We start from the raw sequence: 115343 nt of genomic DNA, 5'->3' as shown, positions 1-115343 counted from the left end.
AGGTAGGTCATGTCGCGACGGTCCACGGTTGCGGTTTCGACCTTCACGCCAGCGTTCCAGGTCTTATCAACCGTCTTGCCGGAAACGACGTCCTTCAGCTTGGTGCGCACGAATGCGGGGCCCTTGCCCGGCTTAACGTGCTGGAACTCGATGATCTGCTGAAGCTTGCCGTCAACCTTGAGTACAAGGCCGTTCTTGAAATCGGCGGTAGATGGCATGTGTGCCTCCTAAAGTTGTTGACCGTAAAAACGGACACCATGCTACACGATGGTCAGCTCTTTACTTGTGGTTGTGATGATTGTCGGTGCGCCAGAGGTGATTACCAGCGTGTCTTCGATGCGAACGCCACCTTTACCGGGGACGTAGATTCCGGGCTCAACGGTCAGTGTCATGCCGATCTTCAACACGCCGGTGCTCTTCGTGGATGCGGCCGGCGCTTCGTGGACCTCAAGCCCAATCCCGTGGCCTGTGGAGTGGACAAAGTATTCGCCGTAGCCTGCGGCCTCAATTACATCGCGGCACGCCTTATCGACCTCTTTGAGCGCCGTACCTTCCCGCGCAACCTTCACGCCAGCAAGCTGGGCTTCCAAGACGATGTCGTAGATTTCCTTGGTGAACTCCGTAGTGTTACCCACCGCGAAGGTGCGCGTCATATCGGAGTTGAAGCCACGGTAATGTGCGCCGAAATCGATGGTCACCAAGTCGCCGTCGGACAGTTCGCGGTCACCCGCAGCGTAATGCGGCAACGCGCCGTTGGGGCCAGAAGCAACAATGGTGTCAAAGCTAGGTCGTTCCGCCCCAAGCATCCGCATTCGGTACTCAAGATCCGCGGCGATGGCGCGTTCTGTGCGTCCAGCGCGGAGTTCCCCGGCGTCAATCAAACCTTTGAGCGCCTCATCTGCGATCGCCGCGGCCTCGGTGAGCTTGCGGATCTCAAAGTCGTCTTTGATCAATCGGACATCTTCCACGACGCCGGTTACTGGCACCAGCGTGACGTCGTCTGGCGCCGCCTTTTTCAGCTTCTCAAAGGAAGCGACGGTGACCTGGTTCGCGTCAAAGCCGACGCGCGTTCCTCCAGGAACCGAATCCAACAGGGCCTTGGGGCAATCGCGGGTAATCGTTGCCTCAATATCCGGTACTTCCTGCGCAATCTGCGTGGTGTAGCGCCCATCCGTTGCGATGGACGCAGTGAGGTTCTTGTTCACCAAAAGCGCGCCATTGGATCCGGAGAAACCGGAAAGGTACCGAATGTTAATAGGGTCCGTGACCAAGTACGCATCAATGCGTTTGCCTGCTAGCTCAGCGCTGAGTTTGCGACGACGCTGCAGAAATCGTGTGTCTCCAAAGGCCATGGGTGCCGTCCTCCTTCTACCCGTTTCTCACACAGTTCTTCTTATACAATCTCCGGCTTGATCACCGGCATGGGTTGGGGGCTATCCGGCGTCTCCACCGGAGCTTGCTCTTTGCGCTGCTCGTCCGACAGCCCTGGCAAAGACTCGAAGTAGGACAGAGCGAGCAAGTACCCTCGCCACCCCAGGCCAGCAATAACGCCGTTTGCAATGGGCGACAGGTAGGAATGGTGGCGGAAGCTCTCCCGCGCATGAATGTTGGAGATGTGCACCTCAACGAAGCCTGGGTGCTCCGAGTGGTCGTGCAGCTCAGCGAGCGCGTCACGCAGCGCGACTGACGTGTGCGTCAGACCGCCCGGGTTGATGATCACCGGGTAGAAATTATCCGCAGCTTCATGGACCCACTCGATGAGCTCCCCCTCATAGTTTGATTGGCGGCATTCCACCTCACATCCCATGCTCACACCCTTTTGAACAAGCGTGTGTTCGAGCTGCTGAAGCGTAAGCGTGCCGTAAACACCGGGTTCACGCTTCCCCAACCGGTTGAGGTTCGGTCCGTTGAGAACAAGGATTTTCATGTCGTGGCCTGCCTCTCCTACTTCGCAACCTCAGCGTAGGCCGCGCGCATCTCATCGATGGTCGCGTCTTCCAACCGCGCCGTCTGCCCGAGCCCCTCAATCACCACGAAGCGGATTCGCCCATCGCGGTTCTTCTTATCGTGTGTCATTCCCTCGTACAGCTCGTCGAAGGCACCAGCGTCGTACGTCGTCGGCAAGCCCACGTCTTCAAGGATCGCACGATGCTTATCGACGACCTCGGCGTCGATAAGCCCCCGTCGATAAGCGAGCTGCGCGACGAACATCATGCCCACAGCGACCGCATTGCCGTGACGCCACGAGTAATCCTCGCGTTTCTCAATAGCGTGACCCAAAGTGTGGCCGTAATTGAGGATCTCGCGGAGCGAAGATTCCTTGAGGTCCTGGCCAACGACGCGGGCCTTGACCGCCACCGAGCGCTCAATGAGCTCCGCGATGCGCGATTGCCACACGTCCTTGCCCTGGGAATAGATGTTCAAAATCTCCGTGTCGGAGATGAAGCCGGTCTTGATGATTTCCGCGGAACCGGATACGAACTCCTCTTCCGGCAGAGTGTCCAGGCGATCAAGGTCGATGAACACCGCGTTGGGCTCATGGAACGCACCGACCAAGTTCTTACCGGCCTCCGTGTTGATGCCAGTCTTGCCGCCCACCGCCGCGTCCACCATCGCGAGCAACGTCGTGGGGACCTGAACGACCTTGATCCCGCGCATCCACGTAGCCGCGACGAACCCAGCGAGGTCCGTGACAGCGCCGCCACCAAGCCCGATGACTAGGTCCTGGCGTGAGAAATTCGCCGTCCCGAGCGCGTCCCAGAGCCGGCCAGTGACTTCCAAGGTCTTGCCGTTTTCCGCATCAGGAACGACCGCGAGGGTGACATCCACGCCAGCCTGCTCGACTGTCTCGCGGAGCTCATCGGCGACGCTTTGGAGCGGGGCCTGGTAGACGATCATGGCCTGGCGGGCCTTCGTGGTTTTGACGTGATCTGCGATCGCGCTCGTCAGGCCGCGGCCAATGTGGACCTCATACGGACTCGGCCCGTTGACCGGAATCGACGTTGCAATCCCCGTGCGCTCCTCGGCGTAGTCAGCGGTCATTAGAGATCATCCCCCTTGGTTTCCAAAACGTTGAGAACTTCCGCCACCACGCGCTGCGGCGGACGGCGATCAGTGCGCACCCGGTGCGTGGCGACCTCCCTGTAGTAGGGCTCCCGGGTGGCCAACATCTGACGGTAATGAGCCTGCGGGTTAGACGAGTTGAGCACCGGACGTGAGTTATTGCCGGCCGTGCGGCGCACGCCCTCCTCCGCCGTGACATCAATCCAGACCACCGTGTGGGCTTTCAACAACGCCCGCGTGGAGTCCGTCAACACCGCTCCGCCCCCCAGACTCACGATGCCCCCGCTGGCCAACGCGCGCGCAACGAAGTCCGCCTCAACCTCGCGGAACCTGGTCTCCTGGAGCTCGCTATAGACCTCCCCGCAGGGCTTGTCATAGTGCTCTTCAATCAGCTGGTCCGAATCCACCAACGGCAGGTTCATCGCCCTAGCCAGGCGACGCCCAATCGTGGACTTACCCGCCCCCGGCGGACCAACCAGAACCACACGCGGCCGCGAGTGAACCACGGCCTCTGCGTTGTTTACCCCGTTGTTCACCTGGTTGGTCACCTCAGGAAAAGACTCATTCACGCTAGTTACCACCTTCCTGTGCGTCATCGGCGGAATCGCTTGCATCGAACGCGAGGCGCTGCGCGACGTATGCCTTGTAGGACTCCACGTTCCGCTTGGTTTCTGCAACGCTGTCGCCACCGAACTTCTCCAGCACGTTGCGCGCCAGGACTAACGCGACCATGGCTTCCGCCACGACACCCGCGGCGGGAACCGCACACACGTCGGAACGCTGGTGAATTCCTGTTGCTGGCTCCCCCGTCGCCATATCAATCGTCTTCAGCGCCCGCGGCACGGTAGAGATTGGCTTCATCGCCGCACGCACGCGCAGGGTCTCAGCGTTTGTCATACCGCCTTCGAGCCCGCCGGCGCGGTTCGTTTCCCGGCGAACCGCCTGGCCGTCACGCACCATCTCATCGTGCGCTTCGGAACCACGGCGGCGCGCTTCTTCGAACCCGTCACCGATCTCCACACCCTTGATCGCCTGGATGCCCATGAGCGCCCCGGCCAGCTGCGCATCGAGTCGCCGCTCGCCCGAAACGTGGGAGCCGATACCGATTGGCAGGCCTTCCACGATGACTTCAACGATTCCGCCGAGAGTGTCACCTGACTTCTTCGCCGCTTCGATCTCCGTGATCATCGACTCTTCCGCAGCCTTGTCAAACGCACGAACCGGCGACGCGTCAATCGCCTCGATGTCCTCGAAGCGCGGGTGCTCACCTGCATACGGCTCCGACGCACCGATAGAAATCACGTGGGAAAGAACTTCCACGCCGAGTACCTCGCGGAGGAAGCTGCGCGCCACCGCACCCGCGGCAACACGGGCCGCAGTCTCGCGTGCCGACGACCGCTCCAACACCGGGCGCGCCCCATCAAAGCCGTACTTGATCATTCCCGCAAAATCCGCATGCCCCGGGCGCGGCCGGGTCAGCGCTGCACCACGACCGGACTCAAACGCCTTGACCACATCCGGATCACTGAAATCCGGTTCCGCCGGGGACATGATCGTGGTCCACTTCGGCCACTCGGTGTTGCCGATCTGAATAGCAATCGGTGAGCCGATTGTCTTCCCGTGAAGGATTCCGGTGAGTAGCGTCAGCTCGTCTGCCTCAAACTTCATGCGGGCGCCGCGACCGTAGCCGAGCTTGCGTCGCGCCAAGTGGTAGGAAATATCTTCTGCGGTAACTGGCACCCCAGCTGGCATATTCTCCACTAAAGAGATTAGCGCTTGACCATGGGATTCACCTGCAGTTGTCCATCGAAGCATGAGCGCATTGTCTCACATCCCATGCGCGAGGATGCACGAGAGGTCACTCATGGTGTCCGCAGTCACACATAACACGCTTCACGACGCACCCACTAATCCCGCCACCGCCCATTACCCCGGCCCCATCACCGCCCCGAACAGTCCACCAGACACCACCCCGATCAACCACGCGGCACCCACCATCGCCGGGCCATGCGGCATACCGTTACCGTACCGCTTCCCGCTGGTGATTCCCGCAACCACCGTGATCACATTCGCGCAGACTATCGCCCCCAACACTGCAATAACTCCCCCGCACAACGACACCCCAACCCCCAACGGCACAGCGAGCTTGATGTCCCCACCGCCGATCGGAATCGCCCCAGCATTCGCGTCACCCGATCGCCCACCCATGACCATTGCTACCAGCAGATACAACCCCGGCCACACCAGCCCCCACCACCCGGACGGGTAGAAACAGCACAACCCAAACGCAAGCACTACAGCCGGAAGCGTGAGCCAATCCGGCAAACGCAAATGGCGCTGATCCCACCACGCGAGCACCACCGACCACACGGCCGCAAGCGCCAACCACAAAAATTTCATAATCCCCCCGGATTCTGACAACCCCTACCGTGCCACCAATCTACCGCGTCCATCCGCCCCACGAACGCGCCGGCCAGCCAACCAGCACCACCCAAACCAACCCCCGACCTCGCCGATCGAGCCACCGACCTCACCGATCGAGAGCTCAACGATCGCGCCGATCGAGCCGTTTAGTAGACCGATCGATCCGTATAAAAGACCGATCGATCCGTTTTTTGCAGTGATCGATCCGTATGAAATTGGAAAAATCTGACCTGGGGTTTTACACGCAACGGCTCGATCAAAATTCAAACGGCTCGATCGAATTTCAAACGGCTCGATCGGCCGGACAAACGGCTCGATCGGTCGGACAAACGCCTCGATCGCTGCGCCGCGGAGTGGGACTGAAACGTGAGAGATAGAGGAGCCGGTTGGTTGCGGACTCACATCCGAGCGGGCAGGAGCGAGCGATAACCCGTACCATGTGCAACATATGACTCTCTAGTCTCGTTTTTTCACTTTTAAGGAGAACCCATGCGTAAATTCATCGCTGCTTTTGCAGCAGCTGTCACTGTCCTCGCCGGAGCTAGCACCGCAACCGCTACAGCAAGCGAGTGGAAGCCAGCGTGGAATCCACGCGGAGTGGAGTGGCCGGCTGGATACCGCCAGCTGCCCAAGGTTGCTCCGCATACGGCCTTCTCGAACCCGCAAAACACGGTGCGCTGCGGTGTCTACGAGTTTGATGGACAGACGTTTGTGCAGTGTCTTAGCCTCGTGGACACGATGCCGGGTCACCAATGCAATCAGAAGTACGGTGAAGCCAACGCGATGAACTCTGTGACGGGTGACGCTTGGAACTGCTTGCCCAAGAACACGTTCAACGGAGCGCCGGCAATGGGCCCGTTGCAAGTGCGCTACTACGGCAACCAGTTCGTGTTCAGTGATCCGGCGGGAAATTTCTTCATCGGTGACAGGGGGCTCAACCGGGTGATCCGCGTGGGCACCGTCAACGATGTTTTTGTGCAGGATCGCCACATTAACGGGCTGCCACCGGCGCTGCGTGGGTCCTCGATCCCTGCCGGATCTTCGATTTAAAAATGGGTAGAAGAGCGGCGGCGGGGGCAGGGCGGCGGGCTAGCTCTGGACGTCGGCCAGTCCGAAGTGATTGAACAGCGCGGAACGCATGGCGGCGCGTGGGGCAGGATGGCCGGTGAACTGCTCGAACTGGCTGAAGGATTGGTGCGCGAGCATAGACAGCCCGCCGACGGTGAGGTAGCCGTTGGAGGCTGCTCTGGTTGCTAGTGGCGTTGGCCAGGGGTCGTAGATCACGTCTAGGACTGGGGCGTGGCCGAGTTGCTTGATCTTGTCGGCGTCTAGGCCCGCGGAGGGCACAGTGGAGACGATTACGTCGGCAGCCATGGCCAGTTCCGTGACGTCCTCGTTGAGAGCGACGAAGCGGAATTCAACCCCGTGTGGCTCAAGGAGTGGGGCGATCTCCGCGGAGCGGTCGGATCTGTTCACCACGGTAACGGTCTTCGCGCCGGCGCGAGCCAAGGCCCACAACGCGGGACGGGCAGTGCCGCCAGCACCGACGACGATGGCGCGGGTGATCGGGGTGTCCCCGACCAGTTCACCGAGGGCGCCGGTGATGCCCTCGCAATCGGTGTTGTCGGCGCGCCACCCGCCGTCGATACGCGTGAGCGTGTTGGCTGAGCCGATAGCGCGCGCACGATCGGTGGATTCATCGGCGAAGTCAAGCGCCGCGAATTTGCCGGGCATGGTGACTGAGAACCCCGCGAAGGAGGCGTCGGAGGTGCCAACGATGCGCGGAAGCTCATCAGCAGTGCAACGGATCCGGGTGTAGGCCCAACTGTCTAAGCCGGCAGCTTCATAGCCGGCGGTGTGAAGGACCGGTGACAGTGAGTGCTCAATGGGATCGCCGAGAACAGCGGCCCGGTGCAGTGGTTCAGTCATGGTGCCGGGCTAGCGCTTGGAATCCAAGATTCCGGACTCATAGGCTTTTTGCACCGCGTCGTCGTGCTCTTCCAGCGTGTTGCTGTAGATCGTTGTACCGTCCTGGTCCACGGTGACGAAGAACAGCCATGCGCCGTCCGCGGGGTTCTCCATCGCCTTGATCGCTTCCTCCGACGGGGATGCGATCGGGGTAGTCGGCAGGCCGTCCATTGCGTACGTGTTCCACTTGGTCTCACGCTTGCGGGCGCTGTCGCCGGTGGCCACCTCAACCTCATCCAAGTCGTAGTTGACCGTGGAGTCGAACTGCAGGCGCATCGGCTCTTTCAGGCGGTTGAGGATCACGCGGGCGACCTTGTCAAACTCGCCGGCGGGGGCTTCACGTTCCACGAGGGATGCAGCGATGAGAAGCTCATACGGGCTCAGACCAATTGCCTTGGCGCGCCCAGTGATGTCGGTGGAGTTGTACTTCTCCGCGGAACGACTAATCAGGTCCTTCAAGATCGACTTGGCGTCGCCGTTCGGGTTAATCACGTACTCGCCCGGGGCGATCAAGCCCTCGAGGCGGCGGGGATCGCCCTTGTTGTCCTTGACGGGTTTGATCGCCCACTCCGGCACGCCAAGCTCCGCGGGATCAGTGTTGGCGGCAACATCTTCGATCTGTTGGACTGTGATGCAGCCCGGCTGCGCGCCGTCTTCCCCACACGTCACGCGTGAGATGTTTGAGATGATGCCGTAACGGGTCTCCCCGCCCACGACCTTGACGTCGTTGAGAGTCAATCCACCAGCGACCTTGAGCAAGTCCACCTTGTTGTCATCATCCAAGAACGCTTCGACGGCGGACGTGGCGCTCATCTTTTTCTGAAGGCGATAGAACCCTGGCTGAATGCTATCGGCGTCCGGGTTGGCCATCGCCGCGCCTTGGAATGCCTTCGACGTTTTCACCACGCCGAGTTCCTCCAACTGAGGGCCCATGGAAGACAGCGTGGCGCCCTGCGGGATTTCCACGATCTGCTCTTCACCGTTGCCGGCACCGTTGTAATCACTGCCGCCCCCACCGAGGGACCGTGCCAGCGCGATGTAGACAATCGCTCCAATCACTAAAAGAATCGAAACGATGACTATCGCTAGGCCTCGCGTTCGGCCGCGTGAATTTCTAGCCGGACTCACGATGTGGGTCTCCTTGGGTCGGGGGCTATGACGTTGTCTAAGACTTTAATTTTATGTTTCACTGGAACGTTCCAGAGCGGCGGCGCGACCATCCAACCAAGACTGGAGGATCTCCACCGCCGCAGCTTGGTCAATTATTCTACGTCCTGCCTTTTCGGAAACGCCGGAGGCTCGCAAAGCGTTGGTCGCAGCGACCGTAGTTAAACGTTCATCAGCGTAGCGGACGGGCAGGTCTGTGCGCCGTAAAATGCGAAAACCGATTTCTCTTGCGTGTCTCACGCTCGCTGAGCCTTCGCCCTTCAGATTGCGCGGAAGTCCCACAACGACTTCCACCGCTTGGTATTCCTCGGCGATAGCAACCAGACGATCAATATCGGCGCCGTCGCGGCCTTTGAAGCCGGTCACGCGCTCTACTGTCTCAACCGGCATGGCCAACTTCGCGTCCCTGTCCGACGCCGCCACGCCGATCCGCACGGTCCCAACGTCAATGCCGAGACGCCGGCCGGGTCCAGGGTCATTCACCCCAGGGGTGTCGGGAGTCAACACCATGCTTATCGACGATTCCTTTCGCGCTTCATCGGCCTAGAACTGCTGTTGTGTACTTAGCGGTTGGCGATGTCATCGCGCAGCGCCGAAAACGCTGCATCAATGCCGCTGGCATCGTTGCCGGAACCTTGGGCAAGATCCGGCTTACCGCCACCCTTACCGCCGAGGTACTGGCCCAGCAGTCCAACGAGTTCGCCCGCCTTGATTCCGCTTTCCACCGCAGGTTTCGTCGCCGCAACTGCAAACGGCACTTTGCCGCCGTTGTTAGACACGACAGCGATGACGGCTTTTTCCGTTCCAAAGCGGCCCTTGAGGTCCGTGGCGATGGTGCGCATATCGCCGCCAGCCGTCCCGTCGGGAAGCGTGACTACGAGCACCTTGAACTCCCCGATGGTTTCAGCGTTGTTGACTAGTTCACCGGTTGCGTTGAGCAGCTCCTTTTTACGGAGGTTCTCAATTTCCTTTTCCGCCGCGCGCAGTCGTTCAGTGAGCTGCGCGATGCGGTCCGGAAGGTCCTCCGTCGGCGCCTTCATCTCGCCGGCGAGCAGGTTGGCAATCGCGGCTTCCTTGGAGAAGTACTGGAAGGAATCCAAACCGGAGTACGCCTCAATGCGGCGCGCACCGGAACCCACCGAGGATTCACCCAGAATCGCCACCGGGCCAATCTGCGAGGAATGCTCGACGTGCGTACCACCGCACAGCTCCATGGAGAACGGGCCGCCGATCTCCACGACGCGTACCTCGTCACCGTAGTTCTCACCGAACAGGGCCATTGCACCCATCGCCTTTGCCTGTTCAAGCGTGGTCTCAATGGTGTTAACGGCAAAGTCCGCGTCCACTGCTTGGTTGGTGATCATGGCGATCTGGTCCAACTGCTCCGGTGCCAGCGCATCGGTGTAGTTGAAGTCAAAGCGCAAGTACCCGGGCTTGTTCATCGACCCCGCCTGCACGGCGGTTGGGCCAAGCACCTGGCGTAGCGCGGCGTGGATCAGGTGGGTCGCCGTGTGTGCCTGGCGGGCACCGTGGCGCCACGGTGCGTCCACCTCAGCGCGAACGGTCTGGCCTACCTCCAGCCCTCCGGTATCCACGGTCGCTTTGTGGATCCAGAGCTTCTTATTCCCCACCTTCTGCACGTCATAGACGGACAGAACCGTATCGCCGACGACGATCTGGCCGCGGTCCGCGAGCTGTCCACCAGCCTCGGCGTACATCGGGGTCACGTCCAAGATGACCTCAACCTCATCACCCGCGCTCGCCTCACCGACCTTCTGGCCATCGCGCACCAGACCGATCACGTTTGCATCGTGCTCAAGCTGGGTGAAACCGACGAACTCTGTGGGTTGGTTGTCCACCCACTCGCGGTAAAGCGATTCATCGAGGTTGCGGTGCTTTTTCGCCTTGTTGTCTGCCTTGGCGCGCTGGCGCTGCGCATCCATCTCAGCTTCAAACGCATCCATATCGACGCTCAGGCCCGCTTCCGCCGCCATCTCCAAGGTCAGATCAATCGGGAACCCGTACGTGTCGTGCAGTTCGAAGGCCTTGTCACCAGGAACAACGCTGGCGCCAGAACCCCGGACGGTCGCTGCGGTTTCATCAAAACGGCGCGTACCGGATTCCAGGGTCTTCAAAAACGCCTTTTCTTCTGCAACTGCAACGCGCAGAATGCGCTCGCGGTGCTCCGCGATTTCCGGGAAGGACGGCGTCATCGTGTCCATGATCGTGTTCATGAACGTTGACAGCGTCTCCCCTTCCGAACCCAGCAAACGCGCGGAACGCACGATGCGGCGCATCAGGCGACGCAGGATGTAGCCGCGCCCCTCATTCGACGGAGTCACACCGTCCAAAATGATCATCATCGCAGTACGCGAGTGGTCAGCAATGACGCGGAAGCGAATGTCTGACTGCTGGTCCTTCCCGTAGGTGGAGCCGGTCAAACGCTCCGCGGCCTCAATCACCGGTCGAAGCAGGTCTGTCTCATACACGTTGTCCACGTTCTGGAGGATGCATGCGAGGCGCTCGACGCCCAGGCCGGTATCGATGTTCTTCTTCGGCAGCTCGCCGACGATCTCGAAGTTGCCCTTCTTATCGCCCTCTCCGCGGATGGACTCCATGAAGACCAGGTTCCAGATCTCCATGTAGCGGTTGTCGTCGGCGATAGGGCCGCCCTCTTTGCCGTGCTCCGGGCCCCGGTCATAGTAGATCTCGGAGCAGGGACCACATGGCCCCGGGATACCCATGGACCAGAAGTTGTCTTCCATGCCCAGACGCTGAATCCGCTCAGCCGGGACACCGATCTTCTTTTCCCAGATCTCCGCAGCCTCATCATCATCTAGGAAAACCGTCACCCACAGGCGCTCCGGGTCTAGGCCAAAGCCGCCCTTGTCGACGGGGTTGGTCAGCAACGTCCACGCGAGCTCGATGGCTCCCTCTTTGAAGTACTGGCCAAAGGAGAAGTTGCCGGCCATTTGGAAGAAGGTGTTGTGGCGCGTGGTGATGCCGACTTCTTCGATGTCCAAGGTGCGCACGCACTTCTGGATGGAGGTCGCCTTATTGTTGGCAAACGGGGGGTTCTGCTGGCCCAAGAAATACGGTTTGAATGGCACCATGCCGGCGTTGACAAACAGCAGGGTGGGGTCATCCAGGATCAGCGAGGCACTGGGGACCGCCTCGTGCCCCGCATTGACAAAGTGCTGGGTGAACCGGTCCCGGATCTCGTGGGTCTGCACGTGAAAATTCCTCCAGTAGTGCTGTTTTAAAAGTCAGATTCAGAGTCAAATTTTGGTCTAGCTGTGGGCACGGCCGACGGCGTACACCGTAAACCGCGCAACCGCGCCACGGTTTCTACAAGCTAGGAGCTTACAGGGAACGGCCGCGTTGTTTGTCGGCCAGTTCCTGATTGATGGTGAACACCTGCATCCACGGGACAAAGTCTTTAACACCGGTGCCGTAAACATAAAGCTCTTCGCCCACCCATGGCGGTTTCACATCGTCCATCGAGTTTATACAGCGGAAGTTTTCTGCATAAGCGCCCAAGATTAGTTCGTCGTAGTCAGCAATGATCGCCCACAGGCCCTCCACGAAGTTGGGGCTGTTCACCTCGGTGCGGTATGCGCGAAGGCGGTCGATGATCTGCCAGAGCAACTCACGTTGCTCCAGCGCAGCGACAGTGAAAATAGAGATCGTCGTCGCGGCAAACCGCATGTCCTCATAGAGGTCGTCGATAGCAGAATTGCGCGCCACAACGTTTCCTGCGTAGATCTCCGCGGTAAATGCTTCGAGGGTCTCAAGGTCATCGCCGCGTTTCGACGAATGCAGCCACCGGCGATAATCACGCGCCTTATTCTCCCCGCCGTAAAAGGTGGACGGTTCATACCGCAGCCGTGGACCTTCTTCGTAGGCCTTCCACATCTGGTCCAGTGGAACGTATCCGCCGATCCCGGCGCCGGGGCGGAACTCGCGCTGCCCAATCGTGGGAACTTCTGCTGTATCACGGGTGAGTTTTTCCGCCGCCCACTTCTGGGAGGCCTCACCGACAATGCGCACGATGCGGCAGTACTCATCCACAAACTGCGGTGAGTCCAGCCGGTAGCTCAACGCTTGTAGGTACTGGCGGGCCATCGGTGCTTCGAAGAGCTTCGCTTCTGAATCCAACTCGTAGACCGCCTGGGCACGCATGCGCGTATTTCCCGTCTCAATCCCGCGGAGGTAGGCGACGTTCTTATAGGCGTGGGAGACGGCCTCTGTCGCATCGAGTTCCGGCGGATCCGCGTAGAAGCGCTGCCTTACTGTTTCCCAGTCCGGGAGAAGCCGCGGTGAGGCGAGCTGCGTCGAAAGCTCCCGCACCATGCCGTCGATACGCCCGATGACCGGCTCGAGTTCGCTGCGCCTTCTCCTCGCGTACTCTGACGCGGCTTTATTGCGTAAGTGACGGAAATGGAAGTAGGTGCCCAGCACGAGTGCGGTGATGATGGCTATAATCACCGTCACTGCGATAACGCTGGTCAGAACGGGACTCATGTAGCCGATCCTACGAGGAAATCAGGATCCGCGAACGATGCCGCGAAGTCGCTCCGCGTACTCGCTAATGCGTTTTTCTCCACCATGATCCGTGGGTGTGTAGTACCGCGCTGCATCGAGTCCCTCGGGAATGTAGCGCTGCTGGACCACACCGCGGGGATCATCGTGCGGGTAGAGGTAGCCCACGGCATTACCCATCTTCTTCGCGCCCTCATAGTGTCCGTCGCGCAGATGCGCTGGGACAGGGCCCGCGTTTCCCGCGCGCACGTCGGCCAGCGCAGCGTCGATCGCGCGGATTATCGACGGCGATTTGGGCGCCATTGCTAGGTGCACGGTGGCTTGCGCCAAGGGCAGGCGGCCCTCCGGCATCCCGATGAAGGAGACAGCATCGGCCGCGGCAACCGCGACCTGAAGCGCCGTCGGATCCGCCATTCCGATGTCCTCGGAAGCGTGAATGACCAGCCTGCGCGCGATGAACCGCGGGTCCTCCCCCGCCTCAATCATCCGGGCCAAATAGTGCAGCGCTGCGTCAACGTCAGACCCGCGGATGGATTTGATGAATGCAGAGACCACGTCGTAGTGCTGGTCGCCGTCACGGTCATAGCGGATAACGGCTCGGTCGATCGCGGACTGCACAACGTCCAGCGTGATCACGGGCACGTCCCCATCGGGCGTGTTCTCTTCGTCTGCCTCTGCCAGAGGCGTCTCCGACGCTGCGTCCGCGGCGGCTTCGAGATAGGTCAGCGCCCGGCGCGCATCGCCCCCGGCTAACAGGACGAGCTGATCTCTCGCTTCAGGTTCAATCGTGACGGAGCCGCCCAATCCCCGATCGTCGCTCATTGCTCGATCGATGACGGCCGCAATGTCGTCGTCGCTAAGCGACTCGAGCCGTAACAACAGCGAACGTGACAACAGCGGCGCGACAACGCTAAACGACGGGTTCTCCGTGGTCGCGGCCACGAGGAGGACCGTGCGGTTCTCCACCGCGGCGAGAAGCGCATCCTGCTGTGTTTTGGAAAACCTGTGGACCTCATCGATGAAGAGCACGGTGCGCTGGCCGCGCGCGAGATCACGCCGTGCATCGGCAATCACCTCGCGTACTTGCTTCACTCCCGAGGACAAAGCGGATAAGCCGACGAAGTTCTGCCCCATTGATTGAGCGATGAGTGAGGCGATCGTGGTTTTGCCTGTTCCGGGAGGACCGTACAAGATGACGGAGGCCTCGCCCGAGCCTTCCACGAGTCGGCGCAGTGGCTTGCCTTTGCCCAGCAGGTGCTTTTGCCCGACGATCTCATCCAAGCTTTGGGGACGCATCCGTGCCGCGAGCGGCGCGGTGTGGTCTGCGTGGAAGAACGCGGTCCCGCGGGGAGCCTCGGCTGTAGCGTCGTCCACCGGCTCGCCCGTGCGACTAGGGGTGGTGAACAACCCGCCCTGGGTCACTTGACGTGCCCCGCTACTGACCGAGCGAACTCAGCAACCACGCGGTGCACGGAATGCTCCCCCGCGTGCGAGTGCGGGGAATCGGCGCACGACGATGCGAACCGCGCGACAGCGTCGAACGTGGCAGAGACCTTCGCCCGTGCTTCCGCGCTCCCGCGGCCGCTCGGCCGGGAGGCATCGTCGGGCTCCTCATCGTGGTACAGAATCGATACCGAGAAAAACGCCCATCCCACGAGCGCGGAAATCACGCGGTTGTGCATCACATCGGAGTCATTGACCTGTGGCCACACGGACGCTACCTCACTTGCCCATGCCTCGATGAAGATCTGTGCTTCTTCATCAGAGGCTGGCCGTGCCGAAACATACTGGGGAAAGCCCGCGATCACGCACGCGAGATCGAACAGGACGTCACGGAAACCCGCCCACTCATAATCCAGGAACTGCGTCTTGTCCGCGAAGATGATGTTGTCCGGCGAGAGATCAAACGGGGTAAACGCGCGTGTAGTCCCGTGAAGCATCCGCGCCTGCATCTCATCCGCGATTGTCTCGACCTCAGGCGGGACATCAATGCCTGCCGCCCGAACAATGTCCACGCCCTCCTGGATGCGGTTTTCCAGTAGTCCCTCGCGCATCAGTTGAATATCCCGGGTGCCGTCGATGGTGCGCACCATGCGCGCGAGCAAGATGTTGAAGTTGGTTTCGGACCCAGCAGTGCCCGCGTGCATGATGCCCAAGGATGTGCCGAGGTTGCGCAGCAGGCGCCTGCGGTGTTCCTCATCCGCGGTTTGGATCAGCGTGGCCAGGGTTTCCCCGTCCCCCAGATCCGAGAGAATGATGATGGACTCGTCGAGGGAGTAGCCCAACATCACCGGCCCTGGGCGCACTTCTTCGCTTAACGACGTGGTGAACTGATACGCCACAACTTCCCGGAGGAAGGCTGCACGATCGATCGGGTCCTCGCTGCGCGGGGTGTACTTCACCACCACGGAGCGATAAGACAAAAAGGGGTTGTTTGTCACCCGGAGGCGCAACACTGTGGTGCTGCCAGTACCGCTGAGCACCTCCGGGTCGGTGAGGCGCTGCTGGCCACCGTAACGGTGGGTGAGCACGTTCTCCGCGATAGCGATGACGTGCTCTCTGTCCAGTGTCTGCGTCTCCGGCACCGAGACCTCCCCAATCCTTATCCCTATGGATTTCGGTCAAACCCGCAGGGTGTTAGTTGCTGTCCGCAGATTCCGCGCCAGTGGCTACAGGTGCGGCCTTGTCTGCGTCTTCTTTCTGCGGTTTGAAATCAACTCCGGTTTCCTTACGCTGCGCAGCCGGGATCGGCGCCGGCGCGTCAGTCAGCGGGTCAACACCGCCACCGGACTTGGGGAAGGCGATGACGTCACGGATGGAGTCGAAGCCACCCAGCAGGCTGACAATACGGTCCCACCCGAAAGCGATACCACCGTGAGGAGGCGCACCGAAGGAGAATGCATCGAGGAGGAAGCCGAACTTCTCCCTCGCTTCTTCGTCCGAAATTCCCATCACATCAAAGACCCGCTTCTGCACATCCTGGTTGTGGATACGGATGGAGCCGCCACCGATCTCATTGCCATTACAGACAATGTCGTAGGCGTACGCCAGTGCTTCACCCGGGTTTTGCTCGAAGTTGTCCAAGAACTCCGGCTTCGGGGACGTGAAGGCGTGGTGCACTGCGGTCCACGCGGAGTTACCCAAAGCCACGTCACCGGATGCGGTGGCGTCCGCCGCGGGTTCAAAGAGCGGGGCATCAACAACCCAGGTGAACGCCCAGTCGCCTTCCTTGATCAGACCAAGCTTGTTCGCAATCTCACCGCGCGCTGCGCCAAGAAGTGCACGCGACGGCTTTGCCTCACCGGCAGCGAAGAAGATGCAGTCGCCCGGCTTTGCACCAACGTGGTCTGCAATACCAGCTTTTTCTTCATCCGTGATGTTCTTAGCCACCGGGCCGGTCAGCTCACCGTCTTCTTGGACCAGGATGTACGCCAACCCCTTAGCGCCGCGTTGCTTTGCCCACTCCTGCCACGCGTCAAGCTGACGGCGCGGCTGAGATGCTCCGCCTTCCATGACGACGGCACCGACGTACGGGTTCTGGAACACGCGGAAGGTGGTGTCCTTGAAGAACTCGGTGCACTCCACGAGTTGAATGTCAAAGCGCAGGTCCGGCTTGTCGGAACCGTACTTCTCCATTGCCTCGGCGTAGGTCATCCGCGGGATCGGTGTTGTGATCTCGTAGCCGATCAGCTTCCACAGCTCCACCAGGATCTCTTCGGCCAAGGCAATGATGTCGTCTTGGTCCACAAAGCTGGCCTCAATATCCAGCTGGGTGAATTCCGGCTGGCGGTCTGCACGGAAATCCTCATCGCGGTAGCACCGCGCGATCTGGTAGTAGCGTTCCATACCTGCGACCATGAGCAGCTGCTTGAACAACTGCGGCGACTGCGGCAACGCGTACCACGAACCCGGGCGAAGACGCGCCGGAACCAAGAAGTCACGCGCACCCTCTGGGGTGGAACGCGTCAGGGTCGGTGTTTCAATCTCCGTGAAATCGTGCTTTGTCAAAACGCTACGTGCAGCAGCGTTGGCAGCTGAACGCAAACGCAGCGCCTCCGCCTGACGCGTGCGGCGCAGGTCCAAGTAGCGGTACCGCAGACGGGTTTCTTCTCCCACTTCGTTGGAGGAGAAGTCTTCCACCTGGAACGGCAGCGCCGCCGCCTTGTTCAGCACGTTGAGCTCAGTCACGTTGATCTCAATCTCACCGGACGCGAGGTTCGGGTTCGCCGATCCTTCCGGGCGCGGCTCCACAACACCGGTGACCTGGATGCAGTATTCGCTGCGCAAATCGTGTGCTGCCTCAGCGACTTCATTTTCCCGGAACACCACCTGCGCCAGACCGGAGCGGTCACGCAGATCGATGAAGATCACGCCACCATGGTCACGGCGGCGACCCACCCAGCCGGTCAGAGTGACGGTCTCGCCTGACATTTCCTTGCGGAGATCCCCCGCCAAATGTGTGCGCAGCACGGTGTAATCCACGTCCTTTTATATCGAGTGTCTGTAACGGCCAGAATTCTACCGAACCACCCGGACACCCACCCCAACCGCCAGCGCCACCAAGAACGAACCGCTACGCGTTGGCCACGACGGCCGGTCATTTTGTGGCATGATTCACCCCATGACCTTTAAGAGCAACTACCAAGCTTCCCACACGGGTGTAAGCACCAGCAGCGGGCGCGGCGGAACGCGCATGGGCGGAATGCCAGTCATGGTCGGCGGCGGTGGCCTGGGCACCTTGTTGCTCATTGGTCTGTTCCTCCTCCTTGGTGGTGGCGGTTCCCCGGCACCGCAGCAACCGGGTCAGGGCCAGCACGCCAACGGCGGCTACGCCAACGATGCCGGCGGCTACAACTTGGACCACTGCAAGACCGGTGAAGATGCGAATAAGTACGCGGACTGCCGCGCTTCCGCGACCTTTGATTCGCTGACCAAGATCTGGCCAACGATGCTCAAGGAACAGGCCGGTGTTGCGTACCGTGCGCCAAAGATGACGCTGTTCCAGAACTCCGTGCGCACCGGCTGCGGCATGGCGTCCTCGTCCACCGGCCCGTTCTACTGCCCGTCGGATGAAACGATCTACTTGGACACGTCCTTCTTCAAGGACCTTGAGCGTCTTGGTGGCAGCTCCGGTCCGCTCGCCCAGGAGTACGTGGTGGCACACGAGTTTGGTCACCACATCCAAAAGCTCGAAGACACCCTTGGCTTGAGCGACTACAACAAGCCGGGTGAAGACTCCGCGGCTGTCGCGATTGAGGTGCAGGCTGACTGCTACGCCGGCCTGTGGGCGTACCACGCCGACAAGGGTCCAGACGCAATCCTGGAGCCAATTACGCAGGATCAGCTGAAGGACGCTATCCAGACGGCACAAGCCATCGGCGATGACCACATTCAGAAGCACTCCGGCCAAAACGTTAACCCCGACCTGTGGACCCACGGCTCCTCTGAGCAGCGCCAGCGCCTGTTCACTAATGGCTACGACTCCGGCAAGATGGCGAAGTGCGACACGCTGAACCGCGGCGTGTACAAGGGGTAGGCCCGACAACCACTAACACACATGCCCGAACCTTCGAACCGCGCCGTTCCTTTCCTGGCTGCCTTCAATGACATTGAGCAGTTCCTGCGCTCTGCGTTGGAAGCAAAGAAGACCGACAGCTTCAACTGGATGGTCTCTAAGGCCGAGAACAAGCACATCATCACCACCGCGCAGGCAAACGATCTGAAGGAGTTCGCAGGCTTGCGCAATGCGATTAGCCACGGTGAATACCAGGATTTTCGTCCCATCGCCGAGCCTCTGCCAGAGACCGTCGCAGAGATTGAGAAGATCCGCGATCAGCTCCTCCACCCCGCGCTCGCTATCGAGGTGCTTGGCCCCCAGAACGTCATCACCTTTACGCCTTCAGACGACATTCATGAGCCCCTTCGCGTCATCCGTGACACTGGAATATCCCAGTTCCCCGTATATGAAAAGAATCAGGGGCACAAAAACTGCGTGGGTGTGTTGACTACCAACACGATTGCCCGGTGGCTCGCCGAGGACCTCGCTGAGGACGATTCGATCACCGCGAAAACCGTGGGCGAAGTCCTTGTGTACAACGAAACCAAGGATCACGCGATTTTCCTCCCGCGTACCGCCACCGCCGCCGAGGTGGTCCAGGCGCTGACATCCCCCGGGAATCAGCGCACTCTCCCGCGACTGGTCATCATCACGGAACACGGCAACACCAACCAAATGCCACTGCTTGTCGTCACGGCATCAAACCTCCCCGCGCTTATCGACGCCGCGTAGGCGGCACGTTCCCACCGGATTCACCGGTACTCTCAAATCATGTCGAGTTCCTCCGCGAGTGCCATCAGCGTCGTTGACCTGTTCAGCGTTGGCATCGGGCCGTCTTCTTCGCACACCGTGGGACCGATGCGGGCATCAGCAGCATTCGTGGAAAACCTCGGAACCCTCCCCGCTGAAGTGACCATTGAGTTGCGTGGTTCCCTGGCATCCACCGGCGTCGGGCACGGCACCGATCGTGCCGCACTGTTGGGGCTCGTCGGTTTTACGCCCTTGACCGTCGACCAAACCACCCAGCCCGTGCCCGGTGAGCCCGTCCCCCAATCCGGCACGATTTCTGGACCGGACGGTGAGGTCGCCTATGAAATCAGGTTCAACCCGAAGCCCGTGGCGCACCACCCAAACTGCGTGATCTTTGATGCGTGGGACAAAGACGGTAACCGTTTGGCTAGTCGCACCGAGTTCTACTCCGTGGGCGGCGGGTTCATCATGGACCGCGCGGAAATGGAGGCTGCCCACGGCGCCTCCGGCATCGCTGCTGAAGCCGCAAAAGAAGGTGACCGGGACATCCCCTACCAGTTCGACACGTCCGCCGAACTTTTACACGTTTGCGCAAGCGCCAACAGGTCTGTTGCGGAGGTCATGCGCGCCAACGAAACCGCGATGCGCGGCTGGCCGGAAGTTTCCGCGCACTTGGATGACGTGTGGTCTGTCATGCAGGAGTGCGTGAAGAACGGAATCACTACGGAAGGCACGCTCCCCGGCGGTCTGGAGGTTCGCCGTCGTGCGCCGCGACTGCATCGCTTGCTTACCAGCGAACAGGAGAAGCACAGCGCCCAGGGCCTTGACGCGATGGAGTGGGTAAACCTCTACGCGCTTGCTGTGAACGAGGAGAACGCCGCGCACGGCCGCGTAGTCACCGCCCCCACCAACGGCGCCGCCGGCATCATCCCGGCCGTGATGCACTATTGCCGCGACTTCACGGATGACTTCAACCCGGAGCGCGCGCACGAATTCCTGCTCACCGCCGGTGCCATCGGCGCGATCATCAAAACCAACGCATCGATCAGCGGCGCGGAAGTCGGCTGCCAGGGTGAGGTCGGTTCAGCGGCTTCCATGGCGGCCGCCGGCATGTGCGCGGTGCTTGGCGGCACACCTGAGCAAGTGGAAAACGCTGCCGAAATTGCTCTTGAACATAACCTCGGCCTGACCTGCGATCCCGTCGGCGGCTTGGTACAAATCCCCTGCATTGAACGCAACGCCATTGGCGCGGTCAAAGCTATCAACGCTGCCCGCTTAGCCAAGTGGGGCGATGGTTCCAACAAGGTCACGCTTGATGATGCCATCGAAACGATGGCCTCCACCGGCCGCGACATGATGGATAAGTACAAGGAAACGTCCACCGGCGGCCTAGCAACGCAGCTGGGCTTCCCCGTCAACATCACCGAGTGCTAGCGCCAACCTTAGAACAGCTTCAAACCGCCTGAGCAAGACTCTCCCGCGCCTCGGCAAAGCGGTCTGACATTACCGACAAGCTGTACGAATCAGCCCCGTGCGCGGCAGCTCGCGCGGTGGCGTGCGATAACGCATCATCAAGCAGTTTTAACCATTCATGGTCTACATCAACGCCGAAGAGGTCCGCGACCTCGTCTCGGAGGAAATCTTCCAGCGAAAGTTCGCTGAGACCGTCAAGTGCTAACTCGTGCTCATCCCCAAACGATTGTGGGGTGGGGTTGACATCAAATGCTGGCGATAATGACCAAGAACCGTTTCGCCGCAGGAAGCCGTGGTTGCGTAGGTGATCATCTGTATTTCCAACCAAGACACCAAAAACGGCTCGACGCCACAGTGAGGAGCAATCGACACCATTGGTTCGGGCCCACTCCACAAAGTCAACCCAGTCACCACCGGCACCATCGTTCGATTCCAACGCCGTCATTGCAGACATATACGGAATGCGTACGCTGCGGCGCGTCCGATCAAAACGTCGAATAAAGAGGACCGTTCGATGCTCCCCGTCAACGTTGAAAGACATCGTTTCGTGCGGAGCAACAGAAATGTTTGCCTCCTCCATGAGGTCAAGCGTTGATGCTTCCCATGCCATGACGTTCCAGTCATCGCCGATTGGTTTCGGGAATTTTGCCAGCCACAGATCTCCGCCCCGGATGACGTTGGCTTTTGGCCGGGCACCGCCCAAGGACCCCGTCGCCTTGAACAAACGTCGTACATCCCGGGCAGGAATGTTCCGTTCGCCACGCTGAACCTGATCAGCAGTCCTAAGCACATCAACGAGCTCGTGCTCGCCGGGCACGCCTTCGCCGTCAGCAACGGCAACCCCGTCGACCCAGAACCGGGTTGCACCTTGCCGTCCGTTGTCATTCACACCGAGCAACAGCGAAATCTCGTCAAGATTTCTTCCTGCCGCGCGCATCAACACTTTTCGTCCCCAGGTATCGGGCGCGGAGTCACTGAAAGGATTCGCTGGAAAAATCGGTTGTGGTCCGGCAAATAGATGAAGCGACGGCGCTAGCGCAAAAGCATCTGGCCTCGCCAAATACGTAGCGTCATAGGCGAAAGACGCCGATGCACGTGTTCGATAGAGAAACCCTGCGAGCACATCCTCTCCACCGAGGACAGTCGTCACCGCAACCTTGCCAGCCTGCGCAACAGCTACACCATTCAATGTCATCGCTCCCCCTAGTCGTCCTCAAACTTGGGTACGCGAACGCGTTCCGGCAGCTTCTCCGCGGCGCGCAACCGTCCTACATCCGTTTCGTACGGGTCGGTCGCAGTGACTACGCGGTCGAGCATGCCCAAAACATTGAGCACAGCCAACGTGGCATCTAGTCCTGCCCCTTGTCCGTTTTCGAGCTTGCTCAGGGTGGTTACGGATATGCCCGATCTTTCTGCGACCATCTTGACCGTGAGCCCCAGCAGCTTCCGCTGGTTACGAATGTTCCCACCAATCGTCCGCATACCGCGGCGCACGGCGGTTGACGTGTACCTCACGCGCACAAGTTTAGAACAAGAAAACTGATAAGAAAAGGACTTAATTAACAGAATTCTGGATGTTAAAGAAAATAGGGTCGGAAACCTTAGTGGCTGTACTCACGGATCACACTGACGATGGAGGACATGTCCAGCGACACGGTCTCCTGGGTTTTCTCCTGCATGTTCTTAATCGTGATTTCACCGGCTTCAAGCTCACGGTCACCCAGCACTAGAGCGAAATCTGCCCCGGCACGATCCGCACCCTTCATCGCGCCCTTCAAGCCGCGGTCGCCGTAGGCCATGTCCGCGCTGATGTTTGCCACGCGCAGTTTGTTGATCAGCTCGGCCATTGCTGCACGCGCCTTGGCGCCAATAGCAACGCCGTAGGCTTCAACGCGCTTGTCTACTAGGGTTTCTACGCCTTCGGCTTCCAGCGCTAGAACCGTGCGGTCCACGCCCAGCCCGTAGCCAATTCCGGATAGGTCCTGCCCACCGATCTGCGCCATCAGGCCGTCGTAACGCCCCCCGCCGCCGATGCCCGACTGTGCGCCGAGCCCGTCGTGGACGAACTCAAACGTGGTCTTGGTGTAGTAGTCCAAGCCGCGCACCATGCGTGGGTTGATCACATACGGAACACCCATGTCGTCGAGGGTCCCAGTGACGGTCTCAAAGTGCTCGCGGCACTCCGGGCTGAGGTGGTCCAGCATCAGTGGCGCGTCCTCGGTCATCTCCTTGACCTCCGGGCGCTTGTCATCAAGCACGCGCAGCGGGTTGATCTCAGCGCGACGACGCGTTTCTTCATCAAGAGGCAGCTTGAACAGGAACTTTTGGAGTTTTTCGCGGTACGCCGGGCGGCACGTGGAATCACCGAGGCTGGTCAGCTCAAGCCGGAACTGCGACAGACCCACGGCGCGGTAGGAGCGGTCTGCAAGGGCAATGACCTCCGCATCCAGGAACGGGTCGTCAACACCGATGGCCTCAATGCCCACCTGCTGCAGCTGGCGGTAGCGGCCAGCCTGCGGGCGCTCGTAACGGAAGAAAGGGCCGTAGTAGTTGAGCTTGACCGGCAGCTGGCCGCGGTCCAAGTTGTGCTCGATGACCGCTCGCATCACGCCCGCGGTTCCCTCCGGTCGTAGGGTGACGGATCGGTCACCACGGTCAGCAAAGGTGTACATCTCCTTGCTCACCACGTCCGTGGACTCCCCCACGCCGCGCGCGAACAGCGTCGTATCCTCAAAAACCGGCAACTCAATGTGCTGGTAGCCGGCCAGGTGCGCTTGGCGCACAAACTCAGAGCGCACGTTGTGGAACACCGTGGACGCTGGCGGGATGTAGTCGGGGACGCCCTTCGGCGCTGACAGGGGCTTAAACTTTTCGCTCACGAGCCCCCAGTTTAGGCCGTCAGTGTGCGCTGGCCTGCTTGGCCTCGCGCAAGTACGGGTTGGTTGCGCGTTCACGTTCCATGGTGGTGGCGGGACCGTGACCGGAAAGAAGCGTCAACTCGTCGGCCAAGTCCCACACGGGGCCAGCCAAGCTGCGCTGCATCGCTTCAGGCGAGCACAGCGGCACGTCCGTGCGCCCCACAGACCCCGCAAAGATTACGTCTCCCGTAAACGCGACCAGTTCCGAGTTGGACTTGAAGATCACGCATCCCGGCGAGTGGCCCGGAGCATGGATCACGGTGAATGAAAGACCAGCCACCTCTAGGGTCTCACCATCGTTGACGTGTCGCAGGTCCCCCGGTTTTTTAAACGTATCCAACCCCATCATCGGAATCGCTGGCGCGAAGATCTGAGCGAACTCTTGCATTGGCTTGGAGGAGAAATCAAACATGACTTCATCATCCGGGTGGATGTACGTGGGTAATTCGAATTCAGCCGCATCGCGTACGTGGTCGATGTGCCCGTGGGTCAACACCACGGCCTCCAAGGTGACGCCTTCGCGCTCAACAATCTCCATGGTCGGCCCGTATGCACTCATGCCCGGGTCAATCACTAACGCGCGGTCTCCATTAATCACCACGTAGGTGTTGGCCTGGAACGGCCCTGCTGTAAAGCCTTCGATCTTCATGCCACCTAAGTGTAGGAGGAACCACAGGCGCGCAACACGGGAAAAGCCCAGCAACTGATAGGCTAACTTCCCGTCTAAACAACACCTAAGGCAACACCGCCACTATTACCAACGGAGGAATCACCCGGTGGAGAGCAATAAGAAACGGGGCGAGGACGCCCTGAAGCAGCTTGAGAAAGAGATCAACGCACGCGACCGCAAGGAAGCGTCCAAGCCGTGGACGGTCGCGCTTCTCGCCCTCGCAGTGATCGCACTCATCGGCGGCGGCATCTACTGGGCCGCCACCCGCGAGGGCAGTGAAGAAATCACCGCGGAGTCTGAGACCACCACGGAACCGACACAGGAAGAGAAGACAGACGCTGAGCCGCTCAAGCGTGAACGCGCCCAGGCTCTTCCGCCGACCGTTGAGTGCTCCTACCGTGAAGACGGCCAGGGCGAGTACTACAAGGGCCTGCCTGAGATGAAGAACGTCTCTACCCAAGGCACCGTGGACATCACTTTAGACACCACCGCCGGCCCGATCCCGCTCACCCTCGACCGCGCCGTTTCGCCATGTACGGTCAACGCCATCGAGTACCTCGCTGAGCAGAAGTACTACGACGACACCGTGTGCCACCGCTTGACGACGAGCGGCATTCACGTCCTCCAGTGTGGCGACCCGTCCGGTACTGGGGCTGGTGGCCCTGGCTTCCAATTCAACAACGAGTTCCCTACGGACGAAGTGGACAAGAACGACATTGAAGCCATGAATACCCCGCTCAACTACGAGCGCGGCACCATCGCTATGGCCAACGCTGGTGAGGACGAAAAGGGCAACGGTACCAATGGTTCCCAGTTCTTCTTGAACTACAGTGACTCCCCGCTGCCTCCGATGTACACCTACTTCGGCACCATCAACGAAGAGGGCCTCGCAACCCTCGATGAAATCTCGAAGAAGGGCATCAAGGAAGGCTCCGAATCTATGGGCCCCGGCGACGGCGCACCCAAGGATGAAGTCAAGATCAAGTCCGTCTCCGTCACCAAGATATAACAGTTTCTAGACCAAACATTCCACATTACGGCAGCTCACAGACAACGTTCAGAGAGAAATTTGTGAATTTTTCTTCTGTTGTAACGTTGCCAGTGCGACTACTGATATGTAGAGTGTTCCACGTCAAGACACTTGCTTAGACCTGAAAGGTTTATGATCATGAAGTTCCGTAAGGGCCTCATCGCAGCTGCAGCTGCAGTTGCTGTTTCCACCACTGGCATCGTTGCCGTTCCGGCGTTCGCAGAGAACAACACTTCGACCGTACCCACAACCAACTCTGCCGAGAACAAGTCTCCGGAGCAGATCGAGGCTGAGGCAAAGCTCCTTGAGCAGCAGAACAAGCAGAAAGAGCTTGAGCTGAAGGCTAAGGAAGAGGCTCGCAAGGAAGCCGAGGAGAAGCGCAAGCAGGAAGAGCGCGACGCCAAGAAAGAGCGTGAGGAAAGGGAAAAGCAGATCCGAGAGAACGGTACTACAAAGGAAAAGCTCGAGCTGTCCTCCCGTAAGGCCTTCTACACCAACGACCAGATCGACATCGCTAAGATCGGTGCTTGGATCGGTCTCTTCACCACCATCCTCGGTGCGCTTGGTACCCTGTTCAACTTCGCTCGCAACCAGCTCGGCATCAAGTTCTAATCCTATTGGATCTTACCGTTGAGGCTTAGTCTTCAATTAAGGTTCTAACGGAGCTTCAAACCGCTGTGGATTAATCCACAGCGGTTTTTCGTCGGTACACATGCTGTAGATCCGTTCGGAAATCAAGCGAAGCCACCTGCGGTTTTGCTCGCTAAAAACCAAACGGATCTACACGGGGATCGAAGGATGGCGGCGTCGGTCCCCTTGGAACGTCAATGTGGGGCTTGTGGCTCGGGATTGGTGGCTCGAGACGGTTACGCGGTGACGCGGTAGACGTCAAAGACGCCCTCGATGTTGCGGAGCTGGTTCATGAGGGAGCCGAGCTGCTTGGTGTCGGAGACTTGGACGGTGAAGCGGACGGTGGCGATGTGGTCGTCGGCGCAGACGTGGTTGAGCGCGAGGACGGGTAGGCGGAGGTCGTTGAGGACGCGGGTGAGTTCCGCCAATAGACCTTGCTTGTCCAAAGCTTCGAGCTGCATGGTGGCCAGCGAGGCGCCGGAGCCAGTGCCGCGCTCCCAGGCGACGTCGACGATTCTTGCGGATTCCTCGCGGAGTTTTCCTGCATTGGTGCAGTCGGAGCGGTGGACAGAAACTCCCCCGCCGCGGGTGATGAAGCCGAAGATCTCATCGCCGGGGACGGGCTGGCAGCACTTGGCCAGCTTGGCCATGACGTCGGGGGAACCCTCGACGAGGATGGACGGCCCGTCGGTACGCGACTTGGGCACCATCTGCGACATGGGGGTGCGGGCGGTCAGCGCATCAACGGCATCGTCCTCATCGCCAAACATTTCCACCACGAGGGACACGACATGCTTGGAAGAGACGTGGCCGGAGCCGATCGCGGTGTAGAGCCCATCAACGTCCTGATAGCCAAGGCGGGTGGAAACCTTTTGCAGGCTGTCCGCGGTGAAGAGGCGGTGCAGTGGTAGGCCGCCGCGCTGAACCTCTTCAGCGAGAGCGTCGCGGCCGGCTTCGAGGTGAACCTCGCGGCGTTCTTTGGCAAACCACTGGCGGATCTTCGCCTTGGCGCGTGGGGAAACAACAAAGTCCTGCCAGTCGCGGGACGGCCCGGCGTTCGGGTCCTTGGAGGTGAAGACCTCTACCCTGTCACCAGAATTGAGTTTGGTCTCAAGCGCGACGAGTTTGCCGTTGACTTTGGCACCGATGCAGCGGTGGCCGACTTCGGTGTGGACTGCGTAGGCAAAGTCCACCGGTGTGGAACCGGACGGAAGGTTCACCACGTCACCCTTGGGGGTGAACACGAAGAGCTGGGCGCTCGTGAGGTCGTAGCGCAAGGAATCGAGGAACTCGTTGGGATCCGCGGCTTCCTTCTGCCAGTCGAGTAGCTGGCGCATCCAGGTCATCTGATCAAGCTCAGCTTGATCGCCCTTGTGCGAGCCCTTGGTTTCTTTGTAACGCCAGTGCGCGGCAACACCGAATTCAGCGTTGTAGTGCATCTCATGGGTGCGAACCTGGATTTCCAGCGGGCGGCCGGAGTCATTCATCACCGTCGTGTGCAACGACTGGTACACGCCAAAGCGTGGGTTAGAGATGTAGTCCTTGAAGCGACCAGGCATCGCTGAGTACATGGAGTGAACCACGCCGATGGCCGTGTAACAATCATTGATGGTGTCCACTAGGATGCGAATGCCCACTAGGTCAAAGATCTCGTTGAAGTCCCGGCCGCGGACAACCATCTTTTGGTAGATCGACCAGTAGTGCTTCGGTCGGCCCATGACGTCCGCTTTGACACCGTTAGCTTTTAGTTCCGCCTGGATTTCCTTCGTAATGTCCTTCAGCGCACGGTCACGGGAGGGGGCGCGCTCAGCGACGAGGCGAACAATTTCTTCGTACTTCTTCGGGTACAGGATCGCAAAAGCAAGGTCTTCCAGTTCCCACTTGACGCTGGCCATTCCAAGACGGTGGGCCAAGGGCGCGATGACGTCGAGGGTCTCTCTGGCCTTCTTCGCCTGCTTCTCCGGGGGCAGGAAACGCATCGTGCGCATGTTGTGTAGGCGGTCGGCGACCTTGATGACTAGAACGCGAGGGTCGTTCGACATGGCGACGATCATCTTGCGGATGGTTTCTGCCTCAGCAGCGGTGCCGAGGGATACCTTGTCCAACTTCGTCACCCCGTCGACAAGTCGGGCGACCTCTGGACCGAAGTCCCGCGTGATGTCCTCGAGCGAGTATTCCGTGTCCTCCACCGTGTCGTGCAGAAGAGCCGCGGCGACGGTGGTGGTGTCCATACCGATCTCCGCGCAGATCGTGGCCACCGCCAACGGGTGAGTGATGTAGGGATCCCCCGACTTGCGCATTACGCCCTCGTGGAGGCGTTCCGCAGTTTCGTACGCGCGGGTAAGCAGCTCCACGCTTGCCTTGGGGTGGTACCTGCGGTGGATCGCAAGCAGCGGCTCCAAGACAGGATTAGTCTTGGTACGTCCGCCGGTTAGCGAACGAGCTAGGCGGGCGGAGACGCTACGCATGCTAGTGCCAGAACGTTTCTGGTTTTTCTCTGGCGTAGTCATCTCGGTTCTTTCTTCGGGGTGGTTGTCTTACTGCTCTTCGGAGCCCATGCTGACCACAACTAGCGGGGTGTCCCCAAGCCGTTCGCGACCGCCAAGGCCTTTGACCTCAAGCACAACGGCGTTTCCGACGACCGTACCACCGGCGCGCTCAATCAAGTCATGCGCCGCAACGAGTGTGCCACCAGTTGCCAAAACGTCATCCACGAGGACAATGCGCTTGCCCTCAACGTTCATGCCCTCAGCAGGAATTTCTAATGCAGCGGAGCCGTACTCCAGCTCGTATTCCTCGCTGATGACGGGTGGCGGCAGCTTGCCTTTCTTGCGGATTGCAAGGATTCCAACGCCAAGGTCATAGGCCACAGCGGAGCCAAGAAGGAAGCCGCGGGCGTCCAAGCCACCAATCATTTCCGCGCCCATGGAACGGCAAGCCTGCGAAAGCTCACGGATGACCGCGTTCAGCGCATCGCCGTCGGCAAGCACTGGCGTCAAGTCTTCGAACAGGACGCCTTCTTCAGGGAAGTCCTGGACATAGCGCATCTTCGCGTCCAGAGCCTGACGGGCGGTGAGGTATTTTGGCTGCGGTGCCTCGTTGCTGTCGCTGTCTTGGGGCGTCTCGTTCACGGTCATTTCCCGTCCTTACGGTCGTGTGGGGCTGGCGCGTTAGTCTTTAGTTTTCTTAGGTTTCTGCGCGCTTGACGGCGCAGCAGCGGCGAAGCGCCAGCGATCCATGTTCCATCCGATGCCGACGGGTCCAGTGTAAGGGACTACCTGCTCCATCGACTTGTCAATCACGAAAGTGCGCGGCTGAGCGCTAAGCGGAATTGACGGGAGCTCGTCCCACAGCCGCCTTTCCTCACCGCGGAGGGCACGAAGTTCACCGGAGCGTGAATCCGAGCTGTCATATTCCCGCATGGGTGCCACGGCGCCGAGGTAAGCATCAATGCTTCCCGTTCCCGGGGTCACGGTGCCCATCACCTCATCCAAAACATCGGGTGAAACTAGGTCGCCGCGGGTCTTGCCCTTGCCGGTAACGTCCTTGATGCTGATCCCGGCCGGTTCACACGAGACACGCATGGCCTCAACCATGGCGGCATATCGCGGATCAGCAACCGAGTACCCAACGCGCAGTTCCGTTCCTGCGGCGGCCCGAGCGCCCTCAATATCGACATTGAGGTGTGGGTTTGCAATGTCGCCCAGACGACGTGCCAACGGGTCATTGTGCGGGAGGACTCGTACGGGAGTTACGGGAACTTCGACACCGGCGACCTTGGAGGACGCGGCGGCGACGGCCTTTGGATCAATGCACTTGGAGACCGCGGCTCGCATTTCCTTGTCAGCCCATGCACCGCCGTCAGCGAAAACGAGGGTATCGGTCATCTCCCCCACGACGGTTTCCACCTTGTACGGATTACCTTCCGCATTCGGATCAAACCACGCTGGTTTGGGATCTGAGATGTCGCCGACCTTGAGCGCGCCCTTGCTGACAAGGTCAGCGGTATCGGCGGAACCTGGCCAGACGACGATTGTGTCGATCTGCGGTGCCTGGCCGTAGTAGGCGTCATTGGCCACCAGAGTGACCTCACCATCCTTGCCCACCGCCTGGATCTTGTATGGGCCAAACGAGACTTGAAGGGCTGGATCGAACTTGTCCAAGGCGTAGCCGAATCGCCACACGTCCGCGGCGCGCGCCATTACTTCGTAGTCGCTCGCCTGCAACGCACCCGTCAGCGCGGCGGTCTCAAGCCCAATCTTCTTTGCAATCGCGTGGGCGGGCAGCACGGTGCCAGCGCCGAAGAGTTCACGCCAGCGGCCGCCGGCTTTCTCCACGTACTTGATGGTGAATTTCTTTGAGCCCGGGGTGCATTCTATGGACTCAACCGCATCGAATTGCGGCATGTGGGACGAGAAGATCGCGGGGTTCTTCCCCGCGGTGAACGCAAGCTGGTAGTCATCACACGTCACCGGAACGCCGTCGGAGAACTTCGCTTGCTCGGTGAGCGTGTACTCCACCTTGCGGTTCGCACCAGGCAGCACTTGGGTGGTCACCAGATCCGTGTTCGGGATCATCTGCCCCGATGGCCCCGGCACAAACGGGCCGGGGAATACGCGGCCGGACAGGCGCTGCATCTTGAGTGAATCACCCAGATTGGTTGCCGCGTTCGAGGTGACCAACGGCACGGGCAGTTGGTAACCGAAGTAATCGGTCGACGGATTTTCATCCGCGCCGTCACCATTCCCCGAGCACGCCACGGTGCCCAGGGACAGAGCTACCGCGGTAAGTGCGGCCGCCGCGGCCTTCAATGGCTTCATCGTGATCACCCTACGCGCCGTTGGTCTTTGGTTGTGAACTTCACGTCAGCTACCGCTGGTTGGGCCTCCACGTCGATGTGGTGGGCGTGCGCTCCCGGCCACTGTCCATTCCTGGTGAGGCCACGGAAGCAACCACGCGCTTGCCCTCGGCAGTGCGCTCGTGATCGTCGTCAGCCTTGCCCTCGCGGAAGCGTGCGACGGCCGCGTTGTGCTCCTTGTACTTCTTCTGACGGTTGGTCAGGCTCACCAGAAGCGGAGTAGCCAGGAACAGGGAGGAGAAAATGCCCTCGACCACACCAATGAGCTGAATCAAGGCAAGGTCCTGCAGGGTACCCACGCCGAGCAGCCACACGGCAACGATGAGCAGTGCGACGATTGGCAGTGCCGAAATCACCGACGTAGAAATCGAACGCATGACGGTTTGGTTCACCGCCAAGTTGGCTTGCTCCGCATAGGTAGATCTACGCGAATCCAAAATGCCCTCGGTGTTCTCTTTCACCTTGTCAAACACGATGACCGTGTCGTAGATGGAAAACGTCAGCACCGTGAGCAGACCGATGATCATGGCCGGGGAAATCTCCAGGCCCAGAAGTGAGTAGATGCCGATGATCAACACGCCGTCGATAAGCAGCGCGAGCATCGCGGCGATAGCCATGTTGCGCTGCAGGCGAAGAGCAACATACGCGGAAGCGACAAGAAGGAAGATCACCATCGACAAGATCATGCGGTTGGTAATCGTGGAACCCCACGATTCAGACACCGTGGAGTCACCGATCGCGTCCGGCGATGGCTTGCCTTCACCGTCAAGCGGCTTGTACTTGTCAAAAATCGCCTGGCGGGCGTCGTTGATCTGCTGGTCGGAGAGGAACTCGGAGTTGATCTCCAGCGTGCGCGAGTCGCCCGCGCCGACGATCTGAGTCAGCTCCGGGGTCACGCCGGTGGCCTCAATGAAGGTCTCCTCCACCTGCTCAACCACGAGATCACCCGCGGGCATGGCCATCTTGGTGCCGCCCTCAAAGTCGATGCTCAAGTTGAAGCCGCGCACCAGCATGGACACGACGCACACCGCGATGAGCGCGAGCGTAATCATGTACCAGGTCTTGGAGCGGCCAATGAAGTCAATTGCACCGTTGCCGGTGTACAGCGCTTCCAAACCAGTCGCGTGGTGCTCGTTCTCCCGGTTGGACTTGGTTGCTGCCGCGGTGCCCTTCGACGGTTCCGCGGAGCCTGATGCGATTGCGGTGCTCATTATTTGTCCTCCTGCGGGTCCGTAACGGAAAGCTTGGTGGTAGAAATGCGCGGCTCGGCGGTCTCAACGTCTGTTGCCTGTTCCGCGTCGTCCTGAGCGGGGTTGACCTCAGCCGGGTTGATCTCAATCTCATCCTCGTCCACATCAGCGTACTTCGCGGATTCGAATGCCCTGCCCATTCCGTTGACGGCTGGGCGCGACCAGAACGGGCTACGCGAGGCAAGGATCATCAGCGGTGCGGTGACCAGGAAGGTGACCACAAGGTCGAAGACGGTTGTCAGACCCATGGTGAACGCGAAACCCTTGACCTCACCGACGGCGAGGACGTAGATCACTACGGCGCCCAACAGCGTGACGATGTTACCGGTAACGATGGTTTCCTTAGCGCGGTCCCAACCATTCCTCGTCGCGGAACGGAAGGTTCTGCCACGGCGGACCTCATCCTTAACGCGTTCGTAGAGAACCACGAAGGAGTCGGCGGTGGTACCAATACCGATGATCAAACCGGCGACACCGGACAGGTCCAGCGTGTAGCCGATCCAGCGGCCCAGCAGAACCAGCGAACCGTAAACAAGTGCACCCGCGGCAAACAGCGTGAACAAAGAGATCAAGCCGAACAGGCGGTAGTAGGCGAACACGAAGATCGCGACGAGGATCAGACCGACGATGCCGGCGATGATGCCCGCCTTCAGCGAGGCGATACCCAGTGACGGCGGAACCGTCTGCGCGGTACCACCAGGTTCACCGTTTTCACCCGCAAATGACAGCGGAAGCGCACCGTACTTGAGGTTATTCGCCAGTGCTTCTGCCTCAGTCTGGGTGAACTGGCCGGTAATCGACGTTGCGGAACCCACCGGGGTTGGGCTTTGGATCACCGGTGCGGAAATCACCTGGGAGTCAAGCGTGATGGCGATTTGCTTCTGCAGCATCGCTGCGGTGAGAGCGGCCCATGTGGAAGAGCCGTTGAATTCACCTTCCTGGCTGAACGCGAAGTTGATCTCCATCTGGTTGGTCTGTGGGTTCAGACCACCGGTGATCGGGCGGTTGGTGTCAATCGTGTTACCGGTCAAGCGCGGACCCTCCGGGTCCGTGACGCCTTCCAGCAGCGGAACTTGATCCAGCACGATCGGGCGGCCGGTACCCACGTCACAGGTCACCAGCGGGCGCTTCGGGTCATCCGTACCCGCGAGCGGGTCAGCAGCCACAGCGCCCTCTTCCGTCGCCGTCTGGCACTGCAGAAGACTCATCGCAGCAAACTGCTTCAGCGGGTCGTCCGACTGACGGTCCTCACGCAGCATCGCGGTGATCTCCTGGCGGCGCTTGGATGCCTCCAGCGTGTTGTCCGCTTCCGGCAACGGCTCCTTATCAATCGCCGGCGCCTCAACCTTCTGGGCCGGGTCTTGAGCAGCCTCATTCATCGCGGTGATCAGCTGGGTGATGATTGCTTCCGCCATCGGCTTTTCAATCACACCGGACTCCACCCAACGGTTAGCCATGTCACCCAGGGTGGAGACAAACTCCCCGATCTGCTCGTTCTGCGGCATGTTGGGGTCAATCACCGGGCGGAACATCAGCTGGGAGGTCTGCCCAATCGTGCGGACCTGGCTGGTGTCCTCACCGGCAACCGTAATCACCAGCGTGTTGCCGTCCACCACGACGGATGCGCCGGAAACACCCATACCGTTCACGCGGTTCTCCAGGATCGTGCGCGCCTGGGCCAGCTGGTCTTTCGTCGGCTCCTTGCCCTGCGGCACCAGGGTCACGCGTGTACCACCCTGCAGGTCAATACCCAGCTTCGGCGATGCTTTGTGGTCACCCGTTAAAAACACGAGCGAGTAAACCACGGCGACTAGGAGCAGGAACAGCGCGAGGGCGCGCTTTGGCCATACGCGATTCGCGTGCGAGCGTGCCGCCGCCTGCGTCCGCTTCGGCTTGGCGCTCTTCATCCGCCGAGCCTTTGAAGATGACTCAGAAGAGCTTGACTTCTTGGAAGACACTGATGGGTTCTCCTCATACGTATTGCCCGCTTGTTCACCGCGAACGGCGCGTGCGGCGGGCAGAGAAAATCGTCCAGTCCAAGATCGTACGTCATGGGCACCGGGAAATTTAAGCCCGACCCTTCTTAACGCGTCCTAGATCTCACGGCACGCGAAAGTTGTGGAGCCATTTTAAAGTCACTGCGATGCGCAACACCCACTTCACGGGACTTCCTAGAGCAAGTTCAATTGCCCCGGCGCTTCCGGTGGCGGGGTGATTCCAAGGTGCTGCCACGCAGCGGCTGTTGCCACGCGGCCGCGACCCGTGCGCGCCATGAGACCAGCGCGGACCAAGTAGGGCTCGCATACTTCCTCCACGGTGGAGGGTTCCTCCCCCACCGCAATGGCCAGGGTGTTCACACCCACAGGCCCGCCGGAGTGGCTTCGAATCAAGGAGTCAAGCACCGCGCGGTCCAGTCGGTCCAGCCCCAGCTCATCCACGTCAAAGACGTCAAGCGCCTCACGTGCCGCGGTCAACGTTACTCGCCCATCGCCATTCACGTCAGCCCAGTCACGCACGCGACGCAGCAGTCGGTTGGCAATACGCGGCGTGCCCCGGGAGCGTGACGCGATCTCCACCGCGGCATCGGGGTCAATGTCCACGTCCAGGATTGACGCCGCACGCGTTACCACCTTGGTCAGATCCGCGACATCATAAAATTCCATTTGCGCGGTAAACCCAAAACGGTCACGCAGCGGACCAGTCAGCATTCCCGCGCGCGTGGTGGCGCCCACAAGGGTAAAAGGCGGGATCTCCAGCGGGATCGACGTCGCACCGGGCCCCTTGCCCACGATCACATCAATCCGGAAGTCTTCCATCGCCATATAGAGCATTTCTTCCGCCGGCCGCGCAATACGGTGAATCTCATCAATGAAGAGCACGTCACCCTCCATGAGGTTCGATAGCATCGCAGCCAAGTCCCCCGCGCGCTCCAGCGCAGGGCCCGACGTCATGCGCAAAGAAGTGCCAAGTTCTTGGGCAATGATCATCGCCATCGTGGTCTTACCCAACCCCGGGGGACCAGACAGCAGAATGTGGTCAGGCGTTACCCCACGCCGCTTCGCACCGGTTAAGACCAAGCTCAGCTGCTCACGCACCTTCGGCTGACCGATGAATTCTTCGATCGATTTCGGGCGCAGAGTCTTTTCCACATCGCGCTCTTCCACCTGCTCATTGGCATCAATCGGTGAATCAATCTGGCGCGCAAGATCCGCGGGGAGCTCAAACTCGGTCTTCTCTACGTCCGACATGCGTGTGCCTTATCCTTATGCTTTGGTCTCTTCTTCTTTGTTCGCTGATCTCTGCCCTATTTCTTGCCCAGGTGGTTCAGCGCCAGCCGCAGCAATGCCGAAGAGTCCGCACCCTCATTGTCCGCGGCAATCTTATCGACGGCCGCCCGCGCGCTGCGCTCGGGGAATCCCAGGCCGACTAGGGCTTCCACCACTTGCTCCGTGGCAAAAGACGCCCCGCTTGCCGACGCGGGAGCACCGGCACCCGGGGATGCAGCCGTACCGGTCCCGGCCTCAGCCGGGTACATGCCCTCCATTTTGTCTTTCAGCTCAAGCGCGATGCGTTCAGCCATTTTCTTGCCCACGCCCGGAATGGACTGGATAGTCTTCGCGTCCCCCGCAACGATATGGGTGGCCAGCTCCGCCGGGGAGAACACCGCCAAGGCAGCCAGCGCCAACTTCGGTCCCAAACCGGACACCGTCTGCAGCCGGTGGAACATGCCGCGTGCATCATCATCAGCGAAACCGTAGAGCGTCACCCCATCGTCTTTCACGACCATCGAGGTGAACACGCGCGTGGTCTCCCCACGCGTCAATGTTGCCAGCGTCGGCGGCGTGGCCAAGAAACGGTAACCCACACCAGCGCATTCGATGACCGCGTGATCAAGGCCGATGGACAGTACCTCACCGTGTACAGAGTCAATCATTTACGCGCCCTTTCGTTGCTGTGGTTGTTCCTGGCTGGCTACGCCTAACTTGTGCTGTTCATTCTTTCCTATCGCGATCATCGGTGCGCGCCAGCAGTGGCACACCGCAATCGCCAACGCATCCGCCGCATCGGCGGGTTTAGGCGGCGCCCCAAGACCCAGAATGCGCGTGATCATCACCGTCATCTGCTTCTTATCCGCACGCCCGTTACCGGAAACGGCCTTCTTCACTTCTGACGGCGTGTACATGTAGACCGGAATGTTGCGCTCCGCGGCAGCCAGCACCATGACTCCCACCGCATGCGCAGTGTGCATCACCGTCGACACATTGCCGCGCTCAAAGAGCCGTTCCATCGCCACCACGTCCGGCTGGTAGTCATCCATCCATTCATGGACCGCGGCCGAGAGCCGCAGGAGTCGCTCAGATAGCTCCGCATCCGACGGCGTGCGGACCACACCCGCCGCCATCGGAATCACTTGGCGGCCTTTTCCTGCCTGCACCACTGACAGGCCACAGCGCGTCAATCCGGGGTCAATCCCCATCACGCGAAGTCCTTGTAGGCTAACCACACATTTGTTCTACCACACGGATGCGACAACGCCGCTCCCCCTCGCGGGAAGCGGCGTTAGAAAGTGCAGGGTCGAACGTGAAAACGTGCTGCTTAATCGTCAGCGAGTTCCGCAGCGACCTCGTCAGATAGGGTCATGTTAGTAAACACGTTCTGAACATCGTCGGAGTCTTCCAGCGCGTCGATCAGCTTGAACAACTTGCGTGCGCTATCCGCATCCAGGTCGACCTCGACGGAGGCGCGGAAGTCCGTATCGGTTTCCTCGACCTCAATGCCGGCTTCAGCCAGCGCGTCACGCACGGCGTGAAGATCGGACGCAGCGGAGAGAACCTCGAACTGCTCGCCCGTATCCACGACTTCCTCTGCACCAGCGTCAAGGACGGCCATCAACACGTCGTCCTCTTCCAGCTCGCCCTTGGCCAGAGTGTTCACACCCTTGCGCGTAAACATGTACGCAACAGAACCGGACTCACCAAGGTTGCCACCGTTTTTAGTCATCGCGGTGCGCACGTCCGTCGCAGCACGGTTGCGGTTATCGGTCAAGCACTCAATGAGCATGGCCACGCCGTTCGGGCCGTAGCCCTCGTACATCACGGTCTGCCAGTCAGCACCGCCAGCTTCTTCGCCCGAACCACGCTTGCGAGCGCGCTCAATGTTGTCGCCCGGAACAGAAGCCTTCTTGGCCTTCTTGATCATGTCATCGAGCGTCGGGTTACCCGCCGGATCACCACCGCCGGTACGCGCCGCGACCTCGATGTCCTTAATCATTTTCGCCCACAACTTGGAACGCTTTGCGTCGTTTGCGGCCTTCTTGTGCTTCGTTGTTGCCCACTTTGAGTGGCCAGCCATAGCGTCTCCTTTACCTCTTTTATCCGGCCCTTAACTATACGCGGGCTGTTTTATCTCTCGAATTCGGTTTTGACCGGGATGGATTGCTTGCCTGCCGCGAGCGATCGGGTGAGACCTTCCTGGGTAGTCATGGCAACCAGGTTCCCGGCGCGGTCGAAGATGCGGCCGGTCGCCATTGCGCGCGCTCCGTGAGCGGACGGCGACACCTGGTCGTAGAGCAGCCAATCATCAGCGCGGAAGTCGCGGAAGAACCACATCGCGTGGTCCAGCGACGCCATCTGTACCTGCTCATCGCGGTGGGGCACCATCGCGGAGTGCAGCAGCGTCAGGTCCGACATGTAAGCAAGGGTGCAGATGTGGAAGGTCTGGTCGTCCGGCAGCTGACGCTTGGAGCGGAACCACACCACCTGCTGGGAGGGGGTGTAGGGGTTGTGCTCGAACTTGTCGTCCGGCACAACGAGTACGTCCCAGTCCTGTGACCACAGGGAGAAGAAGCGAAGTTCACCACCGGTTTTCTCCAGCGGCAGAGCCTCCTCTGGGGGCACTACTTCACGCATACGGTCGGAGTGCTCAATGCCTTGATCGTCGGTGATGTGGAAGCTCGCGGACATGGTGAAGATGATTTCGCCATCCTGGATTGCGTGCACCACGCGGGTCGCGAAGCTGCGCCCATCGCGCACGCGCTCCACCAGAAAGACCGTGTCGCGGCTGGATTGACCAGGTCGCACGAAGTACCCGTGCAGCGAGTGGACGATCTTGTCGTCTTCGACCGTCTTCGTAGCCGCCGATAGGCATTGGGCAGCTACCTGACCACCGTAGGTGCGGGGCAGCGGTGAATCCGCACCCGAGCCGCGGAAGATGTCTTTGTCTATTTGCTCGAGGTTGATGATCTCTTCGATGCTGGGCGTCGCGATGTTGAAATCCGAGAGGTTCATGAGCCAGAATCCTACTCCCTGCAGCAAGTAAGTTTTGTCTACGCTGTGCCCGTTCGTGGAATCGCTTCGTTTCCACTAACGCTCAGCGCGCGTCGGGCTTGCCAGCAAAATGCGGAAGTGGCGCCGTACCCTCCAAACGCAGCACCCGCACCACGGGGTTTAGCCGGAGCGCTCGCGTTTCCATCACCGCCTGGTTGTAGAAGCGCCGGGAGAGTTCCGCGCGGTAAAGTTCCTCTGAGCTCGCCGGCGCTGCGCCCAGCTCCTCGAACCTCGCGCGCGTGCTGTCAACGCGCCTGTGCAAGCGGTCCAATCGCCGCGCCGTCACCACCGCCCACAACACGCCCGCGCAGCTTATGCCCACGGCCCATCGCATCGCCACCGTGCGCTTCATCGCTTCTCCCCCGCTACAACCTCGTACACGTCGAGCACTTGCTTGACGACGACGCCCCAGTCGTATTCTTGGGCCCTTGCCTGTCCGGCGGCAGCAAGCGATGCCCGGATCGACTCATTGCCCAGGAGTTCTTCGATTGCATCCGCCAACCGTTGCGCATCACCGACCGGAAAGACCCGCGCGGCCGGGTGCTCGCGTGATGTTGCACCGACTGTGCGAAAAGCTTCAATGTCACTCGCGATCACTGCGCATCCAGCGGCCATCGCTTCGATCAGAACAATCCCGAAGGACTCACCACCCGTATTCGGCGCAACGTAAATATCTGCTCTGCGGAAAAGCTCAGCCTTTTCCTCATCACTGATCCGGCCTACGAACTCAACGCCCTGCAACGCCGGTGAATCGGCATGTGGCACCGCGAGTCCCCCACCGGCAACAGTGACGCGTAGGTCCTTCCCCGGTTCAATCCCCCGTTCGCGCAAAACACCCAAGGCACGAGCAAAGACCTCGAACCCTTTGCGTGGCTCATCGAGCCGCCCGAGGAACACAATTTCCGGCACGTGCTTTTCATGCGCCGGGCTCGGCTCAGCGTGCCCGGACGCATAGAACCCCACGTCCACACCGTTAGGGATGAGAACCGGGTCGCCGCCAAGTTGTTCTACCTGCCAGCGTCGCGCGGTCTCACTAACGCAAATACCGGCATAGATCTTTTCCAACGCCAACCGCAGAAACGGCCGCGCGATCTTCAACAGGCGCGATGCCTCCGCGGACGTGTGGTAGGTGGCTACCACCGGTACGGACGCCGTAATCAGCGCCGCAAGCGAGTAGCTCGGCGAGTTCGGCTCATGAATGTGCACAATGTCGAAGTCACCCTCGCTTAAGAACTTCTTCACTGTCTTCAACGTGCGCGGGCCAAATGCAATACGCGCCACTGAACCGTTGTACGGCACCGCCACGGATCCCCCGCCCAGGGTTACAAAGTCCGGGACCGAATCCTTCGTGCTTGCCGTCCCCGGCCCAATGACCCGCGCGTCATGTCCGCACTCCCGCAGCGCCTGCGCCAGATCTATGCAGTGCGCTTGCACCCCACCCGGGTAGTCGAAAGAATACGGACACACAATCGCGATACGCACGGGTTAGTGCCCATTCTCTTCGTTGGGTGACCGCTTTCGGCGGTCACTCAACCATATGGGCTGCAGCGCATGCCAGTCTTCGGGGTGGGCAGCGATGTTTTCGGCGAAGAGATCGGCGACGCGTTGGGTGGTTTCTTCGACGGTGGTGACTTCTACTTCTGGTGTTGCTAAAAGTCCCCAGCGAGGGTTGTCGGCTGTTCCTTCGAACCAGGCGTGGGCGACGTGTAGCCCGGCGCCGGTGTCGATGGCGAGTTTCGCTGGGCCTGCTGGCAGGGTCGCTTCTTCGCCGAAGAAGTTCACTGGTACCCCACGGGGTGTGAGGTCGCGTTCCCCCATCAGGCAGACGATTCCGTTGCCCTCAAGCACTTCCTTGAGGCGCTCGTAGGGCGGTGTGTCGCTTCCGGATGCGGCAAGAACTTCGAAACCCATGGATTCGCGGTAGTCCACGAACGCGTCGAAGAGCACCTCGGGTTTGAGGCGCTCGGCGACGGTGGCGAACTGGTCATAGCGGTTCACTAGCCACATGCCCGCCATGTCCCAGTTACCGGAGTGCGGCAGCGTGAGGATCAGCCCTTTTCCGCGCGCCAACGTGGCCTCGATTTCAGGGCGTCCGTGATTAATGCTTTCATCCAGAATGCGCATGAGCGCTGGCTTCCCAGCGATAGACGGCAAGCGAAATGCCTCTTGCCAGTAGCGAGCATAGGAGCGCATGGAGGCACGCACGAGCTCATCGGTGACGTTGTCTTCCCCGACAACGCGGGCGAGGTTCCGCCGAAGGTAATAGGTCCCTTTTTCTTTACGCGCGGCCCAGTCGGCCCCGGCGTTGAATAAGCGCGTCGCCACACCGTTAGGCATCCACCGAACGATGCGCCACCCGGCTAGGTACCCGGCTGCTGAAAGTGATTCCGTGAACGCAGCCACGTTAGGCTCCTGCGGGCGGGGCGATGGTTGCGCTTGCGCCTTCGCTTCGCGACGCCTTGACGAGGCGTTGCACAACGGTGAACAAGGATCCGGCGGCGAGCAGCCATAGCGCTACTTCGATGGCGTGTGGCACGCCAAGGCCTTCCAGTCCGAGGCCGAACAGTGCGATGATGAGGCGTTCTGCGCGCTCAACAAGACCGCCGTTGATTTCTAGTCCACCGGCTTCCCCGCGGGCCTTGACGTAGCTAATCACCTGCGACAGGACTAGAACAATCAGGCCCGCAACCACTGTTACCGGCGGTGCTTGATCGACGTACACCAACCAGAACACGATCGCGCCGAACAGGGCACCATCGGTGATTCTGTCGCAGCTGGCGTCGAGCGTTGCCCCGAAGGCCGTGCCCCCACCACGGAGACGAGCCATTGTTCCATCGACGAGGTCGAAGGCGGCAAACAGCGCGCTGAGGATCGCCGCGGTGAGAAGATGATCGGAGGGAATGAGTGTGACCGCGATGCCGATGGTGGCCAAGGTCCCGAGCACGGTGACCGTGTTGGGTGTAAACCCTACATGCAGGAATGCCTTGGCGATCGGCTCGACGATGACCGCTGCGGGTTTTCGTGCGCGCATGCTAAGCATCGGAACCACCCCCGTCGTTCTCGGGTTTATCGTACGAGTCCTCGAAGAGGATCTCGCTCCACGCGTCGGCAAGTAATGCCCTGGTGTCTTGTAGGAGTTGGGGTAGGACTTTTGTGCCGCCGATGACGGTCATGAAGTTGGAGTCGCCGGCCCAGCGTGGGACGACGTGGAGGTGGAGGTGATCGCCGACTGAGCCGCCGGAGGCTTTGCCCAGGTTGAGGCCAACGTTGATGGCTTCGGGGCGGGATACTTTCTTCAAGGTACGGACGGCGAGTTTGGCAAAAGCCATGAGTTCGGCGGTCTCTTCGTCGTTAAGCTGCTCAAGCTCAGCGACCTTGCGGTAGGGCACGACCATGAGGTGGCCGGAGTTGTAGGGGTAGAGGTTGAGCAGCGCGTAGACGGTTTCCCCGCGGGCGATGATGAGGCCGTCCTCGTCGCTCATTTGGGGCGCGGCGATGAAGGGGTCCTCACGCTTTTCGCGCTGCCCGGGGATCTTGGTGATGTAGGCCGAGCGGTAGGGCGCCCACAGTCGCTCGAGGCGATCAGGGGTGCCTACGCCTTGGTCTACGAATTGGTCGCCGTTACCCACGCGACAACCTCCCTTTAGCCTTCGCGCGGGGCGGAGGACTCCTCGCTCTCGGGAGCGACAGCCCCGCCACGCAGCGAGTTCAGGTTGTCTTCGTTCGGCTGCTCGTTGATCTGGTCACCCACCCATGCGGTGACTAGCTTAATTGCCTCATCCACTGGGACGCCGTTGACTTGGCTGCCGTCGAGGAAGCGGAAGCTCACGGCGTTCGCTTCGACGTCGCGCGCGCCGGCGAGAAGCATGAACGGCACCTTAGCTTGGGTGTGGGTGCGGATCTTCTTCTGCATGCGGTCGTCGGAGTGGTCGACCTCCGCACGAAGACCGTGGGCTTTGAGCTTGTCGACGATTGCGTCGAGGTGCGGCGCGAACTCGTCGGCGACGGGGATTCCCACGACCTGGACAGGAGCGAGCCACGCGGGGAAGGCACCGGCGTAGTGCTCAAGCAGGACGCCGAAGAAGCGCTCGATGGAACCGAACAGAGCGCGGTGGATCATCACGGGGCGCTTCTTCGTGCCGTCAGAGGCGGTGTACTCCAGGTCGAAGCGTTCCGGCAGGTTGAAGTCCAGCTGCACCGTGGACATCTGCCAGGTGCGGCCAATGGCATCCTTGGCCTGGACGGAAATCTTCGGGCCGTAGAAGGCGGCACCCGCCGGGTCCGGGACGAGCTCAAGGCCGGACTTGGTGGCTACAGACTCCAAGATGTTGGTGGAGCGCTCCCAAATCTCATCATCACCGATGTACTTCTCCGGGTCCTTCGTGGACAGTTCCAGGTAGAAGTCGTCCAGGCCGTAGTCCTTGAGCAAGGAGATGATGAACTCCAAAACGTCGGTGAGTTCTTGCTCCAGCTGGTCCTCGGTGCAGTAGATGTGGGCGTCATCCTGCGTGAAACCACGGGCACGGGTCAGGCCGTGGACCACACCGGACTTCTCATAGCGGTAGACGGTGCCGAACTCGAACAGGCGCAGCGGCAGCTCACGGTAGCTGCGGCCACGGGAGTCGAAGATCAGATTGTGGAACGGGCAGTTCATCGGCTTGGCGTAGTAGTCCACCGGCTGCTTGGTGCAGTTGCCGTCCTCATCCCATTCGCCATCCAGCTGCATCGGCGGGAACATGCCGTCCGCGTACCAGTCTAGGTGACCGGACTTTTTGAACAGGTCACCCTTGGTCACGTGCGGGGTGTTCACAAAGGAGTAGCCGGCCTCAATGTGGCGGCGGCGGGAGTGCTGCTCCATCTCCATGCGCACGATGCCGCCCGCGGGGTGGAACACCGGAAGGCCGGAACCAACCTCGTCCGGGAAGGAGAACAGGTCCATCTCCGTGCCCAGGCGGCGGTGGTCGCGCTTTTCGGCTTCCGCCAGCATGTGCTGGTATTCCTCGAGCTTTTCCTTCGACTCCCACGCGGTGCCGTAGATGCGCTGCAGGCCAGCGTTGGCCTGGTCACCGCGCCAGTAGGCGGCGCTCGAGCGGGTCAGGGCGAACGCCGGGATGTACTTCGTCGTGGGCACGTGCGGGCCGCGGCACAGGTCGTGCCACTCCACCTCGTTCGTGCGCGGATTGACGTTGTCATAGTGCGTCAGATCGCCCGCACCGACCTCGGTCGCCTCATCCGAGTTCGGGTCGACGCTGCCCTTGTCCTGGATCAGCTCGAGCTTGTAGGGCTCATCTTTCAAGTCTTCAGCAGCTTCTTCCGCGGAGGCATAGACACCGCGGACGAACTTCTGGCCTTGTTTGATGATCTTCTTCATGCGCTTTTCCAGCGCTTTGAGATCCTCCGGCGTGAACGGCTCTTTCACATCAAAGTCGTAGTAAAAGCCGTCATTAATAGCGGGGCCGATGCCCAGCTTGGCGTCCGGGAACTCTTGCTGCACTGCCTGCGCCAAAACGTGTGCGCAGGAGTGGCGGATCACGCTGCGCCCCAGCTCAGTGTTCGCCGGCACCGGCATGAACGTCGCGGTGTCCTCCGGAACGTGGGACAGATCTTTCAGGTTGCCTTCTGCGTCTTGGACAACCACGATCGCGTTGTCGCCCTTGTTCGGCAGATCCAACTCGCGCATCGCCGCGCCGACGGCAGTTCCTGCCGGCACCTCAAAGGGCTCGAATTCTACCGCTGCCGCAATTCCGTTGGTCATTTTTCATGCGCTCCTTTTGCGCTCACGCACCTCCGCCATACCTGGGCGGGGGTACTTTTCATCACAACACTGGGAAAGCCTACCCGCTTTCCGTCACTTCTCCCCGCCCGGGACCTCTTCCCGCGTGCGCTGATCGTGAGCATCCAACGCCTCACGTTGGCGCGTACGTCCCACCATCGCCAGCGCCGCGCCCGCGATGAGAACCACGCCGCCCAGCGCCCACAGCCACGTCAATGAGGACGAGCCATCGCTTGACGACGGCTTGTTGTCACCCGCATCCGACCCTTGCGCATCCCCGTTCGGTGCGACCTGCCCGTCCGGCGCATAGGTGAATTCCGTCATCCCCTTCGTCGAGTGCCCATCCGAGGACACAATCTGGAACCCCACCCGGTACTGCCCCGCCTCCGGTGCAAGATCATCCGGCAGGTCCAACGTCGCGTACCGCCCATCTACCGTAGGCTCGCCGCTAAACAGCACCTCTTGGTCCGACACCCGCGACAGCGCGAAGGTATTGAAATCCTTCTTGATCTCCCCGGAGAACTCAATCTTCAACTCCCCCGGAAATTCTTTCACCGTTGCGTTATCCCCCGGCCAAGCATTAACCACCGGGTCGTGGGCGTGCGCAGGGGCTGACGCAACAATCGCTGCGGCAGAAAGTGAAACGATCGCGATCCGACTTGTGTACCTCACAGTAAGCCTTCCCAAAAATTCCTAGCCATGTAAGGCCAGAACAATCTCGTTGTAATTGATCCGATAATAAGGGTAACCGGACATAAATCCTCCCCATCGCACTGGCGCGGGGTAGGCTATCGCGGGTGTTCGGCGTTCGTGCTTCCTCCCCGAGCAGATGGGCGTTCTTCATCGTTGTCTCCATCGGCTTACTCATGGTCGCGTTGGACAATTCGATCCTTTACACGGCCCTTCCCGCCCTCAATGCGCAGCTAGACGCTAGCCCCCTGCAGTCGCTGTGGATCATCAACGCTTACCCACTGCTGATCACCGGCTTGCTTCTGGGCACAGGCACGCTCGGCGACCGGATCGGGCACAAGAAGATGTTCGTCGCGGGCCTACTCATCTTCGGCGCGGCCTCCCTCGCCGCTGCGTTTGCGCCGTCTCCATGGGCACTCGTGGCAGCACGCGGCGTGCTTGGGATCGGAGCAGCAGCCATGATGCCCGCCACACTTGCCCTGATCAACCAGATCTTTACTGAAGAGCGCGAGCGCAACATCGCCATCGGCATCTGGGCCTCAGCAGCCGTTGTCGGTGCCGCCATCGGGCCAGTCGTCGGCGGACTGCTTCTGGAGTACTTCTGGTGGGGCTCCGTCTTTTTTATCAATGTCCCCATCGTCCTCGTTGCCCTCGCGGGCACCTTCCTGCTTGGCCCACCGAACCACCCCAACCCCGCGAAACAGTGGGATGCCACCTCCTCGCTTTACGCGCTTATTGCACTGTCTGGTCTGACCATGGTGATCAAGCAGGTAACGCATCCCGGCGCGAATCTACCACTGATCATCGCTGCCCTGGTGTGCGCGGTAATAGGCACCATTGCCTTCCATCGCCGCCAGAAGAAACTCACCGATCCCCTGCTCACCTTCGACATCTTCCGCAACCGGGTGTTCGCTGGCGGTGTCTTAGCCGCGATCGGGGCCATGTTCGTTTTAATCGGTATGGAGTTGACTTCCACCCAGCGCCTGCAGCTGGTTCATGGTTTCACTCCCTTCCACGCGGGTCTGGCTACCGGCGCTGTGGCTGTAGTTGCGTTCCCCTTCTCCATCGCTGGCGGTGCGCTGTTAGAACGAATCGGTTTCCTCACGATCACCGGATCAGGGTTCACGGTTTCCGTTCTCGGCGCCGCACTGTCATGGTGGGGCTCACATTCTGGTAGCTTCGCGGTACTGCTTAGCGGTTTCCTCCTGATCGGCGCAGGCACCAGCTTCATCATGTCTGTCTCCTCCATCGCCATCATCGGCGCTGCCCCGCCCGAGCGAGCGGGGATGGCTGCCGGGGTTGAGGAAGTCTCCTACGAATTTGGGACCCTTATCACCGTTGCCGTGACCGGATCTCTCTTGCCTGCCGTCTACGCCTCTTTACTGCCACCCGAGCTGCAAGCGAAGGGCATGGATGCCATGTACGATCCAACAACAAACCCGCTGGCAGCGCCCGCCTACACCAGCGCACACGAGACAGTCATCCTCTTCCTTGCCGTCACCGCAGCCATCTTCGGCGTAGTCACGGCGTGGTGCTTCCGCGACAACCCCACATCCCCCGTACAGGAGACTCACCATGCATGACCACCCAGGCGTTTCCACGACACTGACCATGGACGAACCAGCGGTGCAGTACAGGGTCGCCGAATTGGCTCTGCGTCGGCGTAACCTGCTCTACCTTTTCCCAGGCCAGTCCGATCAGGCTACGGTGGAGAAGTTCCTTGGAGATATGGCCTTGTTGGGGTACAGGGTGGAAGATGATCAGCTGCCTTTAATCGCGACCGCCGACCCGCGCTCGCTCGGCGTGGTCGTTGACCGTGCCCGTGAGATCACCGGATTTAACAGCGCCCACTTGCCCACGTTGAACCCGGACTTCCGCAACACGGTGCCGGGTCTGACGGAATCACAGCTGTACGCCCGTGCGCTAGCCCACTATTTCTACAGGGGCTTGGGAATCCAGTGGCTCTCACCGGCCCCGCCCGAGGGAGTGCTGGCCGGAACCCCATTGGAGAATCGGACGCCTCGGCCGGTGCGCATCGCAACTGATGCGGACATCGCGGAGATCGCCGCGTCCCTCATCGCATCCTCACAACCCTTCTCCACGACGGACGCGGACGACATCCGCGCTCTAGGCGCATTCATCCCGCAGGCAGTGGACGTCCCGATCCGCGAAAACCTCGCTCTCCTCGCCGCGCACCGCGTCGGCGGATTGGACTGGGCACCGCTGCTGAAGACACCAACCGATGTGCTGCGCGTGGCAAGTGAGCTTTCCGGCGGGGATCGATCTCTGGGAATCAACACGAAGTTCAAGCTGCGCAGGGCTGACCGAAGGTTCGTCGTTAAGCTTCTTGAGCCCCTGCTGAGCGACGAGAATCTGCACTACATTCAGGCTGAAGAGGAGCGATGGAAGCGCCTGATGCGCGCGCTGCACCCGCAGGAGTACCCATGGGCGGAACGTGTCAACGAGGTCCGGGCGATGGTGCACGGCCCGCGTCATGCTTGGCCCAAGGCCCACGAGTGGCAGATTGAGGACGCCGTCGCGCGCCGCGACCATGAGACTCTCCAGGCACTCTTTGCTGCCAACCCGGGCGATTTCGCACGCCGGCTCCATGCCCTGTGGCGGGCAATGCCCGCAGATCGGGATTGGCTCACGGCGCAGTTCCGTCACCACGCACCTGACGTGTCTGCGCGGGTGTTGGTGCAGATGTGGAACTTCTTTAACTCTGCACGCTCCGATGAGCTCCCGTACCGCGTGGTTATGCCTAAACGCAGCGGAAGCCAAGCGATGTACGTGTTGAACACGCTGGCTCCTGGGGAGGACTACACGCCGATCATTGAGGCGATTGAGCACGGACTTCACGGCCGACTGGCGGGACGACGCTTCCGGATTGAAACAGACATGGCCCATGTAGTCGGCGGCGACCCTGCGGCGCGAGTGACCATTCCGCTTGGCGTGCGCTCCGCCTCAAGCGGCACCCGCACCGTGGGGCGCGGCACCCGTATTCCCGTCGGCGATGGTGCGGAGCTGCGGTTCTTTCTCCACTGGCGCGGCCAGTTTGTCGATCTGGATCTCACCGCGTATTTCACGAATGAGGACGGCAGCAAACTCAATGCGATTTCCTACACCAACCTGCGTGATGACGAGACTCGAAGCTTCCACTCTGGTGACATCACCCACGCCCCCGAAGGGGCAGCTGAGTACATCCAGCTTCACGTCGCTTCATTGCTTGCCGAAGGCTACCGCTACGTGGTGTTGAACTGCTTCTCTTACAGCCGCACCCTGTTTGCGAATGTCGAGGACGCGCAGATCGGCATCCTCGGCGGTGCCAACTTGTCCACCGGACAGGATTTTGAAGCCAGCGAAGTGGTCGCGCGCATTGACCTCACCACGCCGTCGTTCCACGCCACCCCCGCTGTCGTGGACCTTGCCCGCCGCGAACTGATCTGGCTGGACTGGACCGTACCCGTATCAGACCAAGTGCCGGTCAACGTCGAGTCCACCTACAACGAAATCCAGCTACTTTTGGACAACGCCCGCCACAGTGCCTACATGGATGTAGCCACCTACCTACGCCTCGCCGGCGCGGACATCACCGATAGCCCCGACGCCAAAGCACTAGACCCCTTCCACACCGAAGCAATCCTGGCTCTACTCAGCTGATTCCGCTACGCTGTAAGCAGCACCCGGCCATGAGTGGGCATCCTCCACCACCATTTAGCATTGCTAAAATTCAGCACACTCGCCATCCGGGTGCTTTCTCATAGGCGAACGCGTTTACGCGCCGGGTAGCCGGTGCGCTCGGTCTTGCGGAACTCACGCGGCTGTGCGAGCGGTACACCCGCCCAAATGTGGCCGACACGGGCTAAGAAAGTCCGTTCTTGCGATCTCCTAGGCGAGTAGGTCGTCCGCTTCCTCCCGGCTGACCTGGCCGGTCGCTTGCGCGATTGTCACTTCCTCGAAGATTGACGGCGGGGTCCACTTCACGTCGTTCAGGTCCGGTTGCTTGTAGGGCGGTCCGGGTTTCTTCATTCCTTGCCGCTGGCGCGCCACTTCGGCCTTGACCTGCTCGGCTGTTGCTTTGCCTGCTAAGTAGTCCTTGAACACTGTCATGAGCATCATTTTACCTGCTGTTCTGGGTCGTTCTCGACGCTGAGGTACTCCAAGCGATGCTGTGACTTGAGGATGACAATCGCCTGGACTTTCAGGCGCATCCCTGATTCCTCAAGTCCCGCAATTTCTTTAAATATGCGTTTTCCGCTTCCAGCCGCGCAACCTGGCGGCGCAGCCGCTCCTCTTCCGTGAAACGTTTCGGTGTAGCCGAACCTTTGGGCCTGCCCTTCGACTTCGGGCGCAGAGCCTCGTCGCCACCTTTGCGCCACTTAATCACCCAGTCCTTGACGAGTTGGTCGGATGAAAGATTGAACTCACGTGCAAGATCCATTCTCGACTCACCCGCAAGATAGCGTTCTACAACTTCCTTCTTCGCTTCGAACGAATACTGCTGCTTAGTCGGTTTCTCCACGAGACATAGCCTGCCATGCAGTTGGAAACGACGATAGAGGCTGCGCGATACGTCTCTCGAGATACCCACAACACGAGCAGCGGCCTGGCAACCCATCCCCTGCTCGAAAAGCTCCCCTAACTGCTCACGCTGAACTTCACTGAGCGAACTACGTGCTCTCAAAGGAACTGCTCCCCACTAGTCGGTAACTGATTTCTCAGTCCAACTAATGGGGAGCAGTTCATAACGACCTGGGTTTTTGATGAAACGTGGTCCTAGCTGGGATCGAACCAGCGACCTTTCCGGTGTGAACGGAACGCTCTTCCACTGAGCCATAGGACCGTATGCACCACTTTGCGTAACGCTTGAAGTGCGTTGATCAGATTAACACCACCTAGACGAAACACCATAATCGCCAGTTCAGAGGCATTGTGCGATGCACCGTCGTTGGGGCGCGGCTTTAAGTCCGCACGGCGTTCAACGCGCTACGTTGAACGCACTGTGTTGAAGTGGTGGGCGAGGTAAATAACGAGTGAACTACACGGTGGTGACTTACGAAGGCCGCCACACGCGATACCCGGCCGCAAATAGGGCGTTTGTGCAGCGGATTTGGTTCCTGAGGGGACTCCGGGTTAAAGTTTTTGAGTCGCAAGCGATGCCGGACAGGATCCCGATTAGGAATTCAGCAGGGCATCACAGTAACGTGGGGCAGCACGTAACTTATGCACAGTGCGGATGTAGCGCAGTTGGTAGCGCATCACCTTGCCAAGGTGAGGGTCGCGAGTTCGAGTCTCGTCATCCGCTCCAAGATCCAGGCAACTGGGTCTGACAACAAATCCATAGTGGTTTGTCCCGCGCGATTAGCTCAGCGGGAGAGCGCTTCCCTGACACGGAAGAGGTCACTGGTTCAATCCCAGTATCGCGCACGAAGCATCCTTAATTGGATTCTTCCGTGCAAACTCGTCGTTTGCACTGCGGATGTAGCGCAGTTGGTAGCGCATCACCTTGCCAAGGTGAGGGTCGCGAGTTCGAGTCTCGTCATCCGCTCCACGTACCGCTAGGAGCCGGTGCTTAAGGTTTATACTTGAGTCCGGCTCCTAACTCATAGGTACGACTGGTGGAATGGCCGAGTGGTGAGGCAAAGGTCTGCAAAACCTTGTACACGGGTTCGATTCCCGTTTCCACCTCAAAATACGAAGGCCCCTGTGTGGGGCCTTCCTTGTTTGTCTAGCCAGATAAGATCGTTGGCGATGAATGCGTCGATTGATCTTGATGAACTCCTTGGCCCCCTTTCCCCCGCCGGCGTGCCTGAACTGCGCGCGGTGATGGTCAATACGTTGTTTGGCTCCTTCACCATCGACGGCACGTCCGGTGGTTTGGGCAACGACAATGACACGGCGGTGCTTCTTGGGCTGCGTGAGTGGGCGGATGCGGTGCTGGTGACGTCGGGGACGGTGAAGAAGGAACACTATGGCGCGAGTGACACTCCCCTGGCCGTCGTGTCGCGCTCGTTGGACTTCGATACAGACAGTGAGCTGTTTGACGGCGAAGGACCGATCATCCTGACGCCGCAGGCGTCGTTTGATGATTCCTCGCAGGAAATGGCGGATCGCCGCAACGCGTTGGAATCTGCTGGCGCCCAGATCGTTTCCACGGGTGGTGGGTCGCCAGCGGAGATCGTCGATACGCTGCGCGGGCGGGGGTACGCGCGCATCTCGTGCGAAGGTGGGCCGAGCTTGTACGCAGCGCTCCTAGCCGATGGCCTCGTGGATGTGCTGCACCTAACTACCGACCCCCGGGTACCCAACGAGATGACCTCGCTGAAGCTCACCGACCTTGGATCCGTGGACACCTCACGGTGGGTTCTGGAGCACCTCACGAGCGACGAGGACTCGATGATTTTCACCCGCTACCGCCGTGGGAATGGGAACGGAAAGTAGAAAGCCATTAGGTTAATGAAGGTGACTTCCACCCCTACCCAGACCGCCATGCACCGCTCACAGGCATCCCTCACAGCGCGGTTGCGCGATGCGTGGGTGGCTCCGCAGCCGGCAGCTGCGGGCGGTGGCGCGTTTGGTGGGTGTGGCGCGTGGCGTTCGGTGGGCAATGCCTTCGCATGGCCGTTGGCGATTCTGCTGATCGTGCACAGGGTGGTGGCGCTGGCGTTTCCGGGTAAACGTACGGATGATTTCACCACGGTGTGGTCGGCGGCGCGGCGTTTTGTAGAGCGCGTGCCGGTGTACAACGAGAACTACTCGCACGTTGATCCGCACTACCTGTACAACCCCGGCGCGACGCTGCTGTTGTCCCCAGTGGGGGTGTTCGCGGATGCGGACACCGTGCGGCCGCTGTTCATCATCGCTAATGCGTTTGCGATTATCTGCGCCATTGCGTGGTTGACCCGGTTGTCTGGGTATGGGCCCTCCTCACCGGTGTTTCCGGTTGCGCTTGCGCTTGCGTTCATGACGGAAGCGGTGACCAACACGTTGGTGTTTTCCAACGTGAACGGGATTTTATTGCTGGCGCTGGTGGCGTTTCTGGCGTGGATGGTGCAGGGGCGCACAGTGGCCGCGGGTGTTGTGCTGGGGTTGGCAATTTTGGTTAAGCCGATGTTCGCCCCGCTGCTGGTTTTGCCGTTGATGCGGGTGAACTTCACCACCGTGGCGGCGGGAGTTGCAGTGCCAGTGCTGTTCAATGTGCTCGCGTGGCCGTTGACGCCGGGGGCGAAGGACTACACGGACATTGTCGTGCCTTATTTGGGCATCACGCGTGATTACGCGAACTCCTCCCTTGCCGGCGTGGCAGTGTACTTTGGGATGCCAGGCTGGTTGCACGGGCTTTTGTTTGTCATCATCGCCGCGGCGGTGGCCGTTGCAGTTGCGGGCCTAGCGCGCTGGCGGTACAGCGATGAGTGGTTGTGGGCCACGGTCAGTGCGGGTGTGCTCATCACCGGTGTCTGCCTGCTTTCCTCACTGGGACAGGCGTACTACTCCATGATGCTGTTCCCGGCCCTGTTCACCGTGCTGCGCCCGGCGAGCCCCTTCCACACCCCCATCCCGTGGCTGGGTGCGTTCCTGTGCCTTGTACCGCTGACCACGTCAGTTGGGGCGCACCCGATTGCGCATCAGTGGATGGCCACGTACCTCCCCACGGCTGGCTGGGCAATCATCATTATCTCCATTGCAACATGGGTCGTCGTTTCCTCGATTACCCAGAGACACGAAGACGAAGGACACAACCGTGTTTGAAAATTCACTCAATGATCCGACCAACTACAAGAACTGGACTGAAGCGCAGTGGCGCGAGAAACTCAGCCCGAATGAGTACGCGGTGCTGCGCCAGGCGGGAACGGAGCCCCCGGGGGTCGGTGAGTACACCGACACCACCACCGAGGGTGTGTACCACTGCCGCGCGTGCGGGGCGGAGCTGTTCCGTTCCACGGAAAAATTCCACTCCCACTGCGGCTGGCCATCGTTCTACTCCCCGCTGGCGGGCGACGCCGTCATTGAACGCACGGACACATCCCACGGGATGATCCGCACCGAGGTGCTGTGTGCCAACTGCGAATCGCACTTAGGCCACGTGTTTGAAGGCGAAGGCTACGACACCCCGACGGACCTGCGCTACTGCATCAATTCCATCTCCATGACGCTGGAAGAAAAACCCATCGACGGTCAGTAGGCCCAGCGGGCAGCTACTAGCCAAGGCGCTGCCCACCAATCGTCGATAAGCGAGCGTGCGCTACGGCAGAAGCTCGACGATCTCAGAGACGTCGTCGACGCGACGGCCGGAGAAGAACGGTAGCTCCTCGCGCACGTGGAGGCGTGCCTCGGTGTAGCGCATCTTGTGCATGAGGTCAGAGATGCGCTCCAACGTGGGGGCTTCGAACGCCAGCATCCACTCGTAGTCGCCCAGGGAAAAAGCTGACATCGTGTTGGCGCGTACATCCGCGTACTCAGCGGCAGCCTTGCCGTGCTCAATGAGAAGGTCGCGGCGCTTCGCTGGGTCCAGCAAGTACCAGTCGTAGGAGCGCGTGAACGGGTAGACGGTAATCCAGTCCTGGGGCTCCTCCCCCATGATGAAGGACGGCAGGTGGCCGCGGTTGAACTCAGCCGGGCGGTGGAGGCCCACGCCGATCCAGAACACCTCCAGAGCCTGGCCAAGCAGCGTATCGCGGCGGAAGGCGTTGTAGGCCTCCTGGATCTGCTCAAAGTACTCGGCGTGCCACCAAATCATCACGTCCGCCTCAGCGCGGATCCCAGAGATGTCATACAGACCGCGAACGACGACCTCGCCATCATTCTCAAGCGTGGAAAAGAACTCGCGTGCCTGGGCGATGACGTCCGCGCGGTCGTCCGGCAGCGCCCCTGGGATAGCTCGAAACGTTGCCCACTGCGCGTAACGCTGGGTGTTGTTCAACCGTTCTAGATCAACCTGCTGTGCCATGATCGGCGCCTTCCTTCGGGGGTCGTGTACATGCTTGGGTGTGCGGCCGCGCGGGCCGCGCTATGTACAACAATAGTATGAGTACGATTCGGCGCGGGTGACGGATGTGTCGACACGGCGCGCCTCCCCGTGATTGCGTGGACGGTGGATAGCTTTGAACGCGTGACACATTCGGATTCGCCGCACCTTGCCGCTGCGCCTACGGCATCAGACTCCTCACACGTTGCTCCTACTGCTGTGGATAGCCCCACGGGTGAATCCGCACTGCCGGAGGAGTTCACCGCGGCCGTCGAATCCATGCACGCCGCACGCCTGCGCCCAGAGATCACGCTAGGCACGATCCGTCCCCCGCAACGTCCCGCGCCGTTCAGCCACGCCGTGGGCTTGGAAGTCGCGCTTCATGACGAAGACGCGCCGATCCCCACTGACTCTGAAGGCGATGCGTTTGGCCGCTTGATCCTGCTGTACTCCCCGTCAACGGAAGAGGCATGGGAAGGCTCCATGCGCTTGGTCGCATACATCCAGGCCGACATGGATGATGCCGTGGCCTCTGACCCGTTCCTGCCGGACGTGGCGTGGCAGTGGCTCAATGAGTCCTTGGACAACACCGGCGCGACCTACACCAACCTCGGCGGTACCGTGACGTCCACGGCGTCTGTTCGCTTCGGTGAAATCGGCGGCCCGCCACGGGCGTACCAGATTGAAATGCGCGCCTCCTGGACCGCCGCTGGCACTGATCTGTCCCACCACGTCGAGGCGTTCTCCCAGGTACTCGCCTACGTTGCTGGCCTGCCGCCGGAAGGCGTAACCGGCATCGACCAGCGTCAACGGTAATCCCCGTATGACTGCTGGGGGTGTGCACGGCGTGGGGGTTAAGTACACGTATGCCACAACGCCGGATCACTACCGCGCAGCGGCTGAATCTTTAGCGGCAGGACGGGGCCCGTTCGCGATTGATACGGAACGGGCGTCCTCCTTCCGGTACGACGACCGTGCGTTTCTAGTCCAGATCGCGCGCCGGGACGCAGGCACGTTCCTGATTGCGCCGGAGCACCACCGACACGACATGCGGGAGATTTTCGCGCCAGTAGTGGGCGGCACAGACTGGATCTTGCACGCCGCGCCGGAAGATCTGCCAAGCCTGGCGGAGCTGGGGCTCTACCCGGGCACGCTCTTTGACACGGCGCTGGCCGGACGCATCGCGGGCTTTGACAAGCCGAACCTGGCTGCGATGGTGGAAGAATTTTGCGGCGTTGTTCTGGAAAAAGGACACGGCCGGGAGGATTGGTCGCTCACTCCACTGCCGGAGGACTGGCTGCGCTACGTCGCGGCGGACGTTGACTACCTGTGTGACCTCGCCGAGGCCCAGGCGGAGTACCTCGATGCCGCTGGCAAGCTAGACATCGCCGAGGCAGAATTCGCGCACATAATCTCACGCAATGCTGCTGGCGATTACGTCCCGGAGCACTCGTGGAGAAAACTCAAGGGCGTCTCGGCGTTGAAGAACCCGGTGTCGCTCGCGCTTGCGCAGCGAATGTGGGAGGAACGTGACGCGCTCGCCGCGCAGCGCGACATCGCCCCGAATCGCGTCCTTAACGGCCGAGTCATCATCGAGGTAGCTAAAACCCGGCCGCGGTCCGCACGCGACCTCGCGCGCATTCACGGCTTCCCAGCCCGCCGTCGCGGCGCCGTAGCACTGTGGTTCGGAATCATCAGCGAGGTCTACGAAGAGGGCGCGCCGCGCACGTTGCTTAACGACGAACCGGCGCGCAATCACACCCAGCGCCTCAGCGATGCGCCCAGCAAATCGGTGTGGAAATCCCGCCACCCGCACGAATGGGACCTGCTGAACCAGGTGCGCGACGGGATGATCCAACTCGGCGAAGACGCGTCGATTGCCCCGGAAATCCTCGTGGAGCCAGCGGTCCTTCGCGCGGCGGTGTGGGAACTCACGCAGCGCAGCCGAACTGTGCGCGTTGATGATGCCGCGCACGCATTGTTGAAGTTCGGCGCCCGACCTTGGCAGGCAGAAGCAGCCGCCCCAGTCATTGCCACGGCGTTGGCGTAGACGGCGCTGACTTAATCGCCCCAGGCTTCAAGGTTGTCCGCCCACTCACGAATCGACCGGGCGGCGGAAGCCGCGTCCAGTCCGACGGATTCCAGCAGTTCCTCACGCGTGGCGTGGCCCGGGAACACGTCCGGGAACGCGAGGTGACGCAGCGGTGTGTCCACCTCAGCAGCGTGCAGCGCTTCACTTAAGGCTGAGCCGACGCCGCCGCGAATCACGCCGTCTTCGTAGACAACCACCAGATCAGACTCCTGCGCCATGTCCACGAGCTCAGGGTTAATAGGGATGATCCACCGCGGGTCCACCACGGTGACGTTGTAGCCGTCGCCAGCCAGCTCACGCGCGGCAATGACTGCACGGGCGGCAAACTCACCGATACCAACGATGAGGATGCGCCCTTGGTCGTCCACGTCGGCGCCGTCTTCGTCGCCTTCCGTCGCAAAGAGGATGTCGCAGCCGCCAGGCGTGCGCCGTACTTCCGCCACCCCATCTCCCACGTTGCCCTTGGGGAAGCGCACTACAGTCGGGCCGGTCTCCACCGCAATCGCTTCGCGGAATTCTTCCCGCAACCGCTCAGGGTCACGCGGCGCGGCGACGCGAATCCCCGGAACAATCGACGTCAGCGCCATGTCCCACACACCGTTGTGGCTGGCGCCGTCGCTGCCGGTCACGCCGGCGCGATCCAACACCAGAGTCACCGGCTGCTTAATCAGCGCGACGTCCATGAGCAGCTGATCAAAAGCACGGTTGAGGAAGGTGGAGTAAATCGCCACCACCGGGTGCAGTCCGCCGAGCGCTAAGCCGGAGGCGGACGCAACAGCGTGCTGTTCCGCGATGCCTACGTCGAAAAAGCGCGACGGGAACTTCTCCGCAAACGGCGTGAGCCCCGTCGGTCCAGCCATGGCAGCCGTGATCGCCACAATGTCATCGCGCTCGTGCCCGGCGCGGATCAGTTCCTCGGAGAACACCGATGTCCACCCGGGGCGCTTCTCCCCCAGTTCTTCGCCGGTGATCGGGTCGATCACGCCGGTGGAGTGCATCTGGTCTGCGACATTGTTCACCGCGGGCTCAAAGCCGTGGCCTTTCTCCGTTGCCACGTGGACGATGATCGGGCTTTCATACGTCTTGGCGTAGGTGAACGCAGAGATCAGGGCTTTGAGGTTGTGGCCCTCAATGGGACCCACGTATTTCATGCCCAGTTCCTGGAACATCTCCGTGGGCACCACTTGGTGCTTAATCCCGTCTTTGACCGCCTGCAATGCGCCGAACGCGCGCTCACCGACCCAGCCCATGGACTTCAGCGTGCGCTTGCCGTGCTCCATCACCTCGTCGTACGCCGAGTGGATACGGATCTGCGCGATCTGGGAGCGCAAGTTAGTTAGGTTGCGTGCAAAACCACCGATGGTTGGTGAGTAGGAACGACCGTTGTCGTTGACCACGATCACCACGTTGCGGTCGGCTTCAGCGATGTTGTTCAGCGCTTCCCAGCACATACCGCCGGTGAGCGCACCGTCGCCCACGACGGCCACGACGTTGCGGTCCGCTTTGCCCTGCAAAACATTGGCCTTTGAGAGCCCGTCCGCATAAGCAAGCGCGGCTGAGGCGTGGGAGGATTCCGTCCAGTCATGCTCGGATTCGGCGCGGCTGGTGTACCCCGACAACCCGTCTTTTTGCCGCAAGGTGTCAAACTGGCCAGCGCGTCCGGTGAGGATCTTGTGCACGTAAGACTGGTGCGACGTGTCAAAGATCAGCGGATCTTTGGGGGAATTGAACACATGGTGCAACGCGATGGTCAGTTCCACGACGCCAAGGTTCGGACCCAAGTGGCCACCAGTAGCAGAGACCTTTTCCACCAAGAACTCGCGGATGTCTGCGGCTAGAAGCTCCATGTCTTCGACCGACATCTTCTTGACGTCAGCCGGAAGGTCCAGATCTTCAAGCGTGCTCACAAGTCCTCCGGTCAGTTGTGGGTTCGTAGTTACGTTCGTGTCTGGGGTGCATGTGGGGCTTAAGGCCACCGCGTGCGCTTCTGAATAATTCTACACGGCACCTTTAGGCGGGCCGAAGGTTTGCAAGCACTTCAAAGTGGTGCGTCCCTGGGAAGGCATCCACCAGCACCATGTCTTTGACCCGGTAGCCCATCTGCCCCCAGGAGCTCAAATCCCGTGAGAACGTCGCAGGGTCACAGCCGATGTGGATCACCTGCTCCGGTTTCGCGCTCGCGATCGCCTCCACTACCTCATGCCCAGCGCCGATGCGCGGCGGGTCAAGCACCACGACCCCCGGCTGCGGCAGCGAGGCAAGACCCGTCTCCACGCGGGAGTTCACCACCTCCGGGTGGAACGGTTCGAGCCCAGGTTGTTCCATCCGCGTTGCGGATTCAGAGAAGTCGACGCTCACCACCCGCCCGTCGCTACCCAGCGCCGTACCGATCGCCGGTATAAATGCGCCCACGCCGCCGTAGAGGTCCCACCCCACGGGCGATGCGTAGTCTCCGCTCACCCAGTCTTCGATGATGAAGGAGTACGCCTGCGGCGCGGCGGCGTGCGCTTGCCAGAACGCGGTCGCGGGAAATTCAAAGGTATAGGTCTCCCCGTTGAGCGTCTGGATCTCCTCCGTGACCACACCGCTGCCTTCAACCACCGTGTCCATGCGCTCAACGCGTTTACCGCGCTGCGCCCGCCGCGTTTCCACCACATGACGCTCGCCGCGCGAATCCATCACTGCGATAACTTCAGAACCTGGGCTGAACCTGCGCGCACCCTCACCGACGAGCCCCTCGAGGAGCCCATCTACCACCTGCGTACACGCATGGTCAGTGAGAATCTGGTTGCTGCGCGCTCGCCGCAACCCCGCCTTGCCGCTCGCATCCACGCCCAAACGCACGCGCGTGCGCCAGCCAAAGTGCGGCTCCAGCGCCACAATGCTCACCTCAGAAGAGTCAAAGCCATCGAGCACACCGCTTATCGACGACCGGCCCCCCACCTGCCCCATCAAAATCGCGCGCTTGAGAGCAGGCTGCGTTTCCGGTGCGATATAGGAATAGTCACAGCATCCTGCCCCGGCTCGTGCCGCGGGGCAGGCAACATCGACGCGATCGGGCGAAGGTTTCACAACCTCGAGGGTTTCCGCGCGCGCCCAGCGCACCTTCACCTTGCTCAGCCGGGCCTTAACGGTATCCCCAGGAATCGCACCGGAGACGAACACGACACGCCCGTCAGGCGCATGCGCAATCGCCTCCCCACCATGCGCCATCGATGTGGGGCTGAGCGTTAGAACCTCACGCGGAGTTAAACGCGAACTGCTCATCGCTTAGTTCGTCTCACCATCTTCCGCCGCGCCCTGTGGACCATCTTGTCCTGCATGCTCCTGCTGCGCCTGTGCCTCCGCCATCGCCTGCTGCAACTGCGCAGCCAGCTCTGCTGGCAGCTGCACCGGCAGCGCCTCACCAGCGAGCACCGGGGTATTGCCACGGTAGACAAACGAGCGCGCCACCATCTCACGGCCAAGGCGAGCCATGTTCTCCGCTTCCGCATCCGGCGCAGCCAGCGTCACGCGGTACATCCAGCGCGGACCCTCCACACCGATAATGCGGATCACACCACCGTCGCCCTGGCCCACGATCTCACGGCCCCAGGGGCCGAGCTCAAAGACCGCCGGCATGCCGTCGTTACGCATGCCCTCCGCGATCTCCTCAGACGCGGATTCCCACAGGCCACCAGAGTTCGGCGAAGCGAACGCCACCGGAGTAACGCGACCGTGGCGGGTAATCACGTGGAGCATCCGCGGGCCTTCCTCAGCCATCTCTACCTGCACCTGCGAGTCCTGCGGCAGCGGGATCTGGATCGAACCCAGGTTGAGAACGCTCACCGCGAAATCCGTGAAGTCAAAGTCATTAATATCCACGTTGTCACCGTCGAACGGGCCCGTGTTGCCGCCCACGGCATCATGTGGAATCACCGCCTCAGCCTCGTGTCCAGCCTCTGCGACCCCGCTGTCGTCGCTGTCATCTTTAGATTCCGTTGCCGATTCAACCGCGGGCTCGCCAACAACCATCGTGTCCGCGTCGCTTCGCTGAGAATCCTCAGTGCGAAGTTCCGCTTCATTTTTGACTACGTCTGCCGCTTCACCCGTCAAACCCTTCGCGGAATCAGTATCGGGCTGCGCCGGGGCGTTCTTGTTCTTCTTTCCAAATGGCCACAGTGCCATGTGGGTCACCTCTTCTAACTTCTATCGTCTGCTTTATCAAAATCTGCTTTATCAACAACGGTACGCCAGTTCAGCGCGCACCGGCTCGAACCAACTGCTTGTGCTGTCAAAGCGCTCGTCACAATGGGACGCCGGGGCGGGCAGCAAGCTGCCCAACGGTGGAAGACCGACCCAGACGGGGACTATGCCACTTCTCAGAGAGAGAAAAGCTTGAAACGTCTAGTAAGAAGCGCTCTCGAACAGCTAAAGGTAAGCGGTTCACGATCGCTGGGTGGTTCCTAAGCTATGAAGCAGAAACAGGCACATGGCCAACTATCCCGGAAGCCATGACTGAGTTCGGCGTTTCCCGGCAGACAGTAAGTAGGGCACTGTGAAGTGCCGGAATTGAGCTCCCGCGAGGTGCCCGCAGGCGCTCTTAAATAAATGTGCCACTTCGTAAGCAATATACGGTTCCCCTGCGGTCGCAGTCTGGGCAGTAAGCACCTGCTGGTGTTTACAAACTCGGGATACGAAGCGAACCGTCGTTTTTGATTTGAACGCTTTGAGTTACGCCCCGAGACTGAGCTAAAAACTGGACAGGCCATAAGCGAGCGCACTCCTTTTGAGGTTGGGTCGGCTTATGGTGAGTAGGTGACTTCTGCAACAGCTCCCCGCCTTGACCGCGCCACGATGCGCCGGAATCTCGACCAATTCAAAGCCCGCTGGCGCACCCGCCTAGACGAGTGGCAGTCGGTCGGTCAGGGAGCGATTGAGAAGAAATACGCGCAATCATTCTGGGCGGAACTCTTCGAGTGCTTCGCAATCACGGCATCGCGCATGGATCTGTTCGAACAAGACGCGCTGCGCGCCTCCACAGGACAATCCGGCTACATCGACTTGTTCTGGCCAGGTGTTGTGATCGGCGAAGCCAAAAAGCCCGGCGTCGATCTCCAGGTCGCCGTCGACCAGGCCCGAGACTATCTCCTCGGCGGCACAATCAAAGACGCCGAGCAGCCCCGCTACATCATCGCCAGCGACTTCGAATCCTTCCGACTCCTGCGCTTGGGCGACCCGGAGAAACGCTTCGACGTCACCTTCCCGCTCGGTGAGGTCACCGACCATGTGGACGAGTTGAAGTTCCTTGCCGGCTACAGCGACGACACCACCCGCGAGGAACAAGCAGAAGCCTCCATCCAGGCATCGCAACTCATGGCTGACCTCTTCACCGCAATGGTGGGCGACGAAGTGGACGAGAATGTCGGCGATGAAGCTCCGACCAACCGGGAGGACGAGGACGCCGCGATTCAAGAAACCTCGATGTACCTCACCCGCCTGCTGTTCCTCCTCTTCGGAGACGATGCAGGCCTGTGGGAGCAGGACTTGTTCTACCGGTTCGTGCTGGAGCACACCAACAGCGAAAACCTCGGTAGCCAGCTCGCCGCCCTGTTTGAGGTGCTCAACACCCCGGAGTCGGCCAGGCGTCGTGTCCCTGACTCGCTGGCGCGGTTCCCGTATGTCAACGGCACGATTTTCGCCGAATCCATGCCGACGCAGTTCTTCACCCCAGACATGCGCGACGCCTTGCTGAACGCCTGCCGTTTCCAGTGGACCCAGATCAGCCCAGCAATCTTCGGGTCGATGTTCCAACTGGTGAAGTCGAAAGAAGCCCGCCGAGGCGACGGTGAGCACTACACCTCCGAGAAGAACATTCTGAAAACTATTGGCCCGCTGTTCCTAGACGAGCTGCGCGCTGAAGCTGACCGGCTTATCGCTGCGAAGTCCACGCCGGTGGCGAAGCTGCGCCAGTTCCGCGACAGTCTGGCCGACATGGTGTTCTGCGACCCTGCCTGCGGCTCCGGCAACTTCCTCATCGTTGCCTACCGCGAACTGCGACGAATCGAAACCGACGTCATCGTGGCTATCCGCGAGCGCGAAGGACAGATCGGCATGGCGCTGGATATTTCGTGGGAGCAGAAGCTGTCCATTAGCCAGTTCCACGGCATCGAGCTGAACTGGTGGCCCGCACGCATCGCTGAAACCGCAATGTTCCTAGTCGACCACCAGGCAAACCGTGAACTGGCCGACCGAGTGGGCCTAGCTCCGGAGCGGTTGCCGATCACCATGACCGCCCACATCGTCCATACCAATGCCTTGGCCGTGGACTGGCGCGAGGTCATGCCGGAAACAACTGGCATGACCTATGTCTTCGGTAACCCGCCGTTCATTGGGGCGAGGATGAAGAATGCTGATCAAAAAGCAGATCTAGCGCGCGTATGGGGTAAGGCCAAAGGAATAAACAACCTTGACTACGTGTCTGGCTGGCATGCGCAGGCTATGACTTTGTTTGCCGAGCGGCGGGGCGAGTTCGCCTATGTCACAACTAACTCCATCACCCAAGGGCAAGGTGCTGCTTACTTATTCGGTCCTCTTCAAGAAGCTTCATGGCGGATTAAGTTCGCTCACCGCACATTCCAGTGGGATTCAGAAGCACCCGGTAAAGCTGCCGTGCACTGCGTGATCGTGGGATTCACGCGCGACCGCGGTGTCAAGCAACGTCTGTGGGACTACCCAGACATTCGCGGTGAAGGCGTCGAGCAGAATATCGAACAGGGAATCAACGCCTATTTGATCGACGGGCCTTTCGTTCTTGTAGAAAGCAGATCTCTTACGCTTTCTACTGAAATTCCGCCGGCGCGTTTCGGAAGTATGGCTAATGACGGCGGGAACCTTGTAGTGGATTCCGATGACTATCCCGAAGTTTTAGCGGATCACGTAGCCGCAAAGTACCTCCGGCCGTTCAAGGGATCGTACGAACTACTGCGTAAATCCGACCGGTGGTGTCTGTGGATGGCAGATGACTTTGATCCGTTAGACATTGATAAATCGCCAGTTCTGCGAGATCGGATCAATGCAGTCATGAAAATTCGCTCCGCATCCAAACGCGCTGCGACGGCGGCTCTAGCACGCACCCCTCACCTGTTTGGGGAGATTCGACAACCTGCAACGGATTATCTTTTTATCCCCTCCGTGGTTAGTGAGAATCGGATGTACTTCACGGCAGAGCAAATGTCGGTAGAGACAATCGCTAGCAATCTGGCGTTCACAGTCGAAGATCCGACTGGTCTGTCGTTCTCCCTTGTTTCTTCTTCGATGTTCATTACGTGGCAGCGAACGGTCGGTGGGCGGTTAAAATCTGATCTTCGCTTCTCTGCATCAGTCGTTTGGAACACGTTCCCCGTCCCTGAACTAGATGAGAAGACGCGGCAGCGGATCATTGATGCTGGCGAAAAAATCCTATGGGCGCGCAACCTAAACCCGGACCGGTCGCTGGCGGAACACTACAACCCGCTGGCGATGGATCCCGCTCTGGTCAAGGCTCATGACGAGTTGGACCGAGAAGTAGACAAAGCCTTCGGCGCACCACGCAAACTGACTACTGAGCGTCAGCGCCAGGAACTACTGTTCGCCAACTACTCCAAACTCACTAAGGACGCGCAGTAGCGGTTAATCAAACTGTTTCCGACTGGAAACGAAAAGCGATGGTGTGCAGGCGGGGTCTCGGCGACACTAGGTGAAACACTGTCTTTGCTTGCGAAAGGGTGATTGTTTGTGAACCGTAACCAATCCGTCCCGATGATGATCGTCTCGGCGGTCATCTTCATCGCCATGCTGTTCTTCCTCGACGCACCGTTCTTCAAGACGCCACCCGGCCTCTACTTGTGGTGGGTGATCGTGATCGGCGCAGCCGTGATCACGATCGTGCTCCTGGTGCGCGAGGTCGGGAACAAGAAGAACTAACGCCGACCCTCGGCGGCTCCCGCGTTTTCGGATGGTGCGAGATGGATGGATGCATTTGAAGACCCGTGTGCGGCGCGCTACTAAAGTGGCGACTCGGGCCATATTCGGATTAGTTGCCTGACCGGAGTGGCTGTCACATCAGTGCAGGGCAGCCGGGGTTTAGGAGAGCAATGTTATTCGGAGATTTTCTCGCTTTAATTGGCGTGTTCGCGGCTGCGGTAGCGGTTCCCGGGCCTGATGTTGTACAGATTATCCGTTTCAGTGTGAAATCCCGGGCCGCTGGAGTGGCTTGTGCTACGGGAATCATGGCGGGGTATGCAGTCTGGATCGCTGCATCGTTGCTGGGATTAAGTGCCCTTATGCAAGCTGCTCCCCAACTGCTTGCAGTCCTGCAACTGGTTGGCGGTGCCTACCTTCTCTATATGGGGTTTGGTGCGGTGCGTGGCGGACTTCGAGCCTGGCGATCGGGTGAGTCGGCGGCACTCCCTGCGGATCTCCATGATCAGTCAGTCGAAACGCGCAAGGCTTTTGGGGTTGGGATGGCAACGAACCTGTCGAACCCTAAGTCGGTCCTGTTTTTTGGAGCAGTATTCGCTCAGTTCGTGAAACCCGATATGGGCGCAGAGTGGATGCTGCTGATCCTCGTCACTCTCTTTGTTGTGGGCTTCGTGATGTCGGCTGGTTTTGCTCTTCTTGTTGATGTCTTTTCCAGTTTCCTATCCCGCTACGGCCACTTTGTTGATATGGGTACAGGCTCGATCTTCATCGTGTTAGCTCTTTGGATGCTTGGAGAGGGCACCGCCAGCTTGGCATCGCCTCGCTAGTGCTGAAGGGGAGCCGCGGCCAATTGGCTCCCGCGTTTTGCCTGTTTTTGCGTGTGCGTTGGGGTACACCCTAAAGCGACGTGCCACGAAGCGGAGTTTTTCTCTAGGGTTCCTGCGGATTCGGAGACGATTTCAGCGTTTCGGGCTAGTGTGGCGCAGGTATAATGACCCTAAAGCTTCACTGTGGCTCGCGAGATGAAGGCGGCTGGAATGACAGTGACTGCGATCGCCCAGCACTTCGGTGTCCATCGCTCCACGATTCATCGAGCGTTCCAAGACTAAGGGCTACCTCTCCCCCGCTGGGTGCCGGAGGTTCAACGCGATTAATTCATTTCGTACTTGGAATCAGGGTCAGGGAGTGGGGTCGTATCCCCGTTGTAGAGGCGCACTTCTCTCGCTTCGTGCTCAGCCATCTTGTTCTCCCAGCCGTCAGCAACATAGCCAAGCACCCCGATGCTGACCATTACTACGAATCCCACGGGAACCCAGACGAAGCAGAGTTTGATTGCTTGCCCTAAGTAGAACAGGGGTGCCTTTCTGCTGATCCCCAACAGTGCCATGAGGCCAATGATGACGATGAAGCCTCATCAGTAGACGTCTGCCGCGAATCCAGGCTGACTTAAAAAGCTCGTTCCGGTGACCACGCTTCTCCCCTTTCGACAACGCGTGTTTGTCTAATGGTCTTTGCCTAATGCACGCCGGAGGATCCGTAGCCCCCCTCGCCGCGGACAGTCTCATCCAGCTCATCTACCACGACGAATTCGGGCAGCTCCACTTTCTGGACAACCAGCTGCGCAATACGCATACCGCGGGTGATCTCAATCGGAGTTTCCCGATCGGTGTTGAGCAAGCAAACCTTAATCTCTCCGCGGTAATCAGCGTCGATGGTGCCAGGCGTATTCAGCACCGTGAGGCCCTGTTTAAACGCCAACCCGGAACGCGGGTGTACCAAGCCCACCATGCCTAAAGGAAGCGCTATCGCGATACCGGTTCCTACCAGAGCACGCTCGCCGGGCTGCAACGTAATGTCCTCCGCCGCGCGCAAATCCACGCCCGCATCACCACGGTGGGCACGCTCCGGGGTAGGTACATCCGGGTCAAGCTTGCGCAACGCAATCTGCGTAACCGCGTGGTCAACGGCGCTTTCGGCCGCGGTCAATGATGAATCATTAGCTGGGGTAGTCACGGCACCACCCTACGCGACTACAACATCTGTATGACCGTTGCCTAACATTGTGTGCGTGGGTGAAGTTGAAATTCTCTACAAAGAGCGCCAATGGGTGCCGTGGTACTGGTGGCTATTCGCCATCGCGTTTGCTGCGCTGCTTGGCGCACAAATGGGAAACAACCGTGGCATTGCATACTTCATCGGGGCGTTTGCGATTTCTGCAGCGCTACTCGGCTGGTTCCTCTACTCGCTTTCTTCTACAGAAATCGCAGTTGAACGGGACGCAGATGGCACCCGCTGGCTCGTGATCGGTGAATCCAACCTGCCCAACACGGTTGTCTCACGCAGCATGGCCGTCCCGTACTCCGCAAAGCAAAGCGCGCTCGGCCCCCAGCTTGACCCCGCCGCCTACCTGGTCCACCACTCGTGGGTCGCCGAAATGGTTCTCTTGGTCTTGGACGACCCCGAAGATCCGACCCCATACTGGCTCGTGTCCAGTAAAAACCCGGAGGCGTTACTCAAAGCCTTCGTCGGGTAGCTCACGCCACAATCTGCCGCCAACCGTAGGTCAGCGCGCGAAGCGCGCCCGTCGTCAAGCAACGTGGCGCGCGAATATCAGCTACTCGCAGTCGAGGCAGATCTTCGAGCCATCGTCTTCAACGCGAGCGAGACGCTTGTTCTTCTGCACCAAGAAGCACGACGCGCAGGTGAACTCATCCTCCTGGCGCGGAACGACGGTCACGTTGAGCTCCTCACCGGTGAGATCCACTGTCGGCGGCTCGAAAGAATCAACGACCTCCCCGTCGTCATCCATGCTGCTTCCCGCTGCTTCCTCGGCTTTGAGGCCGTCGAGGGAATCAGTCTCAATTTCATCATCCAGACGGCGACGCGGCGCATCGTAGTCGGTAGCCAAGGCTTCTCCTTTTAGATCACTAGTGTGTGGGCAAACCCCACGCTCTGCGTGAGGCAACAATGCCGCACAGATCACGATTGTTCGACGCGATATTAGAACACGTTGCCGCGTTGCGCCATCTACACCACGCACTAAATTTTCCCCGGGCCTAAATGGACCGACTTTTCGCACCACAACCATGCGCTTGTTTGTAGACTCGAGCCATGGCTACAACCGACACTGAGCACGATCTTTCCCATTTCGGCCTGGGTATTGACATCGGTGGTTCCGGCGTCAAAGGCGCAATCGTTGACTACCGGACGGGCGAGTTCGCCAGCGAGCGCATCAAGATTGCTACCCCCTCCCCCGCAACGCCTGAGGCTGTCGCCGCCGTGGTCAGTGAGATCGTTCGCGGCCACAACTGGGACGGCCCCGTTGGCATCTGCCTGCCCTCAGTGGTTGTGAACCAGGTGGCACGCACGGCCGCGAACATCGACAAATCGTGGATCGGTACCGACGTTCACGATCTCTTCACAAACGCCCTTGGGGGCACGAACGTCGCCGTGCTGAACGACGCGGATGCGGCGGGCCTGGCCGAAGTCTCCTTCGGCGACGAAACCGCCCGCAGCGGCGCAGTCCTCTTCCTCACCTTCGGCACAGGCATCGGCTCCGCATTTCTTGCCGACGGTGTGCTTTTCCCCAACACCGAACTCGGCCACATGATGATCGGCGACAAAGAAGCCGAACACCTTGCATCCTCCGCCGCCAAAGACCGTGAGGAACTCAGCTACAAGAAATGGGCAAAACGGGTTAACAAGGTTCTCGCCGAGTACGAGCGCCTCTTCAACCCCGCTGCCTTCGTCGTCGGCGGCGGCATCTCCCGCAACTCCGACAAATGGGTGCCACTGTTAACAATTGACACCCCAGTCGTCCCCGCGAAACTGCGCAACCGCGCCGGCATCGTCGGCGCCGCAATGGCCGCCCGCTCACTCATCCAGCCTTAAGGGCCGCCTTCGAGCGTCGATTAATGGCACTGCGGGAATTCGTTGTATCCTGAGCTGTTGTATTCTGGGGAGTCATTGATTTAACGAGACAGCGAAAGGTCATTCGTGGCAGCGAAGACATCTTCTAGCACGAGCAACTCTGCATCCGGCACAAACGCCAATTCTGCATCGAGCACCGACGCTGCAGCTAGCACCGCATCAAACGGCACTAGCGCAGCGAAGAAGCCTGCGCGCAAGACCGCCGCCCGCACAACCGCGCGGAAGACAACGGCCGCCAAGTCCACCGGCACCAAGTCCACCGGTACCAAGACCACCGGCACCAAGTCCACTGGTACCAAGACCACCGGCACGCGCTCCGCTGCCGCCAAGAAGACTGCTGCCAAGAAGACCGCGGCAACCAAAACTGCTGCAGCCAAGACCACAGGCGCAAAGAGCACTGGTACCAAGTCCACCGGTACCAAGACCACCGGTACACGCACGGCTGCCGCTAAGAAAACCACCGCAGCCAAGGCGCCAGCGAAGAAGACAGTCCGCAAAACCGCAGCAAAGAAGACGGTACGCAAAACTGCTGCGCAAAAGGCTGCGGAGGCTCAGGCTGAGAACGAGGATTCCGTAGAGCCTGAAACCGACGAGGATTCCACCAACGAGGACCTCGACCGTGACACCGACATCCTCGACGACGATCTTGACGCCGACCTGGAAGACGAGGATGACTTCGACCCTGACCTCGATGATTCCTTGGAGGACGAGCTCTCTGACAGCGACGAGTTCGACTCCGACCTCGAGGATGAGGATGAAGAGGAGAAATCCTCCGATGAGGACGACGACGAGGAGGAAGAGGACTCCTCTTCTGTCTGGGACATCGAAGAATCTGCAGCGCTGCGCCAGGCCCGCAAGGACGCCCAGCTCACTGCATCCGCGGACTCGGTGCGTGCGTACCTCAAGCAGATCGGTAAGGTCGCACTGCTCGATGCGGAACAGGAAGTGTCCCTGGCTAAGCGCATCGAGGCTGGCCTTTACGCCCAGCACCGTTTGGACGAGATGCAGCGTGCAGCTGAGGCAGGCGACAAAGACGCCAAACTCACACCGGCTGTGAAACGCGATCTTCGCGCCGTCGCGCGTGACGGACGCAAGGCGAAGGATCACCTTCTTGAGGCGAACCTGCGCCTCGTGGTGTCCCTGGCCAAGCGTTACACCGGCCGCGGCATGGCTTTCCTCGACCTCATTCAGGAGGGCAACCTTGGTCTGATCCGCGCCGTCGAAAAGTTCGACTACTCCAAGGGCTACAAGTTCTCCACCTATGCAACGTGGTGGATCCGCCAGGCGATTACCCGCGCGATGGCTGACCAGGCCCGCACGATTCGTATCCCAGTCCACATGGTAGAGGTCATCAACAAGCTCGGCCGCATCCAGCGTGAGCTGCTCCAGGACCTCGGCCGCGAGCCAACGCCGACCGAGCTAGCCAAGGAAATGGACATCACCGAGGAAAAGGTCCTCGAGATCCAGCAATACGCGCGCGAGCCTATCTCCCTTGACCAAACCATCGGCGATGAGGGCGACAGCCAGCTCGGCGACTTCATCGAGGACTCCGAGGCAGTCGTTGCAGTGGATGCCGTGTCGTTCACACTGCTGCAGGACCAGCTCCAGGATGTTCTGCACACCTTGTCCGAGCGTGAGGCCGGCGTTGTGCGCTTGCGCTTCGGGCTTACCGACGGCATGCCCCGCACCCTCGACGAAATCGGCCAAGTATACGGAGTCACCCGCGAGCGCATCCGCCAGATCGAGTCGAAGACAATGTCCAAACTGCGCCACCCGTCCCGCTCGCAGGTGCTGCGCGACTACTTGGACTAACCCCAAGGTCTCCCCACCCCTAGGATTTTCCGTCCCGGGGGTTTCCTATTGCCCTTCCCGCGCGGCTCCTGCGGTGGATACGTCGTCAGCCAGCCACTGGTCCTGACGATGTTGACATCAGTGACGCATCGACATATTCCTGAGCCGCCATACACCAAGGTCATAAACATTCAACGTTGTGCATGGGTGGCAGCGGTGTCAACATCATCAGCCAACCACTGGTCCTGACGATGTTGACATCAGTGACGCATCGACATATTCCTGAGCCGCCATACACCAAGGTCATAAACATTCAACTGCGCGCATGGGTGGCAGCGGTGTCAACATCGTCAGCCAGCCACTGGCCCTGACGATGATGACATCAGTGACGCATCGACATATTCCTGTGCCGCCATACACCAAGGTCAAAAACATTCAACATTGTGCATAGGTGGCAGGGGTGTCAACATCGTCAGGACGGGCAGCTGTCGGGTGGAGCCAGCCGGGGACGAAGGAGCGGGCTAAGGGCCGGGACGACCGAAGATGGAAGGGTTGTGTTACCAATTGCGCAGGTAGGCGATGCGTTCGCGGAGCTGCTCCGCGTTGCAGAGTGCAGTTGGGGGTCCGCCGCAGGCTTTGCGGACTTCGTTGTGGATTGCACCATGAGGACGGCCGCTACTGGAAGCGGCTATGGCCACGCGCGCGTTGAGCTCGGAGCGAAGAGCCGGAATGTTGTCGACGGCGGGGTCGTTGGAGGGGGCGCCAGGGGTGAAGGCGGTTGAGCCGGCGGTGCCGGGGGCGGCTGCGCCGGGGGTGGCGGTGCCGGACCCTGGGGTGATGGTGTGGGGTGTGCCGGGGTGCGCGGCGGCAGCGGCGGCACCGGCGGCACCGGCAGCGGCGGCGGCGCGGGCATCGAGTTGCTCGGACTGGCGCTTTTGCAGAAGGGTTTTTACCTGGTCGGCGTCGAGGAGGCCGGGAAGGCCTAGGTAATCCTGTTCTTCTTCGGTGCCGGCGAAGGTGGCGGTGCCGTAGGTGGAGCCGTCGAAGATCAGGGAATCGAGTTCGGCGGAGGCACCGATGGCTTGGTAGTTGGGTTCGGCGTCGGGTTCGTTTTGTTCCCGGTTGGCTTGCTCGATGAGTTCGTCGGACCAGCCTTCGGGACGGTCTGGTTTGCCCAGGACGTGGTCGCGCGAGGTTTCCATTTCCTCGGCTAGGCGTAGCAAAACGGGCACGGAGGGCAGGAAGATAGACGCCGATTCGCCGGGGCGGCGTGACCGAACGAAACGGCCGATGGCCTGGGCGAAAAATAGCGGCGTCGAGGCGGAAGTGGCATATACGCCCACGGAGAGGCGGGGCACGTCCACCCCTTCGGAGACCATGCGCACGGCCACCATCCACTCGTCGGTGGAAGCGGAGAAGTCGTCGATGCGCTTGGAGGCCCCGACTTCGTCGCTAAGCACTGTGGTGACGGGGGTGGAGCTGATCTGCGACAGCAAGCGTGCGTACGCGCGGGCGGTGGTTTTGTCGGTGGCGATAACCAGGCCACCGGCATCCGGCACGTGGGCGCGGACTTTCTGAAGGCGCGTGTGGGCGGCGGTGAGCACGGCCTTCATCCAATCGCCTTTGGGGTCCAGTGCGGTGCGCCAGGCGCGGGCGGTTTGTTCGGCGTTGAGTGGCTCGCCTAAGCGGGCGGCGTACTCCTCACCCGCGGAATCGCGCCACTGGGCCTCCCCCGAGTAGGCAAGGAACACCACGGGTCGCACGACTTTGTCTTTCAACGCTTCCGCGTAGCCGTAGGTGTAGTCGGAGCGGGACACCAAATGCCCCTCCCCGTCCTCTTCGTACCGGACAAAGGGGATCGCTGAATCGTCCGAGCGAAACGGCGTGCCGGTCAGAGCTAAACGGTGTTCCACGTCGCCGTATGCCTCGCGTACGCCGTCGCCCCAGCTTTTTGCATCACCGGCGTGGTGGATCTCATCCAGGATCACTAGCGTGCGGCGGGCTTGGGCGACCGCGTGGTGTTTGAAGGGGTGCATTCCCACCTGGGCGTAGGTGACCACGATCCCGTCGTAGGCAGGGTTGACGGCGGATGCGTTGGTGAACTTTGGGTCAAGCATGAGGCCAAAGTTGGCCGCGGCGCCTGCCCACTGGATTTTGAGGTGTTCAGTAGGCACGACCACGATGACGCGCTCCACCACGCGCTGCGCCACCAGTTGCGACGCCAGTGTTAGCGCGAACGTGGTTTTACCGGCGCCCGGGGTCGCCACGGCCATGAAGTCTCGCGGCGTGGAGGCCATGAATAAATCAAGGGCCTCCTGCTGCCATTGGCGTAGAGAAGGCCCAGCGGACCCGTTAGTCGGCCCGGATGGGGTTGAGGTCACCGGCGACGCAGCCCCTTGTAGATTCGCTCACAGTCCGGGCAGACCGGCGATCCGGGCTTGGCCTGCTTGGTCACGGGAAACGTCTCTCCACACAGTGCAACAACCATTTTTCCGCTCACCGCGGAGTCAACGATCTGGTCTTTTTTCACGTAGTGGAAGAACTTCGGGGTGCCGTCATCCGTGGTTGAATCTTCGCGGATGTCGGGCCGTTCAATCGTTGTGGTGGATGGCGTAGTCACGGGGTCCATCATGCCCTATTGGTTAGCCCTAGGCCTAGCCACAGGTCTACGCTTGTGAGTTATGGCGGCATCACGGGAGTTCACGGGAGATTTGGAGCACGACCCGGTCGAGTCCCGCCCGCACCGCCGCATGAGCTTGCGCAAGCGCTCGAGCGAACTCATCACAGACGCGCGTCAGGCGCCGGGTCAAAGCCGCCAGTCGCGGCAGAGGAAGTACTTGTTCTGGCAGGGCGTGCGCGTGCCGCTGATCATTTTGTCCATTGCGTGCATCATGATCTGGAACAACTGGTGGCTTGGCGCGTTGTTCTTCTCCATTTCGATCCCGCTGCCGTGGATTTCGGTGGTCATCGCCAATGGTCAAGGCGAAAAGCGGGACAAGCGCACGAAGAATGTCTACAAGCCCGCGGTCGCGCGGCAGCAGATGGCGGCGGAGCTCGAGGCCGCCCGTGCGCGTGCGATCGACTCGCCGTCGAGCACCCACCCCGAGGGTACGATCGACCATTATGAGGACGAGTAGCCCCCTGCCCAACGCCGCGCGCGAGCTAGCTTCCTACCTGGTCGCGGAGGGTTTCACCGCCGATTCCATCGCCGCCCACCTCGGCCCCGACGCCACCGCGGCGCTCTACCGCGGGGAGCCCGGCGTGGTTAAGCACTCGCTGCGCGATGACTCGACGCTTTCGCGCCTCATCGCGTTTTTCATCCTCCGCGAGCCCACGCCCGTCAGTCAGCTCGCGGATGTTCCGCACCTAGAGCACTTTTCGCTTATCGACGACTCCCTCGCCCGCCCCGCCTTCGACATCCGCCCCCACGTCATCGCTGGACAGGAACATCTGGTGATCTCGGACTTGGATGCATCGATGACAGATATCGTCCCCGGCCCTGACCACGTCTTGGGGGTCGGCGCTGCTAGCTTGTCGCTTCTGTCGGCGACCCCGCTGTCCCCTGCCCGGCGCGTGTTGGACCTGGGCACTGGGTCGGGCGTGCAGGCGCTCGCGCAGGCACGCGTCGCCGAGTCGGTGATCGCCACCGATGTGCACCCGCGCGCGATTGAACTGGCTGAGGCGACCATGGCTGCCAACGGCGTGACCAACGTCGAGCTGCGCCAGGGCAGCTGGTTCGAACCGGTGGCGGGAGAGACCTTTGACAGGATCGTGGCCAATCCCCCATTCGTCGTGGGTCTGCCGGACGTCGGTCACGTCTACCGGGACTCTGGGTTGAACCTGGACGACGCCAGTGCGCTGGTGGTAAGCACAGCCCCGGAGTACCTCGATGAGGGCGGCACCGCCTTCATCTTGGCCTCGTGGATCCACACTGCTGACAGCCCGTGGGAGAACCGGGTTGCGTCGTGGGTTCCGTCGTCAAGCGTGAGCGCGTGGGTCTGCCAGCGTGACGTGGTGGACCCTGGGATGTACGTCTCCACGTGGTTGAAGGATGAAAGCATTGACCTGCGCAGCCCCGAGGGAATCGAGCGGACCCAGCGGTGGCTTGACCACTTTGAGGAAGCCGGCGTCACGGGGATTGGCTTCGGCTGGGTGTTCCTCCGCGCGATTGGGGACGAACCGTCTGAGGTCTACACCAACGATCTCTCCCACCCGTTCACCGATCCGCTGGGGCCAGAGGTTGAGGATTTCTTCACGCGCGTCGGGTGGCTGCGTGGCGTCAATGCGACGGACATGCTTTCAGCCCGTTACGCAGTGCGCCCTGGCGTGGCGTTGGAGGACATTTCGCTTAGCGACGAAACCTCCGGCATGGGATTTGCCCCGACCGTAAAACGACTCACCCGGACCGAAGGACCGCGCTTTAGCCGCGAGGTAGATGACGCACTCGCTGCGATCGTTTCCGGGCTTCACCCCAATGGGCTCCCCCTGGAAGATGTGGTGGAGCTGTGGGGATGCGCACACGATGCCGTGAGTGACACTGGAACTCTTGCACTCCAGGCCACAGAAGCTCTAGCAGACCTCATACGTCACGGCTTTATCATCCCGGATGACCTGCTGAAATAACGATTTGGCAAGATAAGTACGGAATAACTACCGAACCTACTCGGCGGTGGGAACAAACTGATAGTGTTCCGCGTTAGAAGGTTGTTAGCGGTTACTCATACGGGGACCGCGCGGCTTAAAAGGTGTAGAAGGTCCGGACGGTCTCAACAGCCGAATCGAACCGGACGGCTCTGTGAATGATTGTAGGAGGCCTCATATGACTCAACCGGATGTGAATCCAGTGGCAGGCGCTGAGGAAGCCGAGGAAAAAGTAGATCCTGGCTCACGCCGCAATCAGACGAATGACAACCCGTCCGCGGACTTGGTCCGTGTGTACCTCAACGGCATCGGCAAGACCGCCCTGCTCAACGCCGAGGAAGAGGTAGAACTGGCCCAAACCATTGAGGTGGGCCTCTACGCCCAACACCTGCTGGATGATCCGGACACGCACCTGACCCGCGCGAAAAAGCGTGACCTGAAGATCTTGGCCAAGCAAGGCCGTAAAGCACGCGCCCACCTGCTTGAGGCGAACCTGCGCCTGGTGGTTTCTTTGGCCAAGCGCTACACCGGCCGCGGCATGCCGCTGCTGGACCTCATCCAGGAAGGGAACCTGGGCCTGATCCGCGCCATGGAGAAGTTCGATTACGCAAAGGGCTTTAAGTTCTCCACCTACGCAACCTGGTGGATCCGCCAGGCAATCACCCGCGGTATGGCCGACCAGTCCCGCACGATCCGCCTCCCAGTCCACCTCGTGGAGCAGGTGAACAAGCTCTCCCGCATCCGCCGCGAGATGTACCAGTCCCTTGGCCGCGAACCCACGAACGAGGAACTGGCCGAGGAATCCGGCATCGAAGAGTCCAAGATTGAAATGCTCCTGCGCCAGTCCCGCGACCCAGTGAGCTTGGACATGCCGGTCGGCGCCGATGAGGAGGCCCCGCTGGGTGACTTCATCGAAGACGCTGAGGCCGCCGACGCCGAGGATGCAGTTGTCTCCGTCCTGCGCCACGATGACATCCACGACATCATCAACGGCCTTGAGCAACGCGAACAGGACGTGATCCGCCTGCGCTACGGTCTCGACGACGGCGTGCCGCGCACACTCGACCAGATCGGACGCGAGTTCGGCCTGTCCCGCGAGCGCGTCCGCCAAATCGAACGCGAAGTGATGAGCAAACTGCGCGTCGGCGAACGCGCAGACCGCCTCCGCGACTACGCAATGTAATCCCGCGGGGCCGTTCTTCCGTACCCGAGACTCCCTCCCTACAGCGGAGGGTCAACCGTTCGGTGGATCTTTCCTCTTTGGACCACCGCAACTCCACGGCATGCGGATACCATATATGTCGTTTAACCCGATATCGCCCCCAGAACCGAATGAGGAGTACCACTGTGAGAGATCTCGTTGACACTACTGAGATGTACCTCCGCACGGTTTATGAGCTCGAAGAAGAGGGCATCATCCCTCTCCGCGCCCGCATCGCCGAGCGCCTCGACCAATCCGGCCCCACCGTCTCCCAGACCGTGGCGCGCATGGAACGCGACGGCCTCATCGTCGTCGAGCGCGACCGCTCCCTGTCGCTGACGGAACGCGGCCGCGAAGTCGCCACCGCAGTCATGCGCAAACATCGCCTCGCAGAGCGCTTGCTTACCGACGTTTTGAAGATGGACATCACCAAAGTCCACGCCGAGGCATGCCGGTGGGAACACGTCATGAGCGACGAGGTTGAGCGCCGCGTCGTGGCCGTTCTCGATGACCCGACCCGCTCCCCCTTCGGCAACCCGATCCCGGGGTTGAACGATCTGCAATCGAGCGTGCCCGGCGCCGCCAGCGAGAACGGCGGCGCCGGCGAGGCAAACGCCGCCAGCGGGAACAGTGCCGCCGGCGAGGCAGACGCCGGCGGCGAGATCGGTGCCGCGGACGGCAGTCACGCAACGCCGGAGAATCTCGGCCAGCGCGTCAGCGACTTGGATTTGAGCCAGCCGGTTCGCGCAACGATCGTCCAGATCAACGAGATCCTGCAGCTCGACTCCGAGCAGTACACCTCCATCTCACGCCTAGGCTTCCACCTTGGACTAACAGTCACCATCGACGAGGATGAGCGCGGCATGATCCGCCTCGCCTCCGACGATGGCCACGAAATCGAGCTGTCCCACGATCTGGCGCACGCAATCCGCGTATCGTCGTAAAGCGTGAGTGATTCTGCAACGCCTTCTGCTAACCAGCCTTCCACCGACTCCCCCGCATCTGCTGGGGAGCCGAAAAAACTCGTCGTGACCGGCGGCGCCGGCTACGTCGGTAGCGTGTGTACGAAGGTCTTGGTGGACCTTGGCCACGATGTCACGGTTGTGGATGATTTCTCCACCGGTAACCGCGACGCTGTCGCTCCCGGCGCGACGTTGGTTGAGGGCCACATCCGCGACGTCATCGATGACGTCCTAGCCCCCACCAATGGCGACGCAGTCGACGGCGTCATCCACTTCGCGGCTCGTTCCCTTGTTGGCGAGTCCGTCGACGTCCCCCACGAGTACTGGCGCGACAACTTCGAAACGTCGTTGTTCTTGCTCAACTCCATGCGTACCCACGGCGTGAACTCGCTGGTGTTTTCCTCGACCGCAGCAACATACGGCGAGCCTGAGCAAGTCCCGATCACCGAGGACACCCCGACTCGCCCAACGAACCCCTACGGCGCAACGAAACTAGCGATCGATTACGCGATCACGTCCTACTGCAACGCCTATGGTCTTGGCGCCACGAGCCTGCGCTACTTCAACGTCGCCGGCGCCTACGGCGGCTTCGGCGAGCGCCACGCCACCGAGACACACCTGATCCCGATCGTCCTCCAGGTCGCCCTGGGCCAGCGGGACTCCATCTCCATGTTCGGCGACGACTGGCCAACACCGGATGGCACCTGCATTCGCGATTACATCCACATCCGCGATCTAGCTGACGCCCACGTACTCGCACTCGAGGCAAACACCCCGGGCCGGCACGCAATTTACAATCTCGGGTCCGGCTCCGGTTATTCGGTCCGCGAGGTCGTGGAAACGTGCCGCGAAGTCACCGGCCACGAGATCCCCGCTGTCGTCGCCCCGCGCCGCGCCGGCGACCCGGCGGTTCTCATCGCGTCTTCAGAACGCATCAAGAACGAGCTCGGCTGGAACCCCACGCGCACCGACATCACGACGATCGTGCGCGACGCCTGGGATTTCGCCCAGCACCACGCCTAGCCCCGCCTCACCTCACCCCGCCGCCGGACCCCGCCGCCGCAGCGCCACTGACGATGCTGACCATTCTGGCCCCCACGCGGCCCTGAAACCCCAGGTCGGCGTCCGGGAGGTGTCAGCATCGTCAGGATTCCTCGCCGCCGGTCCATTCCGTCGCGCCCCGCCGCGCCTCTGCGCGTCGCGGCTGACGATGCTGACCATTCTGGCCCCGGCGCGGCTCTAAAATCCCAGGTCGGCGACCGGGATGTGTCAACATCGTCAGGATTCCGCGGTGCTGAGGGGCGCGGAGCTACGTCGGGGCGGAGCTATTTCGGGGCGGGGTGCTACTTCGGGGCGGGGTGTTGCTCCACCACGCTGTTGAAGAACTCCTCGCAAGTTTGCACGATGACATCGATCATGTCCTGGGCATTCGAGACGCTCAGGATTTGAAGCATGATCGCGGACATGGAGTGCGTCGGCTCTTCATCCTGGACTGTTGTCAGCGCTGCAATCGCCCAGGAATTGAGTCCGCGGGCGAACGCAATCATGGCCCAGATTGTCAGTGCGTTGGCACGGATAGTCCCGGAAAAGGTTCGCCCGATGGACAGTAGTACGCCCGCGGCGGTTTCCGGGTTTTTCAAGCACGGGGCAATGAGGCAATCGCGCAAACCGGGAGTGGATAAAAGCGCGGCGATGAGAACCACCTCGGATTCCTGCTCAAACACGTCGCCGAGGTAGAACTCCTCATCCGGTGCGATAACGGGGTGGGCCTCGCCGCGGGTGAGGATCGCGCAGGCATCGTCGATGGCGCCGCGCGCGCCGGCACGGCGACCCTCGATGCGCTCCCACAGAATACCGGCGTGCCGGTTGGCCAGCTTGCTCAGCTGATCCACGTCGCGGCGCGTCTCCGAGTCCAGCGTGTGCGGTTCGAAATAGGACAAAGCCTCTTCCCTGTCAGCGGCAGGCAACGCGCCCTCTTTCAGGAATGGTTTCATCGTCGGTGAGGACACGATGGAGGCGACGACGCCGTTGGACCAGCCGTCGATAAGCGTGTGCTCATGGCCGAGCGATTCGAACAAGATGGTGTAGGGCGTGCCGGTAGCTACCTCAGAAAGGTGCCAGCATGCGTCGATGACCGCGCGGCCGTTGATGCGAAGATCCTCCAGCTCCTGCATGGCGTCGCGCGCGAGATCCGAGTTGGGAATCCGCGTGATTACGAAGCCGTAGAAGGCGGTGCAATTCTTCGCGCCAAGCTTGGTCACCGCGGACGTAGCGGAGCTCGCATGCACGAGGTCTGCCCGCATCACGGGCCCAACCAGGTAGGCGCCGGGCGCGCGCGGGTTTTCTTCAAGGCCGACGATCACCACGGATTCCGTGGGGTAAAACCCCAAAATTCCGGGCAACGAGGCAATCAAATCGGCGGGGCCAGTGAGGAAATCGATGGGACGGGTGGTTTCAGTGAATTTTCTTCTCATATCCATTGGACTCAAAAACTGGCGTCCAGGTTCCATCGAAGAGCGAAAAATTTTCGCACCAGTTGGCTCCGCGTGGGAGTTTCCGCGGTGAGGGACGGGGGCCACTAAGGTGGTGGGGAATGAAAACCTCCGCCGCGGGGTTGGAACTGGATGCATACGTAAAGGAGGGTGAACCTGCTGTGAACGACAGGACTGGTGGATCAGATCAGCGCCGGATGTACGAGTTGGAGTACCCCGCGCCATCTGTTGACGGTGGTGAGGCGTCTGGGCCGACAATGATCGTGGCCATGCAGGGCTACGCGGACGCCGGGCAGGCCGTGGAAGGCGCGGCATCCCATCTCAAGGACGCATTGGAATCGGCGACGGTAGCCACGTTCAACAACGACGAACTGATCGATTACCGCTCGCGCCGCCCAATGGTGACCATGAGCCACCATGAGATCACGGACGTCGAGCCGATCAACTTGGACATCCGCGTGTTGCGCGACACCAAGGGTGTGCCGTTTTTGCTGCTGTCGGGCCCGGAGCCGGACATGCGCTGGGAGGCGTTCTCCAAGGCGGTGGCGGACTTGGCGGACAAGTTCAACGTGGACAAGACGATCTGCCTCTACGCCGCGCCGATGGGTGCGCCGCATACGCGTCCGCTGGTGGTTTCTGCGCATGGCAACGACGCTGAGCTGGTGGGCACCATGTTCACCTACGACGGCATGGTCTCCGTGCCAGGCGCCGCGGCCGTGATGATTGAGCGTGAGCTCCACTCCCGCGGGCGCAAGGTGGCCGGCTACACCGCGCACGTCCCGCACTACGTGGCGGCGTCGCCTTACCCGCACGCGGTCTTCCAGCTGCTGCAGTCTGTGTCAGACACGTCCGAGCTGGACTTCCCGCTGCGCGCGATCGAAGGTGACATTGAACGCGTTGCGCAGCAGCTCGCGGAGCAGACCCAGAACTCTGAGGAGATCGCCCAGGTCGTGGCGCAGCTTGAGCAGCACTATGACACGGAGATGTCCAACTACCGCGACCAGCACCCGCAGAAGATGATGCCCGGCGAGGCCCAGGTCCCGTCCGGCGAGGAAATCGGTGAGGCATTCGAGAACTTCCTCGCCGCGATCGACGACCGCGATCGCGACTCCCGCCCCACCCAGGCAGAGCTCGAGGCGAAGATGTGGGAGGACCCGCTCGACGATGACGAGTAGCGGGTCGCTTGCTTCCTTCGCGTTGGAGCTCGAAGAGGTTCCCTCATCGCTTATCGACGACGCGATCTGGGATTCCTTCACATCCTGGACGCGCGAGCGCGGGATTGCGTTGTATCCGGCGCAGGAGGAGGCGTCGTTAAGCGTGCTCGCTGGCGACAATGTGATCCTGGCAACGCCGACGGGCTCAGGCAAGTCGATGGTGGCGAACGCCGCCCACTTCATCGCCTTGGTGCGTGGGCAGCGGAGCTTTTACACCGCGCCGATTAAGGCGCTGGTGAGCGAAAAGTTCTTCGCCCTGTGTGAGATTTTCGGACCGGAGAACGTCGGCATGATGACCGGTGATGCGACGGTGAACGGCAGCGCGCCGATCATCGCGGCGACTGCGGAGATCGTGGCTAATATTGCGCTGCGCGAAGGCGGAGACGCGGTGCGCTCGTCGATCGACCAGGTGGTCATGGACGAGTTCCACTACTACTCCGACCCTGAGCGCGGCTGGGCGTGGCAGGTCCCGCTGCTGGAACTGCCGCGCGCGCAGTTCCTGTTGATGTCCGCCACGTTGGGCGACACCGGGTGGCTGCAAGAAGACCTGACGCGGCGCACGGGGCGTGAGACCACGTTCGTCGGCGGGTCGGAGCGCCCCGTGCCGCTGGATTTCCACTACGTGTTCACCCCCGTCCACGAGACCATCGACGAACTCATGGCCGAGGGCAAAGCGCCGATCTACGTGGTGCATTTCTCCCAGCGTGAGGCGGCGGAACGCGCGCAGGCGTTGACGTCAATGAACTTTGTCACCGCTTCCGAGAAAGAAGCGATCGCTGCGGCGATCGGGGACTTTCGCTTCACGACGACCTTCGGCAAGGACCTCTCCAAACTCCTGCGACGCGGGATCGGCATCCACCACGCTGGGATGTTGCCGAAATACCGCCGCCTCGTGGAGCGCCTTGCCCAGCAAGGACTTTTGAAGGTCATCTGCGGCACCGACACCCTAGGCGTGGGCATCAACGTGCCCATCCGCACCGTTGTGATGACCGGGCTGGCCAAATACGACGGCACGCGGCAGCGCATCGTGTCCTCGCGCGAATTCCACCAGATTGCCGGGCGCGCCGGACGCGCCGGCTACGACACCGAGGGCACCGTGGTGGTGGAAGCGCCGGAGTTTGAGATCGAAAACGTCAAGATGCGCAGAAAAGCCGGCACCGACCCAGCCAAGCTGAAGAAAATGCGCAAAAAGGCCCCGCGCACCGGCGACGTGAGCTGGTCCGAAAACACCTTTAACCGGCTCACTACCGCGGAGCCGGAAGAGCTAACAAGCCAGTTCAAGGTGTCCAACTCCATGCTGCTCAACGTGGTTGCGCGCCCCGGCGACGGGTACGAGCACATGCGCAACCTGCTGCGCACCAACCACGACTCGCGGGCGAAGCAAAACCGGGACATCCTCACCGCCGTCGAGCTCTTCCGCGGGCTGATCACGGCCGGCGTCGTGGAGGCAACGCCCGACTCCCCCGCGTTCCGCCCCTACACGCTCACCGCGGAACTGGACCGCGATTTTGCTCTGAATCAGCCGTTGTCGCCGTTCGCGTTGGCGTTTTTGACGGTGCTGGACCCATCGTCGGAAAGCTATGTGCTCGACGTGATCTCTACGTTTGAGGCGATCCTTGAAGACCCCCGGCAGCTACTCCAAGCGCAGCAACGCAAAGCCCGCGGCGAGGAAATCGCGGCGCTGAAAGCGGAAGGCGTCGACTACACCGAACGCATGGCGCTGGTCGAAGAGGTCACCCACCCGCAGCCACTGCGCGACGAACTCGACGCCGCATTCGAGACATTCACCCAGGCCAACCCATGGGCCCGCGACTTTGAGCTGCGGCCCAAATCCGTCGTGCGCGACATGATCGAACACGCGATGACCTTCAGCGACCTCATCGCAACCTACGGGCTGGCGCGCAGCGAAGGCGTCGTCCTGCGCTACCTCACCGACGCCTGGCGCACGCTGTCGCACTCGATCCCCGAGGCCAACATGACCGCGGAGCTCGCCGACGTTGTCGTGTGGCTCGGCGAGCTCATCCGCCAGGTGGACTCATCGCTTATCGACGAATGGGCCCACATGACCGACGACAACACCCCCATCTCCTCCGATGATCTTGAGCGGGAACTCGCCTTTGGCGTCGAGGACCCGACCGCCCTCACCGCCAACCGCCGCGCATTCACGATCATGGTGCGCAACTACTTCTACCGGCTCGTCGAGCTTTTCGCCTACGAAAAAGAACGCGAACTCGGCGAGATGCTGAGCTACTTGGACCTTTCATCACAGCCCGACTGGGGTACCGACATGGATGACTACTTCGACGACTACGACGACGTCGACCTTGGCCCCGACGCCCGCGGGCCGGAGTACTTTGTGCTCAACACCGATCTGGACTCCGAGGCCAGCGGCTTGGCCGCCGACCTGTCTGCATCTGCCTCGCAGGACGCTTCCTCTGCGCGCCAGCGCCGCCTCTGGCAGGCCACCCAAATCATCAAAGACCCCGAAGGCGACAACGCATTCCAGCTCGTAGGGCTCGTGGACCTCGACGCTTCCGACGCGGCCGGTGAAGTCCGCCTGCTCAGCCTCGAACTGCGCCAAGCCTAAGCCGCCCTGTGGATAAGTCGGGGTTATCCACAGGGGTGGTGGTGTGTGGATTTTGGGTTGTGTTTTGTGGTGTAGGTTGCGGGCTGTAAGCATTTCTACATTTTTTGGGGGGACTTTATGACAATCCATTCAGGCTCAGCGCCACCAGCTGCACCCGATGTTGCTGGTGGTGTGGATTTCGCGGCGTATCACGCTGCGATTACGCGAAACGCGTTAAGCATCATCGGATCATTCAACAAGGAGCTCGCCCGCAGCGGCGAGTTAGACACCAACCATGCCCGGGAGTTGGAAGCGTTGCACGCCACCTACTTCGGGTCGACGCGGTTTCGCGCTAAACAGCGCCAGGCCCGTGAACTGGTGCAGGCGAATCAGGTGTCGATGGACAAACTGATCTACATCGAACGCCGCCTTCCTACACGTGTGGATGCTGCCACGCGCTGGCAGCTGCGCCTTGAGTTGCTTCAGGTGCGTGGGTCTTTTGGTGCGTTGAAGCAGGCAGCGAAGAAGATCATTCCGGCCGATTCCACACCACCCCAACCTGGTGTGCGGTTTAGTGCTTCGCGGCACAAGATGCGTTCTGTGACTGTTACGACCGATGAACGCCTCGTGGAAGATCTCGAGCGTCACCTCTACGACGGTATTGACACCACTGCCCCTGTAGGGCCGCAGCTTGCTGACGCGTTTGGTCGCCTCGTCACCACCGGCAGCAGTAACGGCGGTGGCGGTGGTGTGCGTGCGGCGGTCCCAGAACCGTTGATCATGGTTCCGCTTGCCGCCCACATCCAGATCATGGCGGGCAACGGGGACGAGGTAGAGCTCAAGCTTACCGACGGCACCACCATCACCGGCGCCGACTACCTCACTTACCTCTTCGACCACCTCAACACCCCCGCCGACGACCCCGGCGCCGGCGACCCCGACGACACCCACACCGCCACCGGCCCCCATACCGGCGCCGGCGACCCCGCTACCGCAGCCGGCGACCCCACCGCTGGCGGGAGTGGTCCTGGTGTGAAGGTGGGGTTGTTTCATCCGGTGGAGGGTGCGGTGAATTTGTATCGGTCGAGCAGGTTCGCCAATGACAAACAACGCGTCTTGCTGCGAGCGATGATGCCGAACTGCGTGGTCCCCGGCTGTCGGAAATCTGCGGATCACTGCCAGTACCACCACGTTACGGCGTGGAAGAACGGTGGGGAGACAAACCTCGACAATCTGGCGGTGGTGTGTCGCTATCATAATCGCGTCAACGATGACGATTACGCCACCAGCCAGCACGGGGGTCGGGGTAATGGTCGCGGCAGAGTCGGCCGCGTCGGGCCTGAGAAGGTGTGGGTGTCACCATCAGGGCATGCCGTGCACCACGACGTCAACGCCCAGTGGGGAGCGATGCACCAACTCTTCGACTAACACCACCCACGCCAGCCAGCGGAAACTTGCCGGTTGGCGGCGGGCAGTTGCTGGCTGGCGGCAGCCAGCTGGATGGCAGTTGCCGGTTGGCAGCTGCTGGCGGCCAGAGGTGGGTTCACACCCGACACCCGACACAAGGGGTGGGCGGGCACACAGCCATGCCCAAAAGCTGCGGGTCGCCGCGCCCGCAGTAGTGGGCGGGCTAGCGGTTGCTGCGGCCGGCGGCAGGTCCGGTGGCAGGCGCGGTGGGGTCTGGGTTGGGGGTGGGCCAGGAACCGTCGATAAGCATGGTGTTTTTACGCTCGACCCAAAAATCAGCGTTGCGGATGCCTAGAGCCTCGGGGTCGAACTGCGGGTCGATGCCGGCTTTCTTCTGGCGGCGGTAGTCCCACAGGCACTGCAGCGCGGGGCCTTGGAGGGCGAGGATCGCCACGATGTTCAGCCACGCGGTCGCGCCGACGCCGATGTCGCCGAGTGCCCAGGCGGTACCCGGCGTGGTGGTCGCGCCGATGCACACGGACACGATGATCAGGATGCGCAGGATCCAGATGATGACGCGGCGGGCGGTCTCGTTCTCGATCCAGCGGTTCAGGTAGGTGAAGTTGACTTCGGCCATGTAGTAGTAGGCAACGATCGTCGTGAAGGCGAAAAAAGCGATGGCGACGGCGACGAAGCTGGGGCCTAGACCCGTCGAGAAGGTGTTCAGGCCCTCCTGCACGAAGCCCGGGCCGACTTCCACGGCGTCGGAGATGGAGCCGCTGTAAATGACGGCGCCGTCAGCGGATTGGCCTTCGTAGACGCGGAACATGTCCGTGGAGATGATGATGAACGCCGTCGCAGAGCACACAAGAAGCGTATCGACGTACACCGCAAACGCCTGCACAAATCCCTGCTTGGCCGGGTGGGAGACCTCGGCGGCCGCCGCCGACTGGGGGCCGGTGCCTTGGCCTGCCTCGTTGGAGTAGATGCCGCGCTTCACGCCCCACGCGATAGCCGCGCCGAGCATGCCGGAAAACGCCGCTTCCTTGTCAAACGCCGCGCGGAAGATCATGCCGAAAACCTCCGGGATCTGGGAGGCGTGCGTGAACAGCACCACGATCGCGATCACGATGTAGATCACCGCCATGACGGGCACGACAAGCGCGGCGAACGTCGCAATGCGCTTGATGCCGCCGATGATGATCAGGCCCAGCAAGACGGCCATGACCAGCGCGGACACCCCGGTGGGAACGTTCCATGCGTTCTCCACGGACGCCGCGACACCGTTGGCCTGCACGCCCGGCAGGAAGTAGGACGTCGCCAGCACCATGCACACAGCGAACACGATGGCGTATCCCAGCGCGAACGGGCGGGCTTTCGTGTGGCGGAGTGATTTCTCGATGTAGTACGCAGGCCCGCCGCGGTATTCACCGGTGTCGCGGTCCTGCTCTTTGTAGATCTGCGAGAGGCAGCATTCGATGAAGGAGGTCGCCGAGCCGAGAAACGCGGTCACCCACATCCAGAACACCGCGCCCGGGCCGCCGAATGCGATGGCGGTGGCCACGCCGGCGATGTTGCCCACGCCCACGCGCCCGGCCAGAGAGATCATAAGCGACTGGAATGAAGAGATTCCGTGTTCGGAGCTTTCGCCGACAGAAATCTGTTTGACCATGTCCGGCAGGCAGCGGACCTGCATGAACAGGGTCACTAGCGTGAAGTATGCGCCCGCGCCGAGGCACAGGTACACGAGCCAGTTCGACCAGATGATGTCGTTTAATCCGTTGATGAAGTCGGTCACGCGTCCTCCTTAGGGCGGGGTCCAGCAGGTTACAAAAACGTTAACTCATCATAAAAGTAAACGTGGAAAATCGTGTACATTTCACGCGGCGGCTGGTGCGAACTGCGGTTTTCGTTGATAGGCGTTCGCTATAAGGTACGGTTGCCTGGGTGAACAAAGAGTACAAGCCGACGCTTGCGCAGTTGCGCACGTTCGTCACGGTCGCGGAGAACCGTCACTTTGGTACGGCCGCCGCGAAGCTGGGGATTTCGCAGCCGTCGCTGTCGCAGGCGCTCGTCGCGTTGGAGACCGGCCTGGGCATCAAGCTCATTGAGCGCTCGACGCGCAAGGTCATCGTCACCCCGGCGGGGGCCGCGCTTCTCCCCTACGCCCAGGCCACGCTCGAGGCGGCGGAGACGTTTGTTGCGCGCTCGCGCGGCGCTCACGGGGTGCTGAACGGCCCGCTGGTCATTGGGATGATTCCCACGGTCGCGCCCTACCTTTTGCCCAGCTTGCTCCGCCTGTGCCGAGAGCACTTCCCTGAGCTGGAGCCGCGGATCGTCGAAGAAACCACGCCTGTCCTGCTGGATCAGTTGCGTGACGGCCTCATTGACCTCGCCGTCGTGGCCACCGCGTCTGAGAGGAGCGGGTTAACATCGCGCATGCTTTACGACGAAAACTTCGTCGTCGCCCTGCCCTCCCACCACGCGCTGGCCGGGCGAGATGATTTGTCGCTCGAAGAGCTGCGGGAGCTCGATTTGCTATTGCTTGACGACGGCCACTGCCTCCGCGACCAGGTCATCGAACTGTGTCACCTCGCTCAGGTGAGCACGAACGAGATCACCGAATCTGTCAGCCGAGTGTCGTCGTTGACCACGATTGTGCAGTTGGTTGCCGCCGGTTTCGGTGCCACGCTTCTGCCGGAGGACGCCGTTGCCGCTGAGGGCGTGCGCCCGGGCGTTGCGATCGCCCGGTTCGCACCCACCGTGAGCGCCGAGCGGCAGGTTCGACTGACGTATCGTGCGTCGTCGACGCGCGTGGAGGAGTTTGAAACCTTTGGCACGCTGATCACACAGGCGCACGAGGACACCCTCGCCGCGGCCGGAACCATCAACGCTGGCGCGACTGCATGAGCGGCGGCGAAAAAACGCGGCAGCGGACTGGTGGCCGGCGGCGGCGCAACAAACGCGACTGGGCACGCCTGAAAGCGCAGCGCGCGGCAGCAGTCGAGGCAGCTCTGCCGGAGATTAGGTATCCGGCGGGCTTGCCGGTGTCCGATCGTCGAGAAGCGATTAAAACGCTGATCCGCGACAACCAGGTGGTGATCATCGCGGGTGAGACGGGCTCCGGTAAAACGACGCAGATCCCGAAGATGTGCCTTGAGCTGGGGCGCGGACGCGAGGGGCTGATTGGCCACACGCAGCCGCGACGCATTGCCGCGCGCACGGTGGCGGAGCGCATTGCGGAAGAACTCGGCCAGGAGATCGGCGAATCCGTAGGCTATGCGATCCGCTTCGACGACCGCGTCTCGGACACGACGGCCGTGAAACTGATGACAGACGGCATCCTGCTGGCCGAGATGCAGCGCGACCGCCTGCTGCGCGCCTACGACACGATCATCATCGACGAGGCCCACGAACGCAGCCTCAACATCGACTTTCTGCTTGGGTACCTCAAGCAGTTGTTGCCGCGGCGTAAAGATCTGAAGGTGATCATCACCTCCGCGACGATCGACCCGGAGCGGTTCGCGGAACACTTCGGTGGCGCGCCGATCATTGAGGTCTCGGGGCGCACGTACCCCGTTGAGATCCGCTACCGGCCGCTGGAGATGGAGGTCGCGGTAAAAGACGGCGGGACGAAGGTCGTCGACGTGGACATGCTCGACGGGCTTATCGACGCCCTGACGGAACTCATGCGCGAAGGCGACGGCGACATCTTGTGCTTCTTCGCCTCCGAGCGCGACATCCGCGACGCGATGGAGGCGATCGACGGCCAGAACTGGCGCGGCGTCGAGGTCGTGCCGCTGTTCGGGCGACTAAGCAACGCCGAGCAGCACCGCGTGTTCGCGCCGCATTCCGGGCGGCGGATTGTACTTGCGACGAACATCGCTGAGACGTCGCTGACCGTGCCGGGAATTCACTACGTGGTGGACACGGGGCTGGCGCGCATTTCGCGCTACTCGACGCGCACCAAGGTGCAGCGACTGCCCATCGAGGAGATCTCGCAAGCCAGCGCGAACCAGCGATCAGGGCGTTCGGGGCGTATCGCGGACGGTATTGCGATTCGTTTGTACTCGGAGGCGAACTTTGAGGCGCGTCCGGAATTCACCGACCCGGAGATCTTGCGCACCAACCTGGCGAGCGTGATCTTGCAAATGATCTCGCTGCGCTTAGGCGACATTTCGGAGTTCCCGTTCATCCAGCCGCCGGACCCGAAAGCGATCCGCGATGGCCTGCTGCTGTTGCATGAGCTCGGCGCGATCACCGACCGCGAGAGCAACGACGCGCCCACGCTCACGTCGATCGGGCGCGATCTGGCGAAGATCCCCGTCGACCCGCGCATGGCCCGCATGCTGGTCGAGGCCAACCGGCTAGGCGTGCTCGAAGACGTCACGGTCATCGTGGCCAACATGACCATTCAGGACGTGCGCGAGCGGCCACTGGAATTCCAGGCCCAGGCCGACCAAGCCCACGCACGGTTTAGGGATAAAACCTCTGACTTTATCTCCACGCTGAACCTGTGGGACTACCTGAAGGACGCGCGCGACGAACTGTCCGGCAACGCGTTCCGCAAACGCATGAAGAAGGAATACCTCCACTACATGCGTATCCGGGAGTGGTATGACCTGGTGCGGCAGCTGAGGGACGTCGAGAAGCAACTGGGCTGGGCACAGGATCAAGCCGGCACGGCGCGCGACCCGAAGGAAATCCACCAGGCGCTGCTGAGCGGCCTGTTGTCCAACATTGGCGCGCGCGACGGCAACTCGAAGGAATTCAAGGGCGCGCGCGGGACGCGGTTCATGATCTTCCCTGGCTCTGCGCTGGCGAAGAAACCGCCGGAGTTCGTGATGGCGGCGGAGCTCGTGGAGACGACTCGCCTGTGGGCGCGCGACGTTGCCGCGATCGACCCGGCGTGGGTGGAAAAGCTCGCGCGTGACCTGCTGAAACACTCATATTCCGAGCCCGTGTGGTCACGCAAGCGTGCCGCGCCGATGGTGCACCAGAAGTCCTTGCTCTACGGCGTGACCATCGTCGCGGATCGGCTCGTGCCGTATCACCGCGTGGACGCGGAAGGCGCGCGCGACATGTTCATCCGCCACGCGCTCGTCGACGGTGAATGGACCACCCACCACAAGTTCGCGGCCCACAACGCGGCTCTTTTAGAGCAGGCCGCGGAGATCGAAGAGAAAATCCGCCGCCGCGGCGTCGTCGTGGATGAGGAAACGCTATTTGAATTCTACGACGCCCGCGTGCCCGCTGGCGTCGCAACCGGACGTCACTTCGACGCCTGGTGGAAAAAGAAACGCCGCGAAGACCCGGCCTTTTTGGACTTTGACCCGAACGCGCTCATTGCGGAGGACGTGGGGGCACACATGCTTCACGACGGCTCCTACCGCACCGAGTCCGCCGGCTTCGCTGGCGGCGCTGGCGCTGCCGCCAGCGACGGAAGGGGCGAAGGTAGTGCTGGCGGCGCTGGCGCTGCCGCCAGCGACGGTGGTGCTGCCGGCGGCGGCGCGCTGGATAGCGCGAAGCTCGCGTTTCCCGACTCGTGGCGGCAGGGCACCATCGACTACGAGCTGCAGTACAAGTTTGAGCCGGGCGACCCCTTCGACGGAGTCACCGTCATGGTGCCCGTACCTCTTCTGGCGGGGCTGAAAGACGACGGATTCGACTGGCTGGTTCCGGGGCTGCGGTTGGAGCTGTTCACTGAGCTCATCCGCACGCTGCCGAAGGCGCTGCGCAAGACCGTCGTGCCGGCGCCCGACTACGCCGCGCGCGCTCTGGCGAAGGCAGTGCCGGGGCAAGGGCGCGTCGTCGAGCAGCTGGCGCACATCCTGCAGTCGATGGGCGGGCACGGAATCGCGGCGGCAGATTTCCGGCCGGAGGCGGTGCCGGGTCATCTGCGGATGACGTTCGCGGCTGTCGATCGGCGCGGAAAAATCACCGATCATGACAAGGACCTTCAGGCGCTGAAGACAAGGCGCGCGGGGCAGATTCATTCGTCGGTGGCAAAGGCTGGGAAGCGCTCGGAGACGGATGTGGTGCGGGAGTGGACCGTCGATACGCTTGGCGACGTCCCTGAGACCGTGACCACAACCATCGAGGGCAACAAAGTGGACGCGTACCCCGCGCTGGAGGCGGCGGCTGGCGGCGTGCGGGTGAAAGTCTTCCCGACGAAGGCCGCTGCGGACGCCTCGATGGTGACCGCGACGCTGACGCTGCTGCTGCGTCGCATCGACGTGTCGACGCAGCAGATGCTCAAAGGACTGCCGCTGCGGCAACGCGTGGCCGTCGAACACTACCCGCACGGCGGCGCCGCGGGACTCGTGGAAGACGCGCGCGTGGCCGCGATCCGCGACGCACTATTCGCCGCGGGCGGGCCCGTGCGACGGCCCGCGGAGTTCGAGGAGCTGGTGAAAACCATCAAACCCACCATCAGCGGGGCCGTGCGGCGCACCATCGTTTCGATTGCGCCCGGGCTGGTCGAGTACTCGAACCTCGCGGCCGAGCTGGATAACTGGCACGGGCCCGCGATCGACGACATCAACCGGCAGATGGCGTTTCTTTTACCCAAGCACGCGATCACAATCCACGGGATGGAGCACCTGCAGCACCTCCCCCGCTACGTCCAGGCCATTAGGGTGCGGCTCGAGGACATGGCGTTGGACCCCGACCGCGACGCCGAGCGCCAGGCAACCATCGACGCGGCCCGGGAATACCTCGACGTGAGGCTTCGCCGCCTGCCTAAGGGCCGCGAAAAATCGCGCGCGGTGAAGGACATCTTGTGGCGCATCGAGGAGCTGCGCGTAAGCGTGTTCGCGCAGCGGCTCGGGACGGCGAAACCCGTGAGCCAGCGGCGGATCGAGAAGATGGTGGACAAGCTCAGCTAGCGGCGCGTGCGCAGCGCGTGCGAACGCGGCGCGCGGGTCAGAGGTCGCGGTCGCGGCGGCGCATCAGTCGGATTTCGGACTCGAAGTCGTCGGCGCTTTCGAAGGACTTATACACGGAGGCGAAGCGCAGGTACGCGACCTCGTCGAGGACGCGCAGAGGTTCGAGGATCGCCAGGCCGATGTCGTTGGAATCGACCTGGGAGCTGCCGTGGCTGCGCACGGTTTCTTCGACCTCTTGCGCCAGCCGCTTCAGCGCGTCATCCGACACGTCGCGGCCTTGGCACGCGCGGCGCACGCCAACGATCAGCTTGTCACGGTCGAAGGGCTCACTCACGCCGTTTCGCTTGACGACGGTCAAGATCGCCTTCTCAATCGTCGTAAAGCGGCCGCCGCATTCTGTGCATTCTCTGCGTCGGCGGATGGATGCGCCCGCGTCAATCAGGCGCGAGTCAGCGACGCGGGAGTTCTGGTTATGGCAGAAAGGGCAATGCACGCTCGAAATTGTACTCGCCCGCGGGTGTGGGGACGGTGGGCGTCGATAAGCATAAAAATGCCCCCACGATGTGGGGGCGAGGCGCGGACTACCTCACGCTGGCGGAGACGACGTTGGGCGCCGCTGGCGCGGCTGGGGCTGGCTCTTCAGCGGAGAACATGCCGCTAAACGCTGCGCCCACGATGAGCGCGAGGCCCAGCATTGTGCCCATGAGCGTTGCGGCGCGCGCTTCATGCTGTTTTTCGATCTTCGTTTCGATCCCCGCCCGTGTTGGTTCGGCAATGTCCCGGTAGGGCTCAGGGTTTCGATTAAACTCGCCTAAAGTTCGAACATGATCGGCCCGGCGGTGCTGCGTTCGCTCAGGAATATCCCACACATCCGCCGGCTGCGGCGCGCGGTGAATCGAACCAGCAGGTACGTTTGCGGTGCGGGGATTGCGTACTGCGATGGTCATAATGAGATTCCTTTCTACTGTTGCAACCAAGTGTAATTTTCGCTCCGACACTCTCGAACACTTTGTTCGCGCGAATGTTCTAATTAGATGCTATGTTCGAGTTATAGCAACACGCGAAACATTTGTCCACACGTGGGCGGAAAATATCGAACACAATTGCCATACCGTGGTAGAACGGTAGGTAGAAAAGTTGAATGAGGAACACTCGGAGAGGAACGCCATGGCACGACAGAAGAGAGACCCTAACGGCCTGAGCGACAGGCAACGCCGGATCCTGGAGGTTATTCAGGACGCGGTTGTCCTGCGCGGATACCCGCCAAGCATCCGTGAGATCGGTGATGCGGCGGGTTTGCAGTCAACATCGTCGGTTGCGTATCAGCTCAAGGAATTAGAGAAGAAGGGGTTCCTGCGCCGCGACCCAAACAAGCCGCGCGCCGTGGATCTGCGCCACCTGCCGGAGACGGATCCGCTGCGGAAGAAATCTGCGCAAAAGAAGCAGACGCCCGCACCCGAAGAGGCCGCGGCCCCGCGCTACATCCCCATTGTTGGTCAGATCGCGGCTGGGGTCCCAATCACCGCTGAAGAAAACATCAATGATTACTTCCCGCTGCCGGAAGAGCTCGTGGGTGACGGCGAACTCTTCTTGCTGCAGGTTGTCGGCCAGTCCATGCAGGACGCGGGCATTTTGGACGGGGACTGGGTTGCGGTGCGCTCCCAGCAGACGGCGGAGGAAGGGGATTTCGTTGCCGCGCTTATTGAGGGCGAGGCAACGGTCAAGGAGTTCCACAAGGACTCAACGGGGGTATGGCTCCTCCCCCACAATGACGCATTCTCCCCCATCAAGGCCGACGAAGCTGAGATTATGGGACGCGTAGTATCCGTCCTGCGCAAGCTGTAACTTTTGCGGCAACTCGATGTCCCGGTCGCAGCCCACGCGGTCTATCCGAAGGTTTCATGAATGCACACCGAAGAACGCCGCCGCCAGATCGCGTCGCTGACCGCTGTTGAAGGCCGCGTTAACGTCACGCGCCTCGCGGAGGAATTCGGCGTCACCGCGGAGACTATTCGCAGGGATCTCGCCGCGCTTGACAACGAAGGGATGGTGCAACGCGTCCACGGCGGCGCGGTTCCGAGTTCCTCGTTCCTGACCGCCGAGCTCACCATGGAGGCCCGCTACCGGACGTCCGCGGCTGCGAAGAAGGCCATCGCGCGCGAGGCGCTGGCGTATCTTCCGGAAGAGCCCGGCACCGTGTTCCTCGACTCCGGCACGACGATCCAGATGCTGGCCGAGCTTTTTGCTGGCGATGAGATTGCCCGTCGGCATTCCTACGTGACCAACTCGTGGCCGATCGCGCTGCAGCTGTCCAGCGACCAGGTCAGCGTGCAGTTGCTTGGCGGAACCGTGCGCGCCCTCACCCACGCCATCGTCGGTGACACCGCGTTGCGCACCCTGGCGCTGCTCAGCGCGGACGTGGCGTTCATCGGCACGAATGCGCTCTCAATCCCCAGCGGCCTGTCCACCGCCGACCCCCAGGAGGCCGCAGTGAAATCCTCCATGGTCACCAACGCCTCGCGCGTAGTCGCGCTGTGCGACTCCACGAAACTTGGCAACAACTACGCCGTGAGCTTCGCGCCCTTGGCATCACTCGACGCCGTGATCACGGATACGAAGGCGCCGGACTCCTTCGTAGCCGATCTGGAATCATCCGGCATCGAGGTCGTCCTGGCCGACCCAGCTTTGTTCTCCTGAGTCCTCCCCGGCAGAAGGTTCCGGGCTGATCGCGAACTCGGCGTACTGGTCGGCGACGATGCGGGGCAGGCGGACGTCGATAAGCGTGCCCTCGGCCTCGTAGGACTCGCTGCGGACGGTGCCCTCTTCGTGGACGCGCGAGACCACGTCGCCGCGCGTGTAGGGCACGAGAAGGGTGACGTGCGCGTCCAACGTGTTCAGGAACATCTCGATGCGCTGCTCAAGCTCGTCGATGCCCTCACCGGTGTGGGCGGAGACAAAGACAGCGTCGCGGCCGGCATCGGCGAATGCGTGCCGCAGCTCAGCCAACACAAGCGGGTCAGCAGCGTCGATCTTGTTCACCACGATGATTTCGGGCGGAATGGTCTCATCGGTGTCACGCACGATGTCGGCGAGCACCTCGCTCACCGCCTGGATCTGCTTGAGCGGGAACGGGTCGGACCCGTCGACAACGTGCAGCACCAGATCGGCGCCGGTGACTTCTTCCAGGGTGGACTTGAATGCCTCAACGAGCTGCGTCGGCAGGTGGCGGACAAACCCGACGGTGTCGGTTAAAACAACCGCGCGGCCATCAGCAAGCGTGGCGCGTCGCGTGGACGGGTCCAGCGTTGCAAACAGCGCATCTTCGACGAGCACTCCCGCGCCGGTCATGGCGTTGATAAGTGAGGATTTGCCGGCGTTGGTGTACCCGGCGATAGCGATTTTTGGCACCGTGGAGCGCGCACGCTTCGCGCGCTTGATGTCGCGGGCGGTCTTCATGTCCGCGAGCTCGTGGCGCAGCTTCGCCATCTCCGTGCGCAGGCGGCGGCGATCGGCCTCAATGCGGGTTTCACCGGGGCCGCGCAGGCCCACACCGCCGTTGGAACCGGCGCGGCCACCGGCCTGGCGCGACAGGTTGCCACCCCAACCACGCGTGCGCGTGTACAGGTATTCCATCTGCGCCAGCGACACCTGCGCTTTACCTTCTTTGGACTTCGCGTGCTGGGCAAAGATGTCCAGGATGAGCATGGTGCGGTCGATCACTTTGATCTTCAGCGCCTCCTCCAGCGCGACCAGCTGGCCTGGGGACAGCTCACCATCGCAGATCACGGTGTCGGCGCCGGTCGCATGCACGATGTCGCGCAGCTCCGCGACCTTACCGGAGCCGATGTAGGTCCCGGCGTGTGGCTTGTCGCGCTTCTGATAGAGCATCTCCACGACCTCCGCGCCCGCGGTTTGCGCCAGCGCGGCAAGTTCCTGCATGTTCGCCTCAACTTCGGCGGTTGACCCTTCGGTCCACACGCCCACGAGGATGACTTGCTCGAGGCGCAGTTTGCGGTACTCCACCTCGTAGCCGTCGGCCTGTTCTTCGGAGCGGAGCTCGGTGGCGGAGGTGACCCGTCGAAAAGCATTGCGCTCTTCCAAGTCCAGGGTGCCCACAGAAGGCTCGTCATAGTCGTGGAAGGCCTCCGCGAGCAGCGCGTCGCGCTCAGCGTCGGGGGAATCAGAAGAAGTGTACGAATCTGTCATTAGGCCCTCATTGTTGCACACCAGCCACAGACAGTTGCTTATCGACGATCCCCAGCGCCTCCGCGCGCAAAGCCTCCGGTGGGTGAAATGTAAGCTTGGGGCATGACAACAACAGGAGTGAACAGCAGCGATCTTTCCAGCATCGGGATGAACTTCCCGCGGTGGCAGGACGCGGTGGAGGCGGCGATCGCCTCGAACCAGCTCGCGGTGACCGGTGAGGTTCGCGGCGGCCAGCTGATCCAGTTCAACGATGTCTGCGGCGCGCAGCTGAACATTCTCGCCGTAGAGCCGTTCTCCACCTACGCGGGCTTCGAGTCTGCAGCACGCGCGCAGGCACACATCACCATGCTCAATGACGTGGTCGCGCTCGCGGAAATCGCCGACCCTGCAGGCAGCATCATCAGCACTCTCACGGTCAACTTGGCTCAAGGGCCCCTGCTTGTCGACGAGCCGACGTTGCCCTGGCAGGAAGTCGGCATCACGGCGCTCGCGCTGGACGCACAGGTCTACGACTCCGTGGAGGCGTACCAGGAGGAGACCGGCAAGGACGTCGGCGTTATTGACTCCCCGAGTGCCCGCGCTGTCGCCGAAGGCTCCGGGGGTGCCGCACCCGACGCTGGCGCAGAGTTTTCCGCGCGCGTCCGCGAGGCAACGTGTCGGACCAACGGCTTGACCGGGCAGCGTTTCATCCACGCGACGGTGGATGCGGCGTTCCCCTTTGACGTTTGCGTCGCTTACGACGCAAACGTCGTAGGCGACGCCGGCGTTCCCGCGACGGGGTCCGTGATCGCGGGCCGGGCGGTCATGGCTGCATCGATCGCGACGCCGTCAGGCGGCGGCTGCGGTGGCTGCGGCGGCTCGTGCGGGTGCGGTGGATAGAGCACTGTAATAAACGAGAACGGCACACCCGTGGATAAGCAACGAGGCTACTACCAAGCACTCTGGCTCACCGTCGCCATAGTGATCGCGATCGCGTTCGTGTTTCGTTTTTCCTGGCCGGGCCTGGTCATCGCGACCGTGTTCGCGCTCATCACCTTCTTGCTGTTCCGCCAGGGTGCGGTGAATCCGGAGTTGGAGGCTTTACGGGCGTCGTTACGCGTTGCGCGCGATGACATCGCGCAGATCATTGATGAGTTCGACGAAATGGCGCACGGTAGTTCCACTGACGCGATCGCGGACCGAACCCTGACCTACCCGCAGCTGGTCTCTAACACCTCTAACGTGCCGGAAATTGAGGATTTCCACCTGCGGCTGGCGTCGTCGCGCAGGTTCATTCACCGCGTGGATGCCTACCTTGCTAACGACGGCCACGGGCGCCGCGAGCTGGAGAAGCTGATCCGCGTGGCCGATCAGCGGGCCACGGAACTGTCACAATCATGGACTGATGCGCGCCGCGTCGCCAAGCGTTTGGGCCCCGGCACGACGGGCGAAGTGGGCGCGTAACCGCCGCTTCCGCTGGCGCGGTGGGCGGGCATTTTGAAGCAACACTTTTTTCGGCAGTGTATTTTTAAGCAATGCCATCGCTTTTCAGAGTCGGCACGTGGCTGATCGCCGCCGGCGTCTTCATTACCCCGCTCGCGCTGGTGGTGGGCTTAGCGCTGGGTGGAAACCAAATCCCAGTGCTCATGGAGCAAGGGCTACCCCGCGCGGCGTGGAATTCTTTTTATTCAACGTTCCTTTCGTCGGTCCTAGCGGTTGCGGTGGGCACGGTCGGGGCGATCGTCGTGGAGCGCACCACCATCCGCGGTTCGCACTTCGCGCGGATGCTGCTGTTATCGCCGCTGCTGGTTCCGCCGTTCGTGGGGGCGATCGCGTGGATTCAACTGTTCGGACGCAACCAAGGGTTCAACTCGTTTACAGACCACCAGATCTGGAACATCTACGGCGCGGACGGCGTAATCTTCCTCCTCACGCTGCATGCGTACCCCATCGTCTACGTGATCATGGCCGCTGCGCTGCGCAAGGTCCCCCGTGACCTGGAACTGGCCGCGCGCGTGTCCGGGGCAAGCTCATGGACCACCCTGCGCACCGTCACGCTGCCGCTGGTCCGCCCGGCGATCCTGAGCGCCTTCACGCTGACCTTCGTGTCCAACCTGGGTGACTTTGGAATCCCGGCGTTGATCGGGTCCCCGGCGCGCTTTGAAACACTGGCAACGATGGTCTATCGCTTCGTGGAATCCGGGACGGTGCCCAACCCGCTGCAGGTGGTGTCCACCATCGGGGTGGTGTTGTTGGTCATGGGAATTTTGGCCGTCATCGCGGATTACATCGTGGCCGAGCGCGCCGCGACGTCCGGCACAAACGCCAGCGCACCCTTGCGCTTTGAGCTTGGTCGCGCAACGTGGCCGTTGACTATCGTGACCTGGTGCGTCGGCCTGGCCATCACTGTCTTGCCGGTGGGCGGTCTGCTGGTCCGCGCGCTGTCGCCGGCCTCGGGCGTGAAACTCACCCGGGACACCTTGACGTGGCGCCACTTTGAAGCGACGCTGAACAACCCCCGCGTCATCGACGGGTTCACAAACTCGTTGCTGCTCTCGCTTTCCGCCGCCATCATCGCCGGTGTGCTGGGATGGCTGATCGGTATCCTGGTCACCCGCACGCGTTCGCGCGACAACACCGCCCTGACGCTCGTGACGCTGCTCCCATCCGCGCTACCCGGCCTGATCGTGGGCGTCGGTTGGCTGATCATCAGCCTCTACACCGGCCTGTACAACACCCGCTGGATCATCCTCGCCGCCTACGTGTGCGCCTACACCGCCACGGTGCTCCAAGCCGTCCGCGCACCACTGAAAGGCACCCCCATCGCACTAGAAGAAGCCGCCCGGATCTCCGGCGCTGGCCCCCTGCGCGCGATCTTCCACACCTCCGGCGCAATGGCCATTCCGGCTGCGCTCTCCGGCGCGGTGCTCGTCGCCATCACCGCCGTGCGCGAGCTCACCGTTTCCGTGCTGCTCATCGCGCCGGGCACGACCACGCTTGGCGTGCAGCTGTTCAACCTCCAGCAGGCCGGCAACTACAACCAGGCCTCCGCGCTCGCCTTCTTGTTCACCATCGCTGGGTTAGCAGTTCTGTTCATCGCCAGCGCCTCTATTTCCCGCGGCACCGCGGCCGCCCGTAGGTAAAACCGACCCGCAAGGATAGTTACGCAAGGACAGTTATGGACAACATCCGCTTCGATTCCGTCACCGTCACCTTCCCCGGCGGTACGCAGGGCTTGAAAGAGGTCAGCTTGGACGTCGCTGAGGGCGAGTTCGTGGCGCTCGTTGGCCCGTCCGGCTCCGGCAAGACAACCCTGCTGCGTGCGCTGGCCGGTTTCATCGAGCCGTCGTCCGGCACGATCACCGTCGGTGGCCGCGACATGAGGGGGATCCCGCCTGAAGATCGCAACATGGGCATGGTGTTTCAGCAGCACGCCGTGTGGCCGCACATGAGTGTGTTCAAGAATGTGGCGTATCCGCTTGAGAGGGCGGGCGTCGATAAGCATGAGCGCGAACAGCGCGTCATTCAGGCGCTGACATTGGTGGGGCTTGAGGGCCTCGCTGAGCGTAAGCCCGACAATCTTTCCGGTGGTCAGCGTCAGCGCGTGTCTCTCGCGCGCGCCATCGTGGGTGAGCCGCGCGTGTTGCTTCTCGACGAAGCCCTGTCCGCGCTCGACGAACCCCTGCGCGACGTACTACGGCGCGAGCTGGTCACGCTCACCCGCACCCGCGGGCTGACGACGCTCCACGTGACGCACGACCGGCAAGAGGCACTCGCTATGGCTGATCGCATCGCCGTGCTTGCTGACGGCCGCCTCCAGCAAGTCGCCTCCCCCGACGCCCTGTATTCCTCGCCGGCGTCGGCGTGGGTGGCGCAGTTCTTCTCTGACGCGACTGTGTTGCGTGCCCGCCGCGACGGCCATGAGTTTGTCAGCGACACCCCCGCGATGAAGTTCCGCCGTAGTGACGTTGTGTCCGCTGCGGAGCTCGGCGAGGACGTGGAGATCGCCGTGCTGCCGTCTGCCGTGCGCATCGTCGACCCGCATCAACCGGGCGCTGCCCGCGGCACCGTCGTCTCGGCGCTGTTTGAACTGGAGGGGTATTCCGTCACCGTGGATGTGAACGGCACGATCTTCCGCGCGAAGGTCCGCGGCCGCCGCCCCGCCATCGGCGAGAACGTCGGCGTGCGTACCGAGCGCGTCTTGGGATACCCGGCCACCGACTAAAACACCCGCGATCGGACTTAAGAACTTAGACTGAGCACTTCCACCAGAACCGAAAGGACCCCACCCGATGACCACTTCGATACCGCGCACCACTCCACGCGTAACGCGCACGCTTACCGCAATCGTTGCTGCTGCGACCCTGACCCTGGCCGGGTGCGCGGAACCGGGCCAGAACACCAATTCCAGCGGTGGCGGCGAGAAGAAGGGAAACGTCACCACCATTACGCTCTACACTTCGGAGCCAGAGGCGAAGGCGGACCTGGCCATCGCAGAGTTTGAAAAGCTCAACCCGGACGTGAAAGTGAACATGTACCGCGGTGGAACCGGTGAGCTGGTGGCGCGCATTGCGTCAGAGAAGTCCTCCGGCGGGATTAAAGGCGACGTGTTGTGGTGCGCTGATGCCCCGACCTTTGAGCTGTACAAGCAAGACGGTGACCTCGCGGAACTGACTAACTTTGACTTCAGCTCAATAGTGCCGGAGGCAATCGACCCGGACCACACCTACGTGGGGACCCGCATGATGCCCACGATCATCACCTACAACACCCAAAAGATCACGGAAGACAACGCGCCGAAGTCCTGGGCGGAACTGACCGACCCGAAGTACAAGGGTGAGATCGTGTTGGGCGATCCCGCGGTCTCCGGCGCAACCGCGTTCAACGCAGCCGTCTGGATGGCTACACCTGAGCTCGGGGAGAACTGGGTCAACGCGTTGGGCGCAAACCGGCCGATGGTCGCCCAGTCCGCGGGTCCAGTGGCAGAAGAAGTCGCCGCTGGCGGCCACCCGATCGGGATCGTCACTGATTACCGCGTGCGCGATCTTGCCGACGAGGGCTCCCCCATCAAGGCGGTCTACCCCACCGATGGCGCCCCCTACATCACCCAACCGGCCGCAGTGTTTGCCGCGTCGAAACAGCGCGATGCAGCGCAACGCTTTGTTGCCTACCTCGTGTCCAAGGAGGGCCAGACCACGGCGTCGAAGCTGAACTACCTGCCAGTACGCGATGATGTTGACGGCCCTGCCGGCGCACCGACGCTCAAAGACATCCCGCTGTTGGAGGCAGACCTGAACAACATCACGCAGCAAAAGAAAGACGCGGTGTCCTACTTCCAGAAGGCAATGCGCTAATCGCGCTAGAGCACCAACTCACCGCGCGCAACGATCCGCGACGGCCCGGTCATAGTCGCGTGGTCTGCCTCAATGGCGATAGTCAGCGTTCCGCCCGGGACGTGAACATTGACGGTGCCGTTTTCAATCCCGGCGTCCGCGAGCGCAGCCCGCGCCGCAGCGACGGTACCGGTCCCGCAGGAGCGGGTCTCCCCCACGCCGCGCTCCCACACCCGCATGCTGACATCGCCTTCGGCTCGAGGACCGTCGGCTGCGCCGGGGTTACTCGGGGTCAGTTCGGTGAGGATCTCCACGTTGACCCCCTCGGGGAAAAAGTCGGGGTCAAAGGCGGGGGCTGAAAACTCCATTTCCTGCAGAACCTCCGCGGTGAGTCCAGGAATCACGGCGGCTAAGTGCGGGTTGCCCACATCCACGCCGAGGCCCGCGAAGGAGAACTCCCCCATCCGCGCGGTGGACACTCCAGTGACAGCAACCGGCCCCATTCCCACGCTGACCATCGCGTCACGCTGATCCGCTGAATGCACGGTGATTCTCTTCACCCCGGCGCGGGTGGCTACATCGAATTCACGCGCATCCTCGAGCCCTTCAGCCACCAGCACATGGGCGAAGGCACGCACACCATTGCCGCACATCTCCGCGATCGAGCCGTCCGCGTTGCGGTAGTCCATGAACCACCGGGCAGCACTTGCTTCATCAACGCCTGCGCCAGCACGCACCACCCGCAAGAAGCCATCACCGCCGATTCCTGCGCGGCGATCGCACAGCTTCGCGACGAACGACTCCGTCACCACCCCGGAGGCCTCGAGCTCACCGTCGACGTCGATCAGAACAACAAAGTCGTTTTCGGTGCCGTGGGCCTTGATGAAGTTAATGGCGGACGGAAAAGAGTGTTCGGTGTTGGTCACGCCAGCGAGTCTAGCGCGGCGCGCAGAAGGGCCTGCCCGTCGTCGCGTGACGCATCGTCACATGCCGCATCGTCGCGTGACGCGTCGTCACGCGACGCGTCGATCCAATGGATGCGCGGGTCCCTGTTGAACCAGGAACGTTGGCGGCGAACGTAGCGCCGCGTTCCGGTCACGGTGGACTCGATGGCCTCGTCGAGGGTGATCTCACCGTCAAGATGCGCCAACACCTGCGCGTAGCCGATGGCCCGCCCGGCGGTCGACTCCGCCACCAAGCCTTCGCCAACGAGGTTTTCTACCTCCTCGACCAATCCGCGCTCGAACATGCGGCGGGTGCGCGCGTCAATCCGGGGGTTGAGCCACTCCGCCGGCGCGGACAGACCGATCGCGCGCGTACCCCACCGCGGCGGGGCATCCTTGGGCGGTTGCGATGCCTGGAACGGTTGGCCGGTGAGCTCAATGACCTCCAAGGCACGCACGGTGCGGCGCGGATCGTTGTCCTCGATGATCGCGGCGGCGGCCGGATCCACCTCCGCCAGTTCCGCGTGCAGCGCAGCCACACCAATTTCTTCCAGTCGCTGTTCGTACTTCCTCCGAACAGCGGGTGAGGTGGGCGGGAAGGACCAATCGTCGATAAGCGATTGCACGTACATCATCGACCCGCCGACGAGAATGGGGACCTGCCCGCGCGCGGCGATCTCTTCGACCGTGGCCACGGCGCGCGCTTGATACTCCGCGACGGACGCGGGGTACGTGACGTCCCAAATGTCCAGCAGGTGGTGCGGGACCCCCTCGCGCTCATCGGCGCTGAGCTTCGCCGTACCGATGTCCATGCCGCGGTAGAGCTGCATGGAATCAACGTTGACCACTTCCCCGCCAAGCTCATGCGCGAGCGCCAAGCCCAGATCGGACTTGCCGGATCCCGTGGGCCCGACGATCAGAATCGGCCTAATCATCCGACCCCCTTAGGCAGAATGAACGCGAGGTAGCGCCCCACCCCATCCGTCGCGTCCGAATCAATGAGCTGCATGTGCGCCCCCTCCGCCACGCCCGCAAGCTCACCCCACAGCTCCGGCTCAATAACACCTGCGCGCTGTAGCTTATCGACGGCCGGGCACTGGCCCTGCCCTTTCAAAAACGCGGTCAGGGCCTCATGCGCCTCCGTCGCGCCCTCCACCAGGGCGAGCGGTGCGCGCTGCGTTAACCCCGCCGGCCCGTCAAGCACCACCACGGTGAGGGTATCCGGCGCACAGGTACCAATCTGCGCCCTGGAACCTGCGATCTTCTCCGCCCACGGCGCAAGAAGATACCGCGCAACCAGCTCCGGCAGGTAATTGCCCGCACCCACCGTGACCTGCGGCGCACCCCACGCCGCAAAACTCCCCGTGTGCTCCGTACGCCACCGCGCACTGTGACTCCCAACGATCTGAATACGCGACCACTGCGTCATTAAATCCCTCACGAACACCGCGATGGTCTCCCGCATGCGCCACGCCGCCCTATCCCGCGGCGCCAGCTCTTCCACCATCGCGGGCGCACCCGGAACAACAAGAATGGCGGGCGGCGCGACGGGGGAACTCACCGTGCCCACTCTACCCACCCGACCCGCACACAGCTCCGCACACAGCCCCGCACCAGCACGCCACAGCATCACGCGACAGCATCACACCACGCGGCCAAGCCACAGTGCGACCACAGTTCACGGTATTGTTATCCACACATGCATGGCAGCCGTGTCGCGCGGCGAAGCTTGAAAGGACATCTCCTTATGACCGACAATCAGCCCACCACCCCTGCAGAGGCAGCCGCTACCCCAGCAGCGAACGCCGCGAACCCGGCAGCACCTGCAGCGCAACAACCTGCAGCGGACGCTGCTGCACCAGCACAACCGCAGGCGCCCACCCCGACCCCGAAGCCGGCGCCGCGCCCCGGACCGCGCCCGGGTGCAGGAGTCAAGCGCACTGTTCCGTCGACGCCGTCGCCGGTTCCTACGTCCTCGGTGGACGTAGACGCTGCAATGCAGTTTGGCCGCGTGGACGATGAGGGCACGGTGTACGTCACCCGCAACGGCAGCGAGCGCGCCGTGGGTTCCTGGCAGGCTGGCAGCACCGATGAGGGCCTGCGTCACTACGCACAGCGCTTCGGAGATCTGTCCACTGAGGTCGGCCTGCTGGAGAACCGCCTGGCCACCCGCCCGGAGGACGCGGGCCACGTGAAGTCCCAGGCTCAGCAGCTCATTGGCACTCTGGATGAGGCCGCCGTAGTGGGTGATCTCAACGCCATTGAGGAACGCCTGAACAAGGTCATCGCTGACTCAGAGACCGCGAGCGAGAAGGCCAAAGAGGCCAAGGAAGCCCGCCGCGCCCAGGCAATCCAGCGCAAGGAAGCTCTAGCCACGGAAGCGGAAGACCTAGCCGCCAACTCCACTGAGTGGAAGGCCGCGGGCGACCGCATCCGCGACATCCTGGAAGAGTGGAAGACCATCCGCGGCATTGATCGCAAGACCGATGACGCACTGTGGAAGCGTTACTCCAAAGCCCGTGACAATTTCAACCGCCGCCGCGGCTCCCACTTCGCGGAACTGGATCGCGGACGCGCCGCCGCCAAGGAGGCCAAGGAAGAGTTGATCAAGCGCGCTGAGGCGCTGAAAGACTCTACGGAGTGGAACGACACCGCTCGCGCCTTCCGTGATCTGATGAAGGAATGGAAGTCCGCCGGCCGCGCCCCGCGCGACGTCGACGACAAGCTCTGGGAGCGTTTCCGCGCCGCCCAGGACCACTTCTTCAACGCCCGCAACGCCGTCAACGACGAACGCGACCGTGAGTTTGAAGCGAACGCCAAGGCAAAGGATGACCTGATCGCGCAGTACGACGAGCAGATCGATCCCGCCCAGGGCCTGGGCAAGGCGAAAGCCAAGCTGCGCGAACTCCAGGAGAAGTGGGACGAGATCGGCTACGTCCCGCGCAACAAGGTCCGTGAGTACGAAGACAAGATCACCAAGATCGAAAAGCGCGTCTCCGACGCTGAGGACAAGCAGTGGCGCAAGTCCAACCCGGCGCAGCAGGATAAGGCCAACCAGTTCCAGGTCAAGGCCGACGACTTCCGCGCCAAGGCTGAGGCCGCCAAGGCCAAGGGCGATGAGAAGAAGGCCGCTGAGTTCACGGCCCAGGCCGAGCAGTGGCAGGAGTTCGCCGACGTGGCCGCCAAGGCCATCGCCGACTAATCAGTGCTCACCCCACTCCACTTCGATCCGACCACCGCGAACGCCGAGCTGGCTGAGGCGGTGGTCGGCAGTTATGCGTTCTCCGCGACCCTGGCCATCCAGGACATCACCGGACTTGCGGCCTCCGGCGTCACCGCCTCCCACATTGCCAAGCGGTTGGAGGGTTCCGCTGAGTCCGACGCCCACCTGTTCGCCCTGTGCACCACCGCGCAACCCCGCCCCGTGGGCACGCTCTTCTACCCGGAAATCACCCTGGGCGACATCACCAACATCGACGCCTGGATCCTCATCTCACTGCCGAAGCTCGAGGACACCCGCGTCATTGAGGCCACCATCACCCTCGACTCAGAGATCGCCCCGTTCCCCGGGGAGCCCCTCCCGTCCGCGCCCTACACCCACGCACTCGCGCTTATCGACGACCTGTCTGACACCTTCGACCGCCCCATCCGCCACGTCTGGGTAACCACCTCCCCGCTAGGTGCAACCAGCGTCGATACCGAACGAGCCGATTCCAACGGCAACCGCGATGCCGATGACCCGACTCACCCCGATTCATTCCTCCGCGACGCCGGCTACACCCCCGCCTACGCAGAAACACAGGCAACGTTCTCCCTCGAATCAGTTGAGCCGCACTCAACGCGAGTAACCGAGGAGATTTCAATCGTCCGCAACATGGACTTCGATCCCGACGATCTTCCCTCCTTCCGCGCGCTGCTTACCTCCGCTTCGAAGAACTACCCCCGCGGCGAACTCATCCTAGACACCGTCGAATGGACCGAACAGCGCGTCCGCGACGCCGGCGCCCGCCTGCTCGACCGCGGCGGCAACCAGCTCACCGCGCTCATTCGCACACGCCCGGACGACAAAGCCAGCACCGGAAAAGAAGGCGCCGATAAAGCCGGCACCGACATCATCGGCATGGCCGAGGCCGTCCACTACGATTCCGACGCAGACTCACTGATGGAACTCGGCCTGGTCTACGTCCACCCCGACCACCGCAACCAGGGCAACGCCACGCGCCTACTCCACGCTATCCTCGCTGCAGCCAAGACGGAGTGGCCCGAGCTGACCACCGGTTACAGCTCCCACCCCGCCGACTCCCAAGCCGCCGAAGCCCTCCTCGCCCACTACAACCCCGAGGTCATTTCCATCTCCACCGCCTGGCAGAAATCCCGTTCTTAGTCGTAGGCGAGCCCTTCGTGCCCCGTCATTTATTGAGTTCGAGCGGTGACCTCCTGACAAACTCGGCGATCAAGTTTGGGACTGCGGAAGAGCCGGATGGACCGAGTTCATTCAGATCAACAACCTTGAGATTCTTCTTAGCGCGGTCAAAGTTCGCGATCGGAAAATCACGTGAGAGTGACTTACAACCTTTCCCCTGCAGAGCCTCGTGGTTGCGCAGACGTTCTCTAAGAGTCAACCGATCGTATCCGTGAAGAATTTGCTGAAAATGAGCCAGCAACCACACTTCGGGCCCGGCCCCCGGAAAGTAGACACCGTGGGGGTGAAATTATTGGCTTTACTCTAGCGCATTGTTAGGAAGCGTGAGTTTCGTACTCAATGGGTGTGAGGTACTTGCACCAGGAATGCCTTCGGGTGGTGTTGTAGCGCGCACACCATGCGAAGACGTCGCGCCGGCAGACTAGCTGATTGGAAAAGACTTTCTGGTCTTTGAGCACTTCTCGTTTCAACGCCGCGTTAAACGACTCCGCGAGTGAATTATCAGCGCTGCTGCCAACTGCTCCCATCGACTGGGTGACGTTGAGTCTTCGGCAGACAGCCTGAAACTGCGATGAGGTATACACGCTGCCATGATCTGAGTGGAAGATCGCCCCGGAGAGACTGCCACGGGTACGGCGAGCATGCTCGAGCGCTTCTTCGACGAGGTCGGTGCGCATGTGGTCTGCGATCGCGAAGCCGACGAGCATCCGCGAGTAGCAGTCAATCACAGAAGCCAGATACATATTCGACCCGTCTGCGATCGGCAGATAGGTAATATCGCCGACGAGGATCCTATTGGCAGCTGGCGCAGTGAAGTTACGCTTGACCAGGTCAGCGAATATAAAGCGATGACGCTCACGCTGCGTTGTCGTAACCTTACGTTTTTTCGTGTAGCCGCGCAGCTGAAGCTTCCTCATAATCCGGGCGATGCGCTTATGGTTGACCGGTCCGGTGCTACTGTACGCATCGTTGAAAGTCAGCTCGGCGGCAATGCGTTTTGCGCCGTAGAGCTGCCTCTTGTCGTCGAAGATGGCCTGGACCTTGGCTCCGAGTATGGCATCATCAACCAGTCTGCGGTGCCGCTGGGCGCTGCTAGCTTTCCATTTGTAGTAGGAGCTGCGGTTTAACCCGAGTACGGTGCACATCCGCTTGACCGAGTAATCGGTGCGGTGGTCATCAACGAACCGGAAGCGGATCACCAGTTCGTCTCTTCCATGAAATATTTGGCTGCCTTACGCAAAATATCGCGTTCTTCTTTCAGGCGGGCGTTTTCCTGTTGCAGCTGACGTAGCTTCTCAGCATCGGTCAGTTGCCTCGCACGATCAGCACGTAAGCCCGCTGAAAGCTGGGGTTTCGTGCCAGTTCCGTACTTATCAACCCATACGCGAAGCGTGGAGCGGTTGATCCCTAAATCAGCGGCCGCAGCGTTCAACGACACCTGTGGATCGTTCTCGTACATCGCGACCGCGTCGCGCTTGAACTGATCCGAATAAACCTTCCTAGGCATGGAGGTAGATTACCTTTCCCCGACTCAACACAGCCGGAATCAGAGGTGTCTACCAAACAGGGGTCAGGTCCCTTCGAAACACTCGTTTGAGATGACGCAAAACGCTCGACTATCGGAATTTTGGTTCGCTAACTTGACTGCGGTTCGGATTGACTCTGGGGAAGTATCGTCTACGTCAAACACACAGTAGAATTCGCGAACCTCGCTCCGCTTAGCATTTTTTCTGGCTTCAATCACCATCGTCACGGGGTCCTTGTCAATGATGATTACCCGTACAGCTGAGCTACGCAGAGATGATGTGAGGCGTTCGAAATACTCCTTTTCTGTAACTCTGCCTTGAACCGCAATTAACAAAGGGTCATTCTGTTTTCGGTGGGCTTTGCCCCTTCGACGACCCCGCTTAGCCATTAGGCGGACTCCATTTCAAGTTTCTCGATTTCACGAGCGATGACTTCGATGCTCGGAAATGGTTTTGCCCCGAAGGCCCCTTGCATGTAGCGCTTCTCAATGTTGTGGTTCTTACGGATCTGAAATTCATCCAAAGAAAGAAGTTCGGATTCACCGTGGTGTTTTTCCACAAGCCAAGCACAATCCTTGTCCACCGCCGGCTCACCATGGTTCCCCAGCAAAGTTATATCGTGTGAATTGAAGATGATTTGAGCACCTCTAGGGTTTGTATCCTCTCGATTGAAAAGTTCGAGGACTAAACGGACCAAATCTGGATGCAATCCCGAATCCAACTCATCTACTAGGAAAACTCCACCCCGTAGAAGACAGTAGGCAGCAGGAATGATCAGATCCAACCACTGGAGTGTGCCATTGGACTCGTCTTTTTCGCTCAACGTGAAAGTCTCGTCTCCAGCTGAATGAACGAATTCGAGGTATCTTACGATCGTTTCCGCATTTTCTACCTCGACTTTTGGCGCCTCTTCACTATCGCTTTCTTGTAGTTCGGAAATCTTCTGCACCAATAGCTTGATCTCCTCAGGAACAGCGGCTTCGTTGACTTCCAAGTCCGTGATTCCAAAATCAGCGGCTGCTAATGCAATTTTTGCGAAGTTAAACCAAGCAACGTCACTTGAAATAAGGTCCGTTAACCATTTGTGACGGATGTTTCGATCACTCTCCACTGAGTGCACTGGCATGCAATAACCCCACCACTTGGTAGCACCGATAAACGGTCCGGGATTCTTAACCCTAGCTAAAGCAGACAGGGCCAAAACCCAAGGCTGAAGGAATTCCCCGACAATTTCTTGGGCTGGTCGCGCTACACCGGAAGATGCCCCGAATGAAACTTCCCCACGACCGCGGGTGAAGACCCGACGCCACCGTGAGGTAGGCGCAGCATCCAGTGATTCCTCTAGTACCCCGTCATCATCAAGGACGACAGCCCACCGGTAGCGAACATCCTCGTATACATACTCGGCTGAGATCGAAGTTGGGCGATCCCGATCACTACCGAAGGGATCGCGAAGATGCTTCAAGTAGTGGTCGCTCGTAACCGATCGCGGAATCACCCATCCCAAAAGTGAAAGCAGTTCGATGATCGTTGTTTTACCCGATGCGTTCGGCCCAAAGATCGCGGCTTGACGCTGTGTCACACCACGCCAGTCAGGGTCCTTCGGGTGCAGCGTGTGAAAGGAGCGTAGCTGCATATCTAGAACAGCCGGTTCGCGGAAAGACCGGTAGTTCTCAAATTCCAGAGACAGTAACACAACTAAATTTTAACTTTTAAACGGAAAATCCGCACAATATGTGCGGATTAAACGCCTTGCATCGCGACTTGATCCGTTTCTATACGGATTTCCTCGCCGATCAGCGCATGATCCGGGCCAAGAACGGCACGGAGTGCTGCGTCGATGCATTAACCGTGCCATCGTGATCGGTTGGGTACCAGCGCACTTCCACGAAGTTGTTCCGTGGGGAACCAACGAATTGGCGCAGCCACATATCGGAGTTGAGTACAACGCCGATCGGCCCAGGAACATCAACGTCGGTCATGCCGTGGCCGAGGAAGACCGGCTTGTCATAGCCGGCAACCGGTGTACCCATGAAATCGCGGATGGCCTGTTCCGCACCCGGCACGGAACGCAGTGGTTTCTTGAATGCCCGGGTGAGGTTCACGCCCCTGACCGCTGCTTCGACTTCGTAGTAGCAGCTCTTCTGGGCTGCCGCGATCATGCGCTTGCCTTCGTCGGTAAGTGCTGAGTCGAAGTCAACATGAGGGTAGGCCTCGCGTACCGCACCCAGTACGTACAGTCCGTAGACCTGCATCGCTGGGACCGGCGGGAACGACGGCCCGAATTCGATGAGGAAGTTCTCGATGTACGCTGGCGCACCCGTGACGATAGCACCGCGGTAGTCCAACCCCATCTTCGTGCTGCGCTCAGTGGCGCGGTGCGCGACGTGCAGTGCAACCCCGCCGCCCTGTGACTGGCCAATGACGGCCCACTTCTTGGCCAAGATTGATCCGCCGCGATCGCGGGTACCCTTCATGTTGTGCAGCGCCGCGACTGAATCGACGGCTTCCACAGCGGACTGCTTACCGTTGAGGTAGCTGTGCAGCCCCGGCGTATCCAGGCCGACATAGTCCGGCGCGACAATCGCGTACCCCAGATCCAGCCACCGGCCGAGGTACTCCACATCACGCGGGATGCGGGCATTGATTGACGGCGCGCACTCATCGCCCAGGCCCACCGTCCCGTGCGTCCACGCGACTACAGGCCATCCACCCGCGGGCTTCGGCCCCTTGGGGATGAACACGGCCGCGGTTCCCACGGCGGGTTTGCCAAGCTTATCGACGGTCGAGTACGCAATCCTGTACTGCTTCGAAGCGTTCGGCAACCCGGCGCGCGGGTCCAAGGGAACCTCCGCCAGAACCGTCCCAGGTTTGCCCTTCGGCGCGACCTTGGGCAGTCCACTGCGGTACAGCGGTTCCTTGTACGGCGCGACCGGACGCATCGGTACACCGGGATCAGCAACCAGAACAGGTCGCCCGTTTACGATCTGAACCGACTGCGCCGACGCATCCGGCGCCGACGCCACACCCATTGCAACCGCGCTCACCGCAGCTACAACTTTCACTGCCAACGAACGGCCACCGACTCCCCGCTTCGTCGAACCCCAACCCTGACGTACACCCAATACCTGCACTGGTTTACTCCTCCTCGTTTGGAACCATTGTTTCTATTTCAACAGAAAAGATTCGCAATCGCTGAGTATTTGCTCAAAGGATCCTCGGAGACGTGGTCACACCCCGCGAACGATCTCGGCTAGGTTGTCCTGGCCGCGGTGCCGGAAGATGGCAACGGTGCGGCGGCGGGGTGCGTTGGCGTCCAAGCCGAGGGCGAGGTTGACGGCGTGGATGGCCTGCTCGGGGTCGGAGCTTAAGGCAGGGTCGAGGGCCATGTAGTCGAGGAGATGAGCCAGCCCCGCGGGGTAGGTGGGGTCTTGGTTCATGTCATGTGAACTGGAAGGCGCGGGAAGAACGTCAAAGTTATCCGGCGCGAAGCGCAACCAAACGCGTTCGCCTTCGTTGGTGCCCATGTCGTGGAGGAATCGGCGCACGGTGGAGACGGAGGCTTGTTTGAGCTTGTTCACGCGGATGAACTGGTCGCCTAGTCGGCTGGGGACGGATACTTCCCCGCCGACGGGTACGGAGTAAATGCCGGCCACGCCGCGTGGTACAGGGAAGCCGGAACCGCGGAGGTGGTCGTGGCCTACGGCCACGAGGAGGTGCCAGGCGCCGTCGCGCCAGTACAGGTCGCGGTAGTCCTGCGGGTCGTCGTCGATAAGTTCAGCTTCGCCGCTGGCCAGCGTCACCATGCCGTCGGATAAGTCGAACTCGTTGCCAGCGGCGTAGGCGCGTACGGAGGTTTCGCTGATGTTCCACCGGGGCGCTTCAGCCACGAGGTCGTCGAGGGCCACGGCGCCAGAAGGCGACTCCGCGATCCGCCGCGCGATCCAGTCGGAGATAGAGGTGTAGGTCTCCAAGCCCCATTCCTTGAGGCCAAACATGCTGTTTCCGGTCCTGATGATGCGTTCATCGGTGATGATGGAGTTGCTCACGGAGCGCGTGGGGATGTCCAGCCCAGTCGCGGCGATGATCTCATCCACCCTCATCGGGCGCCCGTGCAGGAACAGTACAGCGGCGGCGCGGTCAGGGTGACTGCTCGCCTTCACTACGTGCTCCTCCCCCGGCAGGATCAGCAGGGATGTGCGCTCACGAATCCAGGCGGTAAGACGACTGCTGTCAACGCCTAACGCGTCCGCGAGCTCATCGATCGAGCACACGTTGTAGGCGTTCGACAGCTCGCTGCGCGCCGCATCGAAGTCAGCTCCAAAGGTCGCGGACGTGATCCAGTCGCCGTCGACGGTCCACATCCGCCACAAGCGGAAGTATTCCTCGTACGGCTTTTCAAAAGGTTCCGCGGTTGCTGCAAGCGCGGGCATCGCTTCGTAGACGTTCTCTAACCGGTCCAACGGTCCTATCGTCTTCGCAAGCTTTGATGCAACAACACCGCTTAAGCCCGCATCCAAGTCCTGTTGGATCTGCGATTCCAGTTGCCGCACGCGCTCACGCGACACGCCGAACGATTGACCCAGCTCCTCCAACGTCGCGTCACCTAAGTGCCGGGAGGTCACAATCGCTTTCTTACGCCAGTCATCGCCGCACGCCGCCGCAAGTTCCCCCACGCAGCGCGCGAACAGCGCCTCTAATGGGTCACCCTCGCCCGCTAGCTTATCGACGGCCGGGATAGCCCCCTTCACAGCCTCCGGCAGCGGCTCAAACCCAGTGAGCGCATACCACCCGCGCAGCAATGCAATTTCTTCGGCGAGTCCGCCCCGGGGACGAGGCGATTCCGCACCCGATTCGTACGGGTTGTTCAAATCGGAGACATAATCGCCGTGCGCCGGCGCGGACGCCTCCCCGTCGTCGATAAGTACTGCGTCAATGGCAGCGAGAATGACTGCCTCAACCATGCGCTCGAGCTTCTTCGCGCCAACACCGGAAATGTCGGACAGATCCCGGGCCGTGGCGCTGAGCATCGGTGAATACCGTGCCGCCCACGTCACCCCAGCCTTCGCCGCCAAGGACCCGGAAAGATCAATCTGAGTATCCCGCCCTAAGAAGGAAGAAATCCGTGTTAGCGGCCGCGTGGGATAGTGCTTGATCCACAGCGCCGCCATCTCCGCGTGCGTGAGTTCGTCTTCGCCGCGTTCCGGGCTCACGCTTGCGATCCATTCAAAACGCTGCGGTACCACCGCCTCTTCAACTGCAGCCTGCTCAGCCTTGACCGCGCCCGTCACCGCGGTGTCATCGAAGCTCGAGGTTTCCATGGTGGCGAGCATCCGCGCGAAGCTCTTCTCACTGATCACCGGGATACCCAGGTCACGTGCCCGTTTCGCTTTGCCGCTCCACGTATCTGGGTTCGCCGCCACGACGACCACGGTGCTGCGCGCAACTCCACCAGGCACAAGACCGTGTTTTTGGACGCGCGCCTCCCAGGTCTCGCGCGGCAGGTCCATCGCACCGGTTAGCGCAATCCTGTCCCCTGGTCGCAGATGCACGCCAAGCTCAGATTCACCGGTCACCGGTTCGCGCAATAGCTTCTCGACGACCTCCCCATCCACCGCAAGCTGCCCCGCCAGTGCCCGCAGCAGTGCTTCCTCCTCGGAGGTAATCACCCCGTCCATCCACGCCTCGATGGCGAGCTGCCGCACAAAATCCTCATGAATATCCGCAATATCGGTGGCAGTGAGTCCCTCTGCCTGCGCTGTACGCTCCAACAATCGGACCTCACTTGCGGACAGCGCATGGTCTGCCAAGGCGATGCGCAACACTTCCCGGTACGCACCGGTGGATCCCGTTCTTTCCTGCGGCATCGCCTGCGCCAACCGGGACAACCACTGCGCCGGGTCTTCAGCTCGCGATCGCGTCACCAGCTCGCAACTCACCTGCTCCGGCGCACCATCGAAACGCAACGCATCCCCCGCAATGCTCGTGCCCCGACCCAAGCACAGCTCACGCAACAAATCCGCAGTTGCCTGCGCATCAGGTAGTGCCGCGTGCGGCTGGGCATTGGTGATCCCTACCGCGTCCAGCGCCTCCGCGAGCTTCCCCTTGCCGCAGTGCATCAACGCCAAGTCTTTCGTATCCACCCACCGTGCCTCACGCACGTTATTGGCAATTCCAACCCTTTGGAACTCTTTGCTTAAGAAACGCTGCTCAAACGACGCATTGTGCGCCACCCCCACCCGGCCGTGCAGCACCCCGGCGAGCACCGGCGCCACCTGTTCCCACGTCGGTGCATGCACCAGATCCGTCGGCGTGATTTTGTGAATGTGGCTGTTGTTGAAATCCCGCTCCGGCTGAACCAGCGTCTCCCACGTACCCGTCACGGCAAGCTGACTGTCCAGCAGCACCACCCCGACCTCAATGATCCGGTCTGCGCCACCGAACCCCGTGGTTTCCAGATCAATGACCGCGTACCCAGCCTGCTCGCTCATCCCTACTCCTTGCGCCTGAACCTACTTACGCCAACACCCCAAAAGCGTAATCCAGCACAACAACACCCGCGGAAGATCATTAGACCGGTTGTGCGAACCAATACGCGCGTACGTGGCCAGTAAACTAACAAAACAAGCAGCTTCCAATTCAGATCGCGGATAGACACGCAATACTCTTTGAGGAGACAGCATGGGATTCCAAACCCCGATGTACACGCTGGAAAAATACCTCGAGCGCACCACGACCGGTGTCATCCAATTGCCCGATTTTCAGCGCCGATACAAGTGGGATGAAGAACGCGTTAGGCAGATCCTCATCACCGTGCTCCGGGGGCACCCAATGGGTGTTGTGATGCTATTGGAAACTGGCAACGAGCAGGTGCGGTTTAAACCGCGTCCGGTCGAGGGTCCAGTAATTGACCCCAGCATTGAACCCAAGTACCTCCTGCTTGATGGCCAGCAACGCCTGACTTCACTTACGCAAGCACTCGCTGGCGACGGCGTCGTAGAAACGAAGGATTCACGCGGCAAGTTGCTTAAGCGTCGATTCTTCATCGACGTCAACCACGCGGTGAACTTTCCAGATGAACTCGAGGAAGCAGTCATAGCCGTCCCGGAGGACGGCAAGATCAAAACGAACTTTGACCGTGACGTCGTCCTCGACGTGAGCACGACCGCGAAGCAGTATGAGAACGGTTATTTCCCACTGAACCTGCTGTACAACTCCAATGAGACACTCCCGTGGCTGATGGGATACCCGGACAGTCAGGTTGGGAATTTGTTCCACCAGAAGTTCATCGGTCCGGCTTCGAACTACCAGATCCCGGCCATTGAGCTTGATAGTGAAACCGATAAGGCTGCTGTGGCCACGGTTTTTGAGAAGGTGAACATTGGCGGTCTTCCCCTCAATGTCTTTGAGCTTCTCACCGCGGTCTTTGCTGGTGATGCGGGGCACTACAAAGCTACTGGTGAGGACTTCAGGCTGAACGACGACTGGTTGGAGACCCGCAAACTCTGGAAACCCTACGACGTCCTCTACGGCGTCGAGAACACCGACTTCCTGCAAGCCGTCACGCTGCTCGCTAGCTTGAAGAAGCAACAGGAATCCTCATCGGCTCGAAAGATCGCCGTCACAGCTAAGCGCGAAGATGTTCTGAAGCTCACGCTTGCTGATTATCTGGAATGGCGCGATCAGCTCCGTCAAGCATTCATTTGGGCCTCTCAGTTCCTTGCTGATCAGCACATCTTCAAATCACGCGACAT

Annotated in this window: 98 protein-coding genes, 5 tRNA genes and 2 pseudogenes (2 of these 105 only partly in view); 44 read left to right on the top strand and 61 right to left on the bottom strand. The window is 61.2% G+C overall.

Translation table 11 applies throughout. The annotated features are described in order from the left end of the window. The 7 genes and pseudogenes from efp to CAQUA_RS05200 all read right to left on the bottom strand — a co-directional run. A protein-coding gene (efp, locus tag CAQUA_RS05230; RefSeq protein ID WP_196824206.1) for an elongation factor P crosses the window boundary here: on the bottom strand, window positions 1-218 show its start. It extends 346 nt beyond the left edge of the window; only the first 218 of its 564 coding nucleotides appear in the window; its start codon is at window positions 216-218; the stop codon falls past the left edge of the window. Window positions 219-260: 42 nt separating this feature from the next. Further along, window positions 261-1352, bottom strand: coding sequence for a M24 family metallopeptidase (locus tag CAQUA_RS05225; RefSeq protein WP_196824207.1), 1092 nt, complete (start codon window positions 1350-1352; stop codon window positions 261-263). A 149-nt stretch (window positions 1353-1501) separates the two neighbouring features. Then, window positions 1502-1927 (bottom strand): annotated as a pseudogene (gene aroQ, locus CAQUA_RS05220) (type II 3-dehydroquinate dehydratase); the annotation flags it as partial. 17 nt (window positions 1928-1944) lie between these two features. Beyond that, the gene (aroB, locus tag CAQUA_RS05215) at window positions 1945-3042 is read right to left on the bottom strand and encodes a 3-dehydroquinate synthase (protein WP_196824209.1); all 1098 of its coding nucleotides are present in this window, start codon (window positions 3040-3042) and stop codon (window positions 1945-1947) included. After that, entirely contained in the window at window positions 3042-3599 is a 558-nt protein-coding gene (locus tag CAQUA_RS05210; RefSeq protein ID WP_290178942.1) for a shikimate kinase, read from the bottom strand. The genes aroB and CAQUA_RS05210 overlap by 1 nt, the downstream gene beginning before the upstream one ends. 34 nt (window positions 3600-3633) lie before the next feature. Further along, window positions 3634-4878 carry a chorismate synthase gene (gene aroC / locus CAQUA_RS05205; RefSeq protein WP_196824211.1) on the bottom strand — a complete coding sequence of 415 codons (1245 nt, stop codon included), beginning with the start codon at window positions 4876-4878 and terminating at the stop codon, window positions 3634-3636. A 111-nt stretch (window positions 4879-4989) separates the two neighbouring features. Next, a complete protein-coding gene (locus CAQUA_RS05200; RefSeq protein ID WP_196824212.1) occupies window positions 4990-5463 on the bottom strand; it encodes a prepilin peptidase in 474 nt (157 codons plus the stop codon). 513 nt (window positions 5464-5976) lie between these two features. Between CAQUA_RS05200 and CAQUA_RS05195 the strand changes: the two genes are divergently transcribed. After that, window positions 5977-6537 (top strand): hypothetical protein, encoded by a 561-nt coding sequence (locus CAQUA_RS05195; protein WP_196824213.1) that lies wholly within the window; start codon window positions 5977-5979, stop codon window positions 6535-6537. Between the two features lie 39 nt (window positions 6538-6576). On the opposite strand, the gene CAQUA_RS05190 is transcribed toward CAQUA_RS05195, so the two are convergent. The 8 genes from CAQUA_RS05190 to aspS form a co-directional block, all read right to left on the bottom strand. After that, a complete protein-coding gene (locus tag CAQUA_RS05190; protein WP_196824214.1) occupies window positions 6577-7416 on the bottom strand; it encodes a shikimate dehydrogenase in 840 nt (279 codons plus the stop codon). Between the two features lie 9 nt (window positions 7417-7425). Then, entirely contained in the window at window positions 7426-8583 is a 1158-nt protein-coding gene (mltG, locus tag CAQUA_RS05185) for an endolytic transglycosylase MltG (protein ID WP_196824215.1), read from the bottom strand. A gap of 51 nt (window positions 8584-8634) precedes the next feature. Beyond that, window positions 8635-9132: a Holliday junction resolvase RuvX gene (ruvX, locus tag CAQUA_RS05180; protein WP_196824216.1), complete on the bottom strand. Its 498-nt coding sequence runs from the start codon at window positions 9130-9132 to the stop codon at window positions 8635-8637. Window positions 9133-9185: 53 nt separating this feature from the next. Beyond that, window positions 9186-11855, bottom strand: a complete 2670-nt coding sequence (gene alaS, locus CAQUA_RS05175) for an alanine--tRNA ligase (protein ID WP_196824217.1) — start codon at window positions 11853-11855, stop codon at window positions 9186-9188. 130 nt (window positions 11856-11985) lie between these two features. Further along, a complete protein-coding gene (locus CAQUA_RS05170; RefSeq protein ID WP_196824218.1) occupies window positions 11986-13146 on the bottom strand; it encodes a hypothetical protein in 1161 nt (386 codons plus the stop codon). Between the two features lie 21 nt (window positions 13147-13167). Next, window positions 13168-14538 (bottom strand): replication-associated recombination protein A, encoded by a 1371-nt coding sequence (locus CAQUA_RS05165; protein ID WP_290178848.1) that lies wholly within the window; start codon window positions 14536-14538, stop codon window positions 13168-13170. Between the two features lie 44 nt (window positions 14539-14582). Continuing rightward, window positions 14583-15749 carry a phosphotransferase family protein gene (locus CAQUA_RS05160; RefSeq protein ID WP_290178847.1) on the bottom strand — a complete coding sequence of 389 codons (1167 nt, stop codon included), beginning with the start codon at window positions 15747-15749 and terminating at the stop codon, window positions 14583-14585. A gap of 52 nt (window positions 15750-15801) precedes the next feature. After that, the gene (gene aspS, locus CAQUA_RS05155) at window positions 15802-17634 is read right to left on the bottom strand and encodes an aspartate--tRNA ligase (RefSeq protein ID WP_196824219.1); all 1833 of its coding nucleotides are present in this window, start codon (window positions 17632-17634) and stop codon (window positions 15802-15804) included. Between the two features lie 151 nt (window positions 17635-17785). Here aspS and ypfJ point away from each other — a divergent pair, with 151 nt between their 5' ends. Genes ypfJ through CAQUA_RS05140 form a run of 3 tightly spaced genes read left to right on the top strand, consistent with a single transcriptional unit; the run spans window position 17786 to window position 20905 of the window. Next, the gene (gene ypfJ / locus CAQUA_RS05150) at window positions 17786-18700 is read left to right on the top strand and encodes a KPN_02809 family neutral zinc metallopeptidase (protein WP_196824220.1); all 915 of its coding nucleotides are present in this window, start codon (window positions 17786-17788) and stop codon (window positions 18698-18700) included. Between the two features lie 21 nt (window positions 18701-18721). Beyond that, the gene (locus CAQUA_RS05145) at window positions 18722-19453 is read left to right on the top strand and encodes a CBS domain-containing protein (protein ID WP_196824221.1); all 732 of its coding nucleotides are present in this window, start codon (window positions 18722-18724) and stop codon (window positions 19451-19453) included. Window positions 19454-19492: 39 nt separating this feature from the next. Then, complete coding sequence (locus CAQUA_RS05140; RefSeq protein ID WP_196824222.1) at window positions 19493-20905, top strand: L-serine ammonia-lyase; 1413 nt, start codon at window positions 19493-19495, stop codon at window positions 20903-20905. Window positions 20906-20924: 19 nt separating this feature from the next. On the opposite strand, the gene CAQUA_RS05135 is transcribed toward CAQUA_RS05140, so the two are convergent. From CAQUA_RS05135 to CAQUA_RS05120, 4 genes are all read right to left on the bottom strand, one after another. After that, window positions 20925-22139: a type II toxin-antitoxin system HipA family toxin gene (locus tag CAQUA_RS05135; RefSeq protein WP_196824223.1), complete on the bottom strand. Its 1215-nt coding sequence runs from the start codon at window positions 22137-22139 to the stop codon at window positions 20925-20927. 8 nt (window positions 22140-22147) lie between these two features. Beyond that, window positions 22148-22459, bottom strand: coding sequence for a helix-turn-helix domain-containing protein (locus tag CAQUA_RS05130; RefSeq protein ID WP_196824224.1), 312 nt, complete (start codon window positions 22457-22459; stop codon window positions 22148-22150). An 86-nt stretch (window positions 22460-22545) separates the two neighbouring features. Further along, window positions 22546-23823, bottom strand: coding sequence for a histidine--tRNA ligase (gene hisS / locus CAQUA_RS05125; protein WP_196824225.1), 1278 nt, complete (start codon window positions 23821-23823; stop codon window positions 22546-22548). 19 nt (window positions 23824-23842) lie between these two features. Continuing rightward, the gene (locus tag CAQUA_RS05120; protein WP_196824226.1) at window positions 23843-24511 is read right to left on the bottom strand and encodes an MBL fold metallo-hydrolase; all 669 of its coding nucleotides are present in this window, start codon (window positions 24509-24511) and stop codon (window positions 23843-23845) included. Window positions 24512-24638: 127 nt separating this feature from the next. On the opposite strand from CAQUA_RS05120, the gene CAQUA_RS05115 reads away from it, so the two are divergent. Then, window positions 24639-25541, top strand: coding sequence for a peptidylprolyl isomerase (locus CAQUA_RS05115; RefSeq protein ID WP_196824227.1), 903 nt, complete (start codon window positions 24639-24641; stop codon window positions 25539-25541). Between the two features lie 159 nt (window positions 25542-25700). After that, a complete protein-coding gene (locus tag CAQUA_RS05110; protein ID WP_196824228.1) occupies window positions 25701-26174 on the top strand; it encodes a hypothetical protein in 474 nt (157 codons plus the stop codon). Between the two features lie 254 nt (window positions 26175-26428). On the opposite strand, the gene CAQUA_RS05105 is transcribed toward CAQUA_RS05110, so the two are convergent. The 17 genes from CAQUA_RS05105 to CAQUA_RS05025 form a co-directional block, all read right to left on the bottom strand. Beyond that, window positions 26429-28702, bottom strand: a complete 2274-nt coding sequence (locus CAQUA_RS05105) for a RelA/SpoT family protein (RefSeq protein WP_196824229.1) — start codon at window positions 28700-28702, stop codon at window positions 26429-26431. A gap of 27 nt (window positions 28703-28729) precedes the next feature. Continuing rightward, a complete protein-coding gene (locus tag CAQUA_RS05100; protein ID WP_196824230.1) occupies window positions 28730-29329 on the bottom strand; it encodes an adenine phosphoribosyltransferase in 600 nt (199 codons plus the stop codon). A 33-nt stretch (window positions 29330-29362) separates the two neighbouring features. Continuing rightward, window positions 29363-31012: an ABC transporter substrate-binding protein gene (locus tag CAQUA_RS05095; RefSeq protein ID WP_196824231.1), complete on the bottom strand. Its 1650-nt coding sequence runs from the start codon at window positions 31010-31012 to the stop codon at window positions 29363-29365. A gap of 49 nt (window positions 31013-31061) precedes the next feature. Further along, window positions 31062-32261: a protein translocase subunit SecF gene (secF, locus tag CAQUA_RS05090; protein ID WP_196824232.1), complete on the bottom strand. Its 1200-nt coding sequence runs from the start codon at window positions 32259-32261 to the stop codon at window positions 31062-31064. Next, window positions 32261-34207: a protein translocase subunit SecD gene (secD, locus tag CAQUA_RS05085; protein ID WP_196824233.1), complete on the bottom strand. Its 1947-nt coding sequence runs from the start codon at window positions 34205-34207 to the stop codon at window positions 32261-32263. The genes secF and secD overlap by 1 nt, the downstream gene beginning before the upstream one ends. A gap of 264 nt (window positions 34208-34471) precedes the next feature. Continuing rightward, entirely contained in the window at window positions 34472-35548 is a 1077-nt protein-coding gene (gene ruvB / locus CAQUA_RS05080; protein ID WP_196824234.1) for a Holliday junction branch migration DNA helicase RuvB, read from the bottom strand. A 56-nt stretch (window positions 35549-35604) separates the two neighbouring features. Continuing rightward, on the bottom strand, window positions 35605-36234 hold the full coding sequence (ruvA, locus tag CAQUA_RS05075) for a Holliday junction branch migration protein RuvA (protein ID WP_196824235.1): 630 nt from the start codon (window positions 36232-36234) through the stop codon (window positions 35605-35607). Next, window positions 36235-36777, bottom strand: a complete 543-nt coding sequence (gene ruvC / locus CAQUA_RS05070) for a crossover junction endodeoxyribonuclease RuvC (RefSeq protein ID WP_196825579.1) — start codon at window positions 36775-36777, stop codon at window positions 36235-36237. It lies immediately after the preceding gene. Window positions 36778-36896: 119 nt separating this feature from the next. Then, window positions 36897-37652 carry a YebC/PmpR family DNA-binding transcriptional regulator gene (locus tag CAQUA_RS05065; RefSeq protein WP_196824236.1) on the bottom strand — a complete coding sequence of 252 codons (756 nt, stop codon included), beginning with the start codon at window positions 37650-37652 and terminating at the stop codon, window positions 36897-36899. 50 nt (window positions 37653-37702) lie between these two features. Beyond that, complete coding sequence (locus tag CAQUA_RS05060) at window positions 37703-38587, bottom strand: acyl-CoA thioesterase (RefSeq protein WP_196824237.1); 885 nt, start codon at window positions 38585-38587, stop codon at window positions 37703-37705. Window positions 38588-38669: 82 nt separating this feature from the next. After that, window positions 38670-38978: a hypothetical protein gene (locus tag CAQUA_RS05055; RefSeq protein WP_231375402.1), complete on the bottom strand. Its 309-nt coding sequence runs from the start codon at window positions 38976-38978 to the stop codon at window positions 38670-38672. Then, window positions 38975-40108 (bottom strand): glycosyltransferase family 4 protein, encoded by a 1134-nt coding sequence (locus CAQUA_RS05050; protein ID WP_196824238.1) that lies wholly within the window; start codon window positions 40106-40108, stop codon window positions 38975-38977. The genes CAQUA_RS05055 and CAQUA_RS05050 overlap by 4 nt, the downstream gene beginning before the upstream one ends. A gap of 3 nt (window positions 40109-40111) precedes the next feature. Continuing rightward, entirely contained in the window at window positions 40112-41029 is a 918-nt protein-coding gene (locus tag CAQUA_RS05045; protein WP_196824239.1) for a phosphatidylinositol mannoside acyltransferase, read from the bottom strand. A 1-nt stretch (window position 41030) separates the two neighbouring features. Next, entirely contained in the window at window positions 41031-41666 is a 636-nt protein-coding gene (pgsA, locus tag CAQUA_RS05040; protein ID WP_196824240.1) for a phosphatidylinositol phosphate synthase, read from the bottom strand. After that, on the bottom strand, window positions 41659-42255 hold the full coding sequence (locus CAQUA_RS05035) for an ATP adenylyltransferase (RefSeq protein ID WP_196824241.1): 597 nt from the start codon (window positions 42253-42255) through the stop codon (window positions 41659-41661). The genes pgsA and CAQUA_RS05035 overlap by 8 nt, the downstream gene beginning before the upstream one ends. A gap of 14 nt (window positions 42256-42269) precedes the next feature. After that, window positions 42270-44381 (bottom strand): threonine--tRNA ligase, encoded by a 2112-nt coding sequence (thrS, locus tag CAQUA_RS05030; RefSeq protein ID WP_196824242.1) that lies wholly within the window; start codon window positions 44379-44381, stop codon window positions 42270-42272. 93 nt (window positions 44382-44474) lie between these two features. After that, window positions 44475-45071 (bottom strand): copper resistance CopC family protein, encoded by a 597-nt coding sequence (locus CAQUA_RS05025; protein WP_290178837.1) that lies wholly within the window; start codon window positions 45069-45071, stop codon window positions 44475-44477. Between the two features lie 194 nt (window positions 45072-45265). On the opposite strand from CAQUA_RS05025, the gene CAQUA_RS05020 reads away from it, so the two are divergent. Then, the gene (locus CAQUA_RS05020) at window positions 45266-46672 is read left to right on the top strand and encodes an MFS transporter (protein ID WP_196825581.1); all 1407 of its coding nucleotides are present in this window, start codon (window positions 45266-45268) and stop codon (window positions 46670-46672) included. Next, window positions 46665-48749, top strand: a complete 2085-nt coding sequence (locus tag CAQUA_RS05015; RefSeq protein WP_196824244.1) for a TerD family protein — start codon at window positions 46665-46667, stop codon at window positions 48747-48749. Before CAQUA_RS05020 ends, CAQUA_RS05015 begins: the two co-directional genes overlap by 8 nt. 228 nt (window positions 48750-48977) lie before the next feature. Here the strand turns inward: CAQUA_RS05015 and CAQUA_RS05010 are convergent, their stop codons facing one another. The 3 genes and pseudogenes from CAQUA_RS05010 to CAQUA_RS05000 form a co-directional block, all read right to left on the bottom strand. Next, the gene (locus tag CAQUA_RS05010; RefSeq protein WP_196824245.1) at window positions 48978-49199 is read right to left on the bottom strand and encodes a hypothetical protein; all 222 of its coding nucleotides are present in this window, start codon (window positions 49197-49199) and stop codon (window positions 48978-48980) included. A gap of 41 nt (window positions 49200-49240) precedes the next feature. Next, window positions 49241-49643: pseudogene (locus tag CAQUA_RS05005) on the bottom strand (helix-turn-helix domain-containing protein); the annotation flags it as partial. Window positions 49644-49860: 217 nt separating this feature from the next. Continuing rightward, window positions 49861-49932, bottom strand: a tRNA-Val gene (locus CAQUA_RS05000). Window positions 49933-50321: 389 nt separating this feature from the next. Between CAQUA_RS05000 and CAQUA_RS04995 the strand changes: the two genes are divergently transcribed. The 7 genes from CAQUA_RS04995 (at window position 50322) to msrB (ending at window position 53271) form a co-directional block, all read left to right on the top strand. Continuing rightward, window positions 50322-50397: transfer RNA gene (locus CAQUA_RS04995), tRNA-Gly, on the top strand. Between the two features lie 47 nt (window positions 50398-50444). Beyond that, window positions 50445-50516: transfer RNA gene (locus CAQUA_RS04990), tRNA-Val, on the top strand. Window positions 50517-50564: 48 nt separating this feature from the next. Further along, a tRNA-Gly gene (locus CAQUA_RS04985) sits at window positions 50565-50640 on the top strand. 66 nt (window positions 50641-50706) lie between these two features. After that, window positions 50707-50777: transfer RNA gene (locus tag CAQUA_RS04980), tRNA-Cys, on the top strand. A gap of 63 nt (window positions 50778-50840) precedes the next feature. Then, entirely contained in the window at window positions 50841-51530 is a 690-nt protein-coding gene (locus tag CAQUA_RS04975) for a dihydrofolate reductase family protein (RefSeq protein ID WP_196824246.1), read from the top strand. Window positions 51531-51551: 21 nt separating this feature from the next. Next, complete coding sequence (locus CAQUA_RS04970) at window positions 51552-52838, top strand: glycosyltransferase family 87 protein (protein WP_290178831.1); 1287 nt, start codon at window positions 51552-51554, stop codon at window positions 52836-52838. Then, entirely contained in the window at window positions 52831-53271 is a 441-nt protein-coding gene (msrB, locus tag CAQUA_RS04965) for a peptide-methionine (R)-S-oxide reductase MsrB (RefSeq protein WP_196824247.1), read from the top strand. The genes CAQUA_RS04970 and msrB overlap by 8 nt, the downstream gene beginning before the upstream one ends. A gap of 60 nt (window positions 53272-53331) precedes the next feature. Here the strand turns inward: msrB and hemQ are convergent, their stop codons facing one another. Continuing rightward, entirely contained in the window at window positions 53332-54036 is a 705-nt protein-coding gene (gene hemQ / locus CAQUA_RS04960) for a hydrogen peroxide-dependent heme synthase (protein WP_196824248.1), read from the bottom strand. A 237-nt stretch (window positions 54037-54273) separates the two neighbouring features. On the opposite strand from hemQ, the gene CAQUA_RS04955 reads away from it, so the two are divergent. Together CAQUA_RS04955 and CAQUA_RS04950 are read left to right on the top strand one after the other, a co-directional pair. Then, window positions 54274-54870, top strand: coding sequence for a DUF3000 domain-containing protein (locus tag CAQUA_RS04955; RefSeq protein ID WP_290178940.1), 597 nt, complete (start codon window positions 54274-54276; stop codon window positions 54868-54870). Between the two features lie 7 nt (window positions 54871-54877). Further along, the gene (locus tag CAQUA_RS04950; protein ID WP_196824250.1) at window positions 54878-56104 is read left to right on the top strand and encodes an HRDC domain-containing protein; all 1227 of its coding nucleotides are present in this window, start codon (window positions 54878-54880) and stop codon (window positions 56102-56104) included. Window positions 56105-56115: 11 nt separating this feature from the next. Here the strand turns inward: CAQUA_RS04950 and dxs are convergent, their stop codons facing one another. The 3 genes from dxs to CAQUA_RS04935 form a co-directional block, all read right to left on the bottom strand. Next, window positions 56116-58053, bottom strand: coding sequence for a 1-deoxy-D-xylulose-5-phosphate synthase (gene dxs, locus CAQUA_RS04945; protein ID WP_196824251.1), 1938 nt, complete (start codon window positions 58051-58053; stop codon window positions 56116-56118). Between the two features lie 103 nt (window positions 58054-58156). Then, window positions 58157-59413, bottom strand: a complete 1257-nt coding sequence (locus CAQUA_RS04940) for a class I SAM-dependent RNA methyltransferase (RefSeq protein ID WP_196824252.1) — start codon at window positions 59411-59413, stop codon at window positions 58157-58159. 3 nt (window positions 59414-59416) lie between these two features. After that, entirely contained in the window at window positions 59417-60313 is an 897-nt protein-coding gene (locus CAQUA_RS04935; RefSeq protein ID WP_231375411.1) for a DUF3710 domain-containing protein, read from the bottom strand. 669 nt (window positions 60314-60982) lie between these two features. Between CAQUA_RS04935 and CAQUA_RS04930 the strand changes: the two genes are divergently transcribed. The 4 genes from CAQUA_RS04930 to CAQUA_RS11195 all read left to right on the top strand — a co-directional run bounded on the left by CAQUA_RS04930 (window position 60983) and on the right by CAQUA_RS11195 (window position 65196). Further along, window positions 60983-63793 carry a DNA methyltransferase gene (locus tag CAQUA_RS04930; RefSeq protein WP_196825584.1) on the top strand — a complete coding sequence of 937 codons (2811 nt, stop codon included), beginning with the start codon at window positions 60983-60985 and terminating at the stop codon, window positions 63791-63793. Window positions 63794-63901: 108 nt separating this feature from the next. Next, entirely contained in the window at window positions 63902-64090 is a 189-nt protein-coding gene (locus tag CAQUA_RS04925) for a hypothetical protein (protein WP_196824253.1), read from the top strand. Between the two features lie 170 nt (window positions 64091-64260). Then, entirely contained in the window at window positions 64261-64914 is a 654-nt protein-coding gene (locus CAQUA_RS04920) for a LysE family translocator (RefSeq protein WP_196824254.1), read from the top strand. A gap of 195 nt (window positions 64915-65109) precedes the next feature. After that, on the top strand, window positions 65110-65196 hold the full coding sequence (locus CAQUA_RS11195) for a helix-turn-helix domain-containing protein (protein WP_353959143.1): 87 nt from the start codon (window positions 65110-65112) through the stop codon (window positions 65194-65196). Between the two features lie 41 nt (window positions 65197-65237). Here CAQUA_RS11195 and CAQUA_RS04915 read toward each other — a convergent pair whose 3' ends face one another. Both CAQUA_RS04915 and dut read right to left on the bottom strand, forming a co-directional pair. Beyond that, window positions 65238-65474 carry a hypothetical protein gene (locus CAQUA_RS04915; RefSeq protein WP_196824256.1) on the bottom strand — a complete coding sequence of 79 codons (237 nt, stop codon included), beginning with the start codon at window positions 65472-65474 and terminating at the stop codon, window positions 65238-65240. Window positions 65475-65602: 128 nt separating this feature from the next. After that, window positions 65603-66031, bottom strand: coding sequence for a dUTP diphosphatase (gene dut, locus CAQUA_RS04910; RefSeq protein ID WP_196825585.1), 429 nt, complete (start codon window positions 66029-66031; stop codon window positions 65603-65605). A gap of 124 nt (window positions 66032-66155) precedes the next feature. On the opposite strand from dut, the gene CAQUA_RS04905 reads away from it, so the two are divergent. Then, window positions 66156-66620, top strand: coding sequence for a DUF3093 domain-containing protein (locus CAQUA_RS04905; RefSeq protein WP_196824257.1), 465 nt, complete (start codon window positions 66156-66158; stop codon window positions 66618-66620). Between the two features lie 81 nt (window positions 66621-66701). Here the strand turns inward: CAQUA_RS04905 and CAQUA_RS04900 are convergent, their stop codons facing one another. Further along, complete coding sequence (locus CAQUA_RS04900) at window positions 66702-66995, bottom strand: DUF4193 domain-containing protein (RefSeq protein WP_196824258.1); 294 nt, start codon at window positions 66993-66995, stop codon at window positions 66702-66704. Window positions 66996-67198: 203 nt separating this feature from the next. On the opposite strand from CAQUA_RS04900, the gene ppgK reads away from it, so the two are divergent. Together ppgK and CAQUA_RS04890 are read left to right on the top strand one after the other, a co-directional pair. Beyond that, complete coding sequence (gene ppgK / locus CAQUA_RS04895) at window positions 67199-67978, top strand: polyphosphate--glucose phosphotransferase (protein WP_196824259.1); 780 nt, start codon at window positions 67199-67201, stop codon at window positions 67976-67978. A 105-nt stretch (window positions 67979-68083) separates the two neighbouring features. Further along, a complete protein-coding gene (locus CAQUA_RS04890) occupies window positions 68084-69829 on the top strand; it encodes an RNA polymerase sigma factor (protein WP_196824260.1) in 1746 nt (581 codons plus the stop codon). A 536-nt stretch (window positions 69830-70365) separates the two neighbouring features. On the opposite strand, the gene CAQUA_RS04885 is transcribed toward CAQUA_RS04890, so the two are convergent. Together CAQUA_RS04885 and CAQUA_RS04880 are read right to left on the bottom strand one after the other, a co-directional pair. Next, window positions 70366-72105 (bottom strand): DEAD/DEAH box helicase, encoded by a 1740-nt coding sequence (locus tag CAQUA_RS04885; protein ID WP_196825586.1) that lies wholly within the window; start codon window positions 72103-72105, stop codon window positions 70366-70368. Window positions 72106-72185: 80 nt separating this feature from the next. After that, window positions 72186-72437, bottom strand: coding sequence for a DUF3039 domain-containing protein (locus tag CAQUA_RS04880; RefSeq protein WP_231375807.1), 252 nt, complete (start codon window positions 72435-72437; stop codon window positions 72186-72188). A 52-nt stretch (window positions 72438-72489) separates the two neighbouring features. Between CAQUA_RS04880 and CAQUA_RS04875 the strand changes: the two genes are divergently transcribed. The 5 genes from CAQUA_RS04875 to galE all read left to right on the top strand — a co-directional run bounded on the left by CAQUA_RS04875 (window position 72490) and on the right by galE (window position 77635). Further along, complete coding sequence (locus CAQUA_RS04875) at window positions 72490-72945, top strand: DUF3099 domain-containing protein (RefSeq protein ID WP_196824262.1); 456 nt, start codon at window positions 72490-72492, stop codon at window positions 72943-72945. After that, a complete protein-coding gene (locus tag CAQUA_RS04870; protein WP_196824263.1) occupies window positions 72932-74431 on the top strand; it encodes a N5-glutamine methyltransferase family protein in 1500 nt (499 codons plus the stop codon). The genes CAQUA_RS04875 and CAQUA_RS04870 overlap by 14 nt, the downstream gene beginning before the upstream one ends. Window positions 74432-74627: 196 nt before the next feature. Beyond that, window positions 74628-75632, top strand: a complete 1005-nt coding sequence (locus CAQUA_RS04865) for a sigma-70 family RNA polymerase sigma factor (RefSeq protein ID WP_196824264.1) — start codon at window positions 74628-74630, stop codon at window positions 75630-75632. Between the two features lie 164 nt (window positions 75633-75796). Continuing rightward, the gene (locus CAQUA_RS04860) at window positions 75797-76594 is read left to right on the top strand and encodes a metal-dependent transcriptional regulator (protein WP_196824265.1); all 798 of its coding nucleotides are present in this window, start codon (window positions 75797-75799) and stop codon (window positions 76592-76594) included. An 84-nt stretch (window positions 76595-76678) separates the two neighbouring features. Then, on the top strand, window positions 76679-77635 hold the full coding sequence (gene galE / locus CAQUA_RS04855) for a UDP-glucose 4-epimerase GalE (protein WP_290178936.1): 957 nt from the start codon (window positions 76679-76681) through the stop codon (window positions 77633-77635). A gap of 320 nt (window positions 77636-77955) precedes the next feature. Here the strand turns inward: galE and CAQUA_RS04850 are convergent, their stop codons facing one another. Next, a complete protein-coding gene (locus CAQUA_RS04850) occupies window positions 77956-79122 on the bottom strand; it encodes a DUF4192 domain-containing protein (RefSeq protein ID WP_196824267.1) in 1167 nt (388 codons plus the stop codon). Between the two features lie 179 nt (window positions 79123-79301). Between CAQUA_RS04850 and CAQUA_RS04845 the strand changes: the two genes are divergently transcribed. The 3 genes from CAQUA_RS04845 (at window position 79302) to CAQUA_RS04835 (ending at window position 84312) form a co-directional block, all read left to right on the top strand. Then, a complete protein-coding gene (locus CAQUA_RS04845; RefSeq protein WP_231375809.1) occupies window positions 79302-80279 on the top strand; it encodes a PAC2 family protein in 978 nt (325 codons plus the stop codon). Next, window positions 80269-82905: a DEAD/DEAH box helicase gene (locus tag CAQUA_RS04840; RefSeq protein WP_196824269.1), complete on the top strand. Its 2637-nt coding sequence runs from the start codon at window positions 80269-80271 to the stop codon at window positions 82903-82905. Before CAQUA_RS04845 ends, CAQUA_RS04840 begins: the two co-directional genes overlap by 11 nt. Before the next feature lie 117 nt (window positions 82906-83022). After that, entirely contained in the window at window positions 83023-84312 is a 1290-nt protein-coding gene (locus tag CAQUA_RS04835) for an HNH endonuclease signature motif containing protein (RefSeq protein ID WP_196824270.1), read from the top strand. Between the two features lie 202 nt (window positions 84313-84514). On the opposite strand, the gene CAQUA_RS04830 is transcribed toward CAQUA_RS04835, so the two are convergent. Then, the gene (locus CAQUA_RS04830) at window positions 84515-86089 is read right to left on the bottom strand and encodes an alanine/glycine:cation symporter family protein (RefSeq protein WP_196824271.1); all 1575 of its coding nucleotides are present in this window, start codon (window positions 86087-86089) and stop codon (window positions 84515-84517) included. 149 nt (window positions 86090-86238) lie between these two features. On the opposite strand from CAQUA_RS04830, the gene CAQUA_RS04825 reads away from it, so the two are divergent. Together CAQUA_RS04825 and hrpA are read left to right on the top strand one after the other, a co-directional pair. After that, window positions 86239-87201 (top strand): hydrogen peroxide-inducible genes activator, encoded by a 963-nt coding sequence (locus CAQUA_RS04825; protein ID WP_196824272.1) that lies wholly within the window; start codon window positions 86239-86241, stop codon window positions 87199-87201. After that, complete coding sequence (hrpA, locus tag CAQUA_RS04820; RefSeq protein WP_231375412.1) at window positions 87198-91178, top strand: ATP-dependent RNA helicase HrpA; 3981 nt, start codon at window positions 87198-87200, stop codon at window positions 91176-91178. Before CAQUA_RS04825 ends, hrpA begins: the two co-directional genes overlap by 4 nt. A 37-nt stretch (window positions 91179-91215) precedes the next feature. Here hrpA and nrdR read toward each other — a convergent pair whose 3' ends face one another. Both nrdR and CAQUA_RS04810 read right to left on the bottom strand, forming a co-directional pair. Continuing rightward, the gene (nrdR, locus tag CAQUA_RS04815) at window positions 91216-91671 is read right to left on the bottom strand and encodes a transcriptional regulator NrdR (RefSeq protein WP_196824273.1); all 456 of its coding nucleotides are present in this window, start codon (window positions 91669-91671) and stop codon (window positions 91216-91218) included. An 88-nt stretch (window positions 91672-91759) separates the two neighbouring features. Further along, window positions 91760-92125, bottom strand: a complete 366-nt coding sequence (locus tag CAQUA_RS04810) for a hypothetical protein (protein ID WP_196824274.1) — start codon at window positions 92123-92125, stop codon at window positions 91760-91762. 220 nt (window positions 92126-92345) lie between these two features. Here CAQUA_RS04810 and lexA point away from each other — a divergent pair, with 220 nt between their 5' ends. Then, window positions 92346-93023 (top strand): transcriptional repressor LexA, encoded by a 678-nt coding sequence (gene lexA / locus CAQUA_RS04805; RefSeq protein WP_196824275.1) that lies wholly within the window; start codon window positions 92346-92348, stop codon window positions 93021-93023. A gap of 60 nt (window positions 93024-93083) precedes the next feature. Then, a complete protein-coding gene (locus CAQUA_RS04800) occupies window positions 93084-93875 on the top strand; it encodes a DeoR/GlpR family DNA-binding transcription regulator (RefSeq protein ID WP_196824276.1) in 792 nt (263 codons plus the stop codon). Here CAQUA_RS04800 and hflX read toward each other — a convergent pair. Further along, the gene (hflX, locus tag CAQUA_RS04795; RefSeq protein ID WP_196824277.1) at window positions 93828-95384 is read right to left on the bottom strand and encodes a GTPase HflX; all 1557 of its coding nucleotides are present in this window, start codon (window positions 95382-95384) and stop codon (window positions 93828-93830) included. The genes CAQUA_RS04800 and hflX overlap by 48 nt on opposite strands. Window positions 95385-95486: 102 nt before the next feature. On the opposite strand from hflX, the gene CAQUA_RS04790 reads away from it, so the two are divergent. The 5 genes from CAQUA_RS04790 (at window position 95487) to CAQUA_RS04770 (ending at window position 100717) form a co-directional block, all read left to right on the top strand. Continuing rightward, window positions 95487-96263 (top strand): hypothetical protein, encoded by a 777-nt coding sequence (locus tag CAQUA_RS04790; RefSeq protein ID WP_196824278.1) that lies wholly within the window; start codon window positions 95487-95489, stop codon window positions 96261-96263. A gap of 30 nt (window positions 96264-96293) precedes the next feature. After that, complete coding sequence (locus CAQUA_RS04785) at window positions 96294-96827, top strand: hypothetical protein (protein WP_196824279.1); 534 nt, start codon at window positions 96294-96296, stop codon at window positions 96825-96827. A gap of 71 nt (window positions 96828-96898) precedes the next feature. Beyond that, entirely contained in the window at window positions 96899-98506 is a 1608-nt protein-coding gene (locus CAQUA_RS04780) for an ABC transporter permease (RefSeq protein WP_196824280.1), read from the top strand. Between the two features lie 35 nt (window positions 98507-98541). After that, the gene (locus CAQUA_RS04775; RefSeq protein WP_196824281.1) at window positions 98542-99588 is read left to right on the top strand and encodes an ABC transporter ATP-binding protein; all 1047 of its coding nucleotides are present in this window, start codon (window positions 98542-98544) and stop codon (window positions 99586-99588) included. Window positions 99589-99655: 67 nt separating this feature from the next. Beyond that, window positions 99656-100717, top strand: coding sequence for an ABC transporter substrate-binding protein (locus tag CAQUA_RS04770; RefSeq protein WP_196824282.1), 1062 nt, complete (start codon window positions 99656-99658; stop codon window positions 100715-100717). A 5-nt stretch (window positions 100718-100722) separates the two neighbouring features. On the opposite strand, the gene dapF is transcribed toward CAQUA_RS04770, so the two are convergent. The 3 genes from dapF to CAQUA_RS04755 are packed head-to-tail and all read right to left on the bottom strand — an operon-like array spanning window position 100723 to window position 103201. After that, complete coding sequence (dapF, locus tag CAQUA_RS04765; protein ID WP_290178816.1) at window positions 100723-101622, bottom strand: diaminopimelate epimerase; 900 nt, start codon at window positions 101620-101622, stop codon at window positions 100723-100725. Further along, window positions 101619-102575: a tRNA (adenosine(37)-N6)-dimethylallyltransferase MiaA gene (miaA, locus tag CAQUA_RS04760; protein WP_196824283.1), complete on the bottom strand. Its 957-nt coding sequence runs from the start codon at window positions 102573-102575 to the stop codon at window positions 101619-101621. Before miaA ends, dapF begins: the two co-directional genes overlap by 4 nt. Further along, window positions 102572-103201, bottom strand: coding sequence for a hypothetical protein (locus CAQUA_RS04755; RefSeq protein WP_290178814.1), 630 nt, complete (start codon window positions 103199-103201; stop codon window positions 102572-102574). The genes miaA and CAQUA_RS04755 overlap by 4 nt, the downstream gene beginning before the upstream one ends. Before the next feature lie 186 nt (window positions 103202-103387). Here CAQUA_RS04755 and CAQUA_RS04750 point away from each other — a divergent pair, with 186 nt between their 5' ends. Further along, window positions 103388-104842 carry a DUF349 domain-containing protein gene (locus CAQUA_RS04750; RefSeq protein ID WP_196824284.1) on the top strand — a complete coding sequence of 485 codons (1455 nt, stop codon included), beginning with the start codon at window positions 103388-103390 and terminating at the stop codon, window positions 104840-104842. Window positions 104843-104845: 3 nt separating this feature from the next. After that, complete coding sequence (locus tag CAQUA_RS04745) at window positions 104846-106024, top strand: GNAT family N-acetyltransferase (RefSeq protein ID WP_290178812.1); 1179 nt, start codon at window positions 104846-104848, stop codon at window positions 106022-106024. 353 nt (window positions 106025-106377) lie between these two features. Here CAQUA_RS04745 and CAQUA_RS04740 read toward each other — a convergent pair. The 5 genes from CAQUA_RS04740 to CAQUA_RS04725 all read right to left on the bottom strand — a co-directional run bounded on the left by CAQUA_RS04740 (window position 106378) and on the right by CAQUA_RS04725 (window position 114080). After that, window positions 106378-107570 (bottom strand): IS3-like element IS3502 family transposase gene (locus CAQUA_RS04740; protein WP_196823694.1). Its coding sequence is split into 2 segments (ribosomal slippage): window positions 106378-107282 and window positions 107282-107570, totalling 1194 coding nucleotides; the frame shifts between segments, so codons are not numbered across the junction. Window positions 107571-107633: 63 nt separating this feature from the next. Beyond that, window positions 107634-107978, bottom strand: a complete 345-nt coding sequence (locus CAQUA_RS11190; protein WP_196824285.1) for an RloB family protein — start codon at window positions 107976-107978, stop codon at window positions 107634-107636. Then, a complete protein-coding gene (locus CAQUA_RS04735) occupies window positions 107978-109285 on the bottom strand; it encodes an AAA family ATPase (protein WP_196824286.1) in 1308 nt (435 codons plus the stop codon). The genes CAQUA_RS11190 and CAQUA_RS04735 overlap by 1 nt, the downstream gene beginning before the upstream one ends. Window positions 109286-109385: 100 nt before the next feature. Then, window positions 109386-110636, bottom strand: a complete 1251-nt coding sequence (locus CAQUA_RS04730) for an alpha/beta hydrolase family protein (protein ID WP_290178810.1) — start codon at window positions 110634-110636, stop codon at window positions 109386-109388. Window positions 110637-110819: 183 nt separating this feature from the next. Next, complete coding sequence (locus tag CAQUA_RS04725) at window positions 110820-114080, bottom strand: exonuclease domain-containing protein (protein ID WP_196824287.1); 3261 nt, start codon at window positions 114078-114080, stop codon at window positions 110820-110822. Between the two features lie 190 nt (window positions 114081-114270). Here CAQUA_RS04725 and CAQUA_RS04720 point away from each other — a divergent pair, with 190 nt between their 5' ends. Then, window positions 114271-115343: the 5' portion of a GmrSD restriction endonuclease domain-containing protein gene (locus tag CAQUA_RS04720; protein ID WP_196824288.1), read on the top strand. Its footprint extends 751 nt past the window's final position; 1073 of the gene's 1824 nt are visible here — the first part of the coding sequence; the start codon lies at window positions 114271-114273; its stop codon lies beyond the right edge, outside the window.

The sequence above is a fragment of the Corynebacterium aquatimens genome (genome assembly GCF_030408395.1).
GTDB classification, from domain to species: Bacteria; Actinomycetota; Actinomycetes; order Mycobacteriales; family Mycobacteriaceae; genus Corynebacterium; species Corynebacterium aquatimens.
This window is presented reverse-complemented; position numbering and strand designations above follow the sequence as displayed.

Excerpts from the sequence above, each read along its gene's own strand:
- CAQUA_RS05105 (WP_196824229.1), bottom strand. The coding sequence starts at position 28,702 with ATGACTACGCCAGAGAAAAACCAGAAACGTTCTGGCACTAGCATGCGT.
- CAQUA_RS04850 (WP_196824267.1), bottom strand. The coding sequence starts at position 79,122 with ATGGAACCTGGACGCCAGTTTTTGAGTCCAATGGATATGAGAAGAAAA.
- CAQUA_RS05110 (WP_196824228.1), top strand. The coding sequence starts at position 25,701 with ATGAAGTTCCGTAAGGGCCTCATCGCAGCTGCAGCTGCAGTTGCTGTT.
- CAQUA_RS04835 (WP_196824270.1), top strand. The coding sequence starts at position 83,023 with ATGACAATCCATTCAGGCTCAGCGCCACCAGCTGCACCCGATGTTGCT.
- CAQUA_RS05100 (WP_196824230.1), bottom strand. The coding sequence starts at position 29,329 with ATGACCGTGAACGAGACGCCCCAAGACAGCGACAGCAACGAGGCACCG.
- CAQUA_RS05120 (WP_196824226.1), bottom strand. The coding sequence starts at position 24,511 with ATGAAGATCGAAGGCTTTACAGCAGGGCCGTTCCAGGCCAACACCTAC.
- CAQUA_RS04780 (WP_196824280.1), top strand. The coding sequence starts at position 96,899 with ATGCCATCGCTTTTCAGAGTCGGCACGTGGCTGATCGCCGCCGGCGTC.
- CAQUA_RS11190 (WP_196824285.1), bottom strand. The coding sequence starts at position 107,978 with ATGGCTAAGCGGGGTCGTCGAAGGGGCAAAGCCCACCGAAAACAGAAT.
- CAQUA_RS05010 (WP_196824245.1), bottom strand. The coding sequence starts at position 49,199 with ATGACAGTGTTCAAGGACTACTTAGCAGGCAAAGCAACAGCCGAGCAG.
- CAQUA_RS05135 (WP_196824223.1), bottom strand. The coding sequence starts at position 22,139 with ATGACATTGAATGGTGTAGCTGTTGCGCAGGCTGGCAAGGTTGCGGTG.
- ruvA (WP_196824235.1), bottom strand. The coding sequence starts at position 36,234 with ATGATTGACTCTGTACACGGTGAGGTACTGTCCATCGGCCTTGATCAC.
- CAQUA_RS05055 (WP_231375402.1), bottom strand. The coding sequence starts at position 38,978 with ATGAAGCGCACGGTGGCGATGCGATGGGCCGTGGGCATAAGCTGCGCG.
- aroC (WP_196824211.1), bottom strand. The coding sequence starts at position 4,878 with ATGCTTCGATGGACAACTGCAGGTGAATCCCATGGTCAAGCGCTAATC.
- CAQUA_RS04885 (WP_196825586.1), bottom strand. The coding sequence starts at position 72,105 with ATGGCCTCCACGCCGCGAGACTTCATGGCCGTGGCGACCCCGGGCGCC.
- hflX (WP_196824277.1), bottom strand. The coding sequence starts at position 95,384 with ATGACAGATTCGTACACTTCTTCTGATTCCCCCGACGCTGAGCGCGAC.
- CAQUA_RS05170 (WP_196824218.1), bottom strand. The coding sequence starts at position 13,146 with ATGAGTCCCGTTCTGACCAGCGTTATCGCAGTGACGGTGATTATAGCC.
- CAQUA_RS11195 (WP_353959143.1), top strand. The coding sequence starts at position 65,110 with ATGAAGGCGGCTGGAATGACAGTGACTGCGATCGCCCAGCACTTCGGT.
- ppgK (WP_196824259.1), top strand. The coding sequence starts at position 67,199 with ATGGCTACAACCGACACTGAGCACGATCTTTCCCATTTCGGCCTGGGT.
- CAQUA_RS04880 (WP_231375807.1), bottom strand. The coding sequence starts at position 72,437 with ATGGACCCCGTGACTACGCCATCCACCACAACGATTGAACGGCCCGAC.
- CAQUA_RS05195 (WP_196824213.1), top strand. The coding sequence starts at position 5,977 with ATGCGTAAATTCATCGCTGCTTTTGCAGCAGCTGTCACTGTCCTCGCC.
- aroB (WP_196824209.1), bottom strand. The coding sequence starts at position 3,042 with ATGACCGCTGACTACGCCGAGGAGCGCACGGGGATTGCAACGTCGATT.
- thrS (WP_196824242.1), bottom strand. The coding sequence starts at position 44,381 with ATGACCAACGGAATTGCGGCAGCGGTAGAATTCGAGCCCTTTGAGGTG.
- CAQUA_RS04770 (WP_196824282.1), top strand. The coding sequence starts at position 99,656 with ATGACCACTTCGATACCGCGCACCACTCCACGCGTAACGCGCACGCTT.
- CAQUA_RS05190 (WP_196824214.1), bottom strand. The coding sequence starts at position 7,416 with ATGACTGAACCACTGCACCGGGCCGCTGTTCTCGGCGATCCCATTGAG.
- CAQUA_RS04915 (WP_196824256.1), bottom strand. The coding sequence starts at position 65,474 with ATGGCACTGTTGGGGATCAGCAGAAAGGCACCCCTGTTCTACTTAGGG.
- secF (WP_196824232.1), bottom strand. The coding sequence starts at position 32,261 with ATGAGCACCGCAATCGCATCAGGCTCCGCGGAACCGTCGAAGGGCACC.
- CAQUA_RS05015 (WP_196824244.1), top strand. The coding sequence starts at position 46,665 with ATGCATGACCACCCAGGCGTTTCCACGACACTGACCATGGACGAACCA.
- ruvC (WP_196825579.1), bottom strand. The coding sequence starts at position 36,777 with ATGGGGATTGACCCCGGATTGACGCGCTGTGGCCTGTCAGTGGTGCAG.
- miaA (WP_196824283.1), bottom strand. The coding sequence starts at position 102,575 with ATGATTAGGCCGATTCTGATCGTCGGGCCCACGGGATCCGGCAAGTCC.
- CAQUA_RS05140 (WP_196824222.1), top strand. The coding sequence starts at position 19,493 with ATGTCGAGTTCCTCCGCGAGTGCCATCAGCGTCGTTGACCTGTTCAGC.
- secD (WP_196824233.1), bottom strand. The coding sequence starts at position 34,207 with ATGAAGAGCGCCAAGCCGAAGCGGACGCAGGCGGCGGCACGCTCGCAC.
- pgsA (WP_196824240.1), bottom strand. The coding sequence starts at position 41,666 with ATGCTTAGCATGCGCGCACGAAAACCCGCAGCGGTCATCGTCGAGCCG.
- ypfJ (WP_196824220.1), top strand. The coding sequence starts at position 17,786 with ATGACCTTTAAGAGCAACTACCAAGCTTCCCACACGGGTGTAAGCACC.
- CAQUA_RS04870 (WP_196824263.1), top strand. The coding sequence starts at position 72,932 with ATGAGGACGAGTAGCCCCCTGCCCAACGCCGCGCGCGAGCTAGCTTCC.
- CAQUA_RS05225 (WP_196824207.1), bottom strand. The coding sequence starts at position 1,352 with ATGGCCTTTGGAGACACACGATTTCTGCAGCGTCGTCGCAAACTCAGC.
- CAQUA_RS04865 (WP_196824264.1), top strand. The coding sequence starts at position 74,628 with ATGACTCAACCGGATGTGAATCCAGTGGCAGGCGCTGAGGAAGCCGAG.
- CAQUA_RS04750 (WP_196824284.1), top strand. The coding sequence starts at position 103,388 with ATGACCGACAATCAGCCCACCACCCCTGCAGAGGCAGCCGCTACCCCA.
- CAQUA_RS04975 (WP_196824246.1), top strand. The coding sequence starts at position 50,841 with ATGAATGCGTCGATTGATCTTGATGAACTCCTTGGCCCCCTTTCCCCC.
- CAQUA_RS05200 (WP_196824212.1), bottom strand. The coding sequence starts at position 5,463 with ATGAAATTTTTGTGGTTGGCGCTTGCGGCCGTGTGGTCGGTGGTGCTC.
- CAQUA_RS04725 (WP_196824287.1), bottom strand. The coding sequence starts at position 114,080 with ATGAGCGAGCAGGCTGGGTACGCGGTCATTGATCTGGAAACCACGGGG.
- ruvB (WP_196824234.1), bottom strand. The coding sequence starts at position 35,548 with ATGTCGGACGTAGAGAAGACCGAGTTTGAGCTCCCCGCGGATCTTGCG.
- CAQUA_RS04810 (WP_196824274.1), bottom strand. The coding sequence starts at position 92,125 with ATGACCATCGCAGTACGCAATCCCCGCACCGCAAACGTACCTGCTGGT.
- CAQUA_RS04790 (WP_196824278.1), top strand. The coding sequence starts at position 95,487 with ATGACAACAACAGGAGTGAACAGCAGCGATCTTTCCAGCATCGGGATG.
- lexA (WP_196824275.1), top strand. The coding sequence starts at position 92,346 with ATGGCACGACAGAAGAGAGACCCTAACGGCCTGAGCGACAGGCAACGC.
- CAQUA_RS05060 (WP_196824237.1), bottom strand. The coding sequence starts at position 38,587 with ATGAACCTCTCGGATTTCAACATCGCGACGCCCAGCATCGAAGAGATC.
- hrpA (WP_231375412.1), top strand. The coding sequence starts at position 87,198 with ATGAGCGGCGGCGAAAAAACGCGGCAGCGGACTGGTGGCCGGCGGCGG.
- CAQUA_RS04775 (WP_196824281.1), top strand. The coding sequence starts at position 98,542 with ATGGACAACATCCGCTTCGATTCCGTCACCGTCACCTTCCCCGGCGGT.
- CAQUA_RS05020 (WP_196825581.1), top strand. The coding sequence starts at position 45,266 with ATGGTCGCGTTGGACAATTCGATCCTTTACACGGCCCTTCCCGCCCTC.
- hemQ (WP_196824248.1), bottom strand. The coding sequence starts at position 54,036 with ATGGCACAGCAGGTTGATCTAGAACGGTTGAACAACACCCAGCGTTAC.
- CAQUA_RS05095 (WP_196824231.1), bottom strand. The coding sequence starts at position 31,012 with ATGAAGCCATTGAAGGCCGCGGCGGCCGCACTTACCGCGGTAGCTCTG.
- CAQUA_RS05145 (WP_196824221.1), top strand. The coding sequence starts at position 18,722 with ATGCCCGAACCTTCGAACCGCGCCGTTCCTTTCCTGGCTGCCTTCAAT.
- CAQUA_RS04875 (WP_196824262.1), top strand. The coding sequence starts at position 72,490 with ATGGCGGCATCACGGGAGTTCACGGGAGATTTGGAGCACGACCCGGTC.
- CAQUA_RS04845 (WP_231375809.1), top strand. The coding sequence starts at position 79,302 with ATGTACGAGTTGGAGTACCCCGCGCCATCTGTTGACGGTGGTGAGGCG.
- CAQUA_RS04935 (WP_231375411.1), bottom strand. The coding sequence starts at position 60,313 with ATGGCACTGTGGCCATTTGGAAAGAAGAACAAGAACGCCCCGGCGCAG.
- CAQUA_RS04930 (WP_196825584.1), top strand. The coding sequence starts at position 60,983 with ATGCGCCGGAATCTCGACCAATTCAAAGCCCGCTGGCGCACCCGCCTA.
- CAQUA_RS04840 (WP_196824269.1), top strand. The coding sequence starts at position 80,269 with ATGACGAGTAGCGGGTCGCTTGCTTCCTTCGCGTTGGAGCTCGAAGAG.
- CAQUA_RS04800 (WP_196824276.1), top strand. The coding sequence starts at position 93,084 with ATGCACACCGAAGAACGCCGCCGCCAGATCGCGTCGCTGACCGCTGTT.
- CAQUA_RS04940 (WP_196824252.1), bottom strand. The coding sequence starts at position 59,413 with ATGAGCAGTTCGCGTTTAACTCCGCGTGAGGTTCTAACGCTCAGCCCC.
- CAQUA_RS04920 (WP_196824254.1), top strand. The coding sequence starts at position 64,261 with ATGTTATTCGGAGATTTTCTCGCTTTAATTGGCGTGTTCGCGGCTGCG.
- CAQUA_RS04950 (WP_196824250.1), top strand. The coding sequence starts at position 54,878 with ATGACTGCTGGGGGTGTGCACGGCGTGGGGGTTAAGTACACGTATGCC.
- ruvX (WP_196824216.1), bottom strand. The coding sequence starts at position 9,132 with ATGGTGTTGACTCCCGACACCCCTGGGGTGAATGACCCTGGACCCGGC.
- CAQUA_RS05065 (WP_196824236.1), bottom strand. The coding sequence starts at position 37,652 with ATGGCTGGCCACTCAAAGTGGGCAACAACGAAGCACAAGAAGGCCGCA.